The organism is Pedobacter antarcticus (genome assembly GCF_900103515.1).
GTDB lineage: Bacteria > Bacteroidota > Bacteroidia > Sphingobacteriales > Sphingobacteriaceae > Pedobacter > Pedobacter antarcticus.
In genome coordinates this window covers 1-104,099 of sequence record NZ_FNGZ01000013.1, presented here as the reverse complement: position 1 = coordinate 104,099, position 104,099 = coordinate 1, and the positions used below count along the sequence as shown (strand labels likewise).

Annotated in this window: 84 protein-coding genes and 1 tRNA gene; 49 read left to right on the top strand and 36 right to left on the bottom strand. The window is 40.9% G+C overall.

What is annotated here, in order from left to right; translation table 11 throughout:
• A partial coding sequence (locus tag BLR53_RS18175; RefSeq protein WP_143007821.1) for a hypothetical protein occupies positions 1-307 on the bottom strand: 307 nt, incomplete at its 3' end.
• A gap of 347 nt (positions 308-654) precedes the next feature.
• Here BLR53_RS18175 and ybeY point away from each other — a divergent pair.
• The 4 genes from ybeY (at position 655) to BLR53_RS18155 (ending at position 6,960) form a co-directional block, all read left to right on the top strand.
• Positions 655-1,107 (top strand): rRNA maturation RNase YbeY, encoded by a 453-nt coding sequence (ybeY, locus tag BLR53_RS18170; RefSeq protein ID WP_074591682.1) that lies wholly within the window; start codon positions 655-657, stop codon positions 1,105-1,107.
• Between the two features lie 198 nt (positions 1,108-1,305).
• Positions 1,306-3,180, top strand: a complete 1,875-nt coding sequence (locus BLR53_RS18165; RefSeq protein WP_074591681.1) for an ABC-F family ATP-binding cassette domain-containing protein — start codon at positions 1,306-1,308, stop codon at positions 3,178-3,180.
• A gap of 139 nt (positions 3,181-3,319) precedes the next feature.
• Positions 3,320-5,182 carry a tRNA uridine-5-carboxymethylaminomethyl(34) synthesis enzyme MnmG gene (mnmG, locus tag BLR53_RS18160; protein ID WP_074591680.1) on the top strand — a complete coding sequence of 621 codons (1,863 nt, stop codon included), beginning with the start codon at positions 3,320-3,322 and terminating at the stop codon, positions 5,180-5,182.
• A 143-nt stretch (positions 5,183-5,325) separates the two neighbouring features.
• Positions 5,326-6,960 carry an Ig-like domain-containing domain gene (locus tag BLR53_RS18155; RefSeq protein WP_074591679.1) on the top strand — a complete coding sequence of 545 codons (1,635 nt, stop codon included), beginning with the start codon at positions 5,326-5,328 and terminating at the stop codon, positions 6,958-6,960.
• On the opposite strand, the gene BLR53_RS18150 is transcribed toward BLR53_RS18155, so the two are convergent.
• Both BLR53_RS18150 and nadB read right to left on the bottom strand, forming a co-directional pair.
• On the bottom strand, positions 6,957-7,469 hold the full coding sequence (locus BLR53_RS18150) for a gamma carbonic anhydrase family protein (protein ID WP_074591678.1): 513 nt from the start codon (positions 7,467-7,469) through the stop codon (positions 6,957-6,959). The genes BLR53_RS18155 and BLR53_RS18150 overlap by 4 nt on opposite strands.
• Positions 7,470-7,496: 27 nt before the next feature.
• Positions 7,497-9,083 carry an L-aspartate oxidase gene (gene nadB, locus BLR53_RS18145; protein WP_037441178.1) on the bottom strand — a complete coding sequence of 529 codons (1,587 nt, stop codon included), beginning with the start codon at positions 9,081-9,083 and terminating at the stop codon, positions 7,497-7,499.
• 398 nt (positions 9,084-9,481) lie between these two features.
• Here nadB and nadA point away from each other — a divergent pair, with 398 nt between their 5' ends.
• Both nadA and thiL read left to right on the top strand, forming a co-directional pair.
• Positions 9,482-10,474: a quinolinate synthase NadA gene (gene nadA / locus BLR53_RS18140; protein WP_037441176.1), complete on the top strand. Its 993-nt coding sequence runs from the start codon at positions 9,482-9,484 to the stop codon at positions 10,472-10,474.
• 33 nt (positions 10,475-10,507) lie between these two features.
• Positions 10,508-11,548: a thiamine-phosphate kinase gene (gene thiL / locus BLR53_RS18135; RefSeq protein WP_074591677.1), complete on the top strand. Its 1,041-nt coding sequence runs from the start codon at positions 10,508-10,510 to the stop codon at positions 11,546-11,548.
• A gap of 16 nt (positions 11,549-11,564) precedes the next feature.
• Here the strand turns inward: thiL and BLR53_RS18130 are convergent, their stop codons facing one another.
• Complete coding sequence (locus BLR53_RS18130; RefSeq protein WP_037441174.1) at positions 11,565-12,887, bottom strand: DNA recombination protein RmuC; 1,323 nt, start codon at positions 12,885-12,887, stop codon at positions 11,565-11,567.
• A gap of 134 nt (positions 12,888-13,021) precedes the next feature.
• Here BLR53_RS18130 and BLR53_RS18125 point away from each other — a divergent pair, with 134 nt between their 5' ends.
• The gene (locus tag BLR53_RS18125) at positions 13,022-13,717 is read left to right on the top strand and encodes a zinc metallopeptidase (RefSeq protein WP_037441172.1); all 696 of its coding nucleotides are present in this window, start codon (positions 13,022-13,024) and stop codon (positions 13,715-13,717) included.
• A gap of 9 nt (positions 13,718-13,726) precedes the next feature.
• Here BLR53_RS18125 and apaG read toward each other — a convergent pair whose 3' ends face one another.
• The gene (gene apaG / locus BLR53_RS18120; protein ID WP_037441170.1) at positions 13,727-14,113 is read right to left on the bottom strand and encodes a Co2+/Mg2+ efflux protein ApaG; all 387 of its coding nucleotides are present in this window, start codon (positions 14,111-14,113) and stop codon (positions 13,727-13,729) included.
• A gap of 34 nt (positions 14,114-14,147) precedes the next feature.
• The gene (gene dusB / locus BLR53_RS18115; RefSeq protein ID WP_037441168.1) at positions 14,148-15,155 is read right to left on the bottom strand and encodes a tRNA dihydrouridine synthase DusB; all 1,008 of its coding nucleotides are present in this window, start codon (positions 15,153-15,155) and stop codon (positions 14,148-14,150) included.
• Between the two features lie 52 nt (positions 15,156-15,207).
• Between dusB and BLR53_RS18110 the strand changes: the two genes are divergently transcribed.
• The 4 genes from BLR53_RS18110 to BLR53_RS18095 all read left to right on the top strand — a co-directional run bounded on the left by BLR53_RS18110 (position 15,208) and on the right by BLR53_RS18095 (position 19,935).
• Positions 15,208-16,128 carry a CPBP family intramembrane glutamic endopeptidase gene (locus BLR53_RS18110; protein WP_074591676.1) on the top strand — a complete coding sequence of 307 codons (921 nt, stop codon included), beginning with the start codon at positions 15,208-15,210 and terminating at the stop codon, positions 16,126-16,128.
• Complete coding sequence (locus tag BLR53_RS18105) at positions 16,118-16,327, top strand: putative signal transducing protein (protein WP_037441167.1); 210 nt, start codon at positions 16,118-16,120, stop codon at positions 16,325-16,327. Before BLR53_RS18110 ends, BLR53_RS18105 begins: the two co-directional genes overlap by 11 nt.
• Positions 16,324-17,133, top strand: coding sequence for a phosphatidate cytidylyltransferase (locus BLR53_RS18100; protein ID WP_074591675.1), 810 nt, complete (start codon positions 16,324-16,326; stop codon positions 17,131-17,133). Before BLR53_RS18105 ends, BLR53_RS18100 begins: the two co-directional genes overlap by 4 nt.
• Before the next feature lie 96 nt (positions 17,134-17,229).
• A complete protein-coding gene (locus tag BLR53_RS18095) occupies positions 17,230-19,935 on the top strand; it encodes a M14 family metallopeptidase (RefSeq protein ID WP_074591674.1) in 2,706 nt (901 codons plus the stop codon).
• Between the two features lie 73 nt (positions 19,936-20,008).
• Here the strand turns inward: BLR53_RS18095 and BLR53_RS18090 are convergent, their stop codons facing one another.
• Positions 20,009-20,224 (bottom strand): DUF3820 family protein, encoded by a 216-nt coding sequence (locus BLR53_RS18090; protein ID WP_074591673.1) that lies wholly within the window; start codon positions 20,222-20,224, stop codon positions 20,009-20,011.
• 5 nt (positions 20,225-20,229) lie between these two features.
• Positions 20,230-23,571: a transcription-repair coupling factor gene (gene mfd, locus BLR53_RS18085; protein WP_074591672.1), complete on the bottom strand. Its 3,342-nt coding sequence runs from the start codon at positions 23,569-23,571 to the stop codon at positions 20,230-20,232.
• 51 nt (positions 23,572-23,622) lie between these two features.
• Between mfd and BLR53_RS18080 the strand changes: the two genes are divergently transcribed.
• Genes BLR53_RS18080 through BLR53_RS18070 form a run of 3 tightly spaced genes read left to right on the top strand, consistent with a single transcriptional unit; the run spans position 23,623 to position 25,445 of the window.
• On the top strand, positions 23,623-23,967 hold the full coding sequence (locus tag BLR53_RS18080) for a DUF2752 domain-containing protein (RefSeq protein WP_070808206.1): 345 nt from the start codon (positions 23,623-23,625) through the stop codon (positions 23,965-23,967).
• Positions 23,960-24,325, top strand: a complete 366-nt coding sequence (locus BLR53_RS18075; RefSeq protein ID WP_037441157.1) for a TM2 domain-containing protein — start codon at positions 23,960-23,962, stop codon at positions 24,323-24,325. The genes BLR53_RS18080 and BLR53_RS18075 overlap by 8 nt, the downstream gene beginning before the upstream one ends.
• A gap of 22 nt (positions 24,326-24,347) precedes the next feature.
• Entirely contained in the window at positions 24,348-25,445 is a 1,098-nt protein-coding gene (locus BLR53_RS18070; protein WP_074591671.1) for a Nif3-like dinuclear metal center hexameric protein, read from the top strand.
• A 29-nt stretch (positions 25,446-25,474) separates the two neighbouring features.
• Here the strand turns inward: BLR53_RS18070 and BLR53_RS18065 are convergent, their stop codons facing one another.
• Entirely contained in the window at positions 25,475-27,904 is a 2,430-nt protein-coding gene (locus BLR53_RS18065) for a phosphocholine-specific phospholipase C (protein WP_074591670.1), read from the bottom strand.
• A 110-nt stretch (positions 27,905-28,014) separates the two neighbouring features.
• Between BLR53_RS18065 and BLR53_RS18060 the strand changes: the two genes are divergently transcribed.
• The 6 genes from BLR53_RS18060 to BLR53_RS18035 all read left to right on the top strand — a co-directional run bounded on the left by BLR53_RS18060 (position 28,015) and on the right by BLR53_RS18035 (position 37,819).
• Entirely contained in the window at positions 28,015-28,572 is a 558-nt protein-coding gene (locus BLR53_RS18060) for an RNA polymerase sigma-70 factor (RefSeq protein WP_070808205.1), read from the top strand.
• A gap of 336 nt (positions 28,573-28,908) precedes the next feature.
• Positions 28,909-31,365 (top strand): TonB-dependent receptor, encoded by a 2,457-nt coding sequence (locus tag BLR53_RS18055; RefSeq protein ID WP_037441149.1) that lies wholly within the window; start codon positions 28,909-28,911, stop codon positions 31,363-31,365.
• Between the two features lie 80 nt (positions 31,366-31,445).
• The gene (locus BLR53_RS18050; RefSeq protein WP_037441146.1) at positions 31,446-32,702 is read left to right on the top strand and encodes a DUF4374 domain-containing protein; all 1,257 of its coding nucleotides are present in this window, start codon (positions 31,446-31,448) and stop codon (positions 32,700-32,702) included.
• A gap of 72 nt (positions 32,703-32,774) precedes the next feature.
• Positions 32,775-35,189: an outer membrane beta-barrel family protein gene (locus tag BLR53_RS18045; protein WP_074591668.1), complete on the top strand. Its 2,415-nt coding sequence runs from the start codon at positions 32,775-32,777 to the stop codon at positions 35,187-35,189.
• A gap of 258 nt (positions 35,190-35,447) precedes the next feature.
• On the top strand, positions 35,448-36,194 hold the full coding sequence (locus BLR53_RS18040; protein ID WP_037443185.1) for a zinc ribbon domain-containing protein: 747 nt from the start codon (positions 35,448-35,450) through the stop codon (positions 36,192-36,194).
• 197 nt (positions 36,195-36,391) lie between these two features.
• On the top strand, positions 36,392-37,819 hold the full coding sequence (locus BLR53_RS18035; protein WP_244889571.1) for a tetratricopeptide repeat protein: 1,428 nt from the start codon (positions 36,392-36,394) through the stop codon (positions 37,817-37,819).
• On the opposite strand, the gene BLR53_RS18030 is transcribed toward BLR53_RS18035, so the two are convergent.
• From BLR53_RS18030 to rsfS, 5 genes are all read right to left on the bottom strand, one after another.
• Positions 37,808-38,650, bottom strand: coding sequence for a hypothetical protein (locus BLR53_RS18030; protein WP_074591663.1), 843 nt, complete (start codon positions 38,648-38,650; stop codon positions 37,808-37,810). The two genes, BLR53_RS18035 and BLR53_RS18030, sit on opposite strands and share 12 nt — an antisense overlap.
• A gap of 60 nt (positions 38,651-38,710) precedes the next feature.
• The gene (locus BLR53_RS18025) at positions 38,711-39,793 is read right to left on the bottom strand and encodes a 3-oxoacyl-ACP synthase III family protein (RefSeq protein WP_037443189.1); all 1,083 of its coding nucleotides are present in this window, start codon (positions 39,791-39,793) and stop codon (positions 38,711-38,713) included.
• 64 nt (positions 39,794-39,857) lie between these two features.
• Positions 39,858-40,502, bottom strand: a complete 645-nt coding sequence (locus BLR53_RS18020; RefSeq protein ID WP_037443191.1) for a LutC/YkgG family protein — start codon at positions 40,500-40,502, stop codon at positions 39,858-39,860.
• A 62-nt stretch (positions 40,503-40,564) separates the two neighbouring features.
• Positions 40,565-42,655, bottom strand: coding sequence for an ATP-dependent zinc metalloprotease FtsH (ftsH, locus tag BLR53_RS18015; RefSeq protein ID WP_074591660.1), 2,091 nt, complete (start codon positions 42,653-42,655; stop codon positions 40,565-40,567).
• Between the two features lie 32 nt (positions 42,656-42,687).
• Positions 42,688-43,062 (bottom strand): ribosome silencing factor, encoded by a 375-nt coding sequence (rsfS, locus tag BLR53_RS18010; protein WP_074591658.1) that lies wholly within the window; start codon positions 43,060-43,062, stop codon positions 42,688-42,690.
• 44 nt (positions 43,063-43,106) lie between these two features.
• Between rsfS and BLR53_RS18005 the strand changes: the two genes are divergently transcribed.
• The 4 genes from BLR53_RS18005 (at position 43,107) to pfkA (ending at position 47,544) form a co-directional block, all read left to right on the top strand.
• Positions 43,107-43,886 carry a biotin--[acetyl-CoA-carboxylase] ligase gene (locus tag BLR53_RS18005; RefSeq protein WP_074591655.1) on the top strand — a complete coding sequence of 260 codons (780 nt, stop codon included), beginning with the start codon at positions 43,107-43,109 and terminating at the stop codon, positions 43,884-43,886.
• A gap of 25 nt (positions 43,887-43,911) precedes the next feature.
• The gene (locus tag BLR53_RS18000; protein ID WP_037443197.1) at positions 43,912-44,361 is read left to right on the top strand and encodes a protein-disulfide reductase DsbD N-terminal domain-containing protein; all 450 of its coding nucleotides are present in this window, start codon (positions 43,912-43,914) and stop codon (positions 44,359-44,361) included.
• Positions 44,362-44,814: 453 nt separating this feature from the next.
• Positions 44,815-46,554, top strand: coding sequence for a protein-disulfide reductase DsbD family protein (locus BLR53_RS17995; RefSeq protein WP_083332130.1), 1,740 nt, complete (start codon positions 44,815-44,817; stop codon positions 46,552-46,554).
• A 6-nt stretch (positions 46,555-46,560) separates the two neighbouring features.
• Complete coding sequence (pfkA, locus tag BLR53_RS17990; RefSeq protein ID WP_037443204.1) at positions 46,561-47,544, top strand: 6-phosphofructokinase; 984 nt, start codon at positions 46,561-46,563, stop codon at positions 47,542-47,544.
• A gap of 76 nt (positions 47,545-47,620) precedes the next feature.
• Here pfkA and BLR53_RS17985 read toward each other — a convergent pair whose 3' ends face one another.
• Both BLR53_RS17985 and BLR53_RS17980 read right to left on the bottom strand, forming a co-directional pair.
• On the bottom strand, positions 47,621-47,941 hold the full coding sequence (locus BLR53_RS17985) for a heavy metal-binding domain-containing protein (protein ID WP_037443206.1): 321 nt from the start codon (positions 47,939-47,941) through the stop codon (positions 47,621-47,623).
• A gap of 41 nt (positions 47,942-47,982) precedes the next feature.
• Entirely contained in the window at positions 47,983-48,522 is a 540-nt protein-coding gene (locus BLR53_RS17980) for a 5' nucleotidase, NT5C type (protein WP_074591651.1), read from the bottom strand.
• A 122-nt stretch (positions 48,523-48,644) separates the two neighbouring features.
• On the opposite strand from BLR53_RS17980, the gene BLR53_RS17975 reads away from it, so the two are divergent.
• The 5 genes from BLR53_RS17975 to rplS all read left to right on the top strand — a co-directional run bounded on the left by BLR53_RS17975 (position 48,645) and on the right by rplS (position 51,413).
• Positions 48,645-49,211, top strand: a complete 567-nt coding sequence (locus BLR53_RS17975; protein WP_074591649.1) for a 30S ribosomal protein S16 — start codon at positions 48,645-48,647, stop codon at positions 49,209-49,211.
• Positions 49,212-49,296: 85 nt separating this feature from the next.
• Positions 49,297-49,824, top strand: coding sequence for a ribosome maturation factor RimM (gene rimM, locus BLR53_RS17970; RefSeq protein ID WP_037443210.1), 528 nt, complete (start codon positions 49,297-49,299; stop codon positions 49,822-49,824).
• A 4-nt stretch (positions 49,825-49,828) separates the two neighbouring features.
• Entirely contained in the window at positions 49,829-50,506 is a 678-nt protein-coding gene (gene trmD / locus BLR53_RS17965; RefSeq protein ID WP_074591647.1) for a tRNA (guanosine(37)-N1)-methyltransferase TrmD, read from the top strand.
• A gap of 134 nt (positions 50,507-50,640) precedes the next feature.
• Positions 50,641-50,904, top strand: coding sequence for a hypothetical protein (locus BLR53_RS17960; RefSeq protein WP_037443214.1), 264 nt, complete (start codon positions 50,641-50,643; stop codon positions 50,902-50,904).
• A gap of 161 nt (positions 50,905-51,065) precedes the next feature.
• Complete coding sequence (gene rplS / locus BLR53_RS17955; RefSeq protein WP_037443216.1) at positions 51,066-51,413, top strand: 50S ribosomal protein L19; 348 nt, start codon at positions 51,066-51,068, stop codon at positions 51,411-51,413.
• A gap of 325 nt (positions 51,414-51,738) precedes the next feature.
• Here rplS and BLR53_RS17950 read toward each other — a convergent pair whose 3' ends face one another.
• Genes BLR53_RS17950 through BLR53_RS17940 form a run of 3 tightly spaced genes read right to left on the bottom strand, consistent with a single transcriptional unit; the run spans position 51,739 to position 55,166 of the window.
• Positions 51,739-52,407: a phosphatidylserine decarboxylase family protein gene (locus BLR53_RS17950; RefSeq protein WP_037437609.1), complete on the bottom strand. Its 669-nt coding sequence runs from the start codon at positions 52,405-52,407 to the stop codon at positions 51,739-51,741.
• A gap of 57 nt (positions 52,408-52,464) precedes the next feature.
• A complete protein-coding gene (gene hpt, locus BLR53_RS17945) occupies positions 52,465-53,010 on the bottom strand; it encodes a hypoxanthine phosphoribosyltransferase (protein ID WP_051759445.1) in 546 nt (181 codons plus the stop codon).
• Between the two features lie 14 nt (positions 53,011-53,024).
• Positions 53,025-55,166: a transglycosylase domain-containing protein gene (locus BLR53_RS17940; protein ID WP_074591645.1), complete on the bottom strand. Its 2,142-nt coding sequence runs from the start codon at positions 55,164-55,166 to the stop codon at positions 53,025-53,027.
• A gap of 119 nt (positions 55,167-55,285) precedes the next feature.
• On the opposite strand from BLR53_RS17940, the gene BLR53_RS17935 reads away from it, so the two are divergent.
• From BLR53_RS17935 to BLR53_RS17925, 3 genes are read left to right on the top strand one after another with little or no spacing between them, the layout of a single operon-like run.
• Positions 55,286-56,362 carry an Mrp/NBP35 family ATP-binding protein gene (locus BLR53_RS17935; protein WP_037437606.1) on the top strand — a complete coding sequence of 359 codons (1,077 nt, stop codon included), beginning with the start codon at positions 55,286-55,288 and terminating at the stop codon, positions 56,360-56,362.
• A 33-nt stretch (positions 56,363-56,395) separates the two neighbouring features.
• A complete protein-coding gene (locus BLR53_RS17930; RefSeq protein WP_037437605.1) occupies positions 56,396-56,641 on the top strand; it encodes a NifU family protein in 246 nt (81 codons plus the stop codon).
• Between the two features lie 54 nt (positions 56,642-56,695).
• The gene (locus BLR53_RS17925) at positions 56,696-57,337 is read left to right on the top strand and encodes a hypothetical protein (protein WP_074591642.1); all 642 of its coding nucleotides are present in this window, start codon (positions 56,696-56,698) and stop codon (positions 57,335-57,337) included.
• Here the strand turns inward: BLR53_RS17925 and def are convergent.
• The 4 genes from def to BLR53_RS17905 are packed head-to-tail and all read right to left on the bottom strand — an operon-like array spanning position 57,334 to position 61,339.
• Positions 57,334-57,897, bottom strand: coding sequence for a peptide deformylase (gene def / locus BLR53_RS17920; RefSeq protein ID WP_037437598.1), 564 nt, complete (start codon positions 57,895-57,897; stop codon positions 57,334-57,336). The two genes, BLR53_RS17925 and def, sit on opposite strands and share 4 nt — an antisense overlap.
• 18 nt (positions 57,898-57,915) lie before the next feature.
• The gene (locus BLR53_RS17915; protein ID WP_037437596.1) at positions 57,916-59,145 is read right to left on the bottom strand and encodes a M16 family metallopeptidase; all 1,230 of its coding nucleotides are present in this window, start codon (positions 59,143-59,145) and stop codon (positions 57,916-57,918) included.
• Positions 59,146-59,195: 50 nt separating this feature from the next.
• Positions 59,196-60,371 (bottom strand): hypothetical protein, encoded by a 1,176-nt coding sequence (locus BLR53_RS17910; RefSeq protein ID WP_074591640.1) that lies wholly within the window; start codon positions 60,369-60,371, stop codon positions 59,196-59,198.
• Positions 60,371-61,339 (bottom strand): DUF2157 domain-containing protein, encoded by a 969-nt coding sequence (locus BLR53_RS17905; protein WP_074591686.1) that lies wholly within the window; start codon positions 61,337-61,339, stop codon positions 60,371-60,373. Before BLR53_RS17905 ends, BLR53_RS17910 begins: the two co-directional genes overlap by 1 nt.
• Positions 61,340-61,442: 103 nt before the next feature.
• On the opposite strand from BLR53_RS17905, the gene htpG reads away from it, so the two are divergent.
• Positions 61,443-63,332, top strand: coding sequence for a molecular chaperone HtpG (htpG, locus tag BLR53_RS17900; RefSeq protein ID WP_218122998.1), 1,890 nt, complete (start codon positions 61,443-61,445; stop codon positions 63,330-63,332).
• Positions 63,333-63,615: 283 nt separating this feature from the next.
• On the opposite strand, the gene BLR53_RS17895 is transcribed toward htpG, so the two are convergent.
• Entirely contained in the window at positions 63,616-65,724 is a 2,109-nt protein-coding gene (locus BLR53_RS17895) for a S9 family peptidase (protein WP_074591637.1), read from the bottom strand.
• Positions 65,725-65,767: 43 nt separating this feature from the next.
• On the opposite strand from BLR53_RS17895, the gene BLR53_RS17890 reads away from it, so the two are divergent.
• Both BLR53_RS17890 and BLR53_RS17885 read left to right on the top strand, forming a co-directional pair.
• Complete coding sequence (locus BLR53_RS17890; protein ID WP_074591635.1) at positions 65,768-66,310, top strand: TlpA family protein disulfide reductase; 543 nt, start codon at positions 65,768-65,770, stop codon at positions 66,308-66,310.
• Positions 66,311-66,454: 144 nt separating this feature from the next.
• Complete coding sequence (locus BLR53_RS17885; protein WP_051759440.1) at positions 66,455-66,748, top strand: hypothetical protein; 294 nt, start codon at positions 66,455-66,457, stop codon at positions 66,746-66,748.
• Positions 66,749-66,750: 2 nt separating this feature from the next.
• Here BLR53_RS17885 and BLR53_RS17880 read toward each other — a convergent pair whose 3' ends face one another.
• Together BLR53_RS17880 and ffh are read right to left on the bottom strand one after the other, a co-directional pair.
• Complete coding sequence (locus tag BLR53_RS17880) at positions 66,751-68,289, bottom strand: YifB family Mg chelatase-like AAA ATPase (protein WP_074591633.1); 1,539 nt, start codon at positions 68,287-68,289, stop codon at positions 66,751-66,753.
• Between the two features lie 117 nt (positions 68,290-68,406).
• Positions 68,407-69,747: a signal recognition particle protein gene (gene ffh / locus BLR53_RS17875; protein ID WP_037437594.1), complete on the bottom strand. Its 1,341-nt coding sequence runs from the start codon at positions 69,745-69,747 to the stop codon at positions 68,407-68,409.
• 204 nt (positions 69,748-69,951) lie between these two features.
• Here ffh and BLR53_RS17870 point away from each other — a divergent pair, with 204 nt between their 5' ends.
• Positions 69,952-72,387 (top strand): DUF5916 domain-containing protein, encoded by a 2,436-nt coding sequence (locus tag BLR53_RS17870; protein ID WP_074591631.1) that lies wholly within the window; start codon positions 69,952-69,954, stop codon positions 72,385-72,387.
• Here BLR53_RS17870 and BLR53_RS17865 read toward each other — a convergent pair whose 3' ends face one another.
• From BLR53_RS17865 to ruvX, 7 genes are read right to left on the bottom strand one after another with little or no spacing between them, the layout of a single operon-like run.
• Positions 72,388-73,443, bottom strand: a complete 1,056-nt coding sequence (locus tag BLR53_RS17865) for a DUF3078 domain-containing protein (protein ID WP_074591629.1) — start codon at positions 73,441-73,443, stop codon at positions 72,388-72,390. It lies immediately after the preceding gene.
• A gap of 25 nt (positions 73,444-73,468) precedes the next feature.
• Positions 73,469-73,810, bottom strand: coding sequence for a hypothetical protein (locus tag BLR53_RS17860; protein ID WP_074591627.1), 342 nt, complete (start codon positions 73,808-73,810; stop codon positions 73,469-73,471).
• Positions 73,807-74,610, bottom strand: coding sequence for a hypothetical protein (locus BLR53_RS17855; protein WP_234797512.1), 804 nt, complete (start codon positions 74,608-74,610; stop codon positions 73,807-73,809). Before BLR53_RS17855 ends, BLR53_RS17860 begins: the two co-directional genes overlap by 4 nt.
• Positions 74,610-75,446, bottom strand: a complete 837-nt coding sequence (locus BLR53_RS17850; RefSeq protein WP_037437590.1) for a glucosaminidase domain-containing protein — start codon at positions 75,444-75,446, stop codon at positions 74,610-74,612. Before BLR53_RS17850 ends, BLR53_RS17855 begins: the two co-directional genes overlap by 1 nt.
• A 34-nt stretch (positions 75,447-75,480) precedes the next feature.
• The gene (locus BLR53_RS17845; protein ID WP_083332128.1) at positions 75,481-76,191 is read right to left on the bottom strand and encodes a glucosaminidase domain-containing protein; all 711 of its coding nucleotides are present in this window, start codon (positions 76,189-76,191) and stop codon (positions 75,481-75,483) included.
• A gap of 2 nt (positions 76,192-76,193) precedes the next feature.
• Positions 76,194-76,829, bottom strand: coding sequence for an O-methyltransferase (locus BLR53_RS17840; RefSeq protein WP_037437589.1), 636 nt, complete (start codon positions 76,827-76,829; stop codon positions 76,194-76,196).
• Positions 76,830-76,837: 8 nt separating this feature from the next.
• Positions 76,838-77,254: a Holliday junction resolvase RuvX gene (ruvX, locus tag BLR53_RS17835; RefSeq protein ID WP_037437588.1), complete on the bottom strand. Its 417-nt coding sequence runs from the start codon at positions 77,252-77,254 to the stop codon at positions 76,838-76,840.
• A 39-nt stretch (positions 77,255-77,293) separates the two neighbouring features.
• Between ruvX and BLR53_RS17830 the strand changes: the two genes are divergently transcribed.
• Genes BLR53_RS17830 through BLR53_RS17820 form a run of 3 tightly spaced genes read left to right on the top strand, consistent with a single transcriptional unit; the run spans position 77,294 to position 80,332 of the window.
• On the top strand, positions 77,294-78,442 hold the full coding sequence (locus BLR53_RS17830; RefSeq protein WP_074591625.1) for a DNA polymerase III subunit: 1,149 nt from the start codon (positions 77,294-77,296) through the stop codon (positions 78,440-78,442).
• Positions 78,443-78,444: 2 nt separating this feature from the next.
• Positions 78,445-79,872 carry a PSP1 domain-containing protein gene (locus BLR53_RS17825; RefSeq protein ID WP_083332127.1) on the top strand — a complete coding sequence of 476 codons (1,428 nt, stop codon included), beginning with the start codon at positions 78,445-78,447 and terminating at the stop codon, positions 79,870-79,872.
• Positions 79,859-80,332 (top strand): gliding motility lipoprotein GldH, encoded by a 474-nt coding sequence (locus BLR53_RS17820; protein WP_074591623.1) that lies wholly within the window; start codon positions 79,859-79,861, stop codon positions 80,330-80,332. The genes BLR53_RS17825 and BLR53_RS17820 overlap by 14 nt, the downstream gene beginning before the upstream one ends.
• Here the strand turns inward: BLR53_RS17820 and BLR53_RS17815 are convergent.
• Positions 80,324-81,628 (bottom strand): UDP-N-acetylmuramoyl-tripeptide--D-alanyl-D-alanine ligase, encoded by a 1,305-nt coding sequence (locus tag BLR53_RS17815; protein ID WP_074591621.1) that lies wholly within the window; start codon positions 81,626-81,628, stop codon positions 80,324-80,326. The two genes, BLR53_RS17820 and BLR53_RS17815, sit on opposite strands and share 9 nt — an antisense overlap.
• Before the next feature lie 368 nt (positions 81,629-81,996).
• Between BLR53_RS17815 and BLR53_RS17810 the strand changes: the two genes are divergently transcribed.
• The 4 genes from BLR53_RS17810 to BLR53_RS17795 all read left to right on the top strand — a co-directional run bounded on the left by BLR53_RS17810 (position 81,997) and on the right by BLR53_RS17795 (position 91,556).
• A complete protein-coding gene (locus BLR53_RS17810; protein WP_083332126.1) occupies positions 81,997-85,086 on the top strand; it encodes a SusC/RagA family TonB-linked outer membrane protein in 3,090 nt (1,029 codons plus the stop codon).
• An 83-nt stretch (positions 85,087-85,169) separates the two neighbouring features.
• Positions 85,170-86,627: a SusD/RagB family nutrient-binding outer membrane lipoprotein gene (locus BLR53_RS17805; RefSeq protein ID WP_176763558.1), complete on the top strand. Its 1,458-nt coding sequence runs from the start codon at positions 85,170-85,172 to the stop codon at positions 86,625-86,627.
• A gap of 205 nt (positions 86,628-86,832) precedes the next feature.
• The gene (locus tag BLR53_RS17800; protein WP_074591615.1) at positions 86,833-89,970 is read left to right on the top strand and encodes a SusC/RagA family TonB-linked outer membrane protein; all 3,138 of its coding nucleotides are present in this window, start codon (positions 86,833-86,835) and stop codon (positions 89,968-89,970) included.
• 20 nt (positions 89,971-89,990) lie between these two features.
• Entirely contained in the window at positions 89,991-91,556 is a 1,566-nt protein-coding gene (locus tag BLR53_RS17795) for a RagB/SusD family nutrient uptake outer membrane protein (protein WP_074591613.1), read from the top strand.
• 77 nt (positions 91,557-91,633) lie between these two features.
• Here BLR53_RS17795 and BLR53_RS17790 read toward each other — a convergent pair whose 3' ends face one another.
• A complete protein-coding gene (locus tag BLR53_RS17790; protein ID WP_074591610.1) occupies positions 91,634-92,530 on the bottom strand; it encodes a S66 peptidase family protein in 897 nt (298 codons plus the stop codon).
• A gap of 40 nt (positions 92,531-92,570) precedes the next feature.
• Here BLR53_RS17790 and metG point away from each other — a divergent pair, with 40 nt between their 5' ends.
• The 6 genes from metG to BLR53_RS17755 all read left to right on the top strand — a co-directional run bounded on the left by metG (position 92,571) and on the right by BLR53_RS17755 (position 103,581).
• Positions 92,571-94,679 carry a methionine--tRNA ligase gene (metG, locus tag BLR53_RS17785; protein ID WP_143007905.1) on the top strand — a complete coding sequence of 703 codons (2,109 nt, stop codon included), beginning with the start codon at positions 92,571-92,573 and terminating at the stop codon, positions 94,677-94,679.
• Positions 94,680-95,234: 555 nt separating this feature from the next.
• Positions 95,235-98,417 carry a SusC/RagA family TonB-linked outer membrane protein gene (locus BLR53_RS17775; protein WP_074591603.1) on the top strand — a complete coding sequence of 1,061 codons (3,183 nt, stop codon included), beginning with the start codon at positions 95,235-95,237 and terminating at the stop codon, positions 98,415-98,417.
• Positions 98,418-98,428: 11 nt separating this feature from the next.
• Positions 98,429-99,889, top strand: coding sequence for a RagB/SusD family nutrient uptake outer membrane protein (locus BLR53_RS17770; RefSeq protein WP_074591601.1), 1,461 nt, complete (start codon positions 98,429-98,431; stop codon positions 99,887-99,889).
• Between the two features lie 449 nt (positions 99,890-100,338).
• Positions 100,339-100,410, top strand: a tRNA-Arg gene (locus BLR53_RS17765).
• Between the two features lie 803 nt (positions 100,411-101,213).
• Entirely contained in the window at positions 101,214-101,984 is a 771-nt protein-coding gene (locus BLR53_RS17760) for a DUF2310 family Zn-ribbon-containing protein (protein WP_074591599.1), read from the top strand.
• 151 nt (positions 101,985-102,135) lie between these two features.
• Positions 102,136-103,581, top strand: a complete 1,446-nt coding sequence (locus BLR53_RS17755) for an SDR family oxidoreductase (protein WP_074591597.1) — start codon at positions 102,136-102,138, stop codon at positions 103,579-103,581.
• 280 nt (positions 103,582-103,861) lie between these two features.
• Here the strand turns inward: BLR53_RS17755 and BLR53_RS17750 are convergent.
• The coding region (locus tag BLR53_RS17750; protein ID WP_143007904.1) for an integrase core domain-containing protein at positions 103,862-104,099 on the bottom strand (238 nt) is incomplete at its 5' end.

Genomic DNA, 104,099 nt, shown 5'->3' with positions numbered 1-104,099 from the left:
TTCGTATGGTACTCCTTGAGCTGATATTGTATACGATAACGGCTTCCTTTATACTCATCCCCCCATGGATAGCTCGAACAATCGATCGTTTTTCTGCAGTACTGTGAAGCTTGCGTTTATGCAAAATTGAACTGTACTTGTCCAACCACATCCCAAGGGTTTCTCCGGTCATTTTATAAGTCTTTATCAGATCCCTCCGGGGCGTCCCTTCTTCGGCCAGCTTAACAACATGAGCGATCAGTCGCTTGTCAAACTTCTGATTTTTACTCGTTCTTTCTGAGTAGAACAACTCTTCTTCTCTTTCCATACACTGTTTTATAGTGTATAGCTTTTTCAGGAATGGACATTGAGATGAATGGATTATTCGGGTTCTGATGCAGTGTTCCCTGGTATTTTTATTCCAAAGGCCGTAACTAATTCACCAGAATACACCATCTTGTTGGTTCGCTGTGGGTACGTGTGGGTTTCTTGTAGGTGTGGTGTGGGGTTCAGTCGAACAAGAGTAAAGGAACACTCAAACCAGACCCGAACATGATATGACCAAAAGCTTATTCACGGGACATGCCCGATGTTATTTCAGCTACTTGTCAAGAATGACTGAATTCAAAAATTGCTGAAATAAAAGTACTAAATTTGCAGCGTAAACTGATTGTCATGCCTAAGCTTCCTGTACACTTCTTCAACGAAGACGTGAATTATGTCCTTAAAAATAAAACTGTCATCCGTAGCTGGATTAACGACACTATTATTGCTGAAGGATATAAACTGGAAGAATTGAATTTTATTTTATGCTCCGACAAATATTTGCTGGAGATGAATAAACAGTACCTGAATCATGACACCTATACCGACGTAATTACGTTTGACAATTCAGATATTGAGGAAACCATTATTGGCGATATTTTTATCAGCGTTGAGCGTATACAGGAAAATGCAAAAACCTTTGGCAGTTCTGTTATAAATGAGCTGTGCAGGGTAATGATTCACGGCACACTTCATTTGCTGGGTTACGGCGATAAAGGGAAGGCTGCGAAGACCTTAATGACGGCTAAGGAAGATACTTACCTGGCCACCTTAAGCATTCCTGTAAAAACCAAGCCCCTATAAAATATAACACACTGTAATACAGTAACTTAATATAAAATAACTTCTCTCATCCGGGTTCTATTCAAGAATTGGCTGTCTTGTTCTGCTTTAATTGCTGACCTGCAGTTATCATTGATCTGCCCGATAATGAAGCGGTTAGCTATATATTTGTTATTTTTGCAGGTAATTTTAATTCTGATAATTCGTTAAAAAACTACTTTGAGCACACTAATTGCAGCAGAAAACTTAGGCCATGCCTACCATGATGAATGGTTATTTAAAAACTTAACCCTCGGCATCCAAACTGGCCAGCGCGTAGCGTTAGTCGGTATTAACGGTGCAGGAAAAAGCACACTCCTTAAACTATTAGCAGAAAGATTTAGTCCTCTTGAAGGCAAAATCGTTAAAAATAAATTCGTTAAAATTGGCTTTCTAGATCAGGAACCTTCTTTTCCAGATGGATATTCTATCAGTGATTTTATTTTTTCACTGGAAAATAAACAGCAGCAGCTGATTCGGGAATATGAAGAATTGATCGAAGATCCTAACCCTGACGAGCAAAAACTTAATCGTCTATATGAAGAATTAAGCGAGCACAATGCCTGGGAATACGAGCATGAAATAAAAACTATTTTAAGCCGTATGGGTATTAATCATTTGCAGCAGCAAATCTCGACACTATCGGGTGGTCAGAAAAAACGACTTGCTTTAGCCAAATTGCTGATTGAAGATCCGGAAATTTATGTACTGGATGAGCCTACCAATCACTTGGATATTGATACCATCGAATGGCTGGAAAAGCTTCTTACTTCTGGAAACAAAACCATTTTACTGGTAACTCATGATAGATACTTCCTGGATAATGTCTGCAATACAATTGTAGAATTAGACCGGGGCAAGATTTATAATTACAATGGAAATTACGCTTATTTCCTGGAGAAAAAATCGGAACGCGAAGCAGCTGACGAGAGTACATTCCAGAAAAACAAGAATTTACTGAAGAAGGAATTAGAGTGGATGCGCAGAATGCCAGCCGCAAGAACGACTAAATCTCAGTCGAGAATCGATTCATTCTACGATCTGGAAAGTAAAACAAAACAGCGCACAGACAATAAAACTGTAACCTTAAATGTGAAAATGTCCAGACAGGGAAACAAAATTCTTGAACTGGATCACATCGGACAGTCTTTCACAAATAAAAATGTAATCAGCGATTTTAGTTACACTTTCAAGCATGGTGACCGTATTGGTCTTGCCGGTAAAAATGGTACTGGAAAGTCTACCCTGCTAAATATTATAACTGGTTATCTGAAGCCGGAAAAAGGGATCGTAGGCAAAGGTGAAACTACCGTTTACGGTTACTATAAACAAGGAGGATTAGCCTTTAATGAGAAAGAACGTGTAATTGACATCGTTAAATCTGACGCCGAATATATCAAGATGGCAGATGGTCAGACTATCTCTGCATCTCAACTCCTGACTCTATTTTTATTTCCGCCAAAGAAACAACATGGCATGGTCGAGAAGCTCAGCGGTGGTGAGAAAAAGAGATTGCACCTGATGAAAGTATTAATGCAAAACCCGAATTTTCTTATCCTTGATGAGCCTACAAATGACCTGGATATAGATACCCTAAATGTGCTGGAAGAATTCCTTGAAAACTTCCCTGGCGTATTAATTCTCGTTTCTCATGATAGATATCTTTTGGACAAAATGAGTGAGCAATTATTCATTATGGAAGGTAACGGAGATGTGCAAATTTATAACGGAAATTACTCAGAATATAGAATCAGCCTCGACGTTGCAAAAGATAAGCCCGCAACTAAAGTTGCGAAAGCTGATACTATATCTTCCGCTCCTGCCCCGGTAAAACTTACCTATAAAGAGCAAAAGGAATTAGATGATTCAGAGCAGGCCATTGCTTCATTTGAATCAGAAATAGCGGCGCTAACCAATGGTCTTTCTGAAATTGATCCGGTAAATTATCAGCAGATACAAGATCAGACCTTAAAGATACAGACGATTCAGCAAAACCTGGATAAAACGATGGAACGCTGGCTGGAACTATCAGAAAAGGCAGGAAGTACGACTTAATACCAGCACTTATAAGCCCTTCATACTGAAAATGATTGCGAGAGCTACCTGAAATAAATAAACGTTCCACGTGAAACCTCTAGTGCTTTAAAGGTAAAATTGACACCCCTGTTTCACGTGGAACCTAATACATAAAAAGATGTTTAAAGAATATGATGTAATTGTAGTTGGTGCCGGACACGCAGGTTGCGAGGCGGCCGCTGCAGCAGCAAACCTGGGGTCTTCAGTATTGCTAATTACGATGAATATGGAAACCATCGCACAGATGAGTTGCAACCCAGCCATGGGTGGAGTAGCCAAAGGACAGATTGTTCGTGAGATAGATGCCATGGGTGGATACTCCGGAATTATTGCAGATAAAACTACGCTTCAGTTTCGCATGCTCAACCTTTCTAAAGGCCCGGCGATGTGGAGTCCGCGTGCACAAAATGATCGTAAACGTTTCGCCGAAGAATGGCGTCTTGCTTTAGAACGTACTCCAAATGTAGACTTTTGGCAAGACATGGTAAGCAGCCTGATTATTGAAAATGATCAGGTCAAAGGCGTTAAAACTTCTATTGGTTCTGAGATCCGTGCAAAGGCTGTTGTATTGACTAACGGCACCTTTCTAAATGGTATAATTCATATAGGTGAGAAAAAATTCGGCGGTGGAAGAACTGGCGAAAAAGCAGCAACCGGATTAACGGAACAGTTAACCTCTATAGGATTTGAAGCTGGCCGGATGAAGACTGGTACCCCACCCCGTGTTGATGGCCGTTCCCTAAATTATTCGTTAATGGAAGAACAGTGGGGAGATGAAAATCCAGGACGTTTTTCATATACAGATGTAGCACGCCCGAAGGATCAGCGCTGCTGCTGGATTACTTATACAAATAGTAAAGTACACGAAACGCTAAAAGAAGGATTTGAAAAATCTCCTATGTTTACAGGTAGAATAAAAGGATTAGGTCCTAGATACTGTCCTTCTATAGAAGATAAAATAAACCGCTTTGCTGAAAGGGACCGTCATCAGATATTTGTAGAACCTGAAGGTTGGGATACCTGCGAGATATATGTAAACGGTTTTTCAACTTCGCTTCCTGAAGATGTGCAATATCGTGCCTTAATTCAAATTCCAGGATTTGAAAACGCCAAAATGTTTAGACCGGGTTACGCGATTGAATACGATTATTTTCCACCAACCCAATTATCGTTAACGCTGGAAACTAAAAAAGTAAGCCATTTATATTTCGCAGGACAGATAAATGGAACAACGGGATACGAAGAGGCGGCCAGTCAAGGTTTCATTGCAGGGATTAATGCGCACCAGCAAGTTTATGAAAAGCATGAACTGATTATGAAGCGCAGTGAATCTTATATCGGTGTGCTCATAGATGATCTGGTAACAAAAGGAACAGAAGAACCTTACCGAATGTTCACATCAAGAGCAGAACACCGTTTACTGTTACGCCAAGATAATGCAGATATCCGTCTCTCCCCTATCGGCTACGAATTAGGATTGATCAGCGAGGAAAGAATTGCTGCCGTCAAACGTAAAGTAGCAGACTCGGATGAAATTGTTGCTTTCACCAGAAAACAAGGTATAGAAATGGCTGAAGCTAACGCGATGCTGGAAAGTGTAAATTCAAGCCCGCTGACACAAAATGTTAAAATATTTAATGTACTCAGCAGGCCACAGGTAAACATTAATGATGTTCGCCAGGTTAGTTCTGCATTTGACGAAAAGCTTAGCCAGTATTCACAGGAAACTATAGAGCAGGCAGAAATAAAAATTAAATACGAAAGCTACTTTCAGAAGGAACAGGAAATTGTTAATAAGATGCAGAAAATGGAAGACAAGGACATTAATCCTGATTTCGACTATAGTCAGCTTGGATCGCTTTCAAAAGAAGCCCGCGAGAAATTATTAAAGATTAAACCGCGTACCTTGGGTCAGGCATCGAGAATTTCCGGTGTTTCGCCGTCTGACATCTCAGTTTTAATGGTTCATATTAGCAAATAAAATATAATACACTGATAATCAATTATTTATATATAAAATTAAAGGTTTAGAAAACGGCTCATTTTAAAGAGATTTGGGCCATTTTCTAAATTTCCAAGACATAATCATTAAAAACATCCGTGAATCTCTTATATCGCCTGTAAATGACTAAAAACAGACTACTATCTTTCGCCATGAGTTTATGCTGCCTTGTTTTAGCAATCTCTCTGATGGTGTCCTGCGCGAGCATAGGACCGGGTCCACAAGGAGGCCCGAAAGATTCTATTCCTCCAAAAGTGCTGAACATGCTGCCAGAAAATCTGACCCGCAATTTTGCCACTAAAAAAGTACTGATCACATTTGACGAATATTTCAAATTAAATGATCAGTTCAAGCAATTTTCTATTTCTCCGGATATCGAGATCCTCCCTACCCTACGGGTTAAAGGAAAAATATTGGAAATTGAATTTACCGATACCCTGGAAAGCAACACAACCTATACGTTAAACTTCGGCAAATCAATTGTCGACGTAAATGAAGGTAACTCACTCAAAAATTTCAGTTACGTTTTTTCTACCGGTCCGGAATTAGACTCGCTGACTATATCTGGAAATATCAGGAATGCGCAAACAGGTAAACCAGAAATCGAAGCAGCAGCAATTTTAATTCCTTTCGGCAGAGATACCCTATTTGAAAAAAAGAAAGCTTCTATATACGCACTGACAGATAGTAGCGGTAATTATAAAATATCCAATCTGCGGGAAGGAAAATATCATATGTATGCACTAAAAGAGCAGAGCAGTGACAAAATTTATCAGCAGAGTACGGATGAGGTCGGCTTTGTAAAAGATCCAATTGTATTGAGCAAAGACACCCAACAGGTAAATATGCTGGTATTTAAAGAAGTTGCAGAAACATTCCGTGTAGTAGACCGCCGGTTAAATACCGATGGTACGATTACCATGAATTTTAACCAGCAGCTGGACCACCCGGGCTTAACCGTTATCGAACCTGCGAATCTGGATGCCAATAAAAAATACAAATTCAGCAGTACAGGAGATTCTGTAAAAGTATGGTTAACGGATCTCAGTTTTGATTCTGCCAAAGTTAGTATCACCAATGGCGGTCAGCTATTGCAAACGATTAATTTCAACCGCGGCAAACGGGAAACCTATACACGAAGTTTAATCGCCGCAGATAATCTTGAGGGAAATCTCCTTAATCCTAACCATCCGCTGATATTTACTTTCGGATTTCCAATAGAATCAGTAAACCCGGCGAAAATAACGTTAACAGAAGATTCGGTCAAAAAAACTGATTTTAAACTAGAAAAGGACAGCTCAAATTTCCTGGCTTATAAATTTATTTACCCTTGGAGAGCTGGAAGGATTTATGAAATTAAAGCAGACACGGGTGCCTTTGCTTCGGGTTTTGATACCAGAAGCAAGATTTTCACGAAGAAGTTTGAACTTGCTAAAAAAGATGATTACGGAACGCTGAAAGTTAAAATTCTCACTCCGGAACCAAATAAACAGTATCTGTTGGAAATCACTAATGAAAGTAAAAACGTCGTTTCCAGGTTAACTGTAAACCAGGATACTACAGTGAGTTTTACGAATTACCGTGCCGGTAAATATTTTATCCAGATAGTCTACGATACAAATAAGAATGGCAAATGGGATACCGGGAATTATAAGAAAGGAATATACCCGGAAAAGATCTTCCACGAGCCAAAAGAATTGAGTATAAGAGCGAATTGGGACAGGAATGAAACTATCACCCTGCCCAAAGAAAATTAACTCTTAAACCAGCTGGAATAAAGGATATAATTATCCGGAAGCTGATTTAATAAAGCCCGTTGCTCTTCAGTAACGGGCTTTATTTTTTTTGCCGGAGTACCGGCATACAGATAACCGCTTTCACAAAGCATACCGCTTAAAACTACGCTGCCTGCAGCGATAATACAATAATCCTCCACTACGGCGTCATCCATTATAATAGCGCCCATACCAACCAGGATATGATCCTTTAATGTACAGCCGTGTACAATTGCATTATGTCCGACAGACACCCGGTTTCCAATTACCGTAGCTGCCTTTTGATAAGTGGCATGAATAACTGCCCCGTCCTGTATATTACTCTCATTACCTATAGTAATAGAATTGACATCTCCACGAATAACGGCATTAAACCAAACTGAACAGCCAAAACCCATTCTGACTGCACCAACAATCGTTGCATTTGGTGCGATAAAACAATCTGCTCCCCACTCAGGATGCTGACCTAAAACAGGTAGTATAACTGCCATATTTATAAATTAACCGGATAAGAAATATTAAAAAATAGTATCCGATATTTCAGCTGCATGCTGCGGATAATCTGTTGTAAAATGTAAACCCCTACTCTCTTTTCTTGCTTTCGCAGCTTTGATTACAACGAACGCAGTCTGAATCACATTACGCAGTTCACAGAGTTTTACAGAAACTTTATTTGCTTTATAAAAAGCTTCCGTTTCTTCATGTAATAAAAACAATCTGCGCATTGCACGATCCAGGCGGAAATCAGAACGCACAATTCCCACATAATCACTCATCAACTTTTGCGTTTCCCTCAGATTATGAGTTACCAGGATATCTTCGTCGGATTGAACGACCCCATCGTCATTCCATTCTGGAATCTGATCAGGAATCTCGTGTTTATCGAAAGTAGCAATCGCATCCAGATAAATTCGATGGGCGAACACCGGAGCTTCCAAAAGCGAATTCGAAGCAAGGCGGTTAGCGCCGTGTAAACCTGTAGAAGAACATTCCCCGCAAGCATATAAATTCTGAATAGTCGACCTCCCATTTTCATCCACCAAAATACCACCACACATATAATGTGCAGCTGGGGTAACCGGAATCATATCATTAGTCATGTCAATCCCGATGGATAAACATTTCGCATAAATATTAGGAAAATGTGTCAGAATGTCAGCTTTGTTACGGTGCCTGATATCCAGATAAACAAAATCTTCACCTGATTTTTTCATCTCTGAATCAATTGCTCTCGCTACAATATCCCTCGGAGCTAGTGAGCCCCTGGAATCGTATTCCAGCATAAATTCCTCTCCATTCTTACGCTTTAAGACTCCGCCAAACCCTCTTACAGCTTCAGAAATTAAAAACGAAGGATACTCTCCAGGGTTATACAGAGCCGTCGGATGAAACTGAATAAACTCCATATTCCTCAATTTGCCTTTTGCGCGGTACACCATTGCCATTCCGTCTCCGGTAGCAATAACGGGATTTGTCGTACTCGAATAGACGTGCCCAGCCCCGCCGGAAGCCATCACAGTGACCTTTGCTAAGATCTTCTCCACATCGTTAAGCTCTGTGTTAAAGGCATATATACCGAAACAGTTGATAACTTTAGTGCTTTTGTCAACAAACTCTCCGAGGTGATGTTGGGTAATTAACTCCAAACAAAAGTAATGTGTTAATATCTCTATGTTTGGATTTTCATGAATCTGACGCAATAAAACGCTCTCGATTTCATAACCGGTTACATCTTTATAATGTAATACACGATGTGCAGAATGGCCGCCTTCTTTTGCAAGGTCATAAACGCCGGACTGATCCTTGTCGAAATTAATTCCGTAATCAATGATCTCCTGGATACGCTGTGGCCCCTCTTTGACTACAATTTCAACAATTTTAGGGTCGCATAAACCATCGCCGGCAATCAGCGTATCCTCTATATGTTTGTCAAATGAGTCATCTTTGTTAACAACTACCGCAACTCCACCCTGCGCATATTTGGTATTGGATTCATCCTCGTTTGATTTAGTCACAATCAAAACTTTTCCATGTTTCGCGGCCTTTAAAGCGAAGCTCAACCCCGCTATACCCGATCCAATCACTAAAAAATCAACTTTTCTCATTAAAATATGCAAATTCAGCCCTCTTGTTAACAACGTTAAAAAAATGTTAATTACTTGTCGATAGAAATAGAGGAACTATTTAAGAATGTTTAAAGCTAAGCTAAAATGAGAATTAGACACAATATTTTAAGTTATTTTTAAGCAACTTTGCAGGAGTTATTAACTTTTTCCCACACCTCTATTAATAAACATCCAGATATGGATAACTTTTAATTATAAAAATTATAAGGTTGTAAATCAGCGGATATTTGTGAAAAGAATTAACCTTTTTTGTGGATAAAACTTGAACAAGTCAATTTGACGAATTATAAAGAGGGAGTTACAAACATTACTAACACACTAATAAACAATAGAAGTCTATTTATATTAAATAATTATTAATTATTGAAACGTTGAAAATGGATACCTTAGAAGAATTAAACCGAAGAGGATTTGTAGAAGAAAGTATCGACCCAACACTTGATCTTTTTGCAGAAATTGAAAAACTGAAAAAAGAGAAAAATGCTATCATTTTAGCACATTATTATCAAGAGCCTGATATTCAGGATGTTGCCGATTATATTGGAGACAGTTTAGGCCTTTCTCAGGAAGCTGCCAGAACTGATGCAGATGTCATAGTTTTTGCCGGCGTACATTTTATGGCAGAAACTGCGAAGATTTTGTCGCCTGAAAAGAAAGTTTTATTACCTGACATAAAGGCAGGTTGCTCTCTGGCCGACAGCTGTCCTCCACATTTGTTTAAAAAGTTTAAAGAGAAATATCCGGATCATCTGGTAATCACTTACGTGAATTGTACAGCAGAATTAAAGGCGATGAGTGACATTGTATGCACATCCACAAATGCTGTTCAAATTGTAGAAAGTTTACCAAAAGATCAGAAGATTATTTTTGGGCCTGATAAAAATTTGGGTGCCTGGGTGGCAAAAAAAACAGGTCGTGATTTAGTACTTTGGAACGGTGCATGTATGGTGCACGAAATCTTTTCAAGGGAGAAAATTACAAAGCTCAAAAATCGCCATCCGGAAGCTAAATTTATTGCGCATCCGGAATGCGAGGAAAGTGTGCTGGAAATGGCGGATTATATTGGTTCTACTACAGGATTACTGAATTATTCGATTAAAAGTGATGCTAAAGAGTTTATTGTAGCGACCGAAAGTGGTATTATTCACCAGATGGAGAAGGCCAATCCGGGTAAAACATTTATACCTGCACCACCGAATAATAATTGTGCCTGCAATGATTGCCCGTACATGAAAAGAAATACACTGGAAAAATTATACCTGTGTATAAAAAATGGATTACCTGAGGTAACAGTACCTGAAAATATTATCAGGGAAGCACGTAAACCGATAGAAAGAATGCTGGATATTTCAGCTAAACTGGGTTTATAAAACCTTGAATTATAGTTTTTTTATAAAAATAACATGTTTGAAAATAAGGAACGTACTGATCTGGCTGAGCTTGGTGAATTTGGTTTAATAGACCATCTGACTACCAATTTTAAGATCAGACATGAGACCAGCGTAAAGGGGATTGGTGATGATGCAGCTGTATTAAATTCTCCGGATAAACAAGTATTGATCTCAACTGATCTGCTGCTTGAGGGAGTGCATTTTGATCTTGCTTATGTGCCTTTAATGCATTTAGGCTACAAGGCTGTTCAGGTTAATCTGAGCGATATTTACGCGATGAATGGCATTGCAGCACAGATTACATTTTCTATAGGCCTGTCAAGCAAGTTTCCTCTGGAAGCTGTGGAAGAGATTTATAAAGGTGTGGAGCTGGCTTGCAATCAATTTAATATTGATTTGATTGGCGGTGATACTTCTAGTAGCAAGCAGGGATTAGTAATTAGTGTAACCAGCATTGGATATGCCGCAGCAGGAGATGTAGTTTATCGTAATGGTGCTAATGAAGGCGATCTGATCTGTGTATCCGGTGACCTTGGCGGGGCATATGTAGGCCTTCAGATTCTGGAACGTGAAAAGCAGATTTTTCTGGAAAACCCTAAAATTCAACCAGACCTGGAAGGAAAGGATTATATTATAGAAAGACAGCTAAAGCCAGAAGGAAGAAGAGATATTGTAGATCTGTTAGCACAAATGAAAATTGTTCCGACTTCTATGATTGATGTTTCCGATGGGCTTGCTTCTGAACTGATGCATATTTGTAAACAATCAGAAAAAGGTTGCACAATCTATGAAGAAAAGATACCAATTGATCCGATGACTTATGAGACTGCACGTGAGCTGGGAATTGATCCAACTGTCTGTGCTTTAAATGGTGGTGAAGATTATGAGCTGCTGTTTACTATTAAACAGGCCGATTATGACCGTTTAAAACATGACGTGGATATCTCTATTATTGGTCACATTACGGATCAGGCTTCAGGTTGCAGAATGGTATCTAAATCTAATGTGGTCCATGAATTGAAAGCACAGGGATGGAGCGCTTTCAAAAAATAAATAAAAATTGATAAGGTTATAAAATATCCGGATCAGTCAAGGCTGGGTCTAAAAATTTACGATCAATCTGCTTCGTTGTTTTTGCACCCAGCTTTTTAATTTTATCGGCAGTATTTGCCAGGTTTCCTGCACCTGTACTGAGCTTATTCATCGCCTTATCATATGCTTCATGACTCTGCCTGATATTACGGCCGATACTTTCCATATCTGTTAAGAAACCGACAAATTTATCATATAAACTTCCGCTTAAACGTGCTATTTCCAACACGTTACGATTCTGTCTTTCTTGTTTCCATATACTGGAAACAGTCCTAAGCGTTGCGAGTAAGGTAGTGGGACTGACGATTACAACTTTGCGATCCCAGGCATAGCTGAATAATTCGGCATCCTTTTGTACAGCCAATCCGAAAGAGGATTCTATAGGTAGAAAAAGAAGGACAAAATCTGGTGAATTGATCTGGTATAAAGCCTGATAATTTTTTCCGCTGAGTTCCTGAATATGATTACGAAGGGACTGCAGGTGTTGTCTTATATATAATTCCTTCTCTTCTTCAGTTTCTGCGTTTGCATATTTTTCATAAGCAACAAGAGATACTTTTGCATCAACTACAATATGTTTGTCTTCCGGAAGGTCGATGATAACATCAGGTTGTACCCTATTTCCAGCGGCTGTAACGAAGCTGGACTGAATCCGGTACTCGGAATCCCTGACCAGACCGGATCGTTCCAGTACGCGCTCTAAAATAACTTCTCCCCAGTTACCTTGTTTTTTCTGGTCTCCTTTTAAAGCTCTGGTCAGATTAGTTGCATCTTCCTGTATTTGTTTACTCTGGTCCATGAGCTGTGAAATAACACCTTTTAGTATATTCCGCTCGTCTGATTCAGCTTTATATACCTTATCGACCTTTTCCTCAAAAGCCTTTATATTCTGCTTCAGCGGGCTTAAAATAAGGTCCATGCTAGCCTGGTTATGGGCATTGAAACGAATTGTTTTTTCTTCAAGTATTCTGCTGGCCACCTGTTCAAATTCCAGTTTGAATTTTTCCTGAAGCTCCAGGATATATTTTTGTTGTTCCTGCTGTTTATCCAATTGAGCACTGAGCATTTCTTCTGCTTTTACTGCACGACTTCTTTCGGCCATATAACCTAACCTCAAATCATTGATTTCATCTTCCAGTTTTTGCTTTTCATCCTGATAAAAATTCAAAGTTTTCTGATGTTCCTGCTCTTTAAGTTCGAGCATTCCGGTAGTGTGATTATCAGCAGGGGCTTTTTTAAAAAGCAGGAAAAATAAAACGAGAAGCACAGCGGCGAGTAAAGCTATAATGAGTATATCCATTGCTAATATTTTTATCAAAAATCTGTATTTAAATTTGTTTTCACAAATAAGTTAGTAAAGTGGTTTTAAAAAATCAGAGCTTTCTCTATTATAGGTACAGTTTTTGATTAGGAATTGAAGCACTAAATAAAAAGATGGAAGCCTATTTGATTTTGATTATTCCGATGCTGCTGATCAGCATGTTTGTACAATGGAAATTTAGAAATAAGTTTGCTAAATATGCTGAAATTCAGTTGAGTTCGGGCATTTCCGGTAAAGAAGTAGCAGAAAAAATGCTGAGGGATAATGGCGTTTATGATGTCAGTGTGATCAGTGTTGAGGGGCAACTGACAGATCATTATAATCCTGCAGATAAGACTGTTAATTTAAGTACTGATGTCTATCATGGGCGCAGTATTGCTGCTGCGGCAGTTGCTGCACATGAATGTGGTCATGCTGTGCAGCATGCTACCGCTTATCGATGGCTGCAATTACGTTCTACTATGGTGCCAGTGGTGAGTATATCGTCGAATTTATTGCAATGGGTTCTGATTATTGGCGTATTGCTTATCGGTTTTACCGGTAATCCGGTAGTTCTGGCAATCGGAGTCTTAGGTCTGGCTCTAATTACCATTTTCAGCTTTATTACGCTTCCTGTGGAGTTTGATGCCAGTACCAGGGCATTAAACTGGCTCAAAAATAATTACGGAATTATGCAGACACAACAGGAAAATGCGCAGGCTAAAGATGCACTTTGGTGGGCAGCAATGACTTACGTAGTGGCGGCACTGGGTGCTTTGGCAAATCTGCTATACTATGCAGCAATGCTTTTCGGAAGAAACAGGGATTAAAACCGTCTGTTAATTTAAACGGTATGGGACAATCAATTCAAATTCAGGTATATCGACCAGGAATGAACTTTCGTCTGCGCTACGGTACATTTGGTAATTTCCGGACATAGTGCCAATATCGCTGGACAGGTTACAACCTGACACATAAGAATATGTATCACCCGGATTAATAACCGGTTGAAGACCGACCACACCTTCTCCTTCAACCTCTCTTCTGGATCCGTTGGAATCAAAGATAAACCATTGTCTTCTCATTAGTTGAATAGTATAATCAGTAAGATTTTCTATCGTAATCTGGTAGGCAAACATATAATGTTCCTTGTCGGGATTAGAATACTCTTCCTGATAAATTGTAACTACTGATATTTTTATTCCCTCTGTTATTGCTGTAACCATCACTTAACCTTTAATGCCAGTTCTTTTTCAAATATCAGGCCATTTCATCCTGAGGAATGATATGCTGATAATGGTATGCCACTTCGTCCAGAATTTCATGTATAGTCTCGATATTGTCCTCTTTTACAAGCAGCATCCGGTAGTTTTTAAAGTCCGGGAGCCCTTTAAAATAATTAGCATAATGCCTTCTCATCTCAAATATGCCCACTTTCGGGCCTTTCCAGGCAATAGATTTATCTAAATGCGTTCTGCATACTTCAACCCTTTCTAAAACGCTGGGGCCGGCTAATTTCTCTCCAGTCTTGAAATAATGACTTACTTCACGGAAGATCCAGGGGTAGCCGATAGCTGCTCTTCCAATCATTATACCGTCAACTTCGTATTCCATACGCCAGTCCATAGCCTTTTCGGGGCTGTCTATATCACCATTTCCAAAAATAGGAATCTTGATTCTAGGGTTTCTTTTGATTTCCCGGATCATAGTCCAGTCCGCAACACCTTTATACATTTGTGAACGTGTTCTTCCATGAATAGTCAGGGCCTGAATTCCTATATCCTGAAGTCTTTCGGCAACGATATCGACGTTTTTAGTATTGTCATCCCAGCCTAGACGGGTCTTGACCGTTACCGGAAGATGTGTAGATTTAACAACAGCCTCCGTCATTCTGACCATTTTGTCAATATCTTGTAATAATGCAGAACCGGCACCTTTACAGGCAACTTGTTTAACCGGACAGCCATAATTGATGTCGATTAAATCGGGTCCTGCCAGTGTGGCAATTTCTGTAGCCTCTTGCATGGAAGATATTTCGGAGCCAAAAATCTGAATCCCGATTGGTCTTTCATATTCGAAAATATCAAGCTTCTGACGGCTCTTCGCAGCATCTCTGATCAGACCTTCAGAGCTGATAAACTCCGTATACATCATGTCTACGCCGCTTTGTTTACATACAAAACGAAATGGCGGGTCACTTACATCTTCCATGGGCGCAAGTAACAATGGGAACTCGCCCAGGTCTATATTTCCTATCTTTACAGACATTTTTCTATCTTCAAACCAAAATTAAGCCACAAAGGTACAAAAATCCTTAATAATGAATTTTATTCCAGACGAAAGGCTAGAAAAGAGCCCTTATATACAGTTACTTATGCTAACCAGTTTTGCTTTACTGGGTATGGTGCTAAGTTCCGTTATAACCATAGGTCTGCTATATACGTTGTATGGCGGGAATGCATTTGCCGCGATGCAAGGTGGCGGCGAGGAAATTGAACTTTATATTGGCGCAATTAAGCTTAGTCAGGCTTTTACAACCATATTTTTATTCCTTGTTCCACCATTATTACTCGCCAGACTCGAGCATATAAAGATTAGTGAACTTATTGGTTTAGAAAAACCGGGTGCAAGAGGTTTATTAATTGTAGCTGCACTGATGGCCTGTTCGATGCCGGTTATAGAATGGCTTGCACTATGGAATCAACAGATGGTGCTCCCAGAGTGGCTTAAGCCGATAGAAGAATGGATGCGTGCTAAGGAAGATGAAGCGACACGGCTTACACTGGCATTTCTGAAAGTTAATAACGTGGGCGATTACTTTATTAATCTCGTAGTTATTGCACTTTTGCCGGCTATCGGTGAAGAGTTTTTATTCCGCGGTGCAATACAGCGTTCATTTAAACGCATGTTTGCTAATCCGCATATCGCTATCTGGGTGGCAGCATTTATTTTTAGCGCTATTCATATGCAGTTTTTCGGCTTTCTGCCCAGGTTATTATTAGGGGCAATGTTCGGGTATATTTATTGGTGGACAGGCAGTATCTGGTATGCCGTTTTTGCGCATTTTCTGAATAACGGTTATGCAGTTACGATGGCCTGGTATATGCAGGTAAAGCATCTTCCTATAGAAAATGCAGATAATAATTTCAATTTTAAGTGGTATGGTTACCTGATAAGCTTACTTTTGACGGTGATATGCCTGATGGTATTAAAAAATAAAAGAATAAATAATGGACAATAACTGGGTAAAAGTATTCACTTCCGGTAATGCACTGGAAGCAGAAATAGTAAAGCAAGGACTGATAGCAATTGATATTCCGGCTGTAGTTTTAAACAAAAAAGATTCTTCTTACCAGGCTTTCGGTTTAGCTGAAGTACTCGTAAACGAGGTAGATTCGGCAGCAGCTGAAGCCTATATTTTATCTATAGAAACGGAATGAAAACCAGAGCAATAACTGCATTTTTCTTTACTATAGTTATGTTGGCATCTCTTTATCTGGGTGCCTGGACGTTTACGGTTTTTTATCTCTTACTGAGCGTGTTTGCACTGCGCGAGTTTTACATTCTTATAGAACCGTCCGGAATCAAAGTACAGAAATTTACAGGTCTGACTACGCATGTACTTATTTTTGGATTGCTTGCAAGCTTTATGCTGCTGGACCTGGATCTGCATTATTTGCTGTTGATTATACCGGCATGCACGGCCTTTTTTCTTACAGAACTCTACAGGCATGAACCGGAACCGTTCCGCAATATAGCTTTTGGTTTTGGCGGACTTTTCTTTGTAACTATACCTTTTTGTTTCTTTTATGCCCTGGCTTTCCTGCTGGGTAAAACGCAGTTTAGCTTTCATTTTCCATTAGCTTTTCTGCTAATGTTATGGGCAAGTGATACTGGTGCATACCTTTTTGGACGTAAACTCGGGAAACATAAACTATTTGAAAGGCATTCTCCTAAGAAGACCTGGGAAGGATTTTTTGGTGGTGTTTTAACCAGTGTGCTGGTTTCTTTTATAATTTCCCTTTATTTTACTGAACTGACCTTTGCTTCCTGGGCTGGTATGGCGGTGCTCATCGTGAGTTTCGGTACACTTGGCGATCTGGTTGAATCTATGCTGAAAAGAAGTTTAGGTGCAAAAGATTCTGGTCAGTTGCTGCCTGGACACGGCGGATTACTCGATCGTTTTGATGGGTTGCTGATAGCTGCGCCGCTTGTATATGCTTATCTGTGGCTCATTCTTAATTAAAATTAAATCTTAAAGAGTCTCTGTAACAAATCAATGTCTTGAAAGTAAATAGCATTTTGCTGCTTTATATTTGGGTGAACCTAAACACGCCCTTATATGCTCAAACACTACCAAAAAACATTATGTTGTCTTTTACTGATCTGCAGTAGCCATTTCGCTAATGCACAAACAGTTCCTGATCCGGCATCCCATTTTGGATTTCCAATCGGCGAAGACTACAAACTTGCCACGTTCACTCAGACTGAGGCTTATTTCAAAAAACTGGCTGCTGCCTCTAACCGGACTAAGCTGGTTAATATCGGTTTAACCGAAGAAGGCAGAGCGCAATTTATGCTCATTATCAGCTCTCCCGAGAATATGAAACATCTGGATCGCTATCAGCAGATTTCCAGACAACTGGCCCACGGGAAGGGTCTGACTTCTGAACAGGCCAAATCACTGGCTGCTGAAGGTAAAGCGGTGGTGTGGATTGATGGCGGACTGCATGCTAATGAGACTGTAGGAATACATCAGCTCATTGAAACCGCTTATCAGCTGACATCCAGAAATGATGAAGAAACTACCGGTATTCTGGATCATGTAATTGTATTAATGACCCATGCCAATCCAGACGGACAGGAGCTGATCAGTAACTGGTATATGCGCCATAAAGACCCGTTGAAAAGAACAATTTCAGGGGTTCCCACACTTTATCAAAAGTATATAGGGCATGATAATAACCGTGATTTTTTCATGCTGAATATGAAAGAAACACAGAATATGGGCAGACAGCTTTTTGTAGAATGGCTGCCGCAGATCATGTATAATCACCACCAAGCTGGTCCTGCAGGGACAGTAGTCGCAGGGCCGCCTTACCGTGATCCGTTTAATTATGTTTTCGACCCTCTTTTAATGACCAGTATTGATGCTGTCGGTGCAGCAATGCATAACCGCATGAATACAGAAGATAAGCCCGGATATACCCAGCGGAATGGCTCGGTATTCTCTACCTGGTACAACGGCGGACTGCGTACCACAACCTACTTCCATAATATGGTGGGTTTGCTGACTGAAATTATCGGTGGTCCGACACCAGCTGATATACCGCTGGTTCCTTCACGGTTATTACCAAACAGTGATTCACCTAATCCTGCACAGCCGCAAAAATGGCACTTTAAACAGTCTATAGATTATTCTGTATCGCTGAATTACGCAGTATTAGGTTATGCCCGCCGTTACAGTGATGAAATTCTTTTCAATACCTACAAAATGGCTAGTAACTCTATTCGTAAAGGCGGTACTGATACCTGGTCATTCTCTCCTAAAAAACTGGAGGCGATCAATGATGCGGCTAAAAATGATCCGGCACTGGCTACTGTAAACCGCAGTGGCTTACCGGTAAAATATTATGATGCCGTGATGAAAGATCAGAAGCTAAAAGATGCAAGGGCCTATATTATCCCTGCTGACCAGGCCGATATTACCACTGCAGTAAAATTTTTGAATGCCTTGATCAGAACGGGTGTAGATGTACACCAGGCTAGTGCTGCATTTAAAGTAAATGGTAAAAATTATCCAAAAGGATCTTATATAGTCAAAACCGATCAGGCTTTCCGTCCGCACGTACTGGATATGTTTGAACCTCAGGATCACCCAAATGATTTTAAATACGCTGGCGGCCCTCCTGTGGCGCCTTATGATGCTGCAGGCTGGACATTGGCTTATCTGATGAACGTAAAATTTGACCGGATTGCAGATCAGCTTGAAGGACCCTTTACTCTATTACCAAACGGAGCTTTACTGAAAGCAGAAAGTACTGAGCCGGTTAAGGCACAAGCATATCAGCTAAGTGCAGCTGTAAATGATTCTTATGTAGTAGTTAATGACCTTTTGAAAGCTGGTGCAGAAGTGCACAGAAATACAGCAGACGGTTCTTTCTATGTGCCTGCAGCTGGTAAATCGCTGGAGGTTTTGAAATCTTCTGCTGCTAAATTAGGTTTGCAGCTGGTTCCGGCTGCGGCTAAACCGCAGCAACTGGTTAGGCTTAAGCCATCAAGAATAGCATTGTGGGATACTTATGGTGGTTCTATGCCGTCGGGATGGATCAGATGGCTAATGGAGCAGTATCATTATCAGGCTACGGTTGTTTTTCCACAAGAGATAGATAAAGGAAATCTGAACAGTAAATATGACGTGCTGATACTGGTCGGCGGAGCGGTTCCGGCTGCTGCAAATGATGGTGGCGGAAATCGTTATCAGATGCCCGAACCGGAAAACCTGCCGAATGAATTTAAAGACAGGACAGGAAAACTTTCTGTAGAAAAATCTGTTCCGGCTTTACGTGCATTTATGGAAAAAGGTGGTCATGTAGTGACTATCGGTAGTAGCACTGCGCTGGCTTATCATTTAAGGCTTCCTGTTAGGAATGCTTTGGTTGAAATGACTGCTGCTGGTACCGAACGCAGACTTCCTGCGGAGAAATATTATATTCCGGGCAGCGTGCTCCGTGCGGATTTCGATCAGTCAAACCCATCGAATTGGGGTATGGATAAAGCTGCGGACGTTTACTTTGATAATAGCCCTGTATTCAAAATCGCACCTGAGGCTATTTCGGGCGGTCAGATTAAGCCATTAGCCTGGTTTGGTAATCCTGCACCTCTAAGAAGCGGCTGGGCCTGGGGACAGGCTTATTTGCAGGATGGCGTTACTGCCTTTGAGGCAAAAGTCGGCCAGGGTAAATTATTGGCTTTCGGTCCGGAGATTACTTTCCGTGCCCAGACTCATGGTACTTTCAAACTGTTATTTAACCAGCTGTATCTTTAAGGCTGGTCTGGCACGATAAACATATTTTACAAAAAGGCGCTCCTTAACTCAGGGAGCGCCTTTTTTATTCTAATTAACGTCTTTTTTTAAGTTCCTGTAAAAGGTATTCAAGCCCATTCAGCCTAATTTCATACATCGTACCAAGCAGTTCACCGAGTTTCCCTTCGGGAAAGCCTTGCTGATGGAACCAAACCAGGTAGGATTCTGGCAGGTCACAATATAGCTTGCCCTTATATTTGCCGAAAGGCATTGTCTGACTAATTAATTTATTCAGTATTTCAGAATTCATATATTTTAATTGGCAACCATTTCCAGCATAGCAATGGCATCGTCCACACTATCCAGATTCTCAAATGCAATCCTCAGTGTATTTTTAACTTCTTTAAGATTACACATTCCCGGATGCTGCTGCGCAAACTGCAGGATCTTGTGAAATTGTGTGGAATCAAAGAAATTTGATTGTTTATCGGCAATGAAATAGCCTCTTAAAATACCCTTTTTAAAACTTAGTTTTTCAAAACTCAGTCTTTTAGCCGCCCATTGTAAACGGAGTACATTGAGCATGGTTTTTACAGGCTTCGGAACAGTGCCGAAACGATCCTTTAGCGAGCTTTCAAAGGCTTTAAGTTCAGCTTCATTTTCTAACTTTGATAAAGCGGTATAGAGGTTATAACGCTCTGTAATATTGGTTACATAGTCGTCTGGAATGAAAAGCTCCAGATCTGTATCCATTTGTGTAAAAGTGACAAAAGGTTTATTGGTTTCTTCTTTAAAAAGCTCTTTGAACTCATCTGATTTCAGTTCCTGAATAGCCTCATCAAGGATTTTGTGATACATTTCAAATCCTATTTCAGCAATAAAACCACTTTGCTCCGCGCCAAGCAGATTTCCGCTTCCACGGATATCCAGATCACGCATGGCAATATTAAAACCGCTGCCCAGATCTGAAAATTCTTCTATTGCGCTGAGTCTTTTACGGGCCTCTGAAGTTAAGGTCGATAAAGGTGGGCTCAACAGGTAGCAGAATGCCTTTTTATTGGACCGCCCTACCCTCCCGCGCATTTGATGCAGGTCACTCAGGCCAAACATATGCGCGTGGTTAATGATAATCGTATTGGCGTTAGGAATATCCAGCCCGGCCTCAATAATAGTTGTGGCTACAAGTACGTCCTTTTCTCCGTTAATGAAGTCCAGCATCACATCTTCCAGCGCATCTCCGTCTAGCTGACCGTGAGCGATACCAATTTTTGCTTTCGGGACCAGGGTCTGAATCAGACCGCCTAATTGCGTCAGATCATTAACCCGGTTATGAATAAAAAACACCTGACCTCCCCTGTCGAGCTCAAATTGGATAGCTTCCTGAATTAATTTATCGTTGAATACATGCAATTCTGTGTTTACCGCCTGCCTGTTAGGTGGTGGCGTACTCATAATACTCAGGTCTCTCGCGCCCATTAAGGAGAAATGTAGTGTTCTTGGTATCGGAGTGGCAGTAAGCGTCAGTGTATCAACGTTGACACGCAGTGCACGCAACTTCTCTTTGGCAGTTACACCAAATTTTTGCTCCTCGTCAATAATCATAATGCCCAAAGACTTAAATTTCACGTCTTTACTGAGCAATCTGTGGGTACCTATAACGATATCAACTTTACCTTCCTCTACTTGCTTTAGCGTCTCTTTAATCTGTTTACTTGTCTTAAAACGGTTGATATAATCGACTTTGCAGGGGAATTCTTTCAGTCTGGAAGAAAATGTTTTAAAATGCTGCAGCGCCAGAATGGTAGTTGGCACCAATACAGCGGCTTGTTTTCCATTGGCAACAGCTTTAAAAGCAGCACGGATTGCAATTTCTGTTTTCCCGAATCCTACGTCACCACAGACCAGGCGGTCCATTGGATGCGGAGCCTCCATGTCTTTCTTAACGTCGGCAGTGGCTTTTACCTGATCCGGGGTATCTTCGTAAATGAAGGATGCTTCCAGTTCCGTTTCCAGATAGCTGTCCGGATCGAATGCTGTTCCGACTTGAGATTTACGTAAGGCGTAAAGCTTAATCAGGTCCCTCGCTATATCCTTTACTTTTTTTTTAGTAGTTTTTTTGAGCTTATCCCAGGCTTCTGTACCCAGTTTATTCATTTTCGGGGCAGTACCGTCTTTACCGCTGTATTTGGCAATCCTGTTCAAGGAGTTGATATTGACATACAGGAGGTCGTTGTCGGCATAAATGAGCCTGATCATTTCCTGTGTCTTCCCGTTCACCTCTACTTTTTCCAGGCCGGCATATTTTCCGATCCCATGATCGATATGGGTAACGAAGTCACCTGATTTAAGGTCTCGCAGGTCTTTCATGGTAATTGCCTGGCTTCGCTGATAACCCCTTTTCAGTTTATATTTATAATACCTATCGAAAATCTGGTGGTCGGTATAGAGCGCAATCTGTTGTCGGGCATCTATAAAACCCTCTCTAAGCTGGATGTGAACCGGAACAAACTTAGCTGTCTTATCTATATCATCCAGAATGGCGTATAACCTTTCTGTTTGCTTAGTTGAAGAGCTGCAGATGAAATTATGAATATTATTTTTTTCATTCTCCCTGAAATTATGGATCAGGAGATTGAAATCTTTATTAAATGATGGTTGCGGACGGGTATCAAACTGTATTACCTGATCTGTCTGGAAGAAGAATTGTTTACCAAACTCCACCAACGCGAAATCATGTAGCGTATCCCCTGTTATTTTTTCATCTGCAAACCCAAATTTAGGATCTATCCAGGCATCATTATCCTGTTTTTCTTTCAATGGCAGTGCTTTCCAAAGCTGAACTGCTTTTTTATAACCCGTCTTAATGATATCAAGCGTAAATTCTACGTCTTTAATCCAGATCTGAGTATCTCTACCGATATATTCCAGCAGACTAATATTGCTTTCTGTCAGGTATTTAGATTGTACATTAGGAATAACGGTTAATGATTTGACATCCTCGACTGAAAGTTGACTTTCCAGTTCGAAGGTCCGGATGCTCTCCACTTCATCACCAAAAAACTCTATCCGGTATGGCAAGTCATGGGAAAAAGAGAAAATATCTACAATACCGCCCCTGATAGAGAATTGTCCGGGTTCGTATACAAAAGCTGTACGCTCAAACTCATAATCTATTAGAAACTCATTGATAAAATCGATGCCTAGTTTAATGCCCAGGGTAATTTCCAGCGTGTTTTTTTCGAGTACTGTTCTGTCAATAACCTTTTCGGCAAGTGCTTCCGGGTAACTGACGACAATTTTGCCATACGATGAATTATGGTTCAGTTCATTGAGGACTTCTGCCCTGGCCAGTACATTAGCTGTATCTACCTGAGTAAAATCAAATGCTTTTCGAAAGGACGAAGGAAAAAGCAGAATTTCCTTTTCGAGGATACTTTCCAGGTCGGACATAAAATAGGCAGCTTCTTCCCGGTCCGGCAGAATAAAAAGCTGAGGTTGATGCATAAGCATGTAGGTGGCTGCCGCTACGGTGGCATCTGCAGAACCTACCAGCCCCTTTAATTGCAATTTGTTACCTTTACCCCCGTTCAGGGCCTTTGCCAGCGCTTCGATGCGCTCATCAGTTTTGTATCTGTTGATCAGGTCACGAATGTTCACGAAGTAAAGGTAATATTTATGATTTGCTAATATGTAACAATGCCTGCTTTTATGACTCTAAAATTTAAAACTGCTAAGGCGCAATGGATGAGCCGGATACCAATTGAATTGGTCTTCTGGATTACCGCCATGCTTTTACTTGCCGCAGCACAACCGGTTTATCCACACCAGGGGAATCATTTTTCCCTTTGCCCGCTGGCAGCAGCTGGTTTGGAATGGTGCCCGGGATGTGGACTTGGCAGGTCTATAACGCTTTTTCTTCAAGGAGAATGGCGGGACGGCTTTAAGCAGCACTGGATGGGGGCGCCTGCGATTGTGATTATAATCGGCAGGATTTATGTACTGGCTAAAGCCGAATGGAAAAAATTGATTGTTAAAGGAGGAGAGAATGTATAATTCACCATTTATGATGCTTCCGGGCATCTCACCACAGGAATTTTCATACCTGAGAAGTGCGACTACAGGTTTAAATGAGAGAGAGTTGAATGGATTTCTGATGATCTACCAAAGCAAACGGAGAAATCCCGATGATATGCTGCTTTACTGCGTATTAGGCTTTTTTGTGCCTGGCTTATCCCGATTCCTGGTTAATCAGATCGGAATGGGAATCTTATACTTTTTCACTTACGGACTATGTGCAATCGGTACAATTATCGACCTGGTTAACCATAAGCGGTTGGCCATAGAATATAATGAGCGAATGGTGTTTGAAAGCCTTCAGCTTGTAAAAATAGGCTCATCTATGCAATATTAAGCAGGCATCGTATCTTTACCTTATGAAATTAGCTGAACTGACCAGATATCTGGAAGAATTTGCTCCGCTGAATTATCAGGAAGATTATGATAATTCAGGCCTGCTTTGCGGAGATCCGGAACTTGAAATTACAGGCGTACTGATAGCTTTGGATTGTACGGAGGCTATTGTTGAAGAGGCCATAATAAACCGTTGCAACGTAATTCTTACCCATCATCCCCTTGTGTTCAAAGGATTGAAAAGACTGACCGGTGGTAATTACGTAGAACGGACTTTGCTTAAGGCTATTAAAAATGGGATCGCCCTGTATGCTGCACATACCAATCTGGATAGCGTTCAGGGAGGCGTAAATGGGATGATCTGCAACAGACTCGGTTTGCAAAGGCCCAAAATCCTGGTGCCAAGAAAAGGCATCCTTAAAAAATTAGTTACTTTTTGCCCTGTAGCACAGGCTGAAACTCTCCGTGCTGCTTTGTTTGCTGCAGGCGCAGGGAATATCGGAGATTATGAAGAGGTTAGTTTTAATGCGAGTGGAACCGGAACTTTTTTACCGGGGCTACGTACTTCTCCATTTGCCGGTAGCCCGGGCATAGCTCATCGGGAACAAGAAATAAGAATAGAGACGATATTCCCTGTTCAGCTGGAACGTAAAGTTTTACTGGCTTTGCTGGAAAACCATCCATACGAAGAGGTTGCTTACGATATTTACGCATTGGAAAACAGCCTGGAAACTGTAGGGACAGGAATGTGTGGCTGGCTGGAGCAGGAAATGGATGCCGCCGATTTTATGAATCTGGTAAAGGAACGCATGCAGACTGAAGTGATCCGTCATACACGCCCAACCGGAAAGAAAATTAAGAAGGTTGCCGTTTGCGGTGGATCTGGAAGTTTCTTACTGCAGCAGGCTATTGCCGCGGGTGCTGATGCATTTATTACCGCAGATTTTAAATACCATGAATTCTTTGATGCTGATGGGAAAATAATGATCACTGATATAGGGCACTTTGAAAGTGAGCAATTTACCAGTGACCTGCTTAGGGATCTTATTTTAACGCGTTTCCCAGGGCTTTCTGCCCGCAAGACGACGCATAGTACAAACCCAGTCAGTTATTTCTTATAAGCTTTATTATCAGGCAGGAAAAATATTATTTAAGCAGCACCGATCTGTGGATCGCTGCTGCTTTCTTTTCCGTTTTCTACGTGTCCTGCAAAATGCTGGCTAAACTCCGGATGAGTCAGTTCTGAAAGTATAAAATCGTACCATGAATAGCTTTCTTTCAGGTCCAGAACCAATGCTTTTTCTTTGTCTCCCGCATTTAATCTCAGCTCAGCGACTTGTGTATAATAAGCTTGATGTGCGACTTTAAAATGAAGGGGGGCATTTCCCTTTTGGCGCCTAATTACCAGGCGGATATTTCCATCAGGTGTACCAGAGCTATTCTGCGTATATTCCAGCTGCACAGTCACATCGGGATCCTGTGCGGTGCCCCGATATGCACGGTAGAAACCGTTCACTCCGTTTACTTCCAGTTGATAATGCTGTTCCGGGAACAGGCTAAGTGGCCATTTATATTCCAGACTATCCCCTGCTGCTGCGGTAAATGACCAGGTTTTTTCCAGTCCGTAAACGGTAAATCCTGCGCCACTGGATGCCATACCGAAAAACTCATGACCCGATTTGAACTGGATTCCGATTTCTTTTTTCTCTTGATCAAGGGAAGAATTTGCATATAATTCATAAGGGAGTGCATTGGCAGGGCGGTTTCCCAGCTCCTGTCCGGGCATAAACGGGCTCTTCTGCGGGTTCTTTAAGGCCTGAGTGATCTCTTCCCTATTCAGGTTGTGATACCCTTTAGGGAGCGGTTTAAATTGTGCGCTATGAATATGTTCCAGATAAGGAACACGGGCGAGCGCTTCAGGGAATGAAATCTTTTCTCCGTTATAGGGTCTGAATACCGAGCTATAGTCTCCGCAAAGGCTGCGTCTCCAGCTCGTTATATTCTCTTCTCTGATGGTTTTTCCGGTTTTATGACTCAGGAATTTCTCCAGAAACTGGAGGCTTGAGGTATGGTCATAAACCTGTGAATTCACATAACCTCCCCTGCTCCATGGAGATACAATTACAGTTGGTACCCGGAAACCTAATCCGACCGGGCTCTCCCGGCTGCTTTGGCCCGCATAAACATATTCTGCCCGGATGTCTAGTCCCGGAGACACCAGTCCTGTTTCAGGATCTTTCGGATTAGGCGCAACTACTGGTGGCAGATGATCAAAATAGCCGTCATTTTCGTCGTAAGTGAGTATAAAAACCGTCTTCTTCCAAACTTCAGGATTTTTAGTCAGGATGTCCAGAACTTCGGACACATACCATGCGCCATACCAGGGGGCACTCGGGTGGTCGGAGAAATTACAGGGTGCAACCAGCCAGGATACCGCTGGCAGTTTACCTGAATCTGTGTCTTTCCTGAACTGATGCAGCACGTCTCCTTTAGGTATTTGTGCACTAACCTCCTTTCCATCTGCGTCATAGCTAATGGTTTCAAGTTTATGGTAATTGGGGTCATTCTTGTTAGTTACGAACGCTCTGCGATGGAGATCTTGAGTTTTAGCATCTTGAGCCGATAAAGGATTTTCTGCAGCCTTCTTAAAAGCTTCTTTCCAGTTTTCGAGATTTTTAAGGTCTTTTTCTGTCCGTTCACCTACGGGTTTTTGTTCCATTTTACGGATCTTCAGATCCAGGGATTTCAGGTATTCTGGGTGGCAAGTCACTTTGTATTGTTGAAAGAATTCCAGACTGTTATCGGTGAAATTAGCCAGCCATTCTTCTTCTTCATCGCTGAGCCCCGCTCCTATACTAATTTCATTCTGATAAATTTTCCAATCAATTCCCGCTGCAGATAATCGTTCGGGGAACGTTTTCCAGGTATTATGTTCCGGTATGTCGATCTGATCATTGGATACATGTGCGACCGAATCTTCATCCTGCTGCTGTTTGATTTTTCCTGTCCAGAAAAAAGACCGGTTAGGGCTGGTTCCTGTCAGTGAGGAACAAAAGCTATGATCACAAACAGTAAATGCATCTGCCAGAGCGTAGTAAAACGGGATATCCTCTCTGTTATAATATCCCATCGTTAGTGGCATATCTGCATAAGCTTCATTACCAGATCTTTTGGCGTCCAGCCAGCCGTCGTAGCTGCCTTTATTTCTTGCATCTACCTGGTTATCCCAGGAATGTGGTAACGAGTTCATCCAGGTCGCTTTGGTATCATTGAGGTTAAGTCTGAAAGGGGCATAGGTTTCCCCTTTTTTATTACGCTGCAGCCATACAGGATAATCATTGGAAAGGCGGATGGCTCTGGGGTCCTGAAAACCGCGGACGCCACGCAGTGTACCGAAAGTATGATCAAAGGAGCGGTTTTCCTGCATAAGCAGCACGATATGTTCTGCATCCAGGTAACTGCTGCCTAAAGCGGGATTAATGGCCATTGCTTTCTGTATTGCCGGTGGAATCAAGCCTGATACGCCTAATGCCGCACTTAATAAACCTGCTTTTTTAATGAATTCTCTTCTGTTCTCCATAGTAAGGACCGGAATGATAAGCCGTGAATTTATGGATAATTATTTCGATTTGTTCTCAAGGGTAATTGTAAATAATTTTGAATGGTTCTAAATTGTGCTACCTTTGGCATTTGACTAATCACGTAAAATTGAGCACTGATCCTTCAACCAAACGTATACAAATTGATGAGCAGTCTTTTTTCAAGCTTTATGAAAGCCATTGGAAAAAGCTGTATCAGCTTGCTTTGCAATATACTGAGAATGGATTTCAGGCTGAAGGAGTTGTTCAGGAAGTATTTACTTCTGTTTGGAAACGTCGTGAAAGTTTAGAATTGACAGAAAGTACGGCTCTAAACTATCTGGTAAGGGCAGTGCGTTTCCGCGTTTTCCGCCTGCATAGTGATGAGTTAAGGACTTCCCGTAAAATGGAAGAAATTAAAGCAAGACAGCCGGATTCTGCCAATCATACGGAGCAGGATGTGCTGTACCGTTTTTTAAAGGAAGATGTCGATCAGCTGATCGCCCTTCTGCCAAGCCGCTGCAAAGAAGTTTATTTACTGAGCCGTGAAAGAGGTATGAACAACCAGGAGATCGCCAAAGCTCTGCTTATTTCGGAAAAAACAGTTGAAAACCAGTTAACGAAGGCACTAAATTTCATCCGTAAGGGCCTGGAGACCTATCCGCGTTAACACTTTGCATTAAACCTTTCACCCGTCAGGTAATCATTTATTATTATTTTTTTGTGGTATTGAGTCTGTTTAGCAGACTGTTATCGGTCTGTTCATTGCGTCTATTTAAAATAGTTCTAAATAGACGTGGGGGTAAAAGGGCTGGTATGATACTTTATTATAGAACGCCGGTACAGTGCAATGCTTATTGTCTGATCAGGTAGTGCTATAGAAAGGGAAATCTAATGATATAAATATTTACAAATCCATCTGCTCTTCAAAAATAGCCGTACAGTTCGTACCTGTACGGCTTTAAACCCAAGGGGTTCTTTCAAATTATAGATTCATTTAAAAGCAATGCAAATTAAGAAAATTTTTCTGACGGGGATTCTATGCGCCCTTTTATTTCATACTTATGCAACTCCGCAGAGTGGCGGAACCATTCACGGAAAGGTCGTCCATTCGATTAATGGGGCACTTTCAGGTGTTACTGTAAGGTTGTTGCCTTTGCAGAGAACGGTAGTTACCGATAGTCAGGGTCGTTTCAGTTTTTCTGCACTCCCGGCAGGTGAATACACTGTCGTTGTACAGGCAATGAGTTATCTCAAAAGCCATCGAACGCTAACCCTGGCAGCAGATCAGCAGCTTGCCATTAATTTCTCATTAGACGAGGAGGGCGGGCGTGAAATGCGCGAAGTTTCAGTACTCGGCCTCAGCAAAAGCCAGCAAGTTAATAAGCAACCATATGCTGTAGTTTCCATTGATGCGAAGGCATTGAGTAATACGACTATGGATATTGGGCAAGTGCTAAACAGGGTTTCGGGCGCTAGAGTTCGCGAGTCCGGGGGGGTGGGCTCCGATTTTCGGTTTAGTCTAAATGGTTTTTCCGGAAAACAGATCAAATTCTTCTTAGATGGGGTACCAATGGATAACTTCGGGTCGTCTTTTCAGCTGAACAATATCCCTGTCAACTTTGCTGACCGCATCGAAGTTTATAAAGGTGTGGTTCCGGTATGGCTGGGTGGGGATGCGCTCGGCGGCGCCGTAAATATCGTCACGAATTCAAACCCGGGGACCTATATAGATGCTTCCTATTCTTTTGGATCCTTTAATACGCACAAATCTGCTGTGAATGCAGGGTATACTGCCGCTTCTGGTTTTACTGTACAGCTCAATGCATTTCAGAATTATTCTGACAATGATTATTGGGTAAATGTAGATGTGGTAGACCATGAAACCGGTTTAAATAATCCTGCCCGGGTACGTCGGTTTCATGATCGCTATCATAATGAGACAGTGGTGCTTAAAGCGGGTTTCAGGGGAAAGAAGTTTGCTGACCTGCTTTTGCTGGGGGGAACTTTCGGAAAGAACCGTGCAGATATTCAAACTGGTAACCGGATGTACGATGTCTACGGATCAAGATGGAGGTCCGGAAACCTGTTGCAGCCGGCAATCCAGTACACTAAAAGGAACTTATTTACTAAAGGTCTGGATCTGCGTCTGAACGGGAACTTCAATTTCGGTGAGGAAAGGAGTGTGGATACAGCATATAAACGTTATACCTGGGACGGAACATTTGTTTTTAAAGATCCAGCTAATCCAGACCGTCCGGGAGGTGAGAGCAGTTATACAGATTATAAGTTTAGAAATAACAACGGTGTTGTGAATGCGGCTTTGAATTATCAGTTGAATGAAAAGCATTCTTTTTCCCTGAATGAGCTTTTCAGCACATTTAACCGCAAGGGTAAAAACAGGCTCGATCCGGATAATATATTCGACCGTCAACCAAAAATCACCAGAAAATACATTACAGGTTTGGGTTACAGGGCGGAATTTAGTGAAAGATTCAACGCTACAGCGTTTTTAAAGCACTATTATCAGCAAAACGTAAGTTATGATGCTACCAGTGAATTTAACCGGGAGACGGGGCAGATGGAGCATGAGATTCATATTCGTAAGGGCAACTTTTCTAAATCGGGTTATGGTTTTGCGGGAACTTACTTTCTCTGGCCGGAACTGCAGTTGAAGGGCTCTTATGAAAGGGCTTACAGGTTGCCGGAAAACACGGAATTGTTTGGCGACATGGTCAACGAGCGCGGAAATAGTAACCTGCGGCCGGAAAGCAGCCAGAATATTAATCTTGGCGCGACTTATCAGCAGACTTTTAATCAGGACCATTTCGTGTCTTTACAGGCGAGTTTTGTCTATCGAAATGCGAAGGATTATATCCGCTCTTTACTACTACCTGGAGGTACAAATGGGGAGTATATTCAGATGAGCACAAATGAGTCAAATGTAAAGAACAGGGGGGTAGATGCAGAACTCCGTTATGCCTACCGGGACCGGTTCAGTATCAATACTAGTTTTACTTACCAAAATCTGAGAAATGATACGGAATTTGAGACTTTGCCTTCCGGCGAACGTTCGAAGGTGCCAAGCGTAGTCTATGGTGACCGTATCCCAAATACGCCTTATTTGTTTGGTAATGCATCTTCCAGCCTATATTTTAATAATGTTTTTCAAAAAGGAAACCGTTTATCTATAACTTATAACTTAATGTATGTAAATAGATTTTATCTATTCTGGCCTAGTCAGGGCTCTAAAAATACGAAGCTCGACATACCGGTTCAATGGGCGCATGATGCCAGTATGGTCTATACTGTGAAGGGCGGAAAATATAATGTTGCAGTGGAATGTCTCAATCTGACCGACGCGATTTTATACGATAATTTTAAACTGCAGAAGCCAAGCAGATCCTTCAATCTGAAGCTGAGATACTACTTTTCAACTACGGCTAAACCAGCACAATCTTAAAAAAATTCTATTAGAAGCCTCTGATCAAGGCAACAAACCCTAAAGGGAAACATATACTTTTTAATAACAACAAAACAAAAATGAAAACAACTTCGAATTTCCTATTGTCAGCAGGATTAGCAATGGCAGTTTTGCTTGGGGCATGCAGTAAATCAAAAGATACACCGGAAGTAACCGGACCAACAAACCCGGAGGGAACAGGACGCAGTAAATATGTATTTGTATACTCGGGATCGGCAGCATCCGGTAGTGCCGGAACGTATATTGTCAGCACAGATGACATTACCACAGGGAAAGTGTCTTCCAGAAATAACGGGGTAGAGACGGACGCTTATTCCTTTGTCTTACAGAATAACACAATTTTCGCGCAGGCTTATAATAATCTGGGGCCGGTTACGCCTTACCGTATTTATGAAGATGGAGAGATCGGAATCGCAGGCAGAACAGTGACAACTTTCCGTACCGGTGTTTCGGGTACTGTAAATCAGGATACCTGGGTAGGCGGGGGCGATCCGAGATCAAGTGGGGTTGGTGAATTGTTCCGCTTTGATGCTGTCAATATGCAGGTTTCGGGTAAAAGCGTCACAGATATGAATAAGATTACCGGTACAGGCGAAAATGCAGTATGGACGGGTTTATTCCAGGTAGATAACAAGCTGTATATGCCGTATTATAAGTTTAAACCGGCGGGTGCCGGCGCTGCGCCATGGCAGGGGAATTACGGCAGTCTTGATACGGCATGGGTAGCTGTTTTCAGTTATCCGGAGATGAAGTATGAGAAAACTATTTCCGATGGCAGAACCGGATTTATCGGTAACTGGGGCAGTATGCAGGGGCTTAAGCAAATTGAAAATGGTGACTCTTATGTCTGGGCAACTTCTGGAAGTATCAATAATATTAAATCAAAAAACCATTCAGGTATCCTAAGAATAAAAAAGGGTACAGAAGCATTTGATAAGGATTATTTCTTTGATGTTGAAGCGCTTACCGGATTCAAAATTGCCAGGGGAGAGTACATTGCTAATGGTAAGTTCCTGATGACAATTTACACTTCTGCAGAAACCGGTGATGTATCGGGCGGACGCGTGAAGGTAGCTATTGTAGATATCAACAGTAAAACGGTTACTTATGTGAAGGATGTGCCAGAGCACGAACAAGGGTCCTTTAAAATGCACGTATACTATGAAGGCGATGGGAAAACCATCAGCTATGTGCTGGAAGACGATATGAAACAATACTATGTCTATATCATTAATGCCGAAACGGCTACTGGTAAAAAAGGCGTGCATATCGAAGGGGCCGATAATGTAACGGCATTCTCTAAACTAAAATATTAATCATTCAGGGGGTATGCCGTATCAGGCATCCCCCTTTTTTATAACCTAGCTAAAAATAACGCTTAATCATCTATGAAATCTTTGATCTTTTTAATTTGTTTATTTGCCGGGATCTCCGGTGCTGCTGCGCAATCTTACAGGCTAGAAGGCCGGTTGTCTGATGAGCTGCTTAATCCGGTAGCTTCGGCAGGTATCTTTTTATTTAAGGTAAAGGATTCTGTGCAAGTAAAGGCTGTTATGAGTGATGAAAAGGGAGGTTTCGAGCTCAGTGATATCCCTGCTGGAAAATACTACGTCAGAATCAGTTATATCGGGTTTACCAACTATTTTAGTGCTGCGCTGGAACTCAACGAACAGCGTAAATTCCATAACTTTGGACATATCCGGTTAGTTCCTGATCAGCAGGTATTGGAGACGGTTAATATCAAGGGTAGCAAGGCACAGATTGAACAAAGCCTGGACCGTGTCGTACTGAATGTGGAAAACAGTATCCTGGCCGAAGGAGGAACTGCGCTCGATGTTCTTTCTAAAGCGCCGGGACTTACGGTTTCTGACGATGGGTCGGTCAGTTTAAAAGGCAGGCCCGGGACAATGGTTATGATTAACGGCAAGCCAACTTATTTGTCGGGCAGCCAGCTGGCCAACCTGCTCAGGGGCACCTCTTCCGGACAGATCAGCAAAATTGAAATTATGGCTAACCCACCGGCAGGTTATGATGCCGCCGGAAAAGGTGGGATCGTGAATATTGTGATGAAGAAAAGCCTCAAAGCGGGCTTAAACGGTTCGTTGTCGGCTAATGGAGGAACCGGACGCGGCGCAAGATTAGGCGGGGGCGGTAGTTTGAACTACCGGTCGGATAAGCTGAATGTCTTTGGAAATTACACTTACTATCATCAGAATTTGAAGAGTTCAGGCGAAGTTAATCGCCTGTTCGCCGATGGTGCGGGTAATATTACAGGCAGATCTTTGCAAAGGGATGAGTCTTCCGCTAAGCTGCGGTCGTCAAATTTTCAAGCCGGTTTGGATTATACGATCGATTCAGCGAATACGATCGGTTTTGTGGCTAGTGGTGGTGACGGGCAATACCCGGACACGCAGCCCGGTTCTAATCTTTTATATGGTGCAGATGGTAAGCTTGCCCGTAATGCCGCGACTTATATTTTTGGGAAAGAGAAGTGGGAGGACAGGCAATACAATTTGAATTACGTACATAAATTTAATGGAAACGGGCATGAGCTGAAGGCTGATATCGACTACGTAACTCATTTTTCAAGGATGAATCAGGATTTGAAAACAACTTATTCTGACGCATCCGGATCCACTATGCTTAGCAAATCTGAGCGTCGCGGAGATTTACCTTCTGACAACTCCATTATTGCGGGTAAACTGGACTACAGCCTGCCTTTAGCTAAAAACCTGAAGATTGATGCGGGCTGGAAAGGCAGTAAAGTGAAAATTGAAAATATCCTGCGTTATGACACGCTGGCTAACGGCGAATTTGTAGCAGATCTGGCTTCTGGAAACCACTTTAAATACCGGGAGGAGATTCAGGCGGGATATCTCAGCATAAAAAAAGATTGGGGGAAATGGAGTTTACTGGCAGGGTTACGGGGTGAGTACACCGCAACAGAGGGACACCAGATTGAAACGGATTCTCTGGTAAAGCGCGATTATTTTCAATTGTTTCCAAGTGTTTTCCTGAGCCGTGAATTCAAAGAAAATCATAAGCTTCAGCTGGGATATAGTAGGAGACTCGAGCGGCCCGGGTACTGGGATCTCAATCCATTCCGGATCTATGACGACCCGTTCTCTTATGACGAGGGTAATCCTTATTTGAGGCCTTCGCTGGTAAATACGGTTGAGCTGAGCCATGCATATCGTTCGGCCTGGTTCACAACTTTAACTTATAGCAAAAGTACCGATGTGATTAGCCAGCTGATTGGCGGAGATGCAAGCCTGGTGTACCAGCGGCCTGAGAATGCCGCTGAATTTGTAAATTATGGCCTGAGTCTTACCGGGACATTGAATTTTACCTCCTGGTGGACATCAACACAATTTGCCCATGTTTTCAGAAACGAGTTTAAAATAGATAATGAAAATGTAGAATTCCGGCTCGACAGAACTAGTTTCACATTTGATAGTCAGCACACGTTTAAACTCGGTAATAACTGGAAAGCTGAACTGAACGGAATATATAAATCTAAAATGAGTATGGGTGTATATACAATGGGCGGCTATTATATGGTTTCCGGAGGATTTCAGAAATCCCTGTTCAGCGAGAAATGTACCTTGAAAATGCTGGTGACCGATATCTTCCAATCCAAAAAAACGCGTTATGAAACAGATTATGGTGGTATTCAGGTTTCTGGATTACGTCGTCCTGACAGCAGGGCTGCGGTGTTTTCTCTGAGTTACCGGTTCGGCAGCTCGGAAGGCGGCCGGAAAAGCAACAATTCCGGAGCCGACGATCTGAAGAGCCGTTTTTAACGTTAAGTGTTTGAAATGCCTGTATTACACCACATTTGCGGCAACTATCCAGGTTTGGGAATTCATTTTACAATCAGCAGATTAATAGTGATTTGTATACATGAATTGAAAATTATACTTATCTTTGCGAGCTTCAGCAGCTTAAATGGTTATATTTTGACCAGATCTGCCGGAGAATAATTCCGTACACAAGCTAAAATGCAGTTCAATTACTGATAATTAGTTTAATATAATTATACCCATAAATTATTTCATTTAATGGAACAAACTGTAGAGCAAAAGCTGAAAGCTTTATACGAATTACAAACCTTACATACTAAAATTGACAAAATCCGTCAGATCCGTGGTGAATTACCAATGGAAGTGGCAGATCTGGAAGATGAAGTTGCAGGCTTGGAAACACGTATACAAAAATTCAAAGCTGAATTGGATGAAACCGAAGATGCGATTGTAACACGTAAAAACATGATCAAGGAAGCTCAGAACCTGATCAAGAAATATGATGGCCAGCTTAAAGAAGTAAAGAATAACCGGGAATATGATGCTTTGACCAAAGAAGTGGAAATCCAGTCCCTGGAGATTCAGGTTTGTGAGAAAAAGATCAGAGAGCATGGATTTGAAATTGCTTCTAAAACTGAAATCTATGAGAAAGCATTAGCTGATTTAGAATCCAGAAAGAATGACCTCGACATTAAAAAAGGTGAACTGGAAACAATCACTTCTGAAACTGAAAAAGATGAGCAGGCTTTAAATAAAAAATCAGAGAAAGCTGAAGCTGCAATTGAAGACAGATTATTAGTTGCCTACAGAAGATTGAGAAGCAACGCTAATAACGGTCTTGCGGTTGTTACGATTGACCGTGATTCATGTTCAGGTTGTTTCAATCAGATTCCGCCTCAACGTCAGTTAGATATTCGTCAACGTAAGAAAATTATCGTTTGTGAGCACTGTGGTAGAATCCTTGTGGATGAGGCCTTAACTCATGAGCAGGAAGAGGCAGTTTAGGCTGTTTAATTCCAATTAAAAAAACCGGTCAGTCCTAACTGACCGGTTTTTTTATGCCATTTTAAAACAAAAGCGCTCAAAATACCGTTGAGTAATTATCTTTTAAAGCGAATAATTCTATGCCGGCGAATTCTAGCCTCCGATCTTTTTCTCTCCGATTTCTTTTAATGCTCAGTTTGCTTTTGCCACTAAATGCGATGGCTAACTTTGATTTTAATGCAAATTGCCTCAAAGCTTACCAGTTGATTTTTGAGCTTAAATTAAGTTCAGCAAGGCAATTGATCGCTCAGGAAAGAAAAGTCCGCCCAAGCAACTCAATTGTGCCCTTGCTGGAGAATTATGCTGACTATTTTCAGTTAATCACCTCAGAAAGCAAAATAGATTTCGACCGCATGAAAGAAATGAAATCAAAAAGGTTAAGTCAGATTGCGGATGATAATGCCGGCTCTCCTTATTATTTATATGCACAGGCCGAAATTAACCTGCAGTGGGCTATGCTCAGAAGTCGCTATGGTGAATATTTTGGTGCCGCGCGGGAGATAAAAAAAGCAAATGGACAATTGCAGGAGAATAACAAGAAATATCCCGGCTTTCAGCTGAATGCTAAGGGGCTTGGTCTGATCAATGTGATTATAGGCAGCTTGCCTGAAGGTATGATGAAAAGTACGCTGTCGACTTTCGGTCTGCGGGGTAATGTAAGAGAGGGGCTTGCTATGCTGGAGCGGCTTGCAATAAACTTACCTAAATCGACCGATGAGCCTTTTTATGAGGAGGTGATATTTTACTATGCCTATGTGCTTTCAGATGTTGTGAAATCACCGGATGCTTATTCAAAAACCATGAAATTTACCGCTCGTATCGCTGATAGTAGCCTGCTAAAATCTTACCTGCGTGCGTATGTTTGCTCAAGAAATGGCCATACCGACGAAGCCATAGCCATTCTATCAGCAAGACCGGCTTCTGATACCTATCAGTCCTTTCCTTACCTGGAATTATTAATGGGAACTGCCAAATTGAATAAACTGGATTTGTCGGCGGCTTTGAATTTTAAAAAGTTTCTACAGCTAAATAAAGGCGTTAACTATATTCGGGATGCTAATCTGCATCTAGCCTGGATAAGTTTGTTAAATGGCGATACAGGCTCTTATAATGGGTATATGGGCAGAGTAAAGACGAGTGGCAATTCTTATCATGAAAAGGATAAGCAGGCGCTTAATGAGGCGGGCGAAGAAATGCCAAACCAGGAATTATTGAAGGCCAGATTACTATTTGATGGCGGATATTACAGCAGGGCTTCGGCTTTGACCGGTGCTATGGATCCAGACAGGCTGAAAGCCGGCCGGGATAAAGCTGAATATTATTACAGATCGGGTAGGATTAATGACGCATTGAATAAAGATGCAGCTGCTGTAAAGGATTATCAGCAGGCAGTACAGGCTGGAAAGAACCTGAAGTATTATTTTGCAGCAAACTCTGCACTTTTGATGGGCAAGATATATGCCGGCAAAAAACAAAATGCTTTAGCTAAGGCCGCATTTAACGAGGCTATAGCCATGAAAAATCATGAATATGAGAATAGCATCGAATCCCAGGCCAAAGAGGGTTTAAGATCTTTAGTTAACTGATTTATTGCGGTTGTTATTTTTCTCGCTTAATGCAGCATCTGCTGCTGCCAGACCACCGACAGCACCAACTAACGCAACCCCGGTCATTGTCTTACCAAAACCAGTTATTTTTGAAGTCATCATTACATTACCGGGATTTCCTTCGTATTCACTGGTTTTCTTTGGATTAGCACCTGAACGTGCAATTGAAGACACGTAAAAATTTCCGGTGCTGACAAAATTATCAGGTTTATTTTCCTTTAAGGTATAAAGTGTAATATAGCTTCTGAATTTCAAGGGTGAATTATCTGCATCGAAATCTGCCTGTTTAACATAGAGTACGCCTGTTCCATCACTGTAATTCCAGGCTGCCGATTTATATTCGCTTTTAGGGAACGGATCAAAACTAGCTGCATCCAATACAGTGATTTCACGGGTGATTTGTGACGCAGGGGGTATAAATCCTTCATTATTAGGTATCGTAGCTAATGCGTTTAGTGATCCTTCGCTATAATTATATAAAGAACGCCTGTTATTTTCTGAAACATTGCTGGTGTTACCGCTGATTTTAATATCTGACTGGATAAAGCTATAAGCCTTCTCCCTAATAATCAGAGCTGAGTTATTCCAGTTAACATAAATAGGATCATTCAGTTTATTGTAGATATCAATCTTTAAAGGGGCGTCCATACCGGCAAAATTATAGGTGATTCTCACGCTATCATTTTCCAGCTTAAATACACCGTTGGAGGTCATCTCCGCTGGAGAATCAGCTGCAACGGTGCTGAGCATATATGACTTGCAGGAAACTGAAACACAGGCAAGCAGCAGCAGGTAAAATATCTTTTTCATCTTGTGGTTCGTTGGTTACCACAAGGTAGCGAAAATTGCACCATTTATCAATGGCTTTTCCTAAAACTGATAAATTATTGCGTTAATATGCATACCCGCGCCAACAGAAGCAAAGATCGCATACTCGCCGCTTTTCACTTCATATCCGTTAATTTGTTGATGACGTACCAGATCTATCAGGGTAGGGACTGTTGCTACTGAACTGTTCCCAAGCCAGGAAATTGTCATTGGAACAAGGTTTTCAGGAATCGTATCGAGATTATAAAGTTTAAAGACTCGTTTCATAATTGCACTATCCATTTTACCATTCGCCTGATGAATGAAAACCGTTTTGATATCTAAAATGTCAATTCCGGCCTTATCTATGGCGGCTTTTATTACCTGGGGTACATGACTTACGGCAAACTCATAAAGTTTACGTCCATTCATTTTCAGATACATATTGCCGTCTGTTTTATCTGGATTTCCGCTTTTACCCATGTAAAGCAGGTTGGCGTAGTTTACTGCATAGGTCTGAGTTTTATGAGCAATAATACCCGTTTTTCTCTCAGTTTGCTTTGCTTCTAATATGGCGGCACCAGCTCCGTCTGCGAAAATCATGCTGTCTCTGTCATGCGGATCCACAATTCTCGACAAAGTTTCTGCGCCGATTACCAGGATTTTTTTTGCATCGCCACTTTGCAGCATATAGTGAGCCTGCACAACGCCCTGAATCCATCCGGGGCAGCCGAATATTAAGTCGAATGCTACACAATCGGGGTTATTAATTTCAAGAAGCTGTTTAACTTTCGCTGCCAGTGATGGTAAGATATCCATCCGGTTTTCACCGGCTTTGATATCTCCGAAGTTATGGCAGCAGATTATTCCGTCCAAACTCTCCTGGTCTATTTTGGCGTCATTAATAGCACGAGATGCTGCTATTGCTGCGATGTTACTATTCAGTAAATGGTCATCTGCATAACGTCTTTCATTAATTTCCGTAATCTCCGAAAATTTGCTAATAATTTCTGCATTTGCCTTTTCAATTATGACTCCATTGTCATAAAAACTAGTTTCCAAAAAGTGACTTCCGGAAATAATTTTCTCTGGAATATAGCTCCCGGTGCCCGTAATAACTGTTGATAGATGCTCTTTATTGCTCATTTTATACCGTATACCATTTTAGTATGTAGTATAAATTTAAGACTAATAAATGGAAATTAAAAATTTATGAGAAATCGTCAATTAAAAATACAAATAATTCTTTAGGTCCGTGCGCCCCCAGAACTAGTGTTTTTTCGATGTCTGCCGTACGGCTTGGGCCCGTAATTGTGCTGATCATTGTAGGAATCTGACTACCGTATTTATTCTTCAGCAATTGAAATCCGTCCTTCAAATCCATGACTAATTGTCCGGTTCTTGCAATAACAATATGATGATGCGGATAGATGCTCAGCCTGCGACCAGATTCGTTCTGGTTACTAAGCAATACCGAGCCGTTGCGTGCAATAAGTGCTTCGCACATAGTAATACCGACTTCAGCCATTTCAAAGTCTTTATCGGTCTTATAAAAGGGGAATTCATAAGTAGAAAGCAAGGCCTGCAGCTCACGCTCCCAGCAATAGATTTTTCTCCATTTAAACTTATCTGCGAGTTCAAGGATGTTCTCTATAAAATCCACACCGTTTTCGCAAAAAATAAAATTACCGGATACAGCAGTGAGCTGTTCGGCAAACATAATTTCAGGGATTTCATCAGTGGGCGTATAGAGCGGACTTTCTTCCAGGTTGGGATAAGGATTGTCCCGCTTCTCCAGCAGGGCTTTCCTGATCTTCTTTAACATCAGCTCTTTGGAAGATATGTTCTCTTGCATATAGAAATGGATTTGCCGTCAGTGTGGTTGATCACACTGACGGCTCCATAAGAAATTATAATTTAAGACTCAGACTGCGTTGGCGCAACCGGAGCTGATGGATCTGTAGTTTCACCTACACCTTCATGTAAAAGCCCTTCAGCAGCTGGTTTCTGGTCGCCTGTACCATTTACGAACTCGTCATAAGTCGTTCTGTTCTCGAACGGACGTTTACCTAAAATCTCTTCCAGGTCAGTCTGGAACAGGATTTCTTTTTCCAGTAACTTTTCAGCAAGTTTTTCTAAACCTTCGCGCTGATCAGTTAGTAACTGCATTGTTCTTTCATAAACACCGCTGACCAATTTTCTAACCTCAATATCAATCAGCTCAGAAGTTTTCTCTGAATAAGGTTTATTGAAATTGTACTCATTTTGCGGGTCATGGAAGGATACATTACCAATTGTACTGTTCATTCCATAAATGGTAACCATAGCATAAGATAATTTGGTAATCCTTTCCAGGTCATTCTGAGCACCTGTAGAGATTTTTCCAAAAACAAGATCTTCTGCAACCCTGCCACCCATAGTCATACACATTCCATCTGTCAGTTGCTCTGTAGTGTACAGGAACTGCTCTTTCGGAAGGTATTGCGCATAACCTAAAGCTGCGACACCACGGGGTACGATAGATACCTTAACCAATGGATCTGCATGTTCCAGGAACCAGCCTGCAATGGCATGTCCAGCTTCATGGTAAGCTACTATACGTTTCTCTTCAGGAGAGATGATTTTATTCTTTTTCTCCAGACCACCGATAACACGGTCAATTGCGTCCTGAAAATCCTGCATGTCAACAGACTCTTTATTCCTTCTTGCTGCAATCAGAGCTGCTTCATTACATACATTTGCAATTTCAGCGCCGGCAAAACCAGGTGTTTGTGCTGAAAGTTTCTTAGCATCCACAACCTGATCAGTCTTGATAGGTTTAAGGTGGACTTTAAAGATCTGTTCACGACCAACTAAATCTGGTTTGTCGATAGAAATCTGCCTGTCAAACCTTCCCGGACGTAATAACGCACTATCCAATACATCAGGACGGTTTGTAGCTGCCAGAATAATAATACCGGAATCTGTACCGAAACCATCCATTTCAACCAATAACTGATTTAAGGTGTTTTCACGCTCATCGTTTCCGCCCATCATACTGTTCTTCCCACGCGCACGGCCGATCGCATCCACCTCATCAATAAAGATGATACAAGGAGCTTTATCTTTAGCCTGTTTGAACAGGTCACGTACACGGGATGCACCGACACCGACGAACATCTCGACGAAATCCGAACCGGATAAGGAGAAGAAAGGTACCTGGGCTTCCCCTGCAACAGCTTTAGCCAGTAAAGTCTTACCTGTACCAGGAGAGCCTACTAATAAAGCTCCTTTTGGAATTTTACCACCCAGATTAGTATATTTCTTAGGGTTTTTAAGGAAATCAACGATTTCCATAACCTCTTGTTTAGCTTCTTCAAGACCGGCAACATCGTTAAAAGTAACGTTTACCTGACTTTCTTTATCGAAAAGCGTAGCCTTGGATTTACCGATATTGAATATCTGGCCACCACCACCACCGGCACCGCCACCCATTCTGCGCATAATAAATATCCAGAAACCGATAAACAGTAACAGCGGAATAATTACCGTGAAGAACCAGGAGTTAAAAGTGCTTTGTCTGGTTTCTTTTTCGGCAAGGATCTGGTTGTCTGCAGGAATTTCTTTCTGAGATTCTTTTAATTGATTATCCAGTGCATCCATTGATCCTGCGGTGAATGATACAGTTGGACCACCTGCGGAACCAAAATTGTTTTTGGTCAGATATTTCTTGTATTTTTCTTCCTTAAGTAACTCTGGTTTGATGTAAACATCAGCTTTAACCAGGTCTTCGTATTTATAAGCAACGATTTTCTGTACATCACCAGGAGCCAGCATCGTTGTTTCAAATTCTCTGTAAGTGATCGTTTTGTTGGTGTCATTGGTAAATAACACCGATACAAGGATCAAACCTACTATGATAGCTGCGTAAACCCAGAAGATATTGAAATTAGAACCTTTTTGAGGTTTTTTCGGAATATTTGGAATTCTCTTGATCAGCTTGGGTTTCGTATTTTCTTTCTCTTTCATCTTGGAATCAAAAAATATATAAGTTTTGTCGGTTAGGCGCTCTGATAGGTAGTAGTCTGTGCGTCACCCCACAAATCCTCGATACCATAAAAGTCTCTTTTTTCAGTTTTGAAGATATGAATAACTACATCAAAATAATCAAGTATTATCCAGTCTGCATGATCCATTCCTTCTTTTTTCCAGGGCTCAGCCTCTGTACTTTTGTAAATCTCTTTTTCTACGCTGTCTGCAATCGCTCTGACCTGTGTTGCAGAATCAGCATTGCATATGATGAAGTAGTCCGATACAGAGCTATTCAGCTCTCGTAAATCTAGACGAACGATATCGTGTCCCTTTTTTTCCTGTATGCCATGAACGGCTATTTCTGAAAGGTAGGTAGAAAGGGGTACTATTTTCTTTTTTACCATTAAAAGTATTTATTTTTGATAAACTATTATAACAAAATCCACTATTGCAAAATAACACTTTTCCGACATCATTTGTTGGTCAAAATTTGATCAAATTATCAGCTGTTGACTCTACCAATAGTTTTATGAAAGGTATAATGTCAAATTCCGAGCCATTACCCGAGGGGACTGTTATTATGGCAGACAATCAGTATGGCGGACGCGGACAGGCGGGAAATACATGGCATGCTGAGCCGGGAAAAAACTTAACATTCAGCGTTTTGCTGCGGCCTGATTTCATTACTCCGGATCAGCAATTCCGCTTAAACATGGTTGTCAGCACTGCATTAATGCATACTTTAAGGGAGTTGTGTGGCGAGGGGGCGAAAACCAAATGGCCCAACGACATTTACTTTAATGACCGTAAACTAGGTGGTGTACTGATCGAAAATACACTGTCAGGAAGCCAGATTAAGGCATCTGTGATAGGAATCGGACTGAATGTAAATCAGCTCAGGTTCGACGGTGACCTTGGGGCCCGGGCAACATCTCTGCAAATAATTACCGGTAAACCGATTGAGCTTGATCTTCTGCTGCGAAGTGTTTGTGTACAGATAGAACTCGCTTACCTCAAACTGCGAACAGGGCCTGTAGATAGCCTTTATCACGATTATGTCAAAGATTTATATCTCTACGGTGAGAATGCTTTATACCGACAAAATGGCGAGATAATTGAAGGGAAGATTACAGGAATAGCTGAGAGAGGGCAACTAGAGCTTACAACTAGTGCAGGATTAAAGCGTTTTGATTTTAAAGAGATCGAGTTTCTGCATAAAAAGAACTAAAGATCAACTAAATACACGTAAGAATATGAAAAAAGTAATGTTAGTATTTGCCTTATGCCTGTTTACAGTATTGGGAGCTTCAGCCCAGATTGAAACACCGGTTACCTGGTCTTATGCTCAAAAAAAGGTTAGTAATACAGAAGCGATCATTTATCTGAAAGCTACTATTCAGGATGGATGGCATATTTACTCCCAGCACGTTAAGCCTGGAGGGCCGGTTAAGACGTCCGTTAAAATTAATCCTTCAAAAGATTTCACCTTAGTCGGCGCGGTTTCAGAACCTAAACCAATTGAAAAGTTCGAGAAGGTTTTTGATATGAATGTTGGTTATTTTGAAAAACAGGTTGTATTTCAGCAAAAAATCAAGTTGAAAAAGCCGAATACGATAGTTTCCGGTACCATTGAGTTTATGGTTTGTGACGAAACAAGATGTCTTCCTCCTGATGAAGTGAAGTTCTCTGTCGCAGTTAAATAGAGTTTAGCTACTATTAATATAAACAGGAAAGTGTCTGGTAATACCAGGCACTTTTTTTATTTCCGTTATGCTGGTTTGGAAAGAGCCATGGTTTAGATTTTTCCACCATTTTATACCGCCTCACAGATCTTCAACACTATTTTGTGGGTGTCCTGTGGGTTTCGTGTGGGTTCGGTGTGGGTAGTCTGTGGGGTTTTCATATACTCAACCAGGGGCGCATCCGAATGTGACTCTAACAAGACCCGAACAAAACCAAGGAAAAGCCCGCTAAAACATTTAGCGGAACTACGGCTAATGTAAACTGGTCTGAATGAGCCTCTGGGACAAGGTCATTCATTATGGATGTAAGGTCAAATTAAATTTATGCAGGGGGTCAAAACTTTTAAAACAAGAAATTATAAGTAATTTCACGGCCTTTCCGGAGGGACTGCCGGTTATGAATTGTATTGAACTATGAAGAACACATTGAATAGAATTATGCTAATCTGCGCCTTGATGCTTACACTGGCATTAGGAGTTCAGGTATCTGCATTCGCGCGGATACAGCAGCAGGATACGACAGAAGTTTCCGATGATATTGTTTTTACAGAAATCGGTTCTGCAGAAGATGCGGCTGCACAGCAGAAGCTAGCAGATTCTGTAAAGGGCACAGATTCTTTGAAGAAAGATACAGCCAGTGTTGTCGCTGCAGATGCAGGAACTGATGGCGTTGCAGGGCATGACTTACATAAAGATGATCAGCAGAAAACTTTATGGGAGACATTTATACAGGGGCTTCTGGGTGGTTTTATTGCTTTTCTGATGCCATGTATTTTTCCGATGGTACCGCTGACTGTCAGTTATTTTACTAAGAAAGCCGGCAGTAAACAAAAAGGGATATTCCAGGCTATGATCTATGGGATCTCCATTATCGTGATTTACGTAGCATTTGGTTTATTGATTACTTTATTATTCGGTTCTGCAAAGCTTAATGAATTGAGTAGTAGTGGAGTATTTAACTTTGCCTTCTTTATTCTCCTTGTTGTATTTGCCATTTCATTCTTTGGTGCTTTTGAGATTACGCTGCCAAGTTCTTTCGTGAATAAGATAGATCAGAAGGCAGACAACAGTAAAGGACTGGGTGGAATCTTCTTTATGGCGGCGTCGCTTGCATTGGTTTCGTTCTCCTGCACAGGACCTATTATCGGCACATTGCTGGTACAGGCCAGTTCAAAAGGCGAAATTCTGGCACCAGCTATTGGCATGTTTGGTTTCGCGCTTGCACTAGCACTTCCATTTACACTTTCGGCTATTTTCCCGGGATTCTTGAGCAGTATGCCTAAATCTGGTGGCTGGCTTAACAGTGTGAAAGTATGTTTGGGTTTCCTGGAGCTTGCATTAGCCCTAAAATTTTTATCTGCAGCAGATCTGGTATGGCACTGGGAATGGTTTGATCGTGAAATTTTCCTTGCATTGTGGATTGTGATCTTCTTTTTAATGGGAATTTATATCTTAGGCAAACTGAAGTTCTCTCATGACAGTGATGTTCCGTATGTTTCTGTACCGAGGCTCTTCTTTGCTATATTTTCGTTTGCTTTTGCAGTTTACCTAATTCCTGGACTATGGGGAGCACCGGTGAATATTCTGAGCGGTATTGCGCCGCCAATGAATACCCAAGACTTTATTCTTGGGCGTGGAGCAGCAGAACCGTCTTCAGGCAGCAGTGGTTTCCCTGCATCGGTTAAATACCAGGATGTGTTACATCCGCCTTTAGGTTTTAATGCTTTTTTCGATCTTGACGAAGGTTTGGAATATGCGAAGAAAGTAAATAAACCGGTCCTTATTGATTTTACCGGGCATGCCTGTGTAAATTGCAGGAAAATGGAAGACAAAGTCTGGATCAACCCTGAAGTTGGCCGGATTATTAAAGAAGAATATGTGCTGATCCAGTTATATGTAGATGAACGATCAGTGAAAATGCCAGCCGAAAAGGTGCATTATTCCAAAATTCTGCGAACAAATACCGATGATTTGGGCAGGTGGAATAGTGATTTTCAGGCAAGCAGATATAATTCCAACTCACAACCGTTCTATGTATTAGGCGGACATGATCTGGAGCCTTTGGTTACCCCTCAGGGTGCTATTTTTGATGCGGCAAAATATGCTGCTTATTTACAGACTGGAATTGATAAATTTAAAGCCTCAAAGCAATAAGACTAAATGAACAAAATTAAAAACATAGCGGTATTAACATCAGGTGGCGATGCGCCCGGAATGAATGCTGCTATCAGGGCAGTAGTCAGAGCGGGAATCTATTATGGGATGAACGTTACAGGCGTACTCAGAGGATACGATGGACTGGTCAACGGAGATTTTATTCCGATGGACAGGAAATCTGTAGCTAATATTATTCAGCGCGGGGGAACCATTTTAAAAACTGCCCGCAGTGAGGATTTTAAAACTAAAGAAGGCCGTCAGCGTGCATACGATCAACTTATCAAGCATGAAATTGATGCATTGGTTGTTATTGGTGGTGACGGTACATTTACAGGAGCAAACTTATTTACTTCTGAATTTGATTTTCCCGTTATAGGTCTGCCAGGAACAATAGATAATGATCTGGCGGGTACCGACTTTACAATTGGATATGATACCGCGATAAACACCGTTGTTAATGCGATTGACAAAATCAGGGATACAGCAGAATCACATGATCGTTTGTTTATTGTGGAAGTAATGGGTCGGGATTCCGGTTTGATTGCACTGCGAAGCGGGATAGGTGTGGGTGCTGAAGCAATCATGATCCCGGAAGCAAATATGGGCGTTGAAGGCCTGATCAAAAGACTGGAGTACGGGCGTAAGGATAAATCCTCTAAAATTATCATCGTTGCAGAAGGCGACGAGATAGGCGGAGCCTTTAACGTTGGCGAGGTATTAAAGGAAAACTTTCCTAATTATGATATCAGGGTTTCTGTACTGGGGCATATCCAGCGTGGCGGTAAGCCAAGTTGTATGGACCGGGTACTGGCAAGCCGTTTTGGTGTCGCTGCAGTTGAAGGTCTCATGGAAGGTCGTTCCGGTGATATCGTTGGACAGGTGAACAGAGAGATTGTATTCACCCCTTTCGATCATGCGATTAAACATATCGATGCAGAAGAAATTAGCCCGGCATGGCTTAAACTGGTGGAGATATTATCTCTCTAGTCGATTTGCCGGTTATAATAAAGGCCCGTCTGGATAAGATGGGCCTTTATTATGATACGATTTATCTGTTTTCGTATTATTCAAGGATCACAGCTGTTCCAGATGCTGCTACCATCAGCATGCTTCCGCCATTACCTACGGTTTCGTAATCCAGGTCTACTCCAATTATTGCATTTGCGCCCAAGGCTGCTGCATATTGTTGCATTTCACGCACGGCAGTGTCTTTTCCCTCACGGAGCACATTTTCATAAGAGCCTGCCCGTCCGCCTACAATATCACGGATTCCGGCAAACAAATCCTTAAAGATATTTGCGCCTATAATAGTTTCTCCGGTAACAAGGCCAAGATATTTCACAATCTTTCTGCCTTCAATAGTATTTGTTGTTGTGACTAACATAAGATATGATTTATTTTTATGATCATTAAAGTTGAATATTGTTACAATTTTGCAGCCGGTTGCTGCTGTATCTTTTCTAGTACCTGCTGCCAGTTATCGACTCGTTCGTAATCTGTCACCAGTAAATTATGCGGGGAAGTGAATAATAATTTTCTACCGTCAAAATCTACGAAATTTTTGATTCTGTCGTCGATCAGCACATCAGCTTTAATAATTTTATTCCCGCAGAAAACAATGTTTTTCCATGAGATGAATGGAAAATGCTCTGAAAGCCAGTCATATTTGTCAACTAATGAATTCCTGAATTCTGTGGCTGCAGAGACGATATAAACATCATGCTCTTCCTGAAGTTTTTTCACAGCTTCCACACTGCCCTCAATTAAAGGGAGGTCCCGGAAAAATCCGGCTTCGTTAATATAATCATACCATTTATGATTGATATTTTCCGGAATATGGTGGAAAAATTCATAACCGGGCTCCATAGTCAGGTCCAGCGGGACGTTGTAATCCTGATTGTATCTGCTTACAAATTTGCTGATTGGATCTGCCAGGACTTCATCCATATCTATAGCGATTCTCATATATTGGGGTTAAAGGTTTAAAAATTCAGGCATCTTGTTAGTTTGTAGTATTTTACTTACTTTTGCGTCCCCGCAAGCATACAGCTCCGGGAACTATGTTGAATACATAAACTTATAAAAAAATGGCAACTAAAATCAGATTGCAAAGATTCGGTAAAAAAGGTAAACCTTTTTTCCACGTAGTGGTAGCGGATTCCCGTTCACCAAGAGATGGTAAATTCATTGAGCGTTTAGGTTCTTATAACCCTAACACCAATCCTGCTACTATCGAAATTAACTTTGAAAAAACATTAGACTGGGTTAACAAAGGTGCTCAACCTACGGATACTTGTCGTGCTATTCTTTCTTACAAAGGTGTTTTATACAAAAAACACTTAGAAGGTGGTATTAAAAAAGGTGCTTTAACTGCAGACCAGGCAGATGCTAAATTTGCAGAATGGTTAGCAGCGAAAGACAACAAAATCGAAGGTAAAAAAGATGGACTGACTAAATCTAAAGATGAAGTTAGAAAAGCAGCTTTAGAGGCTGAGGCTAAGAAAAATGCAGATCGTGCTGCAGCTCTTGCCCTTAAAAATGCGCCTGTAGAAGAAGAAGTTGTAGCTGAAGAAGCGACTGAAGAAGCTCCTGTAGCTGAAACAGCTGCTGAAGAAACTCCGGCAACTGAAGAAAACAAAGAAGAACAAGCTTAGTCGTTTGATCTTTTGTTTATAGCGAAGAATCCTTCTTGTGAAGGCATTCTTCGCTATTTTTATTTCCAACACATAATCTGTTTAAATGACGTTAGAAGAAGCATTCTATATCGGCTATATTACCAAAACAAAAGGTTTGAAAGGGGAAGTTCAGCTCTATTTCGAATATGATGAACCTGAACTGCTCGATCTTGATGTGGTCTTTGCAGATATGAATGGCAAAATGGTTCCCTTCTTTGTTTCCAGCTTCAAAATGCAGCCTAATCAGACTGCCAATATCTATTTTGATGATGTTGACCATATTGATAAGGCACAACCGCTGCTTAGGAAAAAAATCTATCTGCCGCTGACTAAACTTCCTGAACGCGATGACGAAGATTTCCAGTATACTGATCTGAAAGGGTTTGTGGTAACGGATGAAAATAAAGGCGAGTTAGGGAAGATTCTGGAAGTGAATGAATACCCGCAGCAGTTTGTAGCTACGGTTTCTTATCAGCAAAAGGAGATTCTCTTTCCGTTAAATGAAGATATGATCGTGGAAATTGATGAAGATGCCGAGACATTGCTGGTTAATCTGCCTGAAGGCTTGCTGGATATTTACTTAACAACTTAAGGATATGCGTTTTGATATAATAACTGTATTGCCTGATCTTTTGCAAAGTCCTTTTGCGCATTCTATTTTACAGCGCGCACAAACAAAAGGAATTGCCGAGATTGTGGTACACAGCCTCAGGGATTACTCAACGAATAAACAACGTAGTGTTGATGATTATCCTTATGGTGGGGGTAGCGGAATGGTGATGTCGATAGAGCCTTTTGCGCTTTGCATAGAAGCTTTAAAATCAGAGCGGGTATATGATGAGGTTATTTTCATGACACCTGATGGCACAACGCTTAATCAGACCATTGCGAATGAATTGTCTGGAAAAGGAAATGTTATTATTCTTTGTGGTCATTATAAAGGGATTGACCAGCGGATCAGGGATATTTATGTGACCCGTGAGATTTCAATAGGTGATTATGTATTATCGGGCGGGGAGCTTCCCGCTGCTGTACTGGTAGACGCTATTGTTAGATTAATCCCCGGTGTACTTAATGATGAGACCTCGGCGCTTTCTGATAGCTTCCAGGGAGGCTTGCTTGATGCGCCGGTATATACGCGTCCGGCAGACTGGAGAGGACATCAGATACCCGATATCCTTTTGAGTGGCCATGAACAGAAGATTAATGACTGGCGGCATGAGCAGGCTGTGGAGAGGACCAGGAGACTACGTCCGGATATGTTGGAAGATTAAAGTAATTTAAAACGGAAATACTGAAAACTTACAGGTTAAGATTAATTATAAAGAAGATAAATATATTTAATAGTTAATTATTTTTGTTATTTGTATATATTTATAGGCGTTAAGAACTTAAACCTCAATGACCGATGGATAAATACAAAATTAATGAAGTGCTGGATAAATTAACGGTTAAAGAGTATCGTTTTGCACTGCGGGAAATTCCCGGAATACTGCAGGTATCAGTGAACACGTTTCATAATTACAGAAAAATTAAAAGCGATGAGCCGCAAGATATTCCTTATGAAAAAGTTAAGCAACTTGAAATTTTATTTGGGATGGAAAACGGAGTGCTCGCGAACGAAAAAATGAATGGAAAAAGCCTTGTAGAATTATTTAAAGGCCAATATTAACAATCGCTGGCTTTTTTTTAGCTAACCGGCTGCATCACAATTATTGTGGAAATCTAAAAGAATGTGGAAAAATTCGAAATTCACTTTTTTTTATAAAATAAAATTCCTAATATTGCAGTCCGATTTTAAATAGAAAAAAGTCGGCTTAATAGCTTAAAATCATGGATTTAGTAAAATTTGTTGAAGAGCAGGTAATCGCAAAAAATGAGTTTCCTGTATTCAAATCAGGAGATACAGTGAGTGTTCACTATAAAATTCGCGAAGGTAATAAAGAACGTATTCAAATTTACCAAGGCGTGGTCTTACAACGTAACAGCGTAGGTGCTAATGAGACGTTTACTGTTCGTAAAATGTCTAACGGTATTGGTGTGGAACGTATTTTCCCTATCAATTCTCCAAACATTGCGAAAATTGAGGTTAACAGCCACGGTAAAGTTCGTAGAGCGAAATTATTCTATCTGCGTGAGCTTACTGGTAAAGCCGCTCGTATCAAGACAAAAAGAGTATAATTTCTACTCCAAAATATACAGGCCTTCCCGATCAAATCGGGGAGGCTTTTTTTGTGCTCATTCTTTCCCGTTAACGAAGGTTTACCATGTCCGCCATTAAATAATTTACCGGACAACACTCATTTCAGCAGAATGGTTGTATTGAGCTATTCGGGAGGTTCCTATCCTTCCTTGCAGCTTATTTATAGAGAGAATAGTTAATTAAATTTGATGAGTTCAAATACCTGCAGTGTACAGATAAATCGGAAGGCAAAAAAAAGCAGGATACCTGAATTCAGGTATCCTGCTTTTTTTTGCCTTCCGGTCTTTTTGCGCCGGGCTTCTGTTAAGCCGGTTTAGTTAGCTCAGCCAGGACTGTTATACCGCCTTTGACGACTTGATTTAGTTCCAGGTTAATCTTAGTGCCGACCGGCAGGAAAATGTCAACCCTGGAGCCGAATTTAATGAATCCGAATTCCTTCGCCTGTTCTACCTGGTCGCCTTCTTTGACATACCATACAATTCTGCGGGCTAAAGCACCAGCAATCTGGCGGAAAAGAACTTCCGTACCATTTTCATGAGCTACAACGACAGTCGTTCTTTCGTTTTCAGTAGAAGATTTAGGGTTCCATGCAGCCAGGTATTTACCCGGGTGGTATTTGAAGAATTTTACAATGCCTGAAATTGGGTTACGGTTAATGTGAACATTGACCGGCGACATAAAAATAGATACCTGTAATCTTTTGTCTTTGAAATATTCATTTTCGTTCGTTTCTTCAATAACAACTACTTTTCCATCTGCGGGGCAGATGACCAGATCATTTCCGCTGGTAAAAGTACGGGAAGGGTTTCTGAAAAATTGTAATACGGTAATGAACAAAGCAAAGGAGAGAATATAGGCTAACCAGCGCAACCAGGTAATATCTGCAAATCTGTAATCAATGATCGCATTTAATACGAAGATAAAAAGGAGTGAAATTGCGATGGTCGTATAACCTTCTTTATGTATTGTCATTATGTATAAATAAGTTTCTGCAAAATTGTGAAAAATTTATCGAATTACAGAAGTCGATTAGCTGTTATCAATTGTTTTATAGATTGAGGTCAGATTGCGTCCCAGACCATCATAATCAAGCCCATAGCCTACCACGAACTCATTTGGAATCTCAAATCCGATATATTTGAGTTCTTCGAGCGGGTAAATCAGCGCGTCCGGCTTGTATAAAAGAGTACAGACCTGTACTGAGGCAGGTTGCTGCTCGTATACTTTTTCCAAGATGGTCTTCAATGTAAATCCGGTATCAACAATGTCTTCTACCAGGATAATGTCCCTTCCCTTCAGCTGATCGGAAAGACCTAAAATTTCCTTAACTGTACCTGTACTTCCAGTACCCTGATAAGAGGATACACGGATAAATCCAACTTCACACTGGATTTCCATTTCTTTGACCAGATCGGCCATGAAAAGAAAACTGCCGTTCAGTACACCTATAAAAATAGGGCAACGACCTTCGTAATCGACATTTAGCTGGATACCCAGTAATCTCGTTTTTTTATTGATGGTTTCATTCTCAATCAGAATTTCGAATGACCGGTCTCCAACTTGTATTGTATTCATTTTTTCTTCAGGCGCTATTCGTCCTGCTTTTCTAGTTTTTTCTGTTCCCTACGCTCTCTACGTAGTTCTCTGCGTGATTTTTTTACGGTATCCTGAGGGTTGAGTTGTTTGGCTATAGTGTCCTTTTTAGATTTTCCAAAAAGCCTGTCAAAAAGCGTTTTTGACTCATCCTGCATAACCACGGGGGCATCTGTATCGTTATCGAAGGCAGTTGTATCTACTTTTGCAGAATCCGGGAGCAAGTACTGCCGCAACCCTTCACGTAACCTGACGTTGTAGAAACCATAACCGCTGGTGTCCTGAGGCGTAAGACCACGGTTAGCCATAATTCTGCCCATATATTTAAAATAAGGCAGCATGTAGCCCTTCAGGCTACCATCACCGTTAAATTTAAACATGGCGATCTTTGGACGCGGAACGATGTTAGCCAGAAATATACCTTCTCCTATGGTTAACGAGGCAGGGCTTTTGCCGAAATACTGATGTGAGGCTTCGCCGATACCATAGATGTTTTTGCCCATCTCTATAATATTGAAATAGACCTCCAGCATTCGCTCTTTACTGATTAATCTGTTGTTTTCAATTAGCCAGACAATCAGGATTTCTTCAGCTTTCCTGGAAAGCGTTTTCTGGCGGCTCAAAAATACATTCTTTACCAGCTGCATGGAAATAGTACTTCCGCCGCGTACAAATTTTTTCTCTTTATAATTGATCACAAATGATTTGCGGATTGATTCTTCCACGAAACCTTTGTGGGAGAAAAAGGAAGGGTCTTCTGCTGTAAGTAATGCATTTTTGTAATTACTGGAGATCTGGCCGAGCGGTGTAAAGTTCGGGTTAGATGGGCCAATTACGATATCACGCATGGGCTTACCGTACTCATATGGAGTATAGATAAAGGTTTCGTTGATCTTTTGCAGGTTGGTCTTACCCCATTTCAGGATTTTAAATCCGTTTGGTGTTAAAGAAGAGCTAAATTTCAGGCTGTCCGGATTTTTACTGTCGAGATAAAAGTTAAGATCATATTTGACTTTACCTTTAACTTTAAGGCCGTCCAGAGATTCAAAAAGGCCTTGCGGGAAAGCATCGAGTACCGCTTGCGCATCCTGTTCATCAGCATGTAGTTTAACTTCGTAAATCTTATCAGGTGAAAGGGTATATTTCAGATAAGGTTGCAGGACTGCATTTTTTAGGAATACTTTGGATGTGCTGTCCAGTGCAATATAGTTTTTGCCTATCAGCATATCGGCGTCTATCCTTGCGGCGGAAACAACGATATCATCGGCAGCTATTTTAGGATGGTTGATGAGCAGGTTTTTTACTGACCAGGAACCTGTGATCTTAAAATCATCACCACTGTAGGCTGCATTTTTCATTTCGGTTCTTACCGTATCAAAGCTGAGCTTTGCATGGAGTTTATTTTCCAGGTATGGGAGTTCTACTTTTTGATTATCTGCAAAGAACAAGACATCAAGCTGTTTTTTACCTGGTTTCAGTTTCCCATTTATATGCCAGGTTGCAGCATCGCCGTTTACTTTGATCGTGGAGAGCAGGTCTCCGTCTATAATGGTAGCAGTGGTCGTGAGGAGGTTTACTTTTGCGGTATCATTATCATTCAGGCTGAAAAGGAAATCTTTCATTTCCATATCATCAGGAATTTTGTTGAGCACCTGGTTTAACAAGTCATGGGCAATTTCGTTCAATTCGATTTTCGCTTTCGCATCCGGATTATCTTTTTTCTTTCTTTTCAGAAAAAAGTCCAGATTCGTCAGGCTGTCACGCAGGACAATATTTACTTTACCACTGTGCATGATCACTTCAGCCAGCTTTACATCTCCAAAAATAAGCGGGAATAATTTTACACCGATTTTCAGTTCTTTTACTGTGGAGAGCGTATCACGGTCTTTAGGAACCACAGAGATGTCTTTAAGTTCAACAGTGCTTAATCCGCTGAATCCTGCCTGCGCAATCTTAATTTCCAGACCGTAATCTCTGTCAGCTTTATTTATTGCGCTGGCCATCATCCGTTTGAGTAGGGCCTCCCTTTTGCTATAAGCGATTACACCGGTAACCATCAGGATGCCGGCCAGAATGCCAAGTACCCATGCACCGGCTTTGATGTATTTTTGCGGAATATTAATTTGAGGTAGCTGCATCTTTAAATTTACCTGTTAAAATAGCTGGTCTGGATTGACAAATGTATATTTCGTGTTAAAATTACACTTAAAAAGCCTAAAATCAATTAATTGTGAGTGGCTTTTGTTAATTTTGGGCAATGACAATTAGCACGGAACAAGTTTTGTCGGCTTTAAGAAATGTAGAAGATCCTGATCTTAAAAAAGATCTGGTTACGCTTAACATGATTAAAGACCTGAGCATAAACGATAAAAACATAAGCTTTACACTGGAGTTAACTACTCCGGCATGTCCGATGAAAGATATGCTAAAAAATGCCTGTACCAACGCGATTAAACATTTTGTTGACAAGAACGCGGAAATTCATATTAATATTACATCCCGGGTAACGAAACCAGCAGATACAAGTCAGCTGAATGAAATCCGGAATATTATTCTGGTATCATCCGGAAAAGGCGGGGTGGGTAAATCAACCGTTGCGAGTAATCTTGCCGTGACACTTGCGGCTGATGGCGCAAAAGTTGGCTTGATTGATGCTGATATTTATGGGCCGTCTGTTCCGACAATGTTTGGTTTGCTGGGTGCAAAACCGAGTGCAAGAGAAACAGCTGATGGTAAAACGCTGATTCTGCCCATAGAAAAATTTGGTATTAAGTTACTTTCACTCGGCTTTTTTGCAGATCCTGATCAGCCTGTGCCCTGGAGAGGACCAATGGCTTCCAATGCGGTTAAACAGCTGTTTAATGATGCAGATTGGGGTGAACTGGATTATTTAATCGTGGATCTTCCGCCGGGAACGGGCGATATTCATATTACCATTACCCAGAGCTTTCCGATAGCCGGTGCTGTGATTGTCACAACCCCGCAGCAGGTGGCACTGGCAGACACGCGTAAAGGTCTGGCAATGTTCAGAATGCCGGGTATCAATATCCCTGTTTTAGGCGTTATAGAAAATATGGCTTATTTTACTCCGGAGGAGTTGCCGGATAACAAGTATTATATTTTTGGTAAAGACGGAGGTAAAGAGCTGGCGAAGTCATTTGATGTGCCGTTCCTGGGTGAAATACCATTGGTACAGGGAATCACAGCAGGGGGAGATAACGGTGAGCCGATCTCTTTGGATAAAACCACGCCAACTGCTTTGGCTTTTGGAGAAATTGCCGGTAAAATAGCTCAGCAGATAGCCATACATAATGCAAAGTCCGCTAATTGCTAAAAAATTCACTAAATTTAGATTTTATAAAATATTATGGAGTTAAAACAACAAGTTGAACAGGCCCTTGAAACTATTCGCCCTTATCTGATTGCTGATGGTGGAGACGTTGCCATTGAAGAAATTACTGCAGATAACGTAGTGAAATTACGTCTTTTGGGTAATTGCGGTTCTTGTAAAATGAGTTTCATGACAATGAAAGCTGGTATCGAACAAGCGATCTTAAAAGCTGTTCCACAGATCACCGGAGTTGAGGCTGTTAATCTTTCCGAGCCAGTTTAGGATTTTAACATTCTTTAACTAGTTGCTGCGCTGATTAGCGCTATTTTTGCCTGCATGAAATATATTTTCACACTAGCCCTTCTCTTTTTATCCACCGGCCTGTTCGCGCAACAGGCGCCGGGAGGGAAGAGACTGGTTCAGTTTTCGGGCATTATTACCGACAAGGATAGTAGCTTCGTCGTGCCATATGTGACCATAACCAATCAGTCAAATAAGGATCAGAAATATGCGGCAAATTATAAAGGTTTCTTTTCTATCGTTGCACATCCCGGTGACACGCTTCTTTATAGCGCGATTGGTTACGGCGAACAGGTCGTAGTGATTCCTTCTGACGTAAGGGACGTCAAATATACGGCTATGGTTAAAATGAAATCAGAGATCGTTTATCTACCTGCAGTAAAGGTTTACCCATGGGCGACTATAGAAGACTTCACTAAAGACTTTATGGCCCTTAAAATAGCAGATGACGATACAGAAATTGCAAGAAAAAATCTGTCAGGCAGTTCTATCAGCGGAATGATTGAGTATTTACCCAGGGATGCTCGGGAAATTTCATCTGCCAATTTCAGGTTAGACCAGGAAAGGGCACTGAACAAAAATATGGTTCCTACCACGCCTTTACTCAATCCCTTCGCCTGGGGGAAACTTATGGAGCAAATCTTTAGCGGCGATAAAAGCCGTAAAGAGAATAATTAACGTTTCTTATTGCGTTGTTGCGGAAATTTCATTTTGTACTCTGCGCGGATATCACCTTTTGATATTGCATCCAGTTTAGATTTTAACATTCTTTTACGGAGCAGGCTCAAGGTATCGGTAAATAATTTACCTTCAATATGATCGTATTCATGCTGTACAACCCTCGCCGGCATTCCTGATAATTCTTCTTCATGTAATTCCCAGTTCTCATCATAGTATTCCACGACAACAACAGGTTTGCGCATTACATCTTCGCGGATTTCCGGGATACTAAGGCAGCCTTCGGTAAATGCCCATGGCTCTCCTTTTTCTTCCAGAATCCGGGCATTAATAAAGACTCTTTTAAAGCCTTCTTTCCCATCTTCGTCCTCACCGGTATCTACAATAAACAACCTGATCGGAAGGCCAATTTGTGGCGCTGCAAGACCTACACCGTAAGCGGCATACATGGTATCGAACATGTCACTGATCAGTTTCTTTAATTCCGGATAATCCTGATTGATATCCTGGCAGACCTTTCTCAGAACAGGATCTCCGTAGGCTACGATTGGTAATTTCATGGTGCAAAAGTACAAATATTAGGTTAAAGGGTAAAAAGTTAACACACTCAAATTTTTCTCGTTGAGTATTTCAGCAGTGATCTGCTCCATCTCAGCAGTGGTAACAGCCTCAATTTTTGCAAAGACAGTATCCAGATTGTCTATTTTGTCATAGTCGATCAGGCTTTTGGCCATGGATACAATCAGACCGATTCTATTCTCTTCTCCAAGTGCGATCTGTCCGATAAACTTCTGTTTTGCTTTTCGGAGCTGAATTTCGGTAAGGGGGTTTGAACGCAGTTTTTTAAATTCTTTGTCAATCAGCGAGATCGCCTTGTTTACTTTCTCCTTATCGGTTCCGAAATAGATCGTAAATATACCCGTATCGGAAAGCGGACTATAGCCAGACTCTATACTGTAGGCTATTCCATGTTTTTCCCGGAGCTGAAGATTAAGGATTGAGCTCATCGCGTTTCCGCAAAGCAGGTTATTCAGCAATAACAGACCGGTTTTGAAGGGATGGTACAACGAATAGGCAGTAGAACCGATCACAGTATGCGCCTGCATAATAGGTTTGGTGTCTACCCTTTTAATTACTGGTGCGGCAGAAGGCGCGATCCGGTTATGCGAACCTTTATTAGCTGGTACAGCCTCATAGTAGTTAGTGAAGATTTTAACCGCTTTATCAAGGGAGTATTTTCCAAGCACAGCCACAACTATCTGATCAGTGCGGTAATTAGCCGAAATGAAATCTTTGATATCTTTCCCCGAAAGTCTGCTTACACTTTCTGTGGTGCCCAGAATGTTTCTTCCCAGACTGTGATCCCTGAAGACCATGTCCTCGAAATCATCATAGATAGCTTCTTCCGGCTGATCTAGATAAGAAGCGATTTCATCAAGTATAACACCCCTTTCTTTCTCCATTTCATCTTCCGGAAAAGTTGAATGGAATACGATATCATGAAAAAGTTCTAGCGTCCTGCCCAGATAAGGATGTAAGAAGGAAGCATGGATACAGGTATATTCTTTGGTGGTATAAGCATTGAGATCTGCACCAACACTTTCCAGTCTATTTAGAATCTGATTTGTATTTCTTTTCTCTGTGCGTTTAAAGATCATATGCTCAATGAAATGAGCGAGACCAGCCTGGCTTTCGTTTTCATCCCTGGAGCCGCTGTTAACGATAATACAGGCATGTGAAATTGTAGAAGCAGCAGGTACATGCAGCAGGCGGATGCCATTGGGCAATGTGTGTACGTTATATTCCATTCGGCGCAAAGATACGGCATAAATCCGCCACCCGATTGTAAATTTAGGATCTAAAAATCTGAAGAAGAACCACCTCCTCCGAAATTGCCACCGCCGAATCGATCTGGTAAGTGCTGTTTTTGTTGAGGTAAAGTGGCCGAGATGATAATAGAATCGACCCGCTCCTGATCCGTGTTATTCTGTGGAAAAGGAACCTGACCGGCCAACCCGTATCTCGGGTTTTTGAGCCACTTTAGCAGTCGCCAGCTGACTAATAGCAGTAATGCACCGGCACCGCTCAGCAGGTATTCAAGAGGTACTAAAGTGTCGTAGTATTTAAAGGTAAGACCGGTTGCAGTTAGTAGAATTATCCCTGAATTCAGAAGCATCCGAGAATGTTTCTTTAGGGCATAGCCAATACACACTAATGGAAAAACAAATGTCCAGACCCAGAAGAAATAGGGGAGCGGGACCTGAAATGTAGTACCAGAGAGTTCTTTTCCGGTCTGGTCTGCGACGTAGTAATTAAAAGCGAGTCCGGCGGTAAACACAGCGAACTGTATCAGAACAGCTAAACATGAACTGTACACCGTTAAAATAGCTTTCATCTTTGTATTCAGAACCAGATAGCAGAGTGACGCAGCAAAAAACAATGCACCAAAAGGTATGAGTAAAATACCGGAAGGATTCAGGATATGCAATGCAGTTAAAAATGCCATCAAAAGTGCGGAAGCGGAAATTATTGTCATTAACGGGCTTGCGAACCGGATAACATACCATAAGCTGATTACAGCGGTCGACAGCGACGCAAATAAATACCACGCGGAGGGTGACCAGCTCTGCGTATTGATTTCGTGCAGCCAAAGGACCCCGGTGAGCAAAAATCCAGAGGAAAGGAGAGTCAGTGCATCATCTGTACCCGCCTGATAATGCTGATATTTTTTACAAACTTTTTCCAGCGCAAGATAACAAAGAAGGCCGAAGAGAAGCAGGGCATAAGGTAAATTTTTGTCACGCATCAATCCCCCAAAAAGTAGTGAGAGCAGCGCGCTACTTGCAAATACAATTACCACGGTTAAAAGAAAAAGGCCCGCCCTGACTAAAAAGGTGGGTATATAGAAGGTAACCGGATGGGCTTTGGCTATGGCACCGATCTCGGCAGCGGTAATACCTGTATATGCTGCTTCATCTTGTATCTGTTGAATCAATTGCAGATTTTTAACGCTTTCTGAAGGATAGACGATCATTACTGTTTGAGTTTTTTATGCAGTTGATAAATATGACGGGCAAGTAGCACTGGAGAGATGATAAACCAAAGTATAAACAAGTAAGGGTCACTACTGAGGTGGATCCATTTTAACGAGTCCATATATAATATGCTAGCTGCAATATAGGCGTAAAACAGCTGGATCAGGATCAGGTAAAATGATTGCTCCCTTTTACCGTTTTTATATAGCAAAGCGGCTGAGAATATCGTCAGTAGCAGATAAATCCAATTATAACTTCCGGAATAAGCGAACCATGCAGTGAGCATACTCAAGTGCAGAATATGTGAGCCGAAATGGAGGTAAATAAATTTGAAATGAGGTTTTATCCTGAACCATTCACTTAAATACGCTGCAGTGATAAGTAATAACGCTAAAGAAACGTAGGTCCAGATTAATGGGCTTTCATTAATTCTGGTCAGGCCGAATAGCACCTGAGGAGAAATAGATACGCCCATCCAGAGGGCCAGATTCGTAATTGCCATACCCAGTACACCTTGGTGATCAAAACGATAAGCCATGAAAAATAAGATTACTGTAGGAATAAAAGTGGCTAGTCCATACCGCGTACCAAAAAAATCATACTGAAATTGCAGGTAGGCCAGTAAGCTAAGCAAACTCACGCAACCGAACAGTAAGATATAATCCGCAGCAACGTTAGTTGAATTTTGCTTTTCCTGCTGATATGGGGACTGGTTTTTAAATGTATACCAAAAACAACCAGCTGTGATCGCTGTAATTAAGGCTAAAATTACCTGGTGTCCGATACTGTCCAGGTTTTGATAAATAAGAATGCCGAGACCTGTGCTTAACATAAGAATACCCGCATACAGTATCATCCTGATTTCCCGGTGCAGGGAAAAGACCGGTTTTTCCTGGAGCTGTATCACCCGGTTAAGTGTCTCTGCAGAAATAAGACCGGCCGCATATAGTTTCTGGTATTTCTTCATGTAAGCAATATAAATTTTTTTATTCAACTGTCAATTTGACAAGGCTTAACAAATTGGAACATCCCTTGATGATAGGCTATTGTACTTAAAAATGAGTTAACATATGAGCATAGAAGAAAAAGGTAGTATTTCTATACACACCGAGAACATTTTTCCAATTATTAAGAAATTCCTGTACTCAGACAACGAGATTTTCCTCCGTGAGCTGGTTTCTAATGCGGTTGATGCGGTACAAAAGATTAAAAGACTAGCTGCTTTGGGGCAATATAATGGCGAACTGGGAGATCCCCTGGTTGAAGTTGCGCTTGATGAGGAGAAAAAGACCATCACAATTAGTGATAATGGTCTGGGAATGACAGCAGAAGAAATTAAAAAATATATTAATCAGGTTGCATTTTCTGGTGCAAGCGAATTTGTTGAGAAGTTCAAAGACGCGAAAGATGCTAATGAAATCATTGGTAAATTCGGGTTAGGTTTTTACTCTGCATTTATGGTTGCCGACCTGGTAGAAATTCAGACTTTATCTTTCCAGGAGGGTGCTGAGCCTGCTAAGTGGGTATGTGACGGTAGTACTTCTTATGAGATTTCTGCTGGAACACGGACTACGCGTGGAACAGATATTATCCTGCATATCAATTCAGAATCTGAAGAATTCCTGAGTAAAGGAAAATTGAATGAAATCCTTGATAAATATGGTAAGTTTCTTCCGGTGCCAATTAAATTTGGGACAGAAACTCAGAGTTTACCTGATGGTGAAGATGAGGAAGGCAAGCCAAAAACAAAAGAGGTTGAGACGGATCATATCATTAACACCACGGCTCCTTTATGGACCAAGGCACCTGCAGATTTGTCAGACCAGGATTATCTGGACTTCTATAAACAACTTTATCCTTTCGCTGAGGACCCTCTTTTCTGGATTCACCTCAATGTGGATTATCCGTTTAATCTTACTGGCGTATTGTACTTCCCGAAAGTGAAGAATGATTTCGATATGCAGCGTAATAAAATCAAATTGTTTAGCCGTCAGGTATTTATTACTGATGAAGTTAAAGATATCGTACCTGAATTCCTGATGTTATTGCATGGGGTGATTGATTCACCTGATATTCCGTTAAATGTTTCCAGAAGTTTCCTTCAGGCAGACAGCAATGTGAAAAAAATCAATAGCTATATCACCAAAAAAGTTGCAGATAAATTGGCTGAACTTTTCAATAAAGACCGAAAGTCTTATGAAGAAAAATGGAGCGATATCGGCCTGTTTGTAAAATATGGTATGGTAAGCGAAGAGAAGTTCTACGACAAAGCCAAAGATTTCGCTTTATTAACGAATACAAAAGAAGAAAACTTTACTCTTGACGAATATCGCGACAAGGTTAAAGACGCACAGACAGATAAAAATGGTCAGTTGGTTTATATTTATACGACTGAACCGGCTAAACAAGATAGTTTCATCCAGGCTGCCAATAAAAAGGGATATGATGTTTTATTGATGAACTCAGCCATTGACACACACTTTGTGAGTTCTCTGGAACACAAACTGGAAAAGACAACTTTAAAACGTGTAGATTCAAGCGTAGCAAGTAAATTAATCGAAACAGATGAGGCTGTCGAATCTGTATTAACAGAAGAGCAGTCTGCAACGGTAAAGTCCGTTTTCGAGAAAGCAATTGTTAAACCTGGTTTCACGGTTGAAATTGTTGGTTTAAATCCAGATGAATTCCCCGTAACTGTTACTATGGATGAATTTATGCGTCGCATGAAAGAAATGGCGCAAATGGGTGGTGGTATGAGTTTCTATGGCAATATGCCGGACAGCTACAAAGTGGCAATCAATGGAAACCATAAACTGGTAAACCGCATTTTGCAATCTACCGATGCCGCTGAGCAAAACGCGTTAGCTAAACAAGCTGTTGACCTGGCATTATTGTCTCAGGGAATGCTTACCGGTGCAGAGTTGACAGATTTTGTAAACCGTAGTGTTGAGCTGATCTAAGCTGCGCTGAATAAAATTAAAAGGGGGTCACGTTATTTGTAAAAAATAACGTGACCCCCTTTTTTGTGCCCGGTTTTCCGGTTATTTAACCTTGATTTCCGGTTCAGTTTAATTATCGGCGGAAGATAAAGTATGTTTCTTTATTGTAACAAACAACCTTCGGACTATGTTCAATGTTCGTTCATATTTCCTCCAATGTCGAATGAACAAACAATGAAGGAACTATGAAGAAACAGTGAACAAAGTATATAGCAAACCTTGACGAAACCAGCACATGATTCGGTTAATCTTTGGTTAAATTTGGAAATCCTTCCAGGGACAACAAGAAAGCGTAATTGAGGGCGATATCTTTAAGATAATCAAACCTTCCTGAGGCACCACCGTGCCCAAAATCCATGTCCGTTTTTAATAGAAGCAATTGATTGCCCGTTTTAAGTGCCCTCAGTTTAGCGACCCATTTTGCGGGTTCAAAATATTGGACCTGACTGTCATGGAGACCAGTTGTAATCAACATATTAGGATAATCCTGTTTTTTTATATTTTCATAAGGTGAGTAACTTTTCATGTACCGGTAAGCCTGTTCTTCATTTGGGTTACCCCATTCATCATATTCGTTTGTAGTCAGCGGGATGGTCTCATCCAGCATTGTGTTAACAACATCTACAAAAGGAACCTGCGCTATAATTCCATTCCAGAGGCCGGGATCCATATTGCTTATTGCACCCATCAGCAGACCGCCTGCACTTCCTCCCTGAGCATACAGATGGCTGCGGCTGGTGTACTTTCTTTCAACCAGATATTTACCGCAAGAGATGAAATCGGTGAACGTATTCATTTTTTGCATCGTTCTTCCCTGCTCATACCAGTGCCGGCCCATTTCCTGTCCACCGCGAATATGGGCAATGGCAAAAATGAACCCGCGGTTAAGCAGGCTTAGCGTAGATGACGAAAAGGAAGCGTCAATACTATGTCCGTAGGAGCCGTAAGCATAAAGTAGCATAGGTGCCTTCCCGTCTTTTTTTAAACCGTTTTTATAAACGATTGAAACTGGAATTTCAGTACCGTCTGCAGCCAAGGCAAACACCCTTTCTGAAGTATAATGATCGGAGTTAAAATCTGCTCCTGCAGTTTGTTGTTTCAATAAAGTCTTTGATCCGCTACTGATCTCATAATCATAAACTGACATGGGCGTCTTCATTGATGTATAATATAAACGGAGTTTGTTGCTCTGGAAATCTGGGTTAGCGCCTATTCCGGCCATATAAGCAGGCTCAGAAAATGCAATAGTTTGATTTTCTTTTCCGTTTTGCATCAGGCTTATTTTGATCAGGCCTTGCTTCCTTTCTGCGATAGCAATAAAGTTTTCGAACTCTGAAATATCCTCCAGCAGCACATCGCTACGGTGAGGAATGACATCTTTCCAGGCGGAAATATCTGTTGTATCGAGACCGCATTCCATCAGCCGGAAATTAGGGGCCTCCCAGTTAGTTAAAATCAAAAATCTGTCTTTCAGTGGATGAACCTGATACAATACTTCTGGTACCCTGGGCTGAAAGCATCTTATTTCCTGCTGTGGCTGGCCGGCTGGAATTGTATAAACTACTGATGAAAGAGTGGCAGAGGAATAAATCAGGATATAATCTCCGGATTTAGACTTTTCTACGCCGATATAATTTGCAGGATCTTTCTCTTCATACACAGTAATATCCTCCAGGACATCATTTCCCAGCTGATGCCTCCTGATTTTTTCACTGAGTAATGTCTCCTGATTATTTTCCGTGTAAAAAAGCGTTTGATTATTCGCTGCCCAAACTGGGTCTCCTGCGGTATTAGGAATCTGGTCTGCAAGAGTTTCGCCTGTTGTTAGATCTTTAACACAGATGGTATATTGCCTTCTGGAGACTTTGTCTGTCGCATATGCCAGTAAACAGTTGTCCGGACTCACGGTAAAGCCCTTCGCTGAATAATAGGGTTGGTCTTTGGCGAGTTCATCTATATCCAGTAGAATCTCTTCTGGAGCTTCGAGACTCCCTTTCTTCCGGCAATATTTATAATACTGCTGTCCTGTCTCTGTGCGGGTATAATAGAAATAACCGTTTTTGAAAACGGGTACTGACTCATCTTTTTCTTGTATCCGTGCCTTCATTTCATGGAACAGTTCTTCCTGCAGGTGGCTGGTATGCGCCAACTGCTGCTCCAGATATTTGTTCTCCTGTTCGAGGTATGAAATTACAGCATCGCTTTGCGGACCTTTTTTAAAATAATCTATCATCCAATAATAGTCATCTGGAATTTGTTCCCCATGGATGTCGCGGATATGCGAAATTACTTTTGCCTGTGGGGGCTTTATATAAGGATAATTGTCTTTTTCTATTTTGGTATCTTTGTTCATCAGGCTAAAGCTAATAGTTTAATCACAAAATTTAATAAAGCCTATGACTCCTTACATCCGTCAGACTAAATGTCTGATCTTTTTCGTCCTGCTCCTGGCTGGGATGACAACAAATGCTGGTTCGGAAAGAAGCTTATCGCTGGAATATCAAAATTCCGGAACGGAAGATCCACTTGCAGGAATTCAGTTCAGGGGTGTCGATGGTAAAAAAATAGATCTCGGTGATCTGCGCGGAAAGGTGGTGTTCCTTAACTTCTGGGCAAGCTGGTGCCTGCCTTGTCTGGCGGAATTTCCTGCGATAAAGAAATTATATCAGCATTATAAGGACGATCCTGAGGTGGTTTTTATTTTCGTCGATGCTGACGGGGATCTGGAAAAAGCTGTCCGCTTCATGCAGAAAAGGAAATACATGTTGCCAGCCTTCCGTTCGGAGACAGCGGTTCCGGATGTGCTTTTTAAGGGGGCTTTACCAACAACCGTCGTTTTGGACAAGAGGGGAAGGATTTCCTATAACCAGTCAGGTGCAGCGAATTACGGGGACCCGCGTTTTATTGCATTTATCAAGGATTTGAAAGCTGCAAAATAAGTGTATTCCTCTATGAATAATGTTTTCCTCGGTTGAGGAGAGACTGATAAATCTTTTTTATATGCAAGGCAATTGTATTGTACATAAAAAGGAATTTATCTAAGTTTGACGCCTGAAAGTACATTCAGCAAAAAAACAAGAATTATGCAGGAACCTTTTGATTTAACAATCGGAGAAACAGATTATGCCATATTTCCTGAGGGGAATGATAATTATATAGTTTATAAAGACGGTAAGGAATATTTGCAGATTCAGAAGGATACAGAATCTCAGTGGTTGAAACTTGATCCGGAAACGGCGTTACCTCTTTTTGAGGAAGATGCAGAGGTCAATGCTATCGGTGCAGCGATCAATGATTACGTTCCGGAGCCGGAAGAAGAAGAGGACGCAGAGGAAGAGGAAGCAGAAGAAGACTGGGATACTGAAGACGAATTATAAGCTCAGGATCCCCATCCTGACCGGTCGAGGCTTCTGTAGCGGATAGCCTCGGCCAGATGTGCTGGTTGTATTGCTATAGCGTTTTCCAGGTCGGCAATAGTTCTGGAAACTTTAAGAATCCTGTCATAGGCTCTGGCAGACAGTCCTAATTGCTCCATCGCATTTCTGATCAATTGTTTACTGACGGGGTCCAGCTTGCAGTGTTGCCGTACGATCCGATCAGGCATCTGCGCATTGCAAAATATACGATGATCCTGCTCAAAGCGCTTTTCCTGGATTTTACGGGCAAAGATTACTCGTTTTCTGATGTCCAAGCTCTTTTCTTCAGGTTCCTGACTGCTTAAATCTTTAAAATCTACCGGAGTAACCTCCAGATGCAAATCTATTCTGTCTAAAAGTGGTCCGGATATTCTGCTCAGGTATTTTTGTACCTGCGAAGAGGTACAATGGCAGGTTTTCTCCGGATGGTTAAAATAACCGCAGGGACATGGGTTCATAGCGGCAATGAGCATAAAACCTGCGGGATAAACGACTGTCTGCCTGGCTCGGGAGATGGTTACCATTCTGTCTTCAAGCGGCTGCCGCATTACTTCTAATACACTTCTCCGAAATTCAGGTAATTCATCAAGGAACAATACACCATGGTGGGCCAGTGAAATTTCACCTGGCTGCGGATTGCTTCCTCCTCCTGCAAGCGCAACATCTGATATGCTATGATGCGGATTACGGAATGGACGGGCTGTAAGCATAGCTGTGCCGGTATGAAGTTTACCCGCAACAGAATGAATCTTCGTGGTTTCCAGTGCTTCCTGCAGGCTCAAAGGGGGCAGAATCCCGGGCAATCTTTTGGCAAGCATTGTTTTACCGGATCCAGGCGGACCAATTAGAATTAGATTATGGCCGCCTGCAGCAGCGATCTCTATGGCTCTTTTCATGCCTTGCTGCCCTCTTACATCTGCAAAGTCTTCAGCTATTGAAACTTGCTGTTGATTAAGGAGTGCGTTGACGTTAACTTTTACGGGCTCCTGTCTTTCCGGATATTTGAAAAATTCAGCTATCTCTTTCAGGTTTTTCAGGCCGTATACTTGCAGCTCTCCGACCACCGCTGCTTCTGCGGCATTTTCCAAAGGAAGCAGAAGCGTAGTGAAACCAGCATGTCGGGCCTGTAATGCCATTGATAGGGCTCCCTTTAAAGGGTGAATGCTGCCGTCAAGAGAGAGTTCGCCCGCAATAACGATCTGATCCGGGTTGGGAACCTCTAATTGACCTGAAGAGGTTAATATGCCTATAGCCAGCGGCAGATCATAAGCTGTCCCTTCTTTGCGGATGTCCGCGGGCGAGAGATTAACAACAATTTTCTGCCGGGGCATACGGTATCCTGAACTCTGCAATGCGCTTTCAATTCTCTTGAGGCTCTCTTTTACTGCATTATCTGGTAAACCAACAATATGATATTTATTGCCACTGCCAATATGGACTTCTATGGTAATGGTGAGGGCATCGACGCCAGAAACTGCACAGGTGTAAGTCTTGGTCAGCATAAATCAATAGGTTCAGCTGCCAATGTATTATGCTTTAAACAAATGCTGTTAGTTTTAATAAAAAAGGGGCAGAATCTTTAAGATCCGGCCCCTTTCAATAGGATTCTAAAAAAACATTTACATTCTGCCTTGTGGCATCTTTGGCATATTGCGCATCATCTTTGCTGCAGCAGCTGGATTTGAGAACTGCTTCATTACTTTACGCATATCCTCAAATTGTTTAATCAGTTTGGTTACTTCTTCAATTTTATTTCCTGAGCCTTTAGCTATGCGTAATCTTCTGCTTTGCTGAATGCTGTCTGGGTTTTCTCTTTCGTATTTGGTCATAGACTGGATAATTGCCTCCACATTTTTGAAAGCGTCATCTTCTATCTCCACGTTTTTCATCATTTTGCTGACCCCTGGAATCATACCCATCAGATCCTTCATATTACCCATTTTCTTGATCTGCTGAATCTGGTTGTAGAAGTCATTAAAGTCAAATTTATTTTTACGGATTTTCTTCTGAAGTTCTGCTGCTTCTTTTTCGTCAAACTGCTCCTGAGCACGCTCAACAAGGGAAACGACGTCACCCATGCCTAGAATACGCGAAGCCATCCTGTCCGGATAGAATACATCCAGGGCTTCCATTTTTTCTCCTGTACCTACAAACTTAATCGGTTTGTTAACAACAGATTTAATGGATAATGCTGCGCCACCCCTGGTATCACCATCCAGCTTAGTAAGGACAACTCCTGTAAAATCTAAACGGTCATTAAATGCTTTTGCAGTATTAACCGCATCCTGTCCGGTCATGGCATCAACTACGAACAGGATTTCATGCGGTTTTGTATGCAGTTTTACATCTGAAATCTCATTCATCATTTCTTCGTCGATAGCCAGACGGCCCGCCGTGTCAATGATAATAACATTGTGATTTTCTTTCTTTCCTTTATCTATACCCTCCATTGCAATTGCAACGGGGTCTTTTGATTCTAAATTTGCATAAACCGGAACCCCAATCTGTTCTCCAAGGATCTGTAACTGATCGATCGCCGCTGGGCGATAAACGTCGCCAGCAACCAGTAAAGGTTTTTTTCCTTTTGATTTCAGATAATTTGCGAGCTTTCCGGAGAATGTAGTTTTACCTGCTCCGTTCAAACCTGCAATCAGAATGATGGTTGGATTAGTTTTAAGGTCAAGTTCCGTAACTTCCCCACCCATCAGCGCGGTCAGCTCGTCATTCATGACTTTAGTTAACAACTGACCAGGGGAAACAGCAGTCAGTACATTCAGACCAAGTGCTTTTTCTTTGACGTCATCTGTAAAGCTTTTGGCTGTTTTATAATTTACGTCGGCATCCAGCAAAGCTTTACGAATTTCCTTCATGGTCTCTGCCACGTTGATTTCTGAAATGCTTCCCTGTCCTTTGAGAACTTTAAATGCCCGGTCTAGTTTATCCTGTAAATTTTCAAACATTTTTGTTTAACCTTAGTGTTCACGTTTTTGTAAGCTACAAAGTTATTAAATTACACTGAAAGACTGAGCTCCTGTTTGAAATTTATCTTGCCGTGCTGCTGTGCCCTGACAATTCAAATTAAACGGAGCTGCTCCTGTTTGAAATTTATCTTGCCGTGCTGCAACTATTTAGTTTCGGCTCCGTCTTATAGAAAATTCGCTCTCATGAAATTAATGCTGCTCAGCCTGCTTTGTTCTTTCGCCATTTGTACGGTGTCTGCCCAAAGTCTACCCATTAAACGGAAACTACAGGCTACTCGTACTATAGCAGCGCCCCGGATCGACGGCGATTTGGCTGACGAGGCCTGGAAACAGGTGATACCCGCTTCGGAATTTATCGAAAACAGGCCGGTACCCGGAAGGAAAGAGCAGCATGACAGACGCACAGAGGTGCGAATGATCTATGATGATCATGCCGTCTACATAGCGGCAAGAATGTACGATCATCCGGATAGTATTGCTCATGAGCTTGTTAACCGTGATAATATCGGTAACGCAGATTTCATAGGGATTATCTTTGACACATTTATGGACGGCATGAATGGAAATGGCTTTTATGTCACTGCCGCAGGTGTTCAGTTTGATGCTAAGTATTCACAGAATGGAGATGAGGATTCTAACTGGAATGCAGTTTGGGAGAGCAAGGTTAAGCGTGATGAAACCGGTTGGAGTGCGGAAATCAGAATTCCTTACGCAGCTTTGAGGTTCTCAGGAAAAGACGTGCAGAGCTGGGGCGTTAATTTTAACCGTAAAAGGCAGAAGGCAAATCAGCAGCTTTTTTGGAATGAAGTTGATCCTAAAGTCAGTGGGTTCATCAATCAGGCGGGTCTATGGGAGGGAATTAAAGGGATTAAACCCGGGCTCCGGTTATCTTTCTCTCCATATCTTTCGACCTACCTGAAGCATTATCCTTTTAATACACCCAATGTTAAAAATACCGTAATGGCTTTTAATGGAGGAATGGATGTAAAATATGGCATAAACCAAAGTTTTACACTGGATATGACGCTGATTCCGGACTTCGGACAGATCCAATCTGATAACAGGATTCTGAACCTGACCCCCTTTGAAGTGAAATTCGATGAGAGAAGGCAATTCTTTACCGAAGGGACAGAATTGTTCAATAAAGGGGATCTGTTTTATTCGAAAAGAATTGGATCTATTCCTTCTTATTTTAAAGATGTATCGGGAGATCTTCGGGATGGGGAAAAGATAATCAAGTCGCCACTGGAGGCTAAAGTTTTAAATGCAACTAAAATTTCGGGTAGAACAGCTGGCGGCCTGGGAATAGGACTGTTTAATGCAATCACAAGTAGCATGAAGACTTTGGTTGAGGGCGAGCAGGGTAATCAGCGGGAGTTAGAAAGTCAGCCTTTAACAAACTACAATGTTTTTGTGCTGGATCAGTCATTAAAAAATAACAGTTCCATCACGCTGATTAATACCAATGTACTGCGCCGGGGAAATGCCCACGATGCAAATGTGTCTGCATTTTTATTCAACCTGAATGATAAAGCTAACCGCTACTTTGTAAATGGTGCGGCTAAAATGAGCTTGCTTACCGGCGTCGGCGATGAAAATAGCAGAAAAGGGTTCAATACAGAGCTTAAGTTTGGTAAAAAGAGTGGTACCTGGACCTGGTTCTATCTGCAGAAAATTGCAGACGCAAAATTTGATCCGTCCGATATGGGCTTCTTTACAAACAATAACTTTTTTGATCAGCAATTCAATTATGGTTATCAGGTTTACAAACCTAGCTCCTGGTATAATAAGTGGGAGGCATGGAGTAATCTCAGATATTCGCGCTTGTATAAGCCAGGATCTTACCAGAATTTCGGAGTTGACGGAAACTACTATGTTGAGTTTAAAAATTTCTGGTCTGTAGAAACTAATTTTGACTGGCAGCGTAAGGGGCAGGATTTCTATGAGTCGCGAAATGCAGGAAGGGTGTTTCAGACCGGAGAGAATTACGGTGTTAAAGTGTATGTAAATCCTAATAAAGCGAAAGCGTATAATTTCGGTGGAAATGTAGGTTACAGGAAAAATTTACTGTTGAATGGAAAAGCTTATGATGCATTTTTATTTCAAAACTTCAGACTGAATGATAAGATTTCCTTTGGACTGGACATAGATTACCAGCCTCGGTTTAATTATGCAGGCTGGGTGCAGAACAGCGGGAGTAATATTATTTTTTCATCTTATGACAGGCACACGATGGAAAATTCGATTGATGCAAAATATAGTTTCAATAACCTGATGGGGATTACACTGGTGGTGCGACACTACTGGTCTGACCGTAGAAATAAATCATTTTATACTTTGGACACTAATGGCAGTTTGATTCCTTTAACGGGCGAACCACCAGCGGGCACTAACCGGGTCTATAATGTTTTCAATGCTGACCTCATCTATCAGTGGCAGTTTGCACCAGGGAGCGAGCTGAGTGTCGCCTATAAAAATTCTGCGGAAGGATATGAAGAACTATACCGGAAGAAATATACAAGAAACCTCGACGCTATCCTTTCCGGACCACAGAATAATAGTCTTTCGGTGAAAGTCCTGTACTATCTGGATTACCTGGATCTGAAGAAAAAGAGATAGTTATCTTGGGAAAACAAACATCAGGCCCATAGCCAGGGTTTGACTTCCCTGAATTTTAGGGTCTGTATCTTTATCATACAGGCCCACACCAGTTAAGGAGACATTCATGAAACGGTTGATCTTAGCTGTAATAGCGACGTCCAGCCGGTGATCTATCTGCCCTAAGTCATCATAAGGGATAAATAAGGCATAACGGGTTTTTAGATTTACGTTATGGAAAATGTCTTTATCGAATGCTGTAACAACCTGAAAGGCGAGATCATTTTTAAAGCTCTTATTATAAGCAATACCATAATTGTCTGTTTTGCCTGCATTCTCTATGTTCTCTGGTGTTTCATTTGGATTAGCTGCAAATGCTCTCTCTCTTTTTGCTGCATTTAAAGTCTCGTTGTCCAATACAAATGTCTGTCTCGCGGTACCGGTACCTATTCTGGTGGAGAAAAACTTGCTTGGTTTGTATTCAAAACCTATTGATTGGGTCAGGTAACCTGGAGACATGAATTTGGAGATCAGGGTAGGCGTTTCTACATTATTGATAGTTGAATAAGAGAACCCATTGTCAAACTGAGATTCAAAAGTAAGGGAACCGAAGAAATACCAGTTTTTAGACAACTGGAAGGCTGCTTTATTATCCCAGAAAATTCTGTCATTAGTTTTCTTTTGTAATTGATCACGGTTTTTGATCTTTCCGTACTGCAGATTTAATTCCGTTACATAGCTATAGTTCTCTTTAACGTACTCTGCTTTGTAATTAACCAATCCTCCTACGGCCAGCGAGTTAACTCCACCACCAGTCCAGTTATTACTAAATGAAGACTGATTGACATTAATGCCTATAGCTGTAGTTGTTTTCCAATAGTTGACTTTTGAGCTGATGACGACCGGACTGATGTCTACAGGTCTGAAATCTATAATACCATTCAGAACCGGTAAAGGGCTCCGTTTGAGTTTAAGATCATAGTTTTTAATATTGACAGGTACAGAATCTACGTCCTGCGCTTGAACCTGTGCTGAAACTGCAAACAAAATAAACAGACATCCGAAAATAGTTCTCATCGTTACAAAGAAAAGAAAAATGTTCCTATTGATGCCTAGAATTGAATAAAAATTTCAGCCATGCATAGCTTTTCCTCACTTTCAGGTAGTTGAAATTCTGTTCATTAGCATAGGCTTCCTGTTCAAAGCAGCTTTGTCTGTAGGCCTGATCATGGTTTCCTGACCTTGCAAGATTAATCAGATAAAAGATCAAGTACAGTAAATAGAAAGGTAGGATTAATAATTCCAGTTGTTGTCTGAAATGAATCATTTCATGATTGATTAACAGTGGGTTATCAATTTGGTTCCGCGATTTAAACAGCATGAAAGGATAGATCGCCATCGCTGTCGCAGGAAGCGGACTGAAAACTATTTTCCAATATTTCATGGGTTTGCATTCAGTTGCACCTTCAATAAGGGAGGCAGGCGTAAAGCTTTAGGATTCCTTTTATAGGTGCTATAATTATTCTTCAGAAAAACAATAAACGCATAGTCCGATGCAGCGAGTACAAAGTCATAGCTCGGGCGGTATTGCTGCATAAAATCTGTGAGCTCATAATCTTTAATTCTCAGTGCGCGGCTTACGAAGGCCGGATTAAACCGGTAATCTATAATTTCCTCTTTGTAATCGCGCTCCAGAATAGCCTGCAAGTGTCTGGCGTTTCGTCCTTTACGGCTTAAAAGATTATAAATGGCGTCAATTCCCAGACCTACACCGCGAGAGCTCAGGTTAAGCAGGTCTTTAGAGCTCCCCAGGTCTGTCGCATACTTGTATGCCCTGGTATTTTGCTCATGCCGTTGCTTTGGTGTCAGTGCGCTGCCTATAATGGAGACCTCCCGTAATTGTACGGCAAGTGGTTTTAACTGAAAGAAGATAGTCTTCGTTCCTTTATAAACAAGTGTATCAATACCATACCCCTGTAAAGCAGCAAACAGAGTATCCCCAACTACAGCCTGAGTCGAAAACTCTCCCTTCTGGTTGTTATATATTCCTTCGTCGTTATGGGAATTATATATATATACTTTAGCGAGTCTTTGCTTTGATTCATTATCTACCACAAAGCCCTGGACAGGTTTTATTTGTGCGTTAGCAACCATCCCTGCCCATAGAATAAGCGTAAGCAGCAGCAGTATTTTCATGCCGGTAAAATTACCTGTATTATAATCCATACCTGCAGAAAATAACATTATTTAACAACAACCAGCTTCTGTCCGATCTTAATTCCTTCGTCATTCAGATTATTCAACGCTTTCAATTCGTCCACGGTCATATTAAATCTTTTTGCAATGTTATAAAGGGTATCACCTTTTTCCACGGTATAGTTAGGCTCTGTTGTGTTAATTATCTGTTTTGAAGGGGGCTGTGCTACCGGCTGGAATTTTTTAGTTTCTTTTGGAATGTTAGCATTGATCTCCGTAAATACCCGGTCTTCTCTTCTGATTTTTTCAGGCTCAGATTCCGGCTGATCATACTGGTGCAGCTGATATTTTTCAATCAGGTTGATGAGCATCTCGGGATATCGTGGATTTGTTGCATAACCAGCCTGTTTCAGGCCCTTTGCCCAGTTAACATAATCATTTTTGTCCAGTTCGAACAAAGCACTGTACCTTTTACGCTTCAGAAATTCGGAGTGATCTTTATAGGATTCCCTCGCGTCTTTATAAACACGGAAACAGTCGTTACTTTTATCATCGTCTTTATAGTATGCCTTCCCTTTCCATTCAGATGTACACTTAATACCAAAATGATTATTGGCGAATTTAGCTAAGCTACTGTTACCGCTGCCGGACTCAATGATACCTTGTGCCAGTGTAATGCTGGCAGGGACACCATATGTATTCATTTCTTCGATGGCTACGCCTTTAAATGCAGCGATATAACTGAGCGTAGTGTAGTCTTTGAAGTTTGCATTTGCTTTACTTGCCTCTTTTTCAATCTGTTTATTATTACGGTGATATTTTCTGGTTTTACAGCCGGAAAAGATAAGCAAGGTTATAGTTAGCGATAAAAGTAATTTTTTCATCAAGTATGTTTTGTTTTCAATGGTGCAGGTGTCATTAAATTCTAAGCTTCTGGCCAGGTTTCAGTGCTGATTTTTTTAATCCATTTCTTTTCATCAGTGCCTTCGCAGTTGTACCTCTTGAAAGCGCAATCCTATTGAGATTATCTCCTTTTTTTACGGTGTACATTTTACTGTTGCTGCGGTTATTTCTGGTGCGTTTTTTAGCCGTATAGCTTTTCTTTTTAAGAACCGGGGCAACTTTTACCGGCTCGACGTAGTCTGCTGGTCTATCGTCATACTGATACAGCTGGTACTTATTTATAATCGCTATTACCTGATTAGCCCAGGTACGGCTGCTTGCATAGCCACCTCTTTGTATACCTCTTGCCCAGCCTGCATAATCATACTGATCATAAAGATCAAATAATCTGCTGAATGAGGATCTGTTTTGAAGCACCTCGACGAAATTAGTATAAGAGTCTGCAGCGGTTCCATAATCTTTATAAGAGGAATTGATCGCAGTATTACTATTGGAGCCTTTAATGCCGAAGTGATTATTCAGATGGCGGGCAACTTTACTTTTACCGGCTGCTGATTCATGGATTGCCACCGCAAGTATAACGCTGGCGGGGACTTCATATTCGCGCATAAGTTCCTGTGCGTAATCTGTGTGTTCGTCTACATAGTCCTGAATGGACTGGCTTCTGACAGTAACTGCTGTAATCAACAGGCAGCATAGGGTCAGTAATAAACTTTTTTTAATCATTTTTATTTTTTTCTGATTATAAACAAGCCGTCACGTACGGGAAGAATGAGTTTCTCTATCCTGGGATCGGCTGCTATTTTATCATTAAAAGCACTGATGTTTCTGGTATCCTTATCCTGTTGGTTCGTCAGTACTTTACCGCTCCAAAGGACATTATCTACTATAATCAGACCTCCGGGTCTCAACCGGTCAAAAACGAGGTCATAGTAAGTTCCGTTATTTTTTTTATCTGCGTCTATAAAGACGAGATCAAATGTTTCGTCTATTTCAGAAAGACTTTTACTGGCATCTCCGAGAATGTATTGAATGGAACCAGTATAACCAGCTTCTTCAAAATATTCCCTTACACGGTCTTCCAGTTCTTCATTAATATCAAGAGTATATAAAATTCCGTCATCGGTCAGGCCTTCTGCAAGGCACAATGTTGCATAGCCGGTAAAAGTTCCGATTTCAAGGATTCTGCGTGGATTCACCAATTTACTGAGCATACTGAGTACGCGGCCCTGATAGTGCCCGGAAAGCATTCTCGGCATTAATACCTTAAGATTGGTTTCCCGGTCTATCCGCTGTAATAAAGCAGATTCTGGTTCGCAGAATTGAAGTAATAGCTGGCTTAAGTCTTCTTGTATCAGGCTCATAAGTTGGTTTATAAACGGTGTTCCTCCATGAAATATTGTAAAATGATCGTGGCGGCTATCGTATCGACCCGTTCTTTATTTCGGCGGTCTTGTTTTTTAAGGCCACTTTGCATGATCGCCTGCTGAGCTATTTTTGAGGTAAACCTTTCGTCAACCCGGTATTGCGGGATTAGCGGGAAGTTCTTTTTAAGAATAGTGGTAAAGCCTTTGACATGCTGAGCAGATTCCGACGGGGTACCATCCATTTGTTTCGGTTCGCCAATCACAAATGCTTCTACAGCTTCTGTCAATAGGTATTTATGGAGATATTCGACGATATCTTTAGGGTGCACAGTATCTAGCCCTGTCGCAATAATTTGCAGGGGATCGGTAACGGCAATACCTATTCTTTTGGTGCCATAATCAAATGCGATAATACGGGACATAGCTGCAAAGATTGTTATAAATTTACTATTTTGCACCAAATGCAGTTCAAAGACATCGTAGGACAACAGGAAATTAAGCAGCAATTGATACAGACTGTCACTGAAAACAGGATGAGTCATGCCCAGTTATTTCTGTCTCCGGAGGGGAGTGGTTCTTTGGCGCTGGCTATTGCCTATGCTCAGTATATCAATTGTTTAGATAAATCTGACACTGATAGTTGCGGTGTCTGCAGCTCCTGCAGAAAGTACGAAAGGTATATTCATCCGGATCTTCATTTTTCTTATCCGTTTTTTGCGTCGAAAGATGTGCGGGTTGCAACAGATGTACTCGATGAATGGAGAACAATGCTGCTGGAAGATCCATATGTAAACCTTGATCTCTGGCGATCGCGCTTGAACGCGGAAAACAAACAGGCGAATATTAATATCGCAGAATGCCATGATATCATCAAAAAATTAAGTTTCAAAGCTTTTGAGGCAGAAACCAAGGTTTTAATTATCTGGTTACCCGAATTTTTAGAAAAAGAGGGGAATTCTTTGCTGAAAATTATTGAAGAACCACCACCTCATACTTTATTCGTTCTGGTTGCACACAATCAGGAACAAATTTTATCGACCTTATTATCGAGGACTCAGATTGTGAAGATACCTAAACTGCCTTCGGCAACTGTGGTTGAGCATCTGTGTACTCATTATAACCTGGACAGAGATATTGCGGCTACCTACAGTTTTCTTGCAGATGGAAACTTGATAGAGGCGAAATCAATGGTTATTCACCAGCAGAATGATAATGCAGTTCTGTTTTCTGAATGGCTGCGGATGGGCTATGGTAACAAGGTACCTGATCTAATTAGTTTTGTGGAACAGGCCGCAGGCTGGGGAAGGGAAAATCAGAAAAATTTCCTAAAATACGGGATCAGTTTTCTTAGAGAATGCAGTTTGCTGCTCAGTGGTGCCGAAGCTTTAGTTAAATTACCGGAAAATGTTTTGGAAACGGCGAAGAAGCTCAGTGAAAAAGTTTTGGACCTAACAATGGCTGAAGCTATCATTGAGGTGCTTGAGCAGGCCCATTATCATATTGAAAGGAACGCTAATCCTAAAATACTATTTTTAGATGTATCTTTACAACTGGTAAAAATTATCAAATTTAAAACGCTCCCGAAAGGGACTCAATATATATACAATTAGTTATGGGATGTGGAAGTTGTTCTACTGGTGGCGGTTGCGCCCCTTCCGGCTGCAAAAGTAATGGCTCATGCCTTACAGGAGGCTGCCAGAAAATGGAAGTATACGATTGGCTGTCCAACCTGGACATGCCCTCAAATTATAAACCTTTTCAGGTTATCGAAGTAAAGTTTAAAGGCGCGAGAAAAGAGTTTTATCTGAATAATGATAATATTTATCTTGAAATAGGTGAACTTATCGCGGTAGAGGGATCTACCGGCGGGTATGATATCGGACACGTTTCCTTAACCGGTGAGCTGGTCAGAATGCAAATGAAAAGGCGTAAAACACCTCTTGATCAGGTAACCAGAAAGATTTACAGGAAGGCGACTGAAGCTGACGTCGAAAAGTGGAAAATCGCGAAGGATCTGGAGTGGGAAACTATGCATAAGGCCAGAACGCTTGCGCTGGATCTGCGCCTGTCTATGAAGATTAGTGATGTTGATTATCAGGGAGATAAAACAAAGGCGACTTTCTTTTATACAGCAGAAGGCCGTGTAGATTTTCGTGAACTGATCAAAAAAATGGCAGAAACTTTCCGTATCCGCATAGAGATGCGTCAAATTGGTATGCGTCAGGAAGCAGGCCGTTTAGGTGGTATCGGTTCTTGCGGAAGGGAGTTGTGCTGTTCTACATGGCTTACAAACTTTAAAACCGTTTCTACTGCTGCTGCCAGATATCAAAATCTTTCTCTGAATACCTTAAAGCTTGCCGGACAATGCGGTAAGTTGAAATGTTGCCTCAATTATGAATTGGATACTTATCTGGATGCTTTAAAGGATATTCCGGATCGTGTGGAGAATCTGCAGACTGAGATTGGTACCGCAAGGCACCAAAAAACCGACATTTTCAAGAAAATTATGTGGTTCTGCTATCCGAATCAGGAAGACTGGATTCCGCTTAAAGTGGATCGGGTTAAAGAGATTATGGCCATGAACAAAAAGGGTCAGAAACCAAATAATCTGAAAGATGAGGCTGTTGAATTAGCTGCGGCAGTATTGGTGGAAAAAATACCGGATTATGAGAATGTGGTTGGTCAGGATAGTTTAACACGTCTGGATGACAAGCCGAAAAATAAAAACAACAGAAATAATAATAAGAATAAGCAAGCTACGGCGCCGAAAGGTGAACGCCCTGTAAAAGGACCGCTACCTGCAGGTAAAAAGCCGGCACAACCGGCAAAAACCGCTGAAAATCGTAATGCTGAGAACAAAAGCACGGAGAATCGTAAACCGGCAGAGAATCGTAAACCTGCAGAACCTAAAAAAATAACTGAAGCTGTGCAAGCAGAAGATGGAACGGTAGCAAAGTCTGCCGGAAACAGGAATAACCGCAACAGGAATAACCGAAGAAGGAACAAACCAACGGATAAACCTAAAAATGAAGATCAATAACTGGTTTTTTTGCTTGTTTGCAGGGTTGCTATTTTCTATCGTGAGCGGGTGCCATACGGATAACCTGATTGATACGAACGAAAGGCTGCCTGAACGCAACTGGAGTTATGTGAAAAAGATAAAAGCTATTGCCGCGATAAAGGATCCGGCAATAGCCTATAATATACGCTTCAAATTAAGAATTACAGCGGACTACAGCTATTCGAATATCTATATACTGATGCATCTGACGGGGCCCGATCATAAAAAAGTGACCCGCAGGTACGAATACCGTCTCGCAGAGAAAGATGGACGTTGGCGAGGGACCGGTTCCGGTAACCTTTATACTTATGAACTTCCTTTATTAACGGATTATCATTTTGTCCAGACTGGTAATTACACAATCGAGATTGAACAGAATATGCGCGACAATCCTCTTAAAGAGATAAGTGACGCCGGTATTAGTGTCTCTTTAAAATAATGGCAGCAGCTTTTCGAGCGCCATTCCTCTAGAACCTTTTAAAAGAATGAGACTTTCTGACTCTGGATTTGCTGTAAGCCACCGGACTGCTTCTTCTGGTGTTTTAAAATAGTGATTTTCGGGAGTGGTGTTATCTGCATTATAAAACATCTGCCCGATAAATATGACTTGACTGAATCCTGCAGTAGTTGCCAGTTTCGTGATACGCAGGTGCTGTTCGGTTGATTCATTACCTAGCTCGAACATATCTCCCAGAATTGCTGTCTTTTTGCTGGCATCCATAGTTTTCAGGTTCTGGATTGCAGCCTCCATACTGCTTGGGTTGGCATTATAAAAATCGCAAATAACAGTGTTCGTTCCTGTCTTTAATAATTGAGACCGGTTATTTAATGGAGTATAACCAGATAATCCCATGTTAATTTGTGCTGGCTCCAGGCCGAATGTTGTTCCTATGGTAATAGCTGCGAGTATATTCTCAAAATTATAGGCGCCGGTCAATTGCGTTTGTACTTTATAATCAGAGCCGTCTTTTTGCCAAGCTAAAGCAAGGGTGGGGTCTGACTGAGTTAATTTTCCAGAGATCAGATTACCCTCTTTTTGGCCATAACTAATTATTTTTTCAAGACCGTTCCGCTGAGCCATTTCTGTGATTTCGGGATTGTCCTGATTAATAAAGGCAGTTCCATCATGAGCTTTAAGGTAGCCGAATAATTCTGCTTTTCCCTTTTTAACGCCTTCAAAGCCACCAAATCCATCTAGATGCGCCATTCCAATATTAGTGATGAGGCCGTGGGTTGGCTGAGCAATCTCACATAAAAATGCAATCTCTTTCTGGTGGTTCGCACCCATTTCTATAACTGCAATTTCGGTATCCGGTTTTATTGCGAGTAAAGATAGCGGAACCCCAATATGGTTATTCAGGTTTCCACTGGTTGCAAATGTTTGGTATTTAACCTGCAGTACTGCTCTGATCAATTCTTTTGTCGTGGTTTTTCCATTACTCCCCGTTAATCCAATCACTGGTATATTTAAATGGCTGCGGTGAAGTTTGGCTAAATCCTGTAGTGTTTGCAGAACGTCGGGCACTAATATGTATTGTGCTGTGAGCTGATAGGCGGGTTCATCTATAATTGCATACGCTGCCCCTTGCTCCAGCGCTTTAGATGCAAAGTCATTTGCATTGAATTTATCTCCTTTTAACGCAAAAAACAGGCAGCCTGGAGTTATTCTCCTGGTGTCTGTGCAAATTTCAGGGTGAGAAAGGTAATGCTGATAAAGGACTTCAAGCTGTGACATTCGTTACGTAATTTGAAGGAGTAAAATTACATTATGGATTAGCAAGTCAAAATTATTCGGGATTTTTGTTCGTTTTATTTGGTCAAATTTCATTTGACTGCTAGATTTCTGCATACGATGACGACTGCTGATACAGAAATGTGTATGATTAAGTGAAAATCCATCAGCTTCCAGGAAAGATGGAAGAAGCATTTATATGCCTCTTGACAATACAGTATTATTATGGGGTTAACATATAGTTAAATAAGAAACGAGTCATTTGAAAGTCATTCTTGTCTAATATTCAAACATGTTATATAAAAAAGGGAATCCAAATGATCTATATTCGCGCTATTATTAACTAAACAATTAACTAAATACCTAACTACATGAAAAAACTTATACTAAGTTTGTTCGTGTTGTTGTGCATGTCTGCGTTCGCGATTGCACAAGACCGAACAGTTTCTGGTACAGTCACTTCACAGGGAGATAATTTACCAATTCCCGGTGTAAGTGTTAAAATCGTCGGCGCCTCAGGTGGTGCAATAACAGGAAGTGATGGAAAATATTCAGTAAGTGTACCTTCTGGTGCAACAGCACTTCAATTTTCTTTTATCGGTTATACTACACAAAACAAGCCAATTAATTCCTCTGGTGTAATTAATGTTGCTTTAGTTGGTGACAGCCAGGGCTTAAATGAAGTTGTTGTCACAGCTTTAGGTATCAGAAGAGAGAAAAAAGCGTTAGGATTCGCGGTAACTGAGGTTAAGGGTGATGAACTCGCTAACGTTGGTAACCAAAACGTCCTGAACTCTATGAATGGTAAAGTTGCTGGTGTACAGGTTGTAAGCAGTGGTGGTGCTCCGGGACAAGCTGCAAGGATTGTAATCCGTGGTGGTAACAAATCTATCAGCGGAAACAATGAACCTTTATTTGTAATTGATGGTGTGCCGATCAGTAATGCCAATGATGGTAACAGTGCAGCAAATGAAGTTGAAGGTGTAGGATCTCCTAACCGTTCTGCGGATATTAATCCGGATGATATTGAAACTATGACTGTACTGAAAGGTAGTGCTGCAGCAGTATTATATGGTAACAGAGGTTCCAATGGGGTGGTTTTGATCACAACCAAATCTGGAAAAGGAAGTAAAGGTAAACCTGTAATTACTTTCAACAGTAACTTTGCTTTAGATAACGCTATCAATCTGCCGGAATTCCAAACTGAATTCGCACAAGGTAACTTTCCCGATGCTGGTGATCCCGCTGTATATACAGAAGGTACTTCCCGTTCATTCGGGCCAAGAATTACCGGTCAGGAAGTATATAGTCCCGCAGCAGGTAAAAATATAACCTTGCAGGCTTATGATCCTAGAAAAGACTTTTTGAGAACAGGAAGTTTAATTAACACGAATATTTCAGTTGCACAATCAACTGAGAAAAGTGACTATTACTTTTCTGCGGGTCAGTCCAGACAACAATCTATTGTACCTAATCAGGGTTTTAATAAAGCGAATGTTCGTTTAAACGTGAATAATAAGATCTCCGAAAAGCTTTCAGTGGGCGTTAACGTTGGTTATACAAGAAGCTGGGGTGATTTAGCATCTCTTGGACAAAGTGGTAGTAATCCGTTTTTTGCCTTATTCGGAATGCCAGTTACCTGGAACATAAAAGAATATGGTTACGAGCGTCCCGATGGATCTCAGATTAACTTCCGTGGTGGTGCATTTGATAATCCGTTATGGACAGTTAACAAAACATTTAATAACACACAAACAGATCGTCTGACGGGTGCAGTAAATGCTTCCTATAAAGCGAATGAATGGTTAGACTTCTCTTACCGCCTAGGTAATGACTACTATAACGATATCAGCAAATCTTTCGCTGATATGAATACTGGTAGTAACCCGAATGGAGCATTGACAAATACAAATACTTTCCGTCAGGAGCTGACTTCAACCTTCTTGATGAATATCAATAAAAGAATTTCTGAAGACTTCAATTTCTCAGCTACTTTAGGTCAGGATTATAATCAGCGTAAATCACATATTCAGCAACAAATAGGTACTGCTTTATCTTTGCCTGGTTATGCTACAATGAATAATGTGGCTTCTTTTAGTCCTGATTACGAGTACATGAGTTTAAGAAGAACCATTGGCGCCTTTGCTGATTTGAAGTTTGATTATAAAAATTTCTTGTTCTTGAATATTACAGGTAGAAATGAATGGTCTTCTACTTTACCTACTAATAACAGAAGTTATTTCTATCCAGGTGTAAACGCTGCATTTGTATTTAATGAAGTTTTGGGAATAAACCCTGATGTATTATCTTTTGGTAAAATCAGAGCTGGCTTTGCAAAAACAACGAGAGATGCAGATCCTTATCAAATTTATAATACTTATGCTAAATCTTCGTTCGGAGATGGTTCAACACCAGGTATTGATTTTCCTTTCGATGGTAAAACTCCAGGGTTTACCGTTTCTGACGTAATCAGAAATGCAAACCTGAAACCAGAGTCGACGAAAGAATTTGAATTTGGTACAGAATTGCGCTTCCTGAAAAACCGTATTGGTTTAGATGTAACGTATTTTCAAAATAAAAATACAGACGGTATTGTTGCGGTCGATATTTCTCCTGCTAGCGGAGCAACAAATGCAGTTCTGAATTCTGGTGCAACCCGTTCAAGAGGTATTGAAATCGGCTTGAATGCTTCTCCTTTCAGATCTTCCGATTTTAGCTGGGACATTAATGTAACATTTAGTAGAATCAGATCTAAAGTATTAGAGACTTTTCCAGGTGTTGAGCAAATCTACCTGGGTGGATTCTCAGGTAATCCTGGTATTTATGCTGTTAAAGGCGAGAGATATGGTACAATCATAGGTAAAGGTTATGCCAGAGATGAACAAGGAAGAGTAATTACTGATGATGACGGGTTACCAACATTTGTTGACGGTATCAACCTTGGTCATACAGAAGCTGACTGGACTGGTGGTATCAGAAACAGTTTCAAATACAAGGGTATCGGTTTTGATTTCTTAATTGACACCAGGCAAGGTGGTTTCATGTACAACGGTACGGAAGAAAGTCTTGACTTTTATGGTGTAACCAAAGGTACAGCTGATCGTGAAAAAGATTTTATCTTCCCGGGTGTAAATGGAGATACCGGAGAGGCAAATGGTGTGGTAATTAAAAAAGATGGAAATTATTATTCTGGTTATCAAGGTAATGAGGAATACGTATATAAAAATAACTGGGTTAAATTAAGAGAGGCTAATTTGAATTATACTTTCAATTTAAACAAAGAGAAGAGTATTAAGTCTCTAACGGTTGGTGTATATGGCCGTAATCTGTTTATCTGGACACATGTTCCACACGTAGATCCTGAATCTAGTTCGTTCGGTACTGGTAACGGTCAGGGTGCAACAAGATTCGCATTCCCTACGACCAGAAGTTTTGGTCTGAACTTAAAGGCAGTATTTTAATTAGGAAAATGAATGGACCAGGAGTATCTAGATGATTCATGCTCCTGGTTGACCATCACCTTGAAATAAAAAAAAATATTCTAATGAAAAAAAATACAACATATAACTTTTTAGGCATGCGTGCTATGGCCGCCTGCTTAATGGTCCTTTTGATCAGTGTATCTTCCTGTAAAAAAGGCTTAAATATAAATGAAGATCCAAATAATCCGACTGAGGTGCCCTTGAGAATGGTGTTACCTTCTGCCCAGGTTAATTTGGCTTACACGCTTGGCGGATCGATCAATAGAATTGGTGGATCTGTTATTCAGCATTACGCTGGTCACAGAACTCAACCGCTAGACTATGCTCGTTTTGATCTGTCTCCGTCGACCACTGATGCTATCTGGAGCTCAATGTATGCGGGAGTATTGCAGGATCTTTCAGATCTGTCTGTAAAAGGAACGGAATCTGGTGATTTAGTTTATGTAGGCATGGCTAAAATCTTAACAGCCTATACTTATAGTGTTTTGACTGATTCATATGGTGATATCCCCTTTTCAACTGCACTAGGCGGTGTCGAGAATGTAAATCCTTCCTACGATAAACAAGAAGCTATTTATCCACAATTGATTACCTTAATCACTGACGGTATTGCTAATGTTAAATCGGGCGCTGGAAGTGAAAAACCAGGTACAGTGGATGATTTGATGTTTGGTGGAGATATCGCTAAGTGGGAGAAATTTGGGAATGCGTTAAAATTGAGGTTGTATAACCATTTAAGCAAGATTGACCCTGCTGCGGCATTAACTTTCCTGAATTCTAATCCGGTATTGATGACTTCAAATGCAGATAACAGTGGGGTGACATTTGGTGGTAGTGCAAGTGCTGCCAACCCAATTCATCAATTTGACCAACTATCCGGTAGAAGTGATAATGCTATTGCTGCAACTATTATAAATAGAATGAAAGAATTGGCTGACCCAAGAATCCCAGTGTTTTTCAATGCAATTCCTAGCGGTGGTTTAGCCGGGCAATATGTTGGTAATATTCCTGGTAGCGGTAATGAAGATGGCGATTTGACTAGATATTCAAGATCTGGTAGTGCATATGCATCAATTAATTCTCCTGTTCTGTTTTTAAGTTATGCTGAGCAAAACTTTATCATTGCTGAGATTCAGCAAAGAGCTGGTAATACAGCGGCTGCAGGTGTAGCTTATAATGCAGCAGTTAGTGCGGATATAACTTCATTAGGCCTTAGTGCTGGTGATGCTTCTACCTATCTTGCTAAGCCAACCGTGGCATATAATAATACATTACAACGAATTATGGAGCAAAAATGGATTACCATGTTCCAGGGGCCATATGAAGCTTGGGTTGATTGGAGAAGAACAGGATTTCCTGTTTTAACTGCCCCAACTGTAAACAGAACCGGAGGTGTATTTCCAAGAAGATTCTCCTATCCTCAATTGGAGATTAACTTAAACCGTCAGGCATTGGAAAATGGTCCTGGTGTACCCGTTCCTTATAAAACTATTCTTACTGGAGTTTGGTGGGATAAATAAGTCTTTCATAAAGAGATTATTAGAAAAGGTTATCATGAGAATGATAGCCTTTTTTTTATTCCGGATTACGAGCCGATAGATGCAGAAGTATTTTTAGTGTCATTTAATTGTCAGAAATCTCATGCAGGTGTTTTTATAGCAAAGATTAGTCATGCAATTGTTATATTAGATAATTAACTAAACAATTAACTAAATACCTAATTACATGAAAAAACTTATACTAAGTTTGTTCGTGTTGCTGTGCATGTCAGCTTTCGCTATAGCACAGAACCGAACAGTTTCTGGTACAGTCACTTCACAAGGGGATAATATGCCCATTCCCGGTGTAAGTGTTAAAATCGTTGGCGCAGCTGGCGGCGCAATTACAAGCAGTGATGGGAAGTATTCTATCAGTATCCCTTCAGGAGCGACTGCGTTACAATTCTCCTTTATTGGTTACACTAGTCAAAACAGGCCAATTACTTCATCATCTGTAATAAATGTCGTATTGGCAGATGATAGTAAAGGACTTAATGAAGTAGTTGTAGTAGGTTACGGTACTCAGGTACGTAAAGACATCACAGGTTCAGTTGGATCGGTAAAAGGGGAAGCGATTAAAAATCTTGCCAGCCCTAGTTTCGATAAACAACTAGCAGGTCAGGTAACTGGTGTTCAGGCTTCAACTACTAGTGGTATCTTAGGTCAGCCTGCGCGTATCCGTATTCGTGGAACGAACTCTATTTCAAGCAGCGGTGATCCGTTATATGTTGTGGATGGTGTTCCATATATCGCCGGAGATCAAGGTGCTGTTACACAATACAATCCGTTGGCAGATATCAATCCTAATGATATTGAAAGCTATGATGTATTAAAAGATGGTGCTGCTACCGCTATTTACGGATCGAGAGCCTCTAACGGTGTAATTTTAATTACAACTAAAAGAGGGAAATCGGGTGCTGCAAAAATTACATACGATTCATGGTTCGCTCTGGCAACACCATCGAAAAGATATGACCTGTTAAACGCAGACCAATTTATTGAGATCAGTAACGAAAAGTATGCTTATTATGGAGAAAAACCAATTGCGTTCCCTACCGTTAATGCTGATGGTTCAGCGGTTAATACGGATTGGCAAAAGGAAATTCTAAGAAATGGTTTCCAACAGAGCCACGCTTTAACCGTAAGTGGTGCAACGGAACAAACAAACTATTTTTTGTCATTAGGTTATGCTAACCTCACCGGTACCACTGTCAATAATGATATGCGTAAATACAACTTCCGTACAAAAATTGAACAGAAGGCATTTAATAACCGTCTGACTTTAGGGGTAAATACCGCAATTACTTATACAAAGAATAATGGGTTAAATGATGGTGCGGGTTCTGCTGCGCTGTCTGGTAATATCGCATCTGCTATCAGAGCTTTACCAAACGTACCTGTTAAAAATGCCGATGGATCATACAACTTAAGTGCTGACCAAACAGTTTTAGGCCCTGGTGCAAATACAAAGACCATTGACGATAATTATCCTAATATTGCATATGTTCTTGCAAATAACATCTATTCTTCGCAGGCATTAAATCTGACAGGTAACGCATTTGCGAAACTTAAAATTATTGAAGGTTTGAATGCAACTACACAAATTGGTATCAATTATTTGCATGGTGAAGATTATCTGTACTGGAATCCTACGCACGGTGACGGAAGAGGATCAAACGGTATTGTTGATCAATTTTATTCACCAACCTTCCGCTATAACTGGCAAAATACTTTAGATTACTCTAAGACTTTTGGCGATCACAAATTAGATGTAGTTGCTGGTCTTGAATTCCAAAAAACACGACAACGTTTTATCGAGGCTCAGGGAACGAATCTGTCTGCTGCCTATTTTGCTAAAAACGGCAATATCATTTCTAATACATTGGCTAACCAATTCTATGGTGGTGGATCTTATGAATCTGCTTATGCATCAGTTTTCGGACGTGTTAGTTATTCATATCTTGACAAATATCTCTTATCAGCATCAATCAGAAGAGATAAAATCTCAGATCTTCCTATCGGAAATCAAGACGTTTCTTTACCAGGAGCATCCGTTGGATGGAGAATTTCAAAAGAAAACTTCTTTGCTGAATCTGATGCATTGAAATTTATCAATGATTTGAAATTACGTGGTGGTTATGCTAAAGTTGGTAACGTCGAAATTGGACGTCTGCCAGGTGTAGGTATTTTTGCCCCGGTTCAGTACGGAGATGTAAGTGGTATCAATTTTAACCGATTAGGTAATCCGGACTTATCATTTGAAACAAGTAAAAAAGTGAATATCGGTTTGGATTTAACCATGTTCGATAACAGAATTAGTTTCAGTGCCGATTACTTCAAAAATAATATTGATAATTTAATCCTGGCTGTCCCAACTCCCGCTTCTTATGGCGTTCCGAGTAACAGATATTCTGCTAACGTTGGTAGCATGAATAACAAAGGTTGGGAATTTTCTGCCACAAGTACTAACATTAGAAATACGAACTTTTCTTGGACAACAAACTTGAATGTAACTTTTGTAAAAAACAAAATTACTGCACTTGCGGACGGAAATGCTGATTTGATCAACACTTATAATATTACAAGAGTTGGGGAGTCAATCGGTGCTTTTTATGGATATGAAGCTGCTGGCGTAAATCCTGCCAATGGAAATCCATTATTCTACAAAGAGAATGGTAGTATTGTCCAGCCTAATGTTGACGATTATGAGTGGTATGCTTACGATCCGGCAAATCCAAGCGATATGTCAAAATCAGGAGAAGCTTTAACAGGAAAGGATAAAAGAATCTTAGGTCAGGCTAATCCTACCTGGTTCGGTGGATTAAATAATACATTTACTTATAAATCACTCGATTTAGGTATCATGTTAACTTTCTCAGGCGGTAACAAAATCTATAACGTAACCAGACAAGAAGCCTTAAACACTACCAAATTCCTAAATAATGGTGTTGAGATCATGAATCGCTGGACAACTCCAGGTCAAATCACTGATGTTCCTAAAGTCTCTTATTCTGATGATGGATTGATTCTACAGACAGGGAATTTAAACAGCAGATTTTTAGAAGATGGTAAATTTTTAAGGGCTCAGAATATCTCATTGGGATATACTTTTTCTCCTAAATTCTTAACCAAATTGCAAATCACTAACCTAAGAATTTATGCTCAGGTTCAAAATGCTTTTGTGATTACCAAATACACTGGACTGGATCCTGAATTAGCAACTGGCTACAGTACTACTGCCAGTGAGAATAGAGCTCCTGGAGTAGATTATAACACAAATCCAGTTCCTCGTACTTATACCATGGGAATTAATTTAGGCTTTTAATCATCCTTAAAAATTGAAAAATGAAAATAACATATAAATATAAAAGTGGCCTGAACAAGTTTTTAATCTTAGGGTTAGGATTAGTACTGTTTACAACGTCATGCAAAAAATTCACAGAAATACAACCCCAGGACGCACTGAGTGATCAGACTGCTTTTGATGATAAATCTAGCATTGAATTAGCAATGAACGGGGTATATCAGCAAGCCGCGGTTGGTACTTACGAAGGTGCTGGCGGGCGAGGTTATCCTTTTGGTGCTGCTTCTATTGAGCAGGCTGAAATGCGCGGAGAAGACATGGTAAATTTGGCAACGTTCTATCAGATTACTTATCAGGCGACGCAAAACACTTCTTCAGCAAATAATGTAAATCATTACAATAATCTTTACAACCTGATTAATCAGGCTAACATTGTTATTGATGGGGTGAGAACTGCAAAAACTAAAGGTATTCTTACTGAAGCTGAAGCTAATTCTTATGAAGGTGAATCTAGATTCCTAAGAGCTCTTGCGCATCATGAATTATTACTGAACTTTTCAAACCCTTATGCAGATGGTAACGGAAGCCAACCAGGTGTTCCTTATCGCGAGACGGCAATTAAATCAAGTGCTGATTTTGAAGCTGCTAGTAAAATTGGAAGAGGAACTGTTGCCGAAGATTATACCAAAATTTTAGCTGATCTTGATTTTGCTGAGAGTAATCTGGCCCAGGGAACTAATTATTCCAGGGTGACAAAAGGAGCTGCAATTGCTTTAAAAACACGTGTTTTACTACATAAAGGTGACTGGGCAGGTGTGATCACTGAAGGAACTAAGTTAGGAACCAACGGATCTGGTGTGTTTACCAGTCCAATTGGAGGCTATAAACTTACGGATAGCCCTGACGGGCCTTTTGTAAATTTCAAAGCTAATTCGGAATCGATCTTCTCAATCGCTAACAGTGCCGCATCTAACGGCGATGTAAATGGTGCATTAGCAAGCATGTTATTACCTGCATCTGAAGGTGGAAGAACTTTGGTTTCTACCAGTCCAAATCTTTACAATGCTAGCTTCTGGAAAGCAGGCGATTTAAGAAAAACATTATTACAAGTTGCTGAAAATGGTATTTATTTCACTTTCAAATATCGGGATGCGACAACTAAGTCCGACTGGGCTCCAATTATCAGGTATGCTGAGGTATTATTAAATGTTGCTGAAGCAGATGCACGTATCGGTAATTCAGGACAAGCTTTAAATTTATTAAATGCTGTTAGAAACAGATCTGTTCCTGCTGCTGACCAATTCACGTCTGCTCCAGCTGATTTACTTCTTGCGATCTTAAATGAAAGACGCGTTGAGTTCGCGGGAGAGGGCAGAAGATGGCCGGACCTGCACCGTTTAGCCCTTGATGCGAAATACGGAGCTGGTGGTATTCCTGCTAAATTGAATCCAGGCCAGGTAACTGCAGCCGCGTTTTCAAGCGGTGCGATTGCAGCGCCGGCAAGAGTTGCTATACCACGCACAAGCTTTAGGTTCTTATGGCCATTCCCGCTGTCAGAAGTAAATGCAAATCCTTTACTTGCTGAGCAACAGAATCCGGGTTATTAATCTGGTATTAATACATAATAAAAAAGAGCCTGAATTATAATTCAGGCTCTTTTTTATTATGTATACTTTCTTAATCTTTACATTATCAAAGACACTTCTTGTCCTTCTACTTTTAGTCTGCAAGTCTTGCCAACTATCATCGCCCTGTTATCTGCTATGTGCCCGCATGGAAAATTATAGCAGACTGGAAAATGATAATCTTTCACCAGTTCCTGGATTATCTCTTCCGGGGTTTGGCCAAATGGAATAATCTCTTCCGGTATTTCATTGAATGCACCGATGATCAGGCCTTTTAAGTCGTTTAATTTCCCGCTTCTGATTAATATCCTAAGCATACGGTCTACACTGTATTCAGGCTCGCCTACATCCTCCAGAAAAAGAATTTTATCTTTATAATCTATTGCAGATACAGAACCCTCTAAAGCAATAAGTATGCTCAGGTTGCCTCCGGCGAGTATACCTTCTGCAATTCCGGTACGGTTCGGGAAGCTGCTGCTGTAATCATAGGTGTTGCCTTCGTTGAATAGTGCTCTTCTTAAACTTTCTAAGGATTCCCGGCTGGCATCTTCAAAAGTTCCGGGCATCTGTCCATGTATAGAGGCTGTGTTCGTTTGGGCCAGAATATGAGAGAGCAGGACGGTAATGTCACTGAAGCCGACTACCCATTTAGGATGAGCGAGAAAATTCGTGAAGTCAAGATTGTCGATGATCCTGAGGGTTCCATACCCACCTCGTCCGGCAATTATACCTTTGATTTCCGGATCGTCCAGATATTGCTGTAAATCTGCCGTGCGTAGCTGGTCGTCGCCTGCAAATTGGTGATAGCCTGACTGTACCGACTTACCTTCAACTATTTCCAGTCCCCAGCCTCGCAAAATATCTAAAGCATTGTCAATGGGTTTCTTTAGTTTTTTGGCAGGACAGACAATTGCAATTTTGTCTCCCTTTTTTAGGCCGGGTGGCAGTTGAATCATAGCTAAAATCAATATCTTTGACAAAATAATAAAAATAGTTTTGGATAATAGTAAAATAAAGAGATATACCGTTACGGCGGCCTTACCCTATACGAATGGTCCGGTTCATATTGGTCACCTTGCAGGCGTGTATTTGCCAGCTGACACCTATGTGAGGTTTTTAAGAGCTAATAACAGGGACGTAAAATTCATTTGCGGATCTGATGAAAATGGAGTTCCTATCACACTGAAGGCTAAAAGGGAAGGTGTGAGTCCACAGGAAGTTGTAGATAAATATCATAAAATCATTGGAGATTCATTCCGTGATTTTGGCGTTTCGTTTGATATCTATCACAGAACCTCTTCTCAAATGCATCATCAAACTGCATCTGATTTTTTCGAGACTCTTTATAATAAAGGGGTGTTTACCGAAGAAGTGACTGAGCAATACTATGATGAAAAGGCACAGACTTTTCTTGCAGACCGGTATATTACAGGTACCTGTCCAAAATGTGGTTCCGAAAGTGCCTACGGAGATCAATGTGAGAACTGTGGTAGCACATTGAATGCTACTGATTTGATTAATCCCAAATCTACTTTGTCGGGTGAGCCTCCTGTCAGGAAGGAAACCAAGAACTGGTTTTTGCCGCTCGAAAAATATGAAGACCAACTGCGTACTTATATTGAAAGCCATAAGGAGTGGAAACCAAACGTATATGGGCAATGCCAAAGTTGGTTAAATGCAGGTCTGCAGCCGAGGGCAATGACCCGGGATTTGGATTGGGGTGTTAAAGTGCCTTTGAAAGATGCTGCAGGGAAGGTGCTTTATGTCTGGTTTGACGCACCAATTGGTTATATTTCTGCGACACGTGAGTTATTTGAGTATGCACGTCTTGACGTATGGAATCCAAAATCTGAGGAATATTATATTAACCAGAAGGAAGTGCAGAAGGGTAACTGGGAAGATTACTGGAAAGATGATTCTACTAAACTCGTTCATTTTATAGGAAAAGATAATATCGTATTCCATTGTATAATATTTCCTGCAATGTTAATGGCGCATGGTGGTTATACACTGGCTGATAATGTGCCTGCAAATGAATTTCTGAATTTGGAAGGTCAGAAGATCTCTACTTCAAAGAATTGGGCTGTCTGGTTAAATGAATACCTTGTCGAGTTTAAAGATAAGCAGGACGTATTACGTTATGTACTTACAGCAACTGCACCTGAAACTAAAGACAATGATTTTACCTGGAAAGATTTTCAGGCCAGAAATAATAATGAATTAGTTGCTGTTTTTGGAAATTTCGTGAACAGGGTTGTCGTGCTTACACATAAATACTTTGGTGGAAAGGTGCCTATGTTGATGAACGTTACTCCTGAAGACCAGTTGGTAATTGATGAGCTGGCAGCAGCTCCTGCTAAAATTAGCGCGTCTATTGAGCAATACAGATTCAGGGAAGCGCTTATGGAAGTGATGAATGTTGCACGTATCGGTAATAAATACCTTGCGGAAACTGAACCCTGGAAAGTTATAAAAACGGACGAGGATCGTGTCAGAACTATTTTAAATATCAGTTTGCAGATTGTTGCCAGTTTAGAGATTCTGATAGAGCCATTCCTACCGTTTACGGCCGATAAGCTAATGAAGATGCTGAGCTATGGTGGTCATCAATGGGAAGATGCTGGTAAAATGAACTTATTAGTTCGTGGCCACCAGTTGAATGAACCAGTTCTTCTTTTTGAGAAAATAGAAGATTCCGAAGTACAGGCTCAGATTGATAAATTAAATAAAAGTAAAGACGACAATATCAAAGCGAATACTGTTGCCGCTCCTGCAAAGGAAAATATAGATTTTGAGCAGTTCAGTGCAATGGATATCCGTGTAGCTACAATTATTGCAGCTGAGAAGGTTGAGAAAACGAAAAAACTACTTAAACTGACATTAGATACAGGGATAGATCAGCGTACAGTTGTTTCTGGTATAGCTGAATACTTTAAACCGGAAGATATTATAGGAAAACAGGTTAGTGTGCTTGTGAACCTGGCACCGCGTGAAATTAAAGGCGTTGTTTCGCAAGGAATGATTTTAATGTCTGAGAATGCAGATGGCGAATTATCATTTGTTTCGCCTTTAAATAATCATAATAACGGAAGTATAATTAGGTAAATTATTCGATACGATCACAAAAGGCCCTCAAAACGGGTCAGATTTTTAAAATCTGACCCGTTTTTTTTGTTTTAATGTCATCGTTTTTATCTTTTCATACCATTTAGTGCTCTTTTTCAATTTCTGTTTTACTGCTCTCAACTGATTTTATATCAGATATAGTCAGCTTTATATTGTGAAGTTTAGGTGTTTTGATGTTTGTGTTGTATTTTTTCTGACTAATTAGTCTCTGGATTCAGGTTTGTTTTTATATTTTTAGGTAATGAGATGTGTTTTTTGATCATCTGTCTCATGTGCTCCGCTAAATTCAAATTTATCTCATTTTTTTGTCTGAAAATCTCTTCCATTTTCGCTAAAAAAGTTGATTTAAGTATATAATTTGGCCCTTTCTTCGAAAAAACTGCGTTTTCGTTTGAATCACAAAAACCATGTAAAAATATATTTCTCAGTGTCATAGTTTAGTCATAATCTATTGTGATGCAATAATAAGAATATTGTATTGTAACCCAATTATTATATTGCTTCATCAACTATTATTAACTAAACTAAATTTTTATGAAAAAACTTTTACAAAGTTTGTTCGTAATGCTGCTATGCGCAAATTTTGCCTTCGCACAGGACCGGACAATTTCAGGTACAGTTATATCCGGAGAGGATAATGCGCCGATACCAGGTGCAACTGTCAAATTCAAAGGGGTCAAAGGCGGCACGCAAACGGATGCTGCTGGTAAATTCTCTGTAGTACTTCCATCAAATGTTACCGTAGTGGAAATTTCTTCGCTGGGATTTATCTCTCAGGAAATTGCGGTCGGTAGCTCAAACGTTTTACGAGTTACGCTGCAAAATGACGCTAAAACCTTAAGTGACGTCGTTGTTGTAGGATATGGTACTCAAAAAAGAGGTGAGTCAACTGGAAGTACATCGTCAGTAAGTGGTGCTTCAATAGCCCAGAAACCAATTCAAAGTTTGGAAGCAGGACTTTCTGGTCGTGCAGCGGGTGTTCAAGTCAGTAATGCGACAGGTGTATTAAACTCACCACCGGTATTCAGAATCCGTGGAACAAACTCTATTTCATTAAGTTCACAACCATTATTTGTAATCGACGGTATCGCTATCACGACTACTGTAGATGCATTAACTGCAGGTGGATCTAATCCTTTAGCAAGTATCAATCCTGATGATATTGAAAGTATTGATATCGCTAAAGATGCAGCATCAACTGCAATTTACGGTAGCCGTGCTGCAAATGGTGTTGTATTTGTTACGACAAAAAGAGGTAAAACAGGTGCTCCTCGGGTAAATTACAGTACCTGGGTAGGATGGTCAACTGCTTACCGTCTTCCAGAATTGCTGGACGCCTTCCAATACACAGATTATAAAAATGAGGCCATTGCTAATGCTGATGCCATCAGAAAGGGAAGTGTAAATATCAGTGTAAATGGAGTTTCCCGTCTACCGGAATTTGCTTTAACTAACGGACCTGATGGAAAACCAATCAATACGAGATGGTACGATTACGCCTATCGTACCGGAGTTTCACAAAACCACAATATTAACGTTTCTGGCGGTACAGAAAACACTAAATATTATTTAGGTGCAGGTTATACCAACCAACAGGGGATCTATGAGAAAAACGATTTTAAACGTTTGAATGCATTGTTTAATATTGATAGTAAAGTTAATAAGTACATCACTATCGGGGGTAAATTATCGTTTTCTAACGAAAAAAACTTAGCTGCAATCAGCTCTGGATCTATGAACGGTGAAGCCTACGGTACTTCGGGTATTGCCAGAACTGCTGTGGTTAACTCACCTAACGTTTCGCCTTTTAATAATGATGGTTCTTATAACCTGGGTGCCACTTTTGTAGGGCCGATGAATAATATCGTTGCAGGTAACCAGGTAGGTTTCTACAACTTTGCTCAGGTGCTTTCATTGAACAGAGAAAATAATGAAATTGATCGTATCCAATCTAATGCATACATCCAGGTTAAGCCGGTTGAATGGTTAACCTTGAAATCATTGTATGGTATTGATTACTCGAATAATGATAACGATATTTTTTATAATCCAATTCACGGTCCGGGTCAGGGAGTGCTTGGTGAAGCTTTAGGTATTTTCAGAAAGAGAAAAAACTGGACTTGGACTAATACAGCTCAGGCAGATTATAGTTTCTCTGATCATAATTTCAGTCTGTTATTAGGTCAGGAGCAACAGAGAAACACGGTTACAGGTTACGGTATTGACCGTCAAGGTTTAACTGATCCTAACTACGATGTTGTTCAGGCAGGTTTTCAATTGAACAATGCTTCCAGTATGATTTTTGGAGAAAACTATTTACTCTCTTACTTTAGTCGCTTGAATTACAACTATGCAGGTAAATATTTCCTGAGTGGGAATGTAAGACAGGACGAGTATTCAGCTTTAGGTGTTAAGAAAGGTACTTTCTGGGGTGCATCTGCCGGATGGGAGATCACTAAAGAAGATTTTTGGGCTAGTTCTGGTCTAAATAATGTTTTCAGTAGCTTCAAAATTAAAGGTAGTTATGGTAAAGTTGGTAATATTTCTGGAATCGGAAATTACCCGACTTTCTCAACTTATGGATCTGGCTTATATGGTGGAGTTCCTTCTTCTGTTTACAACGCTGCTGGTAATACTCAGCTTACCTGGGAAACTAGTAAGAAAACGGACTTTGGTATTAACTTCGGTATCCTAAAAGACCGTTTGAGCTTTGAAATTGATTATTACAAAAATAACATCGATGGTCTGATCTTAGATGTGGCTCAGTCGCCTTCTGCAGGGGTTCCAACTACTATATCAACCAACGTAGGCTCCATGTATAATAAAGGAGTCGAGTTTGCAATTAACGCTACACCAATTACAGGTGGAGAATTTACCTGGACTAGTAATTTCAATATCGCCTATAATAAAAATGAAGTTACCTCTCTTGCACCAGGATTAAATGAGATTATTACACCTACAGGTTCAACAGCTACCGGTGAAAACGTAAACCGTTCGGCTCCTGGTTATTCGGTAGGTTACTTGTATGTAGTGAGAACTGCAGGGGTAGATCCGGCAACTGGTAGAAGAATTTACTTAAACGGTGCCGGACGCGCGGTGACTTATCAGCACATTGTTCCAACAGGAGAGTCTAACTGGACTTACCTGGATGATGGATCAAGAGCTCCGGCAATTACACAGGGTAATGACGCTAAAATGTATAAAAACACTGCACCTAAATTTTATGGAGGCTTTGATAATACATTCCGTTATAAAGGCTTCGATCTGAATGTTATGTTGACTTATCAATTAGGATTCTATGTTTCTTATGGTACCAATGCTGGATTACATGATCAACGTTATTGGAACAATGCCGTTGATGTGTTAAACAGATGGACTGCTCCTGGTCAGCAAACAGATTTCCCTAGAGCTATTTATGGGGACAATGTTTCTTATGGTAATACTATTCCGTCAGATTTCAATGTATTTAAAGGTGATTTCCTTAAATTGAGGAACGTTGGTCTGGGTTATACAATACCACAATCTGTGTTGGGTAAAGCGGGTATTAGTAATCTGAGAGTCTATGTTGCAGGGCAAAACCTGGCTATTCTTACTAATTATCCTGGTCCGGATCCTGAAGTTTCTTCTAATGGTCTTACCGCTTCCGGACAAGGTTCTGACAGGAACTCTGGTCCTAATGCAAGAACATATACAGTAGGTCTAAGCGTAGGTTTTTAAAACATTAAATCATGAATAAAAGAAATTTATATATATCAGTATTGTGTGCGGCTTTTATATTTAGTTCCTGCAAAAAGGAACTGTTAAATCCGACACCTCAAACCTCTGTAGCAGCAGAGAACGCTTTTGATACGGAATTCCGGATAGAAAGCCAGGCTAATTCTCTTTATGGGTCATTAAAAAATGGACAACTATATGGAGGACGTTACCTTGTTTACGGAAATGTTAGGGGAGAAGACTTTATTAATGAAACTGGTAACCTTGTTACTGCCTCTGATGTATGGTCATTAAATCTTGCAAACAGTACAACTTCAGTTAAAGGATTATGGTCGCAAGGTTATTTAACCATTAACAGATGTAATGTCTTTATAGATGGTATGAATGCCAAGGGAACAGCGGTCGTAGGAACGGAAAAAGGCGCTAAATATATTGCTGAAGCAAGGTTAGTCCGCGCTTTAACGTACTATAGTCTTTTACAACTTTATGCTCTTCCGTATGCTGATGGAGCGGGTAGTAAACCGGGACTACCATTGAGGTTAACCGGAATTACGGGTCCAGGATTCTCAGATCAGGCCAGAAGTACTGTTGCTGAAGTGTATGCTTCGATCTTAGATGATCTGAATTTTGCGGAAACAAATCTTGCTTCCACCAACGGTTCAGCATTGCTGAATACTACCAGAGCTCATAAAAACACAGCAATTTCCTTAAAAACAAGGGTATATCTGTCAATGGGTAAATGGGCAGAAGTGATTACTGAAGCGAATAAAATCGTTCCAGCAGTGGCACCTTTTACTGCCTCGGCAAACGTGCCGAACGCATTGGTGGCCGATGTTACCAGTATCTTTAAGGCTCCTTATACAACGGCTGAATCGATCTTTTCATTACCAATGACTACTTCGGCTAGTCCGCTGGATTATCCTGGAACACAGAACTCACTGGCATCGTATTTTTACTTTACAAATGCTACACCGGGTACTACAGAGTTTTCGCTTAATTTATCAGGGATTGTCGCAGATCCAGATTGGAAAGCTACAGACGCAAGAAAGTCACTTGTATTTACATCTGCAGCAGCGAAGAAATTCGTAGCCAAATTTGTGGCGCCAAATCCTTATACGGATTACGTGCCTGTAATCAGATGGGCAGAAGTTTTGCTGAATCTTGCTGAAGCACGTGTGCGTAGTACAAACTCAATTGATCCACAAGCACTGGCTTTAATCAATGCTGTACGTAAGCGCTCCGATGCGACAACTACAATCGCTCCTGGTAGTGTGTCGGCTTTTACAGATGCATTACTTCAGGAAAGAAGAATTGAATTCCTGGGAGAGGGTTTAAGAGGACCTGATCTAACGCGTCTGTTGTTACCTATTCCTGCAAAAGGAAGTGCGCCAAGAAAAACAGCCACAGAAGCCGGATATATCTGGCCAATTTCTTCAGACGAATTATCGCTGAATAAATTAATGACTGATAACTAAACGCTCTCAATAATTTAAAAAGCCTGTATCATAAATCATGATTACAGGCTTTTTTACGTTTTAATCTTTTTTCATTTAAGCTGACAGCCTGGATAAATGATTACCGCCGAATCATTAAAAGTTACCTGTTCAAAGAATGGAATATTTGGTAATAAACTGGATCATCGTCTATAGTATGCATTCACATCCAGTTTCTACGTTAATGCCTGGACGTCCAGGGTTTACTTATTGCATTCCGTCGCGCAAATTAGATTGCCTGTATAAAACTGTATCTTAAGTGTTAAGTCCGTCAGCAGCGCGGAATTTAAGCGATTAGCTGTGGGCGTATAGGAATTATTTAGCTGGAGGAATTTGTTTGCAAAATGGATTATAATGCATTTGATTTATTGCTATATTTGCGGCGGTTCGATTTCGCTATTTCAAATGCAGTGGGATATGCAGCCATCATTGGTCCCGTAGTTCAACGGATAGAATAGAAGTTTCCTAAACTTTAGATATGAGTTCGATTCTCGTCGGGACCACAAGCCGGGGAAGCGTTTTTTAAGCGTTTCCCCCTTGCTTTTTAAGCATAATATCTTTATTTCAGGATCTTGTGAAATAAAATTTCGGAGGACGCTTTTTAAACAAAACAATTTAAAATTAGTAGACTGTGACTGTGTAAGATGTATTTATCTTATTATAAGGTTTTTAATGTTTAAGTCAATAATTTAGTGTGTGTTTCGGAGAATTGACCACCCTGTTCCGGGACATATTGCCCAGTCCCAATTGATGCCAAAGTTGAGTGCTTGACTCGGCCTTTGATGAACCGAATATAACAAATTCCAATTTTCTTCCCCACAAATACCATTTCCCCTGTAATCATAGGCCGGTCCTTTAAAAGCAAATCAAGCCCAGGATTGCCATAATTCAAATCTTCAATTCGGTTTTGAATTCATTTCTGAATCTAACTATTTTATCAATGTGTAATATATCCCTCATATTCACGGGAATATCCACATTTTCTATTCTCCATAGTTTTGACTAATCCGGGAGATTGGTACATCAATTTTCCTGATTATAAACTATGATCCAGTCAATTCAGATCCGCGAATCAAATGGATTATCCACTAAACCTGCCGCAGCGAGTAAATGAGCCATGAAAAAGGTAGAGTCTCGTAGCGGGGGAACACAAAAGGGCGGTATAAAAAAAAACACTAAGCTTTTTTAAATTAGTTTTTCACGACTTAGTTGCTAACGTCTAGTAAACAGATAACTACCATTTCTAAAAAGTTATCTGGCAAATCTTTTTTAACTTAGGTATTTGTATGAAAACCCCTTTCATTTAATGTACAAGCAAAAAATAGAAATAGTTATAAACTCAGATGTTGACAAGGAGAAACTATATAACGATTTCATTATTTTAATGAGTAGTCTTTGTCGAACAGGCCAAATTATGGGTGGAATTGAATCTCCTTACATCGCCGGAGATTCAATTATTTGTTATCAAACTACTCTGGAGCGAGATTCATTAAATGCCCAAAATAATGACGAATACGTCAATCTTAGAATCGAAAATTTAGAACAAGGATGTAATTCTAAACTGGAGATGAAAGTTGTCGGCCAGCATATCCCATTTTACAGAGCTGTTTGTAACTGCCAACAACCTGATTCTTATCTGTTGTTTACTACATATATGAATGAAAGTTCTCCTGTTGATTGTGGTACGTGTGGGCATTCTGTTCCTATTTATAAATTAAAAGGCTTGACCGATAAAGATCGCACTGATATAGAATCTTGGGAAGGAGATTATGTCTCTTGTGATAACTTGAATATGGGCTGTAATGTTGGAGAAAAATGGGCAATAAAGCAAATGTCTGATTCGAAATCTCAACTTTCAGAATTCGGGCGGAAGGTTTGTGGTAGAATAACTGAAATGACTGGCATACCTGTATATTATTTTCTTTTCAACTATCGGTCTATTTCAATAACAAAGGATAAATTGAGAACATGTCCTTCATGTAATGGCGGTTGGTTATTGGAAGAGAAGTGGTTGGACTTCTATGATTTCAAATGCGATAGGTGTCTACTGGTCAGTACATTAACGAGTAAAAGTTAATAGCCTTTGAAAATTCCGTGGAAGGGGATCCCTTTTCTCAATCGTTATAACTTCCGTCAATGGTTAAGTGCAGCAAAATACCGGTACCACCCCTCAGAACAAACGTAATTGATCATGTGTTACGTTGTTGTTCAATACTAATCCCGTATCCATGAAAATACTTATCACAGGTGCCACCGGTTACATTGCTCAGAGATTACTGCCGGTTCTATTGGATCATAAACATCAGCTTATTTGCTGCGTAAGGGATAAAAGCCGTTTTGATCTCGAAAAATATGCCGGATTTGATCTGGAAGTTATCGAAGTAGATTTCATGAAGAAGGAGAGTCTGGAGAATATACCCGCAGATATTGATGTGGCTTATTACCTGATGCATTCGATGTCCGGTAAAAAAGGAGACTTTTCTGAGTCAGAGTTGCTGACGGCCAGAAATTTTAAAGAAAGTATGAGCCTTACGCAGGTAAAGCAGGTGATTTTCTTAAGTGGTATTGTTAACAGCCAGGAGTTATCTAAACATCTGCAGTCCCGGCTGAATGTCGAGGAGGCGTTAGCCTACGGTACTTATTGGTTAACCACATTACGTGCTGGAATTATTGTAGGATCAGGAAGTGCCAGTTTTGAGATTATCCGTGATCTGGTGGAAAAGCTCCCTGTTATGGTCGCACCAAAATGGCTCAATACCCGTTGCCAGCCGATAGGTATACGTGACGTGTTGAGTTTTTTGGAAGGCGTACTGATGCAAGATTATACATTTAATAGGGCTTATGATATTTATGGGCCGGAAATCCTCACTTATAAAGACATGCTGATGCGCTTTGCGAAGGCGAGGGGGCTTAAAAGGAAGATTTTTACTGTTCCGGTAATGACTCCGAGACTTTCATCTTACTGGCTATATTTTGTAACCTCAACCTCTTATCCATTGGCCAGCAGTTTAGTAGATAGTATGAAAGTTGATGTTGTGGCGCGGCCGAATGATCTGCAGCAAAAACTAGGTATAGAACCCATGACCTACGAGCAGTCAATTCAACTCGCATTCGGTAAAATTGAGCAAAATCAGGTGATCTCTAGCTGGCGTGACGCAATGAACAGCAGCACTTATGAAAACAGCTTTAAGAAATTGATTGAAGTCCCTCAGGAAGGATGTTTTAAAGACTTCAGATCTATGAAAGTAGATAATCCCGAGCTTGTATTGCATAATATCTGGTCTATCGGCGGTTCAACCGGTTGGTACTATGCCGATTGGCTTTGGGGTATTCGCGGGTTTCTCGATAAATTATTTGGGGGAGTTGGACTGCAGCGGGGAAGAACAAACCTCGATACACTTTCCACTGGCAGTGTAATTGACTTCTGGAGAGTGATTCTGGCAGATAAAAAAGACAGACGTTTATTATTATATGCCGAGATGAAGCTTCCTGGAGAGGCATGGCTGGAATTCAGGATAGATGAGCAGAATATCTTCCGGCAGACGGCAACCTTCCGGCCGCTGGGCATATCAGGCAGATTATATTGGTATTCAGTATTACCTTTTCATGCTTTTATCTTTAAGGGGATGATGCAAAACATCGCCAGGCATAGCAGAACGACGGATATTAGTTGAACCGATTTTTATTACAGCGGGCGTCCTTCGGGCACCCGTTTTTATTTGGATGTTAAACTCATAAATGGAGTTTAAGGTTGACACGATAAAACAATAGCTTATTCGGGTCAACCTTGGGTCAACCCCGGTGTAGAATCGGGTCAACTAACAACGAAACCCGACCAAGACACGACCAACACCTTGATATGGGCAGATTAATGTCTTATCCTGAAATGGCTATACAGTTTACTGAATTAATTTTAGATAGACTATACACGCAAATTTGTTATTCCTGTATCAATTATACAAGTTGCTTTTCATTTGGTTTGCACCATTTAGGTTTCCATCTTTTTTTCAATGGCCCGTGTTTCAGGTGTGCCTGCTCTGGAGTTAGATAATCACAACTAGCATGGGGCCTTAATTGATTATAGGTTTGGATATTTTCTCTTATCTTTTGGGTAGTTTCCCTAAAACCAACTTTTGAGCTATGCAAATCAAATTCTGATTTTAGTATCCCGTTTACCCTTTCTGCAATGGCA

What these genes read in the sequence shown, in the direction of transcription:
- ybeY (WP_074591682.1), top strand. Translation starts at nt 655, where the DNA reads ATGCCTAAGCTTCCTGTACACTTCTTCAACGAAGACGTGAATTATGTC.
- rimM (WP_037443210.1), top strand. Translation starts at nt 49,297, where the DNA reads ATGACGTTAGAAGAAGCATTCTATATCGGCTATATTACCAAAACAAAA.
- BLR53_RS17850 (WP_037437590.1), bottom strand. Translation starts at nt 75,446, where the DNA reads ATGAAAAAATTACTTTTATCGCTAACTATAACCTTGCTTATCTTTTCC.
- BLR53_RS17915 (WP_037437596.1), bottom strand. Translation starts at nt 59,145, where the DNA reads ATGGAATATAACGTACACACATTGCCCAATGGCATCCGCCTGCTGCAT.
- BLR53_RS17870 (WP_074591631.1), top strand. Translation starts at nt 69,952, where the DNA reads ATGAAATTAATGCTGCTCAGCCTGCTTTGTTCTTTCGCCATTTGTACG.
- apaG (WP_037441170.1), bottom strand. Translation starts at nt 14,113, where the DNA reads ATGGTTACAGCAATAACAGAGGGAATAAAAATATCAGTAGTTACAATT.
- BLR53_RS17995 (WP_083332130.1), top strand. Translation starts at nt 44,815, where the DNA reads ATGAAGAACACATTGAATAGAATTATGCTAATCTGCGCCTTGATGCTT.
- BLR53_RS18075 (WP_037441157.1), top strand. Translation starts at nt 23,960, where the DNA reads ATGTATAATTCACCATTTATGATGCTTCCGGGCATCTCACCACAGGAA.
- BLR53_RS18095 (WP_074591674.1), top strand. Translation starts at nt 17,230, where the DNA reads ATGCTCAAACACTACCAAAAAACATTATGTTGTCTTTTACTGATCTGC.
- BLR53_RS17810 (WP_083332126.1), top strand. Translation starts at nt 81,997, where the DNA reads ATGAAAAAACTTATACTAAGTTTGTTCGTGTTGTTGTGCATGTCTGCG.
- BLR53_RS18110 (WP_074591676.1), top strand. Translation starts at nt 15,208, where the DNA reads ATGAATTTTATTCCAGACGAAAGGCTAGAAAAGAGCCCTTATATACAG.
- dusB (WP_037441168.1), bottom strand. Translation starts at nt 15,155, where the DNA reads ATGTCTGTAAAGATAGGAAATATAGACCTGGGCGAGTTCCCATTGTTA.
- BLR53_RS17775 (WP_074591603.1), top strand. Translation starts at nt 95,235, where the DNA reads ATGAAAAAACTTTTACAAAGTTTGTTCGTAATGCTGCTATGCGCAAAT.
- BLR53_RS18050 (WP_037441146.1), top strand. Translation starts at nt 31,446, where the DNA reads ATGAAAACAACTTCGAATTTCCTATTGTCAGCAGGATTAGCAATGGCA.
- BLR53_RS17940 (WP_074591645.1), bottom strand. Translation starts at nt 55,166, where the DNA reads ATGCAGCTACCTCAAATTAATATTCCGCAAAAATACATCAAAGCCGGT.
- BLR53_RS18070 (WP_074591671.1), top strand. Translation starts at nt 24,348, where the DNA reads ATGAAATTAGCTGAACTGACCAGATATCTGGAAGAATTTGCTCCGCTG.
- BLR53_RS17865 (WP_074591629.1), bottom strand. Translation starts at nt 73,443, where the DNA reads ATGAGAACTATTTTCGGATGTCTGTTTATTTTGTTTGCAGTTTCAGCA.
- BLR53_RS17770 (WP_074591601.1), top strand. Translation starts at nt 98,429, where the DNA reads ATGAATAAAAGAAATTTATATATATCAGTATTGTGTGCGGCTTTTATA.
- def (WP_037437598.1), bottom strand. Translation starts at nt 57,897, where the DNA reads ATGAAATTACCAATCGTAGCCTACGGAGATCCTGTTCTGAGAAAGGTC.
- BLR53_RS17755 (WP_074591597.1), top strand. Translation starts at nt 102,136, where the DNA reads ATGAAAATACTTATCACAGGTGCCACCGGTTACATTGCTCAGAGATTA.
- BLR53_RS17895 (WP_074591637.1), bottom strand. Translation starts at nt 65,724, where the DNA reads ATGAACAAAGATACCAAAATAGAAAAAGACAATTATCCTTATATAAAG.
- BLR53_RS17825 (WP_083332127.1), top strand. Translation starts at nt 78,445, where the DNA reads ATGGGATGTGGAAGTTGTTCTACTGGTGGCGGTTGCGCCCCTTCCGGC.
- BLR53_RS17840 (WP_037437589.1), bottom strand. Translation starts at nt 76,829, where the DNA reads ATGAGCCTGATACAAGAAGACTTAAGCCAGCTATTACTTCAATTCTGC.
- BLR53_RS17960 (WP_037443214.1), top strand. Translation starts at nt 50,641, where the DNA reads ATGGATAAATACAAAATTAATGAAGTGCTGGATAAATTAACGGTTAAA.
- BLR53_RS17950 (WP_037437609.1), bottom strand. Translation starts at nt 52,407, where the DNA reads ATGACAATACATAAAGAAGGTTATACGACCATCGCAATTTCACTCCTT.
- BLR53_RS17805 (WP_176763558.1), top strand. Translation starts at nt 85,170, where the DNA reads ATGAAAAAAAATACAACATATAACTTTTTAGGCATGCGTGCTATGGCC.
- BLR53_RS17985 (WP_037443206.1), bottom strand. Translation starts at nt 47,941, where the DNA reads ATGTTAGTCACAACAACAAATACTATTGAAGGCAGAAAGATTGTGAAA.
- BLR53_RS18150 (WP_074591678.1), bottom strand. Translation starts at nt 7,469, where the DNA reads ATGGCAGTTATACTACCTGTTTTAGGTCAGCATCCTGAGTGGGGAGCA.
- nadB (WP_037441178.1), bottom strand. Translation starts at nt 9,083, where the DNA reads ATGAGAAAAGTTGATTTTTTAGTGATTGGATCGGGTATAGCGGGGTTG.
- thiL (WP_074591677.1), top strand. Translation starts at nt 10,508, where the DNA reads ATGTTTGAAAATAAGGAACGTACTGATCTGGCTGAGCTTGGTGAATTT.
- BLR53_RS18055 (WP_037441149.1), top strand. Translation starts at nt 28,909, where the DNA reads ATGCAAATTAAGAAAATTTTTCTGACGGGGATTCTATGCGCCCTTTTA.
- mnmG (WP_074591680.1), top strand. Translation starts at nt 3,320, where the DNA reads ATGTTTAAAGAATATGATGTAATTGTAGTTGGTGCCGGACACGCAGGT.
- BLR53_RS17890 (WP_074591635.1), top strand. Translation starts at nt 65,768, where the DNA reads ATGACTCCTTACATCCGTCAGACTAAATGTCTGATCTTTTTCGTCCTG.
- BLR53_RS18025 (WP_037443189.1), bottom strand. Translation starts at nt 39,793, where the DNA reads ATGAGCAATAAAGAGCATCTATCAACAGTTATTACGGGCACCGGGAGC.
- BLR53_RS18155 (WP_074591679.1), top strand. Translation starts at nt 5,326, where the DNA reads ATGACTAAAAACAGACTACTATCTTTCGCCATGAGTTTATGCTGCCTT.
- htpG (WP_218122998.1), top strand. Translation starts at nt 61,443, where the DNA reads ATGAGCATAGAAGAAAAAGGTAGTATTTCTATACACACCGAGAACATT.
- BLR53_RS17885 (WP_051759440.1), top strand. Translation starts at nt 66,455, where the DNA reads ATGCAGGAACCTTTTGATTTAACAATCGGAGAAACAGATTATGCCATA.
- BLR53_RS18105 (WP_037441167.1), top strand. Translation starts at nt 16,118, where the DNA reads ATGGACAATAACTGGGTAAAAGTATTCACTTCCGGTAATGCACTGGAA.
- BLR53_RS17855 (WP_234797512.1), bottom strand. Translation starts at nt 74,610, where the DNA reads ATGTTATTTTCTGCAGGTATGGATTATAATACAGGTAATTTTACCGGC.
- BLR53_RS18065 (WP_074591670.1), bottom strand. Translation starts at nt 27,904, where the DNA reads ATGGAGAACAGAAGAGAATTCATTAAAAAAGCAGGTTTATTAAGTGCG.
- BLR53_RS18020 (WP_037443191.1), bottom strand. Translation starts at nt 40,502, where the DNA reads ATGCAAGAGAACATATCTTCCAAAGAGCTGATGTTAAAGAAGATCAGG.
- rsfS (WP_074591658.1), bottom strand. Translation starts at nt 43,062, where the DNA reads ATGGTAAAAAAGAAAATAGTACCCCTTTCTACCTACCTTTCAGAAATA.
- ffh (WP_037437594.1), bottom strand. Translation starts at nt 69,747, where the DNA reads ATGTTTGAAAATTTACAGGATAAACTAGACCGGGCATTTAAAGTTCTC.
- BLR53_RS17975 (WP_074591649.1), top strand. Translation starts at nt 48,645, where the DNA reads ATGGCAACTAAAATCAGATTGCAAAGATTCGGTAAAAAAGGTAAACCT.
- BLR53_RS17815 (WP_074591621.1), bottom strand. Translation starts at nt 81,628, where the DNA reads ATGTCACAGCTTGAAGTCCTTTATCAGCATTACCTTTCTCACCCTGAA.
- BLR53_RS18125 (WP_037441172.1), top strand. Translation starts at nt 13,022, where the DNA reads ATGGAAGCCTATTTGATTTTGATTATTCCGATGCTGCTGATCAGCATG.
- rplS (WP_037443216.1), top strand. Translation starts at nt 51,066, where the DNA reads ATGGATTTAGTAAAATTTGTTGAAGAGCAGGTAATCGCAAAAAATGAG.
- ftsH (WP_074591660.1), bottom strand. Translation starts at nt 42,655, where the DNA reads ATGAAAGAGAAAGAAAATACGAAACCCAAGCTGATCAAGAGAATTCCA.
- BLR53_RS18035 (WP_244889571.1), top strand. Translation starts at nt 36,392, where the DNA reads ATGGCTAACTTTGATTTTAATGCAAATTGCCTCAAAGCTTACCAGTTG.
- BLR53_RS17795 (WP_074591613.1), top strand. Translation starts at nt 89,991, where the DNA reads ATGAAAATAACATATAAATATAAAAGTGGCCTGAACAAGTTTTTAATC.
- BLR53_RS17935 (WP_037437606.1), top strand. Translation starts at nt 55,286, where the DNA reads ATGACAATTAGCACGGAACAAGTTTTGTCGGCTTTAAGAAATGTAGAA.
- ruvX (WP_037437588.1), bottom strand. Translation starts at nt 77,254, where the DNA reads ATGTCCCGTATTATCGCATTTGATTATGGCACCAAAAGAATAGGTATT.
- BLR53_RS17860 (WP_074591627.1), bottom strand. Translation starts at nt 73,810, where the DNA reads ATGAAATATTGGAAAATAGTTTTCAGTCCGCTTCCTGCGACAGCGATG.
- BLR53_RS17800 (WP_074591615.1), top strand. Translation starts at nt 86,833, where the DNA reads ATGAAAAAACTTATACTAAGTTTGTTCGTGTTGCTGTGCATGTCAGCT.
- BLR53_RS17905 (WP_074591686.1), bottom strand. Translation starts at nt 61,339, where the DNA reads ATGAAGAAATACCAGAAACTATATGCGGCCGGTCTTATTTCTGCAGAG.
- BLR53_RS17830 (WP_074591625.1), top strand. Translation starts at nt 77,294, where the DNA reads ATGCAGTTCAAAGACATCGTAGGACAACAGGAAATTAAGCAGCAATTG.
- trmD (WP_074591647.1), top strand. Translation starts at nt 49,829, where the DNA reads ATGCGTTTTGATATAATAACTGTATTGCCTGATCTTTTGCAAAGTCCT.
- BLR53_RS17790 (WP_074591610.1), bottom strand. Translation starts at nt 92,530, where the DNA reads ATGATTCAACTGCCACCCGGCCTAAAAAAGGGAGACAAAATTGCAATT.
- nadA (WP_037441176.1), top strand. Translation starts at nt 9,482, where the DNA reads ATGGATACCTTAGAAGAATTAAACCGAAGAGGATTTGTAGAAGAAAGT.
- BLR53_RS18090 (WP_074591673.1), bottom strand. Translation starts at nt 20,224, where the DNA reads ATGAATTCTGAAATACTGAATAAATTAATTAGTCAGACAATGCCTTTC.
- BLR53_RS17910 (WP_074591640.1), bottom strand. Translation starts at nt 60,371, where the DNA reads ATGATCGTCTATCCTTCAGAAAGCGTTAAAAATCTGCAATTGATTCAA.
- BLR53_RS17925 (WP_074591642.1), top strand. Translation starts at nt 56,696, where the DNA reads ATGAAATATATTTTCACACTAGCCCTTCTCTTTTTATCCACCGGCCTG.
- BLR53_RS18040 (WP_037443185.1), top strand. Translation starts at nt 35,448, where the DNA reads ATGGAACAAACTGTAGAGCAAAAGCTGAAAGCTTTATACGAATTACAA.
- BLR53_RS17980 (WP_074591651.1), bottom strand. Translation starts at nt 48,522, where the DNA reads ATGAGAATCGCTATAGATATGGATGAAGTCCTGGCAGATCCAATCAGC.
- BLR53_RS18130 (WP_037441174.1), bottom strand. Translation starts at nt 12,887, where the DNA reads ATGGATATACTCATTATAGCTTTACTCGCCGCTGTGCTTCTCGTTTTA.
- BLR53_RS17820 (WP_074591623.1), top strand. Translation starts at nt 79,859, where the DNA reads ATGAAGATCAATAACTGGTTTTTTTGCTTGTTTGCAGGGTTGCTATTT.
- BLR53_RS17845 (WP_083332128.1), bottom strand. Translation starts at nt 76,191, where the DNA reads ATGATTAAAAAAAGTTTATTACTGACCCTATGCTGCCTGTTGATTACA.
- BLR53_RS18080 (WP_070808206.1), top strand. Translation starts at nt 23,623, where the DNA reads ATGACTCTAAAATTTAAAACTGCTAAGGCGCAATGGATGAGCCGGATA.
- BLR53_RS17880 (WP_074591633.1), bottom strand. Translation starts at nt 68,289, where the DNA reads ATGCTGACCAAGACTTACACCTGTGCAGTTTCTGGCGTCGATGCCCTC.
- pfkA (WP_037443204.1), top strand. Translation starts at nt 46,561, where the DNA reads ATGAACAAAATTAAAAACATAGCGGTATTAACATCAGGTGGCGATGCG.
- BLR53_RS17930 (WP_037437605.1), top strand. Translation starts at nt 56,396, where the DNA reads ATGGAGTTAAAACAACAAGTTGAACAGGCCCTTGAAACTATTCGCCCT.
- BLR53_RS18030 (WP_074591663.1), bottom strand. Translation starts at nt 38,650, where the DNA reads ATGAAAAAGATATTTTACCTGCTGCTGCTTGCCTGTGTTTCAGTTTCC.
- BLR53_RS18000 (WP_037443197.1), top strand. Translation starts at nt 43,912, where the DNA reads ATGAAAAAAGTAATGTTAGTATTTGCCTTATGCCTGTTTACAGTATTG.
- BLR53_RS17760 (WP_074591599.1), top strand. Translation starts at nt 101,214, where the DNA reads ATGTACAAGCAAAAAATAGAAATAGTTATAAACTCAGATGTTGACAAG.
- BLR53_RS18100 (WP_074591675.1), top strand. Translation starts at nt 16,324, where the DNA reads ATGAAAACCAGAGCAATAACTGCATTTTTCTTTACTATAGTTATGTTG.
- BLR53_RS18045 (WP_074591668.1), top strand. Translation starts at nt 32,775, where the DNA reads ATGAAATCTTTGATCTTTTTAATTTGTTTATTTGCCGGGATCTCCGGT.
- hpt (WP_051759445.1), bottom strand. Translation starts at nt 53,010, where the DNA reads ATGAATACAATACAAGTTGGAGACCGGTCATTCGAAATTCTGATTGAG.